The following is a 115,343-nucleotide window of genomic DNA, read 5'->3' on the forward strand; positions in this document are numbered from 1 at the left end:
CTATTGGGTCAGAAAAGGCAAAACCCAACTCAAGCGCGCTCACGCCCGCATCAATGAGGGTTTTGAGAATCTCAAAGCTCCGATCATAGCTAGGATCGCCCAGAGTTACAAAGGGCACAAACGCGGGTTTGTGGGTGGTTTTAAGGGCTTGGAAAGTTTGGGCATATCTCATAACCTAGCCTTTAGGGCATCTTGCACGCTTTGCAAATCTTTATCCCCCCGCCCGCTCAAATTCACTAAGATCACGCGTTCTTGATCCTCTTTAGCCAGATTTAAGGCATAGGCTAGAGCATGCGCGCTCTCCAAAGCGGGGATAATGCCCTCATGTTTGCTTAAAGCCACAAACGCCTCTAATGCCTCTTGGTCGCTAATGCCCACATAACTAGCCCGCCCACTTTGTTTCAAATAGCTATGTTCCGGACCCACGCCCGGATAATCTAGCCCGGCTGAAATGCTATGACTCTCTTGTATTTGCCCCTCCTCATCTTGTAAAATATAGGTCTTGCTCCCATGCAAAATCCCCACACTGCCCTGACACAGCACCGCGCCGTGTTTGTTGGTCTCTAGCCCCAATCCGGCAGGCTCAACCCCCACTAACTGCACCGTGTGATCCTCTAAAAAGGCAGAAAACATCCCAATCGCATTGCTCCCTCCACCCACGCATGCGATCACCACATTAGGCAAACACCCTTCTTGCTCTAAGATTTGCGCTCTGGCCTCTGTACCGATCATACTTTGGAAATGTTTGACCATTTTAGGATAAGGGTGGGGACCGGCGGCTGTGCCCAAAAGATAATGGGTCGAAGGGTAAGAGCTTGCCCAATCCCTTAGGGCCTCATTGATCGCATCCTTGAGGCTAGCCGATCCGGTGCTCACCGGGATCACCCGTGCGCCCATTAATTCCATGCGGAAGACGTTAGGGGCTTGGCGTTCTATATCCTTAGTGCCCATATAGATCACGCATTCTAGATTCAAAAGTGCACAAGCAAGAGCGGTGGCAACCCCGTGCTGGCCCGCTCCCGTTTCAGCAATGATGCGCTTTTTACCCATTTTCTTAGCCAAGAGGGCTTGCCCCAGAGCTTGGTTACTCTTGTGTGCCCCCCCGTGCAATAAATCCTCACGTTTGAGATAAAGCCTGACTTTGGGGTTTGTGATGAGGTTTTTAACCCGTGTTAGAGGCGTGGGACGGCCTAGAAAGTGAGCTAAAAGAGTGCTAAACTCCACTTGAAAATCCCGATCATTTAAGCACGCCTTAAATCCCTCCTCTAGCTGGGCTAAGGGGGGGATTAAAATTTCAGGCACAAAGAGTCCGCCAAAAGCACCAAAATACGCTTCTTTATTTTGTTTGACCATCAATACTCCCGCAAGATTTGGGCTAGTTGCTTGATTTTAGAGGGGCTTTTTTTACCCGGTGCGCTCTCTGCTCCCGAATTAATATCTAGCCCCACAGCCCCCACACGCAGGGCTTCTTTGAGATTATCCAAGCGCAAACCCCCGGCTAGCATAAAGGAACTAGGGGCATGCGCTAAAATCTCCCAGCTAAAAGCAACACCATTCCCCCCTGCACGCACACCCTGACTATCATACAAGATCAGATCCGCCCCTAAGTTTGGCACATCTAGCGCGTTTGCTTTGGGACTAACGCGCACCACCTGCCACACCAGGCATTCTAAGGCTTGTTTTAACAGTGCAATTTGTTCGGCGTTGTAATCCCCATGCAACTGCACGGCTTTTAAATGGAGCTGGTAGGCTCTTTTGATGATGGTTTTGATGTTAGCATGCACAAATACCCCCACAAAGTCCAGTTTAGGCACTTTTTTAACCAGCTTTCTAGCTCTTTTGGGGCTAATGTAGCGTGGGGAGTGGGGATCAAAGATGAGTCCACCATAAATAAAGCCACAGCTGTATGCCCTTTTGGCATCTTTGATCCGCCTAAGTCCACAGATTTTATTTTCCCCCAAGATGAGTTTTTGGCAAGCCCTCTTTAAGTTGGCTTGTGCCATTAAAGAACTCCCCACCAAAAACCCATGCACATGCGAACATAGCTTTTTAATATCGCTATGGGTGTTGATCCCCGATTCGCTAATGATTATTATGCCCTTGGGGATCAAGGGTTGTAACCTTAAAGTCGTGTTTAAATCCACCTGCAAGGTGGCTAAATCCCGGTTGTTAATCCCAATGATAGGCGCGCCTAGGTTTAAAGCCCGCTTGACTTGGGATTCATCACTAACTTCAGTTAAGATCGCCATGTTGAGCGATTTAGCTAGTTTGGCTAGCTGGGTGTAAGTAGAATCCTCCAGCACGCTTAACATTAACAAGATCGCATCTGCTCCCATGTGGCGGGCTAGCAAGACTTGGAAGGGCTCCAAGATAAAATCCTTGCATAAAAGGGGCTTGGTGGTGAATTTAGAGGCGAGCCTTAGATTCTCATAAGAGCCTTGAAAATGCGCCTTATCGGTGAGGATAGACAGACAAGTGGCAAATTTGTCATAAATTTTGACAATTTTGGGCAGATTAAAGTCCTTGCAAATCAAGCCCTTAGAGGGAGAGGCCTTTTTACACTCCAAAATAAAACTGGTGCGTGGCTCTTGTAGTGCCTTATGAAAATCCCGTATGCTGGGCTTTAGGGTCGTGGGGATAGAAAAGCGCATTTTGAGGGCTTGGATTTCATCCCTTTTGCGTTCTAAAATTTGTTGGAGGTGATTAGGCATGGCTAATTGTAACGATCTTTTGTAAATGCTGGTAGGCTTTTTGGCTATGCATTTGCTCTAGGCTTAAAGCTGCGCCCTCTTTGAGATCGCGCGCCAACCCGCTTAAAACCAACAACGCCGCGCTATTAGCTGCAATGATTGCGCGGTGTGCCTCCTGCCCTCTGCCTTGCAAGACCTCTAAACACACCTGCGCGCTGTATTCTAAACTAGGGCTTATCATCTGTTCCAAGGCATAGGCTTGTAACCCAAAATCTTGGGGGCTTAGGGTGTATTCTAAAATTTTACTCCCTTGTAACTCACAGACATGGATTTCTCCATGCAAGGCAATTTCATCCACACCCGCCGTATGCACCACCATCGCCCTAGGCACGCCCAATTTTTGGAGCACGCTAGCTAGGGGCAGGCATAGGCTCTTGTCATAAACCCCCAAGAGTTGCGCGCTTAAAGGTAGGGGATTAAGAAGAGGACCTAGCAGATTAAACAAGGTGCGCACTTTGAGTTCTTTACGGATGGGGGCAATTTGGGCAAAACTAGGGTAGTAAAGGGGGGCAAATAAAAAAGCAAAGTTGGTTTTTTCTAGGCAGTTTTTGAGCTGTGTGGGGTGCATTTGGATATTCACGCCCAAAACCTCCAATAAATCCGCACTCCCCCGTCCCGAAGAGCTTTTATTGCCATGTTTGGCCATTTTCACGCCCATGGACGCACACAATAACGCGCTGATCGTACTGATATTAATACTAGAAGCACCATCCCCGCCCGTCCCGCAATTATCCACAAAAGCACCCGCCACCTCTGGCAAGTTGGTTTTTAAAAAAAGAGTTGCACTGGCGATCTCCTCAATGCTTTCTGGTTTCATCTTCAAGGCGATCAAAATCGCACCTAACATGGCAGGACTTATGTTGCCCTCAAAAATGGCAGATAAGAAGCTTTGCATTTGTTTGGGGCTTAAGTCTTGGTGCTGGCAGAGGGTAGCTAAAATCTCAGTCATGGCTATTTTTTTGCAAAAATTCCAAGCTTTGTTTTAAAAGCCGTGTGCCCTGCGTGCTCATAATGCTCTCTGGGTGGAACTGGTAGGCTAGGGCATTATCCTTAGCGCAATAAAGCCCCATCACCATGCCCTCATAATGCGCAATCACCTTCAGGCAAGGGGGCAAGTTGCTCGCCACCAAAGAATGGTAACGCCCCACTTGCAAGCTCTCCCCCAAGCCCTCAAAGGGTTCAAAGGGTTCTAAGAGTATGCGCACACTCTTGCCATGCATGATCTCTGGGCTTTGGACAATGTCCGCACCATAACTTTGGGCTAGGGCTTGCAGACCCAAACACACGCCCAAAATGCCAAAGTGCCCCCGCACTTGGGCAATCAAGGGCAAGAGTCGCCCCGAGTGTGCTGGATCACCCGGACCCGGTGAGATCAAAAGCAAAGGTTTTTGCTTTTCTTTTACCATGCGTTCAAAAAGCAAGCCCTCAGCCAAATCGTTACGATAAACCACCACGCTATGCCCCAAGCTCTCCAGTTCATAGACCAAATTATAAGTGAAAGAGTCAAAATTATCAATCAAGTAAATTTTCATGCTAACTTCTTTGGATCGCCTCAATCACCGATTGCGCCTTAGCCCAACTCTCGGCGATCTCAGCTTGAATATCGCTTTCTAGCACAATACCCGCCCCCGCTTGGACAATGGCGCGCCCCTCTTGCACAAATGCCGATCGGATCACAATACAGGTATCCATCGAACCATCTAAAGCTAAATACCCCATCGAGCCCCCATAAGACCCACGCCGTTTGCCCTCCAAAGTGGCGATGAGCTTGAGCGCGGCAATCTTTGGCGCACCACTGAGCGTACCCGCATTCATAAAACTTCTGTAGGCGTGTAGGGCGTCTAGCCCACTTTTAAGCTCCCCTTGTACCGCCGAGCATAAATGCATCACATGGGCGTATTTTTCTACCTTTAAAAGTTTGCTCACAAAGCGGGTATTGGGTTTAGCCACCCTTGCGATGTCATTGCGCGCCAAATCCAAAAGCATAATATGCTCGGCGCGCTCTTTAGAATCGCTTTGCAAGTCTAGCTCTAGGCGGTTATCCAAATCCAAATCGAGCGATCCATCAGGCTTTTTGCCCCTAGGGCGTGTCCCGGCGATGGGGTAAATTTGGGCGGTGTTGGTGGGTGAGTCGTATTTGAGCGCGCTCTCAGGGCTAGCCCCAAAGAGCACCCACTCAGGTGTGCGCATGTAAAACATATAGGGGCTTGGATTTTGCACTTTGAGGTGGTGGTAGGCATTGAGGCTATTGGCGCATTCTAAGTAAAAACTGCGCGCGATCACGGCTTGGAAAATCTCGCCCCTTTTAAGTTCCTCTTTGAGTCTGAGCACCCTTTGCCCAAAGAGTCCATCGTTACAATCGGTGCTGACACTTTTATTAGGCGCGTGTATGGGGGGGTTAAAATCTGTGGGAGCGTGGGTGGCTAGGTGTTTTAAATGCGCGACCTCTGTTTGGATTTGGGCTTGAAACTGGGGATCAAAGCATGTCCCTAAAATCTGTGTGCTCTTGCTTTGGTGGTTGATCACGACTAGATTTTGTGCCACATAGAAGAGAAAATCAGGCGCGCTGTTATCCTGCACGCCCAAAAGGGGCAGATTTTCAAAATAGGCGATAAAATCAAAGGAAAATAACCCGGCACAAAAGAGGGCAAAGGGGTGATCATGCTGGTTTTTAAAAGGTGCAAAAATAGCCCTCAAAGCATCTAGGGGGCTGGGTCTTTGCAATTTAGCAAATTCATCGGCATAGGTGTGATCTTTGGGGTAATGCAAGTGAAGGCTTTGCCCAATAAGGGGTGTATTTAACCAAACCGCCAAATCTTGCAACAAGGCTAACCCATTGGCATTTAAGGCATGCATGCTGACACGATCGTGATGGCAAACAATCTTAGCGCATGCTTGGGTTAGGATCAATGATTGGGTGTGGTGCTTGTTTTCTGCCTGCGCGCTTTCTAATAAAAGCGTATCTGGCTGGCATAGGGGCGCATAAAAAGCCAACGGGTGGGCAATATAGGGGGCGTTTTCTTGGATACTAATCAAGGCTTGCCTTTAGAGTGTCATCAGACTCTATTTTAACACAATAGGAACAACTTATGCTTGATCAGATTAAAAAAGGACTTTCATGGCAGGTGTATCATCAATTAAGCATGCCCCCTTGTCCGCACCCAAAATCACGCCCGTCCCGCCCAAACCCAGCACACCGCTTAAGCCAACCACCACAGAAGTAGAAATTAAGACCAACCAACTAGCCACCGCCACCAAAAACACCAACCACACCATCGGGGCATTGCAAGTGGCTTTAAAAAGCATCGATCAAATGCAACCCTTAGCCCAAGATTTGGCTAACCTTGCTACCCCAAAGAATACGCAAGGCAACACCCTGAAAGAGCAAATCCAAAAAATCTACGATCAAGCCCTCTATCAAGGGGAAAATGTCTTCACAAAGAGCTATGAAAATCCAAACTTACAGTTTAAATCCATCAAACCCGATCGCTTGCTAGTTGGCGATCCGAGCACCTCTAAGGCATTTGTCAAAACCCTAGAAGAGCAAAAGATAGCCTTAAGCGATGCACTCAAAAAAATGACCCCCCCTAATCCAAAGGAGGATTTTAGCACCCTCGATCCTGATCAGCTCAAAGGACTAGACAAGGCGCACAACCCCCAAGCACTCAAGGCACAAAAAGTGCAGGATTTACTACACACATGAACCCCTATAGCACCCAATCCATCGATCAAGAGGACATTTTAGCGGTGGTGCAGGCTTTAAAGAGTGATTATCTCACGCAAGGTCCCTTGGTGGGGCAATTTGAGCACGCTTTGGCGGATTATCTGGGAGTCAAGTATGTTTTAGTCTGCCCCAATGCCACCAGTGCGCTTTTTTTAACCTACCAAGCTTTGGACTTAAGCCAACATCTAGTCATCACCACACCCATTAGCTTTGTGGCGACAAGCAACATGTTACTTGCCAACCACGCCACCCCACTTTTTTGCGACATTAAAGAAGACGGCAATATGGATGAAAACTTGCTAGAGAGCTGTTATCAGGCTTGCCCCCATAAGGAGCGTATTAAGGCGGTGGTGAGTGTGGATTTTGGGGGTAAGAGTGTGGAGGCTAGAGCGATTGCGGATTTTTGTCGGGCTTATGATCTATTTTTTATCTCGGATAGCTCGCATGCGCTTGGGGGGAGTTACCATCACCAAAAGATCGGGGTGCTAGCTGATGTGAGCATTTTTAGCTTGCATGCCATCAAGCCCATCACCACCGCAGAAGGAGGAGCGATCGCCACCAATGATCGCATGCTTTATGAGAAACTCCAGCTTTTGGCTAACCATGGCGTGCAAAAAAACGGGTTTGATGTGGAAGTTTCTAGTTTGGGGTATAACTTCCGTATGAACGAATTACAAGCTGCTTTGGGTTTAAGCCAGCTTAAAAAGATCGATGCTTTCTTGGCTGTGCGTGAGAAGATCGCTTGTTTTTATGATGATTTCTTTAGGGGCAATCCCTATTTTAGTTGTGTACATACCAGTTTGCCCGCTTATATCCAAAGCACCAATCACCTATATTCCATTTTGCTCAAGCCCTTTTTATGGGCGCACAAAGAAGCCATTTTACAAGCCCTGCTAAAGGCACAAATTGGCGTGCAGGTGCATTATAAACCCATCCACACCTTTAAGCTCTACCAAAATTTAGGCACGCCCACCCTCCCAAAGGCTGAAAATTTCTACAAGGCCCAAATTTCTTTGCCCTGCCACCAAAAAATGAGCCTAGCCCTAGCCCAGCACACAGCCCGAACCTTGCTGGACATTTTGGGGAGGTTTTAAAAAAAATGAAACAATCGAGGATAAAAAATATGCAAAAGGAGTTTTCATGGCAAAAATTACAAGCTTAGAAGGGTATGCTAAACCCGGAAGCGTTTTGTATTGTGATATACGCTTTTGGGTTGCACATTCGGGTATTTATCTTGGGGATAATCTCATCGCAGAAGTAACCGACAAGGATGGCAAGGCTTACATCAGATATGCCCACCCCCGCCACTTTTTAACGCGCCTAGAGGATGAAAGAGCGGGCAAGCTTAAAGAGGGCGGGAAAATTTATATTGCCTGTGGCAAAGATGGTAATTCGCTTGGCTTAGAAAAAGTAGCCCAAAGAGCTAGAACAGCTGTTGAAAGCGCAGGGAGTAGAGCAAGAGGCAAAGAATACGCGTGGATTGCTATTGATAATTCTGAACTAAATTGCCATAAATTCAGCGTAGGATGCTTACTGGGCAATTTTAAAAATGAATGTTGGGATTTTAGTTGCCTAGAAAACAAGATTCGTGGGACTTACGGCGAATTTAAATGGCTTCATGTGGAGATCGGCTAACCCTTAACTTTAACCACGCAATCTAAAACTATTCCCCACCACTAGGAGCGAGCTTAGGCTCATGCTCAGGGCTGCTAGGGGGGGATTGATGAGCCCACACACCGCACACGGAATCAAAAGCGCATTATAAGCGAGACTAATGATGAGGTTTTGCTTGGCAATTTTATAAGCATGCCTAGCGATCTGAAATGTTTTTAAGACACTGCTTAAGCGATTATTCAACACAACCACATCACTATAAATCAAACTCAAGTCATTGCCCGCGTGCATGCAGATAGAAACTTGACTTTGTGCCAGGCTAGGCGCATCATTCATCCCATCGCCCACCATGACGACTATTTGTTGGTTGCCAATGGCTTGATTTACAATGGCTAATTTTTCTGGCGGGCTCAAGGGGGCTTGGCAAGCAATGCCCAAATTTTGGGCGATGTTAAAGACCTCTTTAGAGGCATCCCCGCTTAAAATCTCCACCCCCAAACCCATTTTTTTAAGTTGGCTGACCAATTCTGGGGCATCGGGTTTAAGGGGGGCATGCAAGCTAAAGCTAGCCAAGAGTTGGTGATCCAAACTATAAAAAAAATCCCCCTCTGCATTCCCAAGTTCTACGCCCTTGCTTTGCAAATAAGCCAAACTCCCCCCATGCAAGATATGCCCTTGATAGATTCCCTCTAAGCCCCCTATCTCTTGGGTGATGGACTCTAGGGCTAGCCCCGCGCGTGCATGCTGGGCTTGTAAAAAGGTGCTGAGAGCAAGGGAGATGGGGTGGTTGTTGTGCCAGATCAAGGCTAGGAGCAAATTAGGATCATAGGGGGCGTGGGTGTGCTGGGCCCGCACACTTAGAGAATCTGTAAGTGTGCCGGTTTTATCTAAAAAAACCTGGGTGGCTTTGGCTAGAGTTTCTAAGCTAGAGGCTTGTTTGATGAGCACGCCTTGTAAAAAAGCGCGGTTAGTGCCTAAGATCAGGGCAATGGGGGTGGCTAGGGCAAAAGCACAAGGGCATGCCACCACCACCACGCTAATCGCCACGACCAAGCCCCTTTGTGCCCCTGCAAAAAACCACCATGCCAAAAAACTTAAGAACGCAATGGCTAAAACCACCACGCCAAAATAACGCACTAGCTTATTGGTATCCTCTTGGATTGCGGGCTTGCTCATAAAGCTTTTTTGCACTAATTGCACCATTTGGCTTAAAAACGAGCGTTTAAAAGGCATGGTGGTTTGGTAAATGAAGGTGTTAGCATGGTTGGTGTAGCCCGCCAAAATATGATCGCCTTTTTGGAGGGTGGTGGGCGTATTTTCGCCATTGATCGCTTGGGTGCTCACCTGTGCGCTCTCGCTCTCTAGCACGCCATCTAAAGCCACACTCTCCCCAGCCAAAACCTCTATGTGCGCGCCCACCTCCACCTCTTCAGGGCTCACAAGCACCCTTTGAATCTGCCCCTCTATTTCTTTAAGCAAAAGCACCTGCACAGGTAAGCTACTTTGCAAACCATCCAGCACGCTATTAGCCCGTATCTTAGCCTTGAGTTCTAAAAATTTAGAGATAAAAACAAAGGTGATGATCATGCTCACCGATTCAAAATAAGGTTCTAGCCCCTTAAATAGCGCATAGATGGAGTAAAGATAAGTCCCTAGCGCGCCCAAACTCACGCCCAAATCCATGCCCAAAAAGCCATGTTTTAAGCCATAAAAAGCCCCTCTAAAAAAGCCCGCCCCCGTGATAAAGAGGGTCAGGCTACTTAAAATCCACGAGGCGATATGGAGCTTAAAAGCCATGCTAGAGTCCATGCCCGAAAAATAGCCCGCATAGGAGGCGATGGCAATCCACATGACATTCATGGTGGAGAAAATCCCCACCACAAGGGCGATATAGTGGCTCTCATGCTCTTTTTTAGCGCGTTTGTCTTGGGTGTTGGGATCGTAAATGCTGGCATGGTAGCCAATCGAGGCAATGGTGTTGAGGATATGGGGGATATGGGTGGCATTGGGATCAAAAATGACATACGCGCGGTGCGTGGTGTAGTTGATCTGCACGGATTGAATCCCCTCTTGTTTTAATAATACCCGCTCAATGAGCCAAATACACGCGCTACAATGGATATTTTCTAATAAAAGAGCGACTTCTAAATCCCCATTTTCTAGATGCGTGGTGAAGGTTTGCAAAAAGGGCTTGGAGGTGTAACGCGCCTCATCATAATTAGGTGCAGGTGTAACCGGGCTTAAAGTGCCCTTGTCTAGTTTGTCATAAAAGGTTTGCAAGTTTAGGGAGTGCAATAACAAAAAGACTTGTTGGCAACCATGGCAACAAAAATAAAGGGGTTGGGGTTGTTCTAGTTTGATCGCCCCCTTAGGCGGGCATGGTAGGTGGCAATGGGCGCATAAAATTTCACTCAAGGGCAGCCTTGATACTATGGGTTTTGAAGTGTTGGTAAATGCGCGCCACTTCGGGGGTGTTGTCTTGCTGGGCTTTAGAGTTGTGGGTGATGAGGGGGGGGAGAATCTCTAATAAACTCTTGGAGTTTTTGCGCGCACAGCAAAGCACCAAAGCCGCCTTTTTATCCTTAAAGGGATGCACAAAACGCAGACACAACGCCTTAAAGCCTACTTGTTGCAAGGTATTTAAGAGCATGTCGGTCAAATTGGCATGGTAGCACATAATCAAATACCCTCTATGTCTTAGTAATTTAAAAGCTTTTTGGCAAAGGGCTTGCAAGGGCAAGAAGCGTTGGTTGGTGGCGCGCGCCTTTTGGGTGTTGGCACTCTCTAAGCTGTTTTTATAGTAGTAGGGGGGGTTAGAAATAATGGCATGGTAGTGGTTGTTAAAGGGGTGATCTAAAAAATCCGCACAGATCACACGGGCTTTAGGGTGTTTTTGGCTATTGAGCGTGGCAAAAAAGGCTAGATTAGAGTCAATCTCGATCAAATCTAGGGGGTTAGCAAATTCCCTAGCACAAAGTAGCCCCACAATCCCACAGCCCGCCCCCACTTCTAAAAGGGTGTCTCCCTTTTTGATGAAGTCCTTAGCAAAATGGGCGAGAAAGAGGCTAGCACTATTGTAGGCATAACCATGCAGGGGCTGGTAAAACCTCAAGATAGCCATAGTAACACATCGTGATCCCAAATTTGGGTGAAACGGGGGGTAAAATTTTTGTTAATAGTGTGCTGGATGGGGGTGTTTGTGGGGCTTAGGGCAGTGTTGGTGTGGATTAAAAGCATGTCGATTTGATCGTGCAGAACCTCTAAAAGCCCTAGTCCGCCCTCAATGAGATTAAAGCCACGATCAAGGGGCAAGTCCTCTAAGTGGTGGCACACCCAAGCACAACGTCCCGACACGCCAAAAAGAGGGATACTTTGATCTAAGGGGGCTAAATCTCTAGTTAAAATCGCCACATCACAGAGTCTATTTTGATAGAGCGGGTCAGCCAAGCGGTGATCAAGCAAGGGGCGATCGGTGCGGACACTTTGACCCGAAATAATGAGCGTGTTAGCTACCCCACGTTGGTTGTGGGTGAAAGTTTGGCTTTGAGTCCCTGAAATCTTGCCCCCATAAGAGCCATCAAGGCGCATAGCGATCTTAAAGAGATTGAAAAAACCTTTAGATTGTAAGCATTTGAAGGGGATTAAGAGGTTCTCACACTCGGCTTTAAGCACGCCTTGAATCACCTCAATGCCCGCACCCTCTAAACAAACCACCCCGCCCCTAGCCTTTTGGCTCTCCTCTAAAGCCCCAATCACCACGCACTTAGGCTGGATTGTGGCGAGTAGCTCCGCACAAGGGGGGGTTTTGCCAAAATGCCCGCAAGGCTCTAGAGTAACAAATAGAGTGCAGTCTTTGAAAAGCCCGCTGTGGTTTTGGGCTAAAAAATGGTAGGTCGCCTCACAATCTAATGGGTCTATGCTAGTCGGCATGGGTGTGGGACTGAGTGTATTAAAGGCTTGGGCTAGGGCTAAGACTTCGGCATGGGGGGTATTTGCCTTTTGGTGGGCTTGCAAGGCTAATACTTCATGACTACCACTTAGCACCATGCACGCCACGCTAGGATTAGGCAAGGCTAGTGTTTGGACCCCCCAAGCCCGAGCCACACAGGCGCGCATACAAAGTTGGTTAATCTCTAACATTAGTGGAAGAGTTGCAAAATCATGCTCAAAGAGCCTTGGATAGCCAGAGCATTGATAATATCCACAAAAAATGCCCCCACCAAGGGCACGACAATGAACGCCATGTGACTAGCTCCGTAGTGATTGGTAACCGTTTGCATATTCACCATCGCTGTTGGGGTCGCACCCAACCCAAAACCACAATGCCCAGCACTCAGCACCGCTGCATCATAATTTTTCCCACACATGCGGAAGGTTACAAAAATGCTATATAGAATCATCAACACCACTTGGCAGGTGAGGATCGCCGCCATGGGGAGGGCTAAATTCACCAATTCCATTAAATTAATGCTCATCAAGGCAAAGGCTAGAAATAAACTCAAACTCACATTCCCAATTACACTCACCTCCCGATCAAAAACATTATGGATTTTAGAATAAGATAAAAGATTACGCAGTAACACCCCCACAAACAAACACCATACAAAAGTAGGCAAAGTGGGCAAGGTCATCGAGCCTAAAGTGAGGGCTTTGGTGTGCTTGGCAATAAAAGTCCCCAACAAGAGGGCAATACTCACCAAAGCCAAACTCTGCACGAAACTATTGGCCGTGATCAGGCGTTCTTGTTTGGGGGTTTCAAAAGCCATCATAGGACCTTCTGTGCGCTCTTTTCTCTCTTGGACACTGGGTTCTAGGCGGTGCTTTTTAATTAAATAATGCGCCACAGGTCCGCCAATAATCCCGCCACTGACTAACCCAAATGTGGCGCACACAATCGACACCTCTAGGCTTTGGGAAAAATTAAAGGGGGCTTTGGAGAGCACTTCAGACCACGCCGCACTGGTGCCATGCCCGCCCACCAAGGAAATTGAGCCCCCTAGCAAGCCCATGAGCGGATCGACTCCGATTAAACGCGCAATCCCAATCCCTACCATGTTTTGTAACACCACAAACATAGCAACTGCCACTAGGAAAATGCCTAGCATTTTGCCCCCTTTCTTTAAAGAGGCAAAATCGGCACTCAAGCCAATGGTGATAAAAAAGGTGAGCATTAGGGGTTCCTTTAGACTGGAGTCTAAAACCAGCTTAAAGTTATAAAAATGGTGGGCAACCATAATGCCAAATGCCACCAATACACCGCCCACTACAGGTTCAGGAATGTCATAATCGCGTAAGAATTTGACCTTGGAGATGATGTAACGCCCCAATAACAACACGCCCACCATACAGACTAAGGTTCCATAAACATCTAGCGAGATTGTCTGCATCAAGACCTCCATTTAATTAAAGGGTAAAATATTTCGTATATAATAGCACACTCAAAGACCTATTATTGGATAAAGGGATAGAATGCTCACAGTCTTGCAAATTGGAGCGGGGGGAGTGGGGAGAGTGGTAGCCCACAAGCTCTGCCAAAACCGCCATTTGTTTGAGAGGGTGGTGTTGGCTAGCCGCACCCTTTCTAAATGCGAACAAATTGCCGCCAGTGTCAAAGCCAAAGGTTTGGGAGAGATCGTCTGTGAGCAAGTAGATGCCGACAGCGTAGAGGAAGTGGTGGCTTTAATTGAAAAATACCAGCCTAAAGTGGTGCTCAATATCGCCTTGCCCTATCAAGATTTGAGCATCATGCAAGCTTGTTTGCAAACTAAAACCAATTACTTGGACACTGCTAATTATGAACACCCCAGTGTTGCCAAGTTTGAATACAAGGAACAGTGGGCTTTTGATCAAGCTTATAGGGATGCACAGATTTTTGCCCTACTAGGGTGTGGGTTTGATCCGGGGGTAACCAATGTCTTTTGCGCCTATGCCCAAAAACATTATTTTGATGATATCTATAACATTGATATTTTGGACTGCAATGCAGGCAACCACCCCTACCCCTTTGCGACCAATTTTAACCCTGAAATCAACTTAAGAGAGGTGAGCGCACCCGGGCGTTACTATGAAAATGGGACATGGATAGAAACTAAGCCCTTAGAGATCAAGCAAACTTGGGCTTACCCCGAGATTGGAGAGCGTGATTCTTATTTGCTCTACCATGAAGAGTTGGAATCTCTAGTCAAACACATCAAAGGCTTAAAACGCATCCGCTTTTTCATGACTTTCTCGCAAAATTATCTTAACCACATGCGTTGTTTGGCCAATGTGGGGATGCTCAATATTGCGCCCGTGCAAGTGCCTACCACAAATGGGGGGCAAGCTGAGATCGTGCCCATTCAGGTTTTAAAACAACTCTTGCCCGATCCAGTAAGCTTGGCGGGCAAGACCACGGGTAAGACCAATATTGGTTGCTATATCCATGGCAATAAAAACAAGCAAGAAAAACGGATCTATATTTACAATGTGTGCGATCACCAAAAATGTTATGAAGAAGTCGGCTCGCAAGCGATCAGCTACACCACAGGCGTGCCCGCTGTAGTGGGGGCGATGATGATTTGCAAAGATATTTGGGGTGGGGAAAACTCCAAGGGGGTTTTTAATTTAGAACAGCTCAACCCCGATCCTTTCTTAGAAGAACTCGCCAAACAAGGTCTCAAGTACGAAGTGATCGAACGCTAAAGCTCCTTGCAAACCAATATCATTTTAAAGGGTAATTGTGTCGCCCTTTTAAAGACTTTGCCCAGTAGCAGTGTGGATTTTATCTTTGCCGACCCGCCCTATTTTATGCAAACTTCAGGGGAGCTTTTAAGAGTGGGTGGGGCGAAGTTTAGTGGCGTGGTTGCAGAGTGGGACAAATTTAAAGACTTTGCCCACTATGATAGCTTTTGTGGGGCATGGCTAACAGAGTGCAAACGGGTTTTAAGGGGGAGTATTTGTGTCATTGGCTCGTTCCAAAACATCTACCGCTTAGGGGCTTTGATGCAAAATTTAGGCTTTTGGGTGATTAATGACATCATTTGGGCAAAATCTAATCCCGTGCCCAATTTTAATGGCAATCGCCTATGCAATGCCCATGAGAGCTTGCTTTGGTGTGCTAGGGATAAAAAAACCCCCTTCACTTTTAATTACAAAACCTTAAAAGCCCTCAATGGGGGCAAGCAAGAAAAATCCATTTGGGAAATCCCCCTATGTGTGGGGGCTGAAAGACTCAAAGACACCAAGGGGTGTAAGCTCCACCCCACCCAAAAGCCCGAAAAGCTCTTAGAAAAGTTGCTTTTAATGGCAACAAAACCAGGGGACTTAATCCTAGACCCCTTTTTTGGTACGGGCACCACAGGGGCGGTGGCTAAAAGATTGGGGCGTAACTTCTTGGGCATTGAAAAAGACCCTATTTACATCCAAGCTGCTTTAGAGCGGATAGCCAAAATACCTGTATCTATGGACTCTTTCAGTGCTTTAGAGCATGAGAGCAAGCCCCCCAAAGTGGCGATGAAAACCTTAGTCAATTCAGGGTATTTGCAAGTGGGGCAGGCTTTATATTCCCCAAGTGGGGTGGAGCAATGCCAAGTTTTGCCTAGCGGACATGTGCAAGATAGTAGCGGGGTGGTGCTCTCCATCCACAAAATGAGTGCCAAGATTCTCAACAAAATCAACCACAATGGTTGGGACTATTTTTACACAAAACACAAAGGGCAACTAACCCCCCTGAATGATTTGCGCTTGTTGTATGCTCAAGAACATAGGTGAGCAAGATCAATAACTCTTTAACTCACTTAGAAGCCCCTTGGCTAACCCCAATATTCAACTATTTTTGTTAGAATAGCTTTCTTCTTAATGGGCCAGTTTGGCTGACACGCTTTTAGGGCGTATTCTCATTTTAGGGTTTTGCGTGCGTTTTTTCACACAGAAATGGGCGTTTTTACCTTGTGCCTTGACTCTCTGCGTGGCTTCTGTCTTTTACTTTGGTCTAACCGGTACCTACTGGGCACTTACGGGAGAATTGACCCGTTGGAGTGCTCATATTTTAGACTTGTTGGGCGTGGATACAGCCCACTTGGGCTATTTTAAAATCATTGGCTTATCGGGTGGTGTTTTGGAACGCGTGGATGGGATGATGGTTTTAGGGATGTTTGGGGGGGCTTTTTGTGCGGCTCTATGGCGTGGGGGTGTGCGCCTCAGATATGCACCACATTTTATGCGTGCCTTGCTGGGGGGTGTTTTAGCAGGCTTTGGGGCTAGACTGGGGATGGGCTGTAATTTGGCAAGTTTTATGACGGGTATTCCCCAATTTAGCTTGCATGCGTGGTTTTTTACGGGGGCTAGCTTAGCGGGTATCTATTTGGGGCTTAAAATTGTGCGTCCTGTAAGTTGCCCCAAATCTCTAGGGGTTGTTTTGCCCCTTAAAGTTGGGGTCATCTTGGGTTTAGGAGTGTTTGTCGGTGTGATTGCTCTAGCTTGGCGCGCTCCCTTAGCCACGCTGGCATGGGCGATAGGCTTTGGCTGGTTTTTTGGCTTTGTGATTGCCCGGGCACAATTTTGCTTCACTTGTGCTTTTAGAAATTTATTTGTATGGGGCAAGACAGGTCCGGCTTGCGCGTTGGTTGTGGGCATGATGATCGCTAGTATCGGGGTGTTTGGCTATATCCAACTGGGCGTTCCGGCAAAAATCATGTGGGCTTCCCCGGGGATTTTGATTGGGGGTTTGTTCTTTGGTTTTGGCATTGTGCTAGCCGGTGGATGTGAATGTGGATGGCTTTTTAGGGCCATGGAGGGGCAGATTCATTTTATGCTAGTGGGAGTGGGCAATATCATTGGGGCGGGTTTGTTGGCACTCAGTTGGGATCGTTATTCTAACTGGATCACTAGCTATCCTAAAATCAATCTCTTGCTCTCTTTGGGGCATTTTGGCGGGCTTTTGTGCCAATATGCCCTACTCTTGCTACTTTTACTCTTTGTGCTGGGCGTGGGGAGAATAAAAACTCAAGCCGTTGGTGCAAGTAAGGGTTAAGAATAGAGCTTTAAAAACTCCTTGCATTGTTGCAAAGCCAAAAAGCGATGCGAGAGGGTGTTTTTTTCTGGAATTTGATCCATAGTTAGGGTGTGCCCCTTAGGGATAAAGAGTGGATCGTAGCCAAAGGCTTTTGGGTTTAGGGGGGCTTGGCAAATTTTGCCCTTGCACTCCCCCCTAAAACTTTTTTCTTGCAACACCCCACCCACACGCATACACAACGCCATGACACACACAAAAGAAGCTTTAGACTGGCTAATCCCCAACTCTTTTAAACAAGCCAGGAGTTTGAGATTATTGCTTGTATCCTCCGAGTCTTTTTGTGGGGTCGCAAAATGCCCTTGGGCGATTTGGTGGGCATTTTCAGAAATGTTTGCAAAGCGTGCGCTAAAAATTCCGGGCATTCCATTGAGAGCATCCACACATAAACCGCTATCATCAGCCAAGACACACAGATCGTTTTTATGGGGGAGGCGATCATAAATGGCGCGTGCCTTGAGGTGGGCATTCTCACTAAAACTAGCCCCTGTTTCAACCACCTCTAGAGGCTCCAAAAAGACGCGGTAACTCTGGACTTCAAATTCGGACAAAATCGCGCGCAGTTCTTGGAGTTTTTTGGCGTTGTTGCTGGCAAAAATGATGGTCATGGATTAAGACTTAAATAAATGTTGGGGGAGGGGCAAGAGCACGAGCAGACTGGCTAGCAAACAAAGCCCACACACCACAAACATAGCAAAAAAGCTCACCGACCCGAGTGCCCAAGTGAAGATAAAAGAAAAAAGGGCTTGGAAGATGGCAAAACTCAAGGTGATCACGCTAGAGGCTTGGACAAAATGTTCTTTGCCCATGATGTGAAAAGCCATGGTGCTAGTCAAGGTCAAATTCCCCGTTGTGCCCAATCCCATGAGAAAAATGGAGAGATTGAGCCAGTAGAGATTGGTTGAAAAGGCTGCCAAGACACAAGAGAGGGTTTTAAGGGTTAAAATAATGCTGGAGGCGTTTTTTAAGCCCACCCGTTGGGCTAGCCAGGCACTTAATATTGTCCCCAAAGCCGCGCCAAAGCCAAAAAATGCCCACGAAGTCCCCGCACTCTCCTTGCTAAAGTGCAAAAAACGCACCAAATAATCCACCCAAAAAAGCGTGTGGGGTAAGTAACCAATGGCGTTTAACACGACTGAAACCAGCAAGAGAGCAAAAAAATAGGAGATTTTAAAAGGGTGATCGTGTTTGGTAGCCGTTTTAGCAGGGTGCAGGGTCCTTAGTGAAAAACAAGCCAGACCAAAGGCAAATAGACTAATTGCACCTAAGAAAATCCATGCAAAGTGGATCGCATGGGCAAAATGGGGCAAAATGAAGCCACTAAAGACAGCCCCGACCCCAATCCCGCTAAAAACAAGCCCACTGACCATGGATCGCTTGTATTCGGGCACAAAGGGCAAACACAGAGGAGCGGATAAGACGATCAAACACGATGAAGCCACGCCAGCTAAAAAACGCCAGGCCCAGCTCCAAGCAAAGGGTAAATAATCAAAAAAGCAAGCAAAAAAGCTGAGGGCAATTACTAAAAAACTAATTTTAGCGATACTTTCTAAAGAGAGATACTTTTGCAAGAAACTTAAAGTCACACTTCCAAAGATGTAACCAACCATCACCGCAATGCCCAGCTGGATACTTTGGTTTTCGCTTAGTTTCCCAGAGAGGATGAGCAAAGGGATCAACACCACATACCCAAAACGCGCCAAGCCATTTGCTACAAAAGTAGCCAAAAAGCACGCCAAAATGCGCAAGCCCACGACAAATCCTTCTAAAAGACTTGCACGGATTTTACATAACTAAAGCCTATTTTTGGTAATTCTCAATCGCCTTTTGCAAAATTTCTTGGGCTTTACTCTTATTGCCAAAGTCCTTGACCTTGACCCATTTTTCGGGCTCTAAATCCTTGTAGGTTTCAAAAAAATGTTTGATTTTTTGGAGCACAATGGGGGGCAAATCCTCTAAATCTTGGATTTTGGCATAACGCGGGTCGATCTTTTCTAGGGGCACAGCCAAGAGTTTTTCATCCATCCCGCTTTCATCTTCCATCACCAACACGCCAATCAAACGACAAGGGATCACGCTCCCGGCTTGCAGAGGGTCTTCACCTAGCACCAAAATATCGGCTGGATCGCCATCGAGACTCAAGGTGTGGGGCACAAAGCCATAATTGGCTGGATAGACCATAGAGGCATACATGATTCGATCCACCAAAACCGCACCACTCTCTTTATCGACCTCATATTTGATATTGGAGTTGTAGGGGATTTCAATCACCGCATTAACTTTATTGGGGTTGTTCCCAGTGGGGATTTTTGAGATGTCCATGTTTTTCCTTAAATGTTTTCTTGGATACGCGCTTGCAAATCGCCTACAATTTCTTCAATGGCGCGCTCACCATTGATAACTTGATGCACTTCCTGCACTTTGTAAAACTCCACCAAATGTTCTAGGGGTTTCAAATAAACTTGCATGCGGTTGTTGAAAACCTCAATTTTATCATCATCGCCCCGCGCACGCCCTAAAACACGCTCTCTGGCCACTGCTTCGCTGACCTTGACCTCAAACACGCCTTTTAATTTCACTTCTTCTTGGGCTTTAAGTACGCGATCCAAAGCGTGCATTTGCTCTACACTACGCGGATAGCCATCGATGATGATCACATCTTTGTTAGCCCCTTTAATGGCATGGATAATGGTATCCACGACAATTTCTAGGGGCACTAATTCGCCCTTGCTGGTAAATTGAGCGATGTGTTGCCCCCGCTCACTTTGACTAGCAATCTCAGCACGCAACAGATCACCTGTAGAATAATGCACCATGGTGTCTGGATTGCGCTCCATGATTAGTTGTGCATCTGTGGTTTTCCCGCTACCCGGGGCTCCGATGATTAAAAATAAAGATTTCATTGATCTCCTTTAGGTTTTTTTGGGGTTTCTTAAACGGATATGCAATTCTCTTAATTGTTCCTCGCTAGCGGGGCTAGGGGCTTGGCTTAATAGACAAGTTGCCTTTTGAGTCTTGGGGAAGGCGATCACATCACGGATACTGGGCACCTTGGCTAAGAGCATGATTAAACGATCAAAACCAATCGCAAAGCCCCCATGGGGGGGTGCGCCATAACGCAGGGCATCCAGCAAAAAGCCAAATTTTTCTTGCGCCTCTTGCGCGCCAATGCCCAAGATTTCAAAGACCTTTTTTTGGATTTCTTCTTTGTGGATACGCATGCTCCCCCCGCCCAGTTCCACGCCATTTAACACGATGTCATAGGCTACCGACTGGACTTCCTCAGGGTTGGGGTTGTCAATGTCTTTAGGTAGGCTAAAGGGGTGGTGGGCGGCACTTAACTTCCCTTCGTTGCGCTCAAACATGGGAAAATCCACGACCCAAAGCAGATTAAAGGCATCTAAATCAATCAGGTTGAGATCGCCACCCAATTTCAAGCGCAAACGCCCCATGTAATCTAATACGATCTTTTTCTCGCCTGCGCCAAAGAAAATAATATCCCCATTCTTAGCTTGCAAGCGATCCAAAAGCGTTTGCAAAGAGTGGGGTGGCATAAATTTGACCAAGGGTCCCTTAGCCCCTTCGGGCTTGATTTGGATATAGGCTAGCCCCTTAGCCCCAAACTGGCGCACAAATTCCTCCGCTTGACCTAAATCCTTGCGGGTGAGCAGACCATCGCCACCGGGAACTTTCAAAGCCTTAAAGCGGTTAGTTTTGGGATCGCTGGCGATTGTTTTAAAAATCTCATTGCTAGAATCCAAAAACAGATCGCCCACCTCCACTAAGGGCAACCCAAAACGCAAATCGGGCTTATCGCTCCCATAGGTTTCCATCGCTTCATGGTAATCTAGGCGTTTAAAGGGGGGTTTGACCTCTATGCCCACATTGGCAAAGACTTCTTTTAAAAGCGTTTCGGCAACTCCAATGACATCTTCTTGAGTGCAAAAACTCATCTCCACATCAATTTGGGTAAACTCGGGTTGGCGATCAGCGCGCAAGTCTTCATCTCTAAAACATTTGGCAATTTGGTAATAGCGATCCATGCCCGCTACCATTAAAATTTGCTTGAAGAGTTGGGGGCTTTGGGGCAGGGCAAAAAATGCCCCGTCATGCACACGGCTAGGAATTAAAAAGTCGCGCGCCCCTTCGGGGGTGGTTTTAGAGAGCATGGGAGTTTCAATCTCCAAGAAGTCTAGGCGATCCAGACAATCCCTCACGGCTTTAGCCACCTTGCTACGCATTCTAAAAATCTCATAAGCCCTAGGGGCGCGCAAATCCAAAAAGCGGTATTGCAGACGCAGATCCTCATTCACACTTGGATCGCCTATGGCAATGGGTGGGGTTAGGCTTTTATTTTCAAGTCGCAGAGATTCTAACACCACCTCGATTTTGCCCGTTTTGAGCTTGGGATTTTCTAAGCCCTCTCCCCTAGGGCGCACTACACCTTCTATAACCAACACATCTTCATGCCTAACCAAGCTAGCTTGCTCGTAGGCGGGCGAACTAGGATCGCAGACCAGTTGCACCAACCCGCTTTTATCACGCAGATCGATAAAAACCACACCCCCATGGTCGCGGTAGTTATTGCACCACCCACATAACTCCACCTTTTTTTGGATATGTTCTACCCCCACCTCTGCACATAATTGCGTCCTCAGCATGCGTTGCCTTTATTATTTTTTTAAATATCCTTGTAAGAGTTCTTGGATCTCATGAGGATGGGACTTGATCACAAACCCATCAGCGTGTAACGAGTCGGCAAGTTGTTTATTAGATTCGCTACTCATGGAAGAATTGACGATGACGGGTAAATGCTTGGTGCGCGCGTCGGCTTTAATGCGCTTGAGCACCTCAAAGCCCGATACAACCGGCATTTCTAAATCCGTGATCACCGCCCCGACCTCATCGATCATGTTGTCTGAAAAAAGCCGTTTCAAGAGCTCATCCCCATTAGGAAAGGTTTCGTATTTTAAATGCAAACTCTCCACGATCTTTTCTAAATTTTTCATCGCCACTTGCGAATCTTCAGCAATAAAGATCGTTTTATCGCTCTGCACCGCTTCAACAAACTGGGTTTTGAGGAAGTCTAATTCTTGGATCGCCGGGAAAGTCTCTACTAACATCTTTTCGACATCTAAAATCTGAATCACCCGCTCTTGCTCAAAACGCGTGATTGCACTCACCTTCCCCCCCGCATCAAAACCCTGCTTGTCCCCCACGCTGATCTCCCCCCAACTCTTATGCACAATCCGCTTGATTGCAAAAATCTTCAAACCCACCACATACCCCGAAAACTCGCACACAATGACCAAGTTTTTATCACTCTGCACAGAAGAAGTACTCAAATCCCGATTGGGCATGCGCGCATCGTAGTAGAGCCAACGCCCCACATCAATTAAGGGCACAGATTCACCCCGAATAGTCAAAAAACCCAACATCATGCCCTCATTGCCCCCCACCGTTTCAGTTACATCACCATCATAATGGATGATCTCGCGGATCTTAAAAATATTAATGCCATACAATTCGGCATCGTTGTTTCCATCGCTCGTTAGCGTGAAACACAAGAATTGCGCTTCGTTATTGAGGTGTAAAGAAATGGTGCTATCAATGTCGCTAATCAAAACTATCCTTTAGGCGATATAGTCGCTCAAGCTATTTTAACCTAAAAAGAGATAAAATTTACCCTAAATTAACGCCATTATAGCAAGAGCTAGCAAATGATACAAACTTTTAAGGGCTACCAGCTCTTGGTTTCCCAGTTGGTCAAGTGGGCACATCATTATTATGTCTTGGCCGATCCTTTGGTCAGCGATGCCCAGTATGATGCGTGTTACCGCCAAGCCCTAGAGTATGAAGCCAAGCACCCCCAAGAGATTTTGCCCCACTCGCCCACCCAGCGTGTGGGCGGGGTTATTTTGGATCACTTGCCAAAAAAAGTGCATTTGGTGCGTATGTGGAGCTTGGACAATGTCTTTAATGGCACCGAGTTGCAAACATGGCTTAGCCGCGTTTTCAAAGACTATCCCAATGCCACCTTCACTTGTTCGCCCAAACTTGATGGCGCATCACTCAATCTCTACTATGAAGGCGGGCAATTGCAGAGTGCTACCATGCGCGGCAATGGCACAGAGGGCGAGCTTGTAACCCATAATGCCAAAACGATTCAATCTATCCCGCTCAACATCCCCTACACAAAGCCTATCGAGATTCGCGGGGAGGTAGTGCTCAAAAAGAATGATTTTTTTACCCTCAACAAGCAACGCCTAGAACGACAAGAACCCTTATTTGCTAACGCTAGGAACGCTGCTGTGGGGAGCTTACGCCAATTAGACTCCAGCATCGCTGCCAAACGTAAACTCAGCTTTTTACCTTGGGGATTAGGGCATATCGATTCTAGTAACCCAAGTTTTAAGGCGATGATGGATCAAGTGATTAGCTGGGGTTTTTTGAACCTAGAGTTTATCGCCTGCCAAAACGCTGGACAAATCCAACAAGCCTATAGTCAGTTATTAGCCAAGCGTGCCCAAGCCCCCTTTGAAATGGACGGGATGGTGATTGTGATTGATGATTGGGGCTTACAAGAAGAATTGGGTTGGACGATCAAAGCCCCGCGTTTTGCGATTGCTTACAAATTCCCTGCCCTAGAGAAACACACCCGCTTATTAGGGGTATTGCCACAAGTGGGGCGTAGCGGGGTGGTAACACCTGTAGCGCTTTTAGAGCCTATAGAATTGGAGGGTGCGACTATTTCTAGGGCTACTCTGCACAATTACACCGAAGTGCAAAAAAAAGATATTTGCCTAAATGATGTCGTAGTGGTGATTAGGAGCGGGGATGTGATCCCCAAGATTATTAAGCCCTTAACCCACTTGCGTGATGGTACACAAACCCCCATCACCCCCCCCACGCATTGCCCGGAGTGCCAAAGCGAGTTGGCTAGCCAAGAACCTTTTTTGATCTGCACGCACACCACTTGCCCAGCACGGATCAAAAAAAGTCTCGTTTATTTTGCCTCTAAAGAAGGCTTAGAGATAGAGGGCTTGGCGCAAAAAAGCGTCGATCAACTCTATCAAAGGGGCTTACTTTCCAATATTGCCAGTCTTTACGATCTCAAATTAGAAGATTTGCTAGCTCTGCCTGGCTGGAAACACAAAAAGGCTCAAAATCTCATAGAGAGCATTGCCAACACCAAGCACGCCCCGCTGTGGCGTTTTATCAATGCGCTAGGAATCGAGCATATCGGCAAAGCAGCCAGTCAAAAATTAGCCCAAACTTTCGGGTTGGAGGTTTTTTTGCAGAGTGTGGAGCAAATCCAAGCGATCGAGGGTTTTGGGAGTCAAATGGCGAACTGTTTTGTGGATTTTGCCCACCAAAATATTTCTTTGATCCAAGAACTTTTAGAGCGCATCCAGCCACGGACCCCCCCAAAATCCCAACCATCTTTTTCTTTTCTGGCGGGTAAAAATGTGGTGATCACGGGCACTTTAAGCCAGCCTAGGGCACAAGTGGTTAGTCGCCTAGAGCAACTCGGCGCGCATGTCCAAACAGGGGTGAGCCAAACGACAGATTATTTAATTTGCGGAGAAAACCCCGGGAACAAGCTAGAAAAGGCGCGTAAGCTAGGAATTGAAATCCTAGATGAGGCTAGCTTGCTAGAAAAACTAGGTGCACTCTAGTGTGAGCACCCACACCCACCCCCGCAACATTTTTTAGCACCCCCGCCATGCCCGCGCAAAATCTCTTGTTCAGAGGCCTCTCTAAAGCCTAGTACCTTGAGATCAAAAACCAGTTCCTTGCCTGCTAAGGGGTGGTTATAATCCAACATCACCATTTTATCGCTAAAATCTTTCACACTCACCTGCACGCTCTGGTTATTTTCGCCCTGTCCAAAGAGGGTCATGCCCCGCTCTAACTCAATCCCCTCAAACTGATCTCTGGGGACTTCTTGGAGATAATCGGTGCGGTATTCGCCATAGGCTTCATGGGGGGGGATGGCAACACTAAAGCTCTCGCCCACTTTGGCATGCAAAACTGCCTTTTCAATCCCTACAATCACCTGTCCAGCACCCATCAAAAACTCTAGGGGCTTTTGCCCCACATTGGAATCTAAAATTTCTTGGGTGGCTTGATCGCGTACTTGGTATTCAATGATGGCAACTTGTGCTTGTTCTTGCATTAGATGTCCTTTCTTTTTAGGTGGGCTATTGTAGCATAAACCTAGTGTTTGGACTCTGTTTTCTGCCTTTTTTGCAAAATCTCAGTGGCTTTTTTGCCCTGCTCGCTTTGGGGGTAGAGTTGGCTTAAAGAGCGCATGAATCGTTCAAAATTAGCCTGATCCTTCAAAAACCCAAAAGACCAAGCGGTGTGCCAAAGCAAAATGGGCATGTAGGTGGTTTTATCCTTGATGAGGGCACTATGCTTGTAAAAGCTAATCGCTTGGGTGTAGTGCTTTTGTTCATAGGCGCATTCTCCAGCCATGTAATAGCTATAGGCAGGTCGGTACTTGATTTCGCCCAACCACTCAAACCGTGCGCCCGCTTGCTCGTGTTGCTTGTGGCGGAAAAGTTTCAAAGCCTCTTGAAAAATCTCTTTGCGCTTGCCATAATCTTTGATAAAGGACTGCGGGACTTGGGGAGCGGACTCTTTGGAGGGGGAGGAGGAGGTGGGGACGATCACGGGCGGGGTTTGGGGGGAGGGGGTAGTTGCTGGAGCTGGAGCTTGGGATGGTGGGGTAGGGACTTGGGGGGGGGTGGTTTTTTCTTGGATTATCTTTTCTTGGATGCGGGCAAGCTCTTGGAGTTTTTGGGCATTTGCCTGCGCTTGATCATCAATGGATTTTTGGATAGTTGCCAACTTACTAGCAAAATCGGTATTCATCTGCGTGATGAGCTGGTTGGTAGCGGCAATTTTTTGATCGAGTTGTTGGAGGGCGTTTTTATTGCTCTCCACTTGGGTTTTGAGGGTTTCTAACAAGTTGGCTTGGCTTTTGAGCATGTCTGCTTGCATCTCTTGGGTTGCCTTCAAGGATTTGAGGGCTTGATCGTGGCTCTCTAGCGTTGTGGAGAAGTCATGCAACTTGGCTGCTTGGCCTTTAAAAAGATTATTGAGCCCATCTTGGTGTTGTGAAAGCGCATCGGTTTGGTTTTGTAGAGTGGTGAGGATATTTTCTAAATTCCGGTTACTGGATTTGAGCGTGTTGAGCTCTTGTTTGGTCGCACCACTCTGCAAATCAAAAGCAGAGGGCTCGGCACAAAGAACCCCCAAAAGCCCTACATACAGTCCAAAACGGGACACCACAACACCCACCTAATCCACCACTTTAATATTCACTCTTCTGTTCTTGCGGTAACACTCTTTGACTTTTTCTTGGCATGCTGGCTTGGTCTCTCCATAGCTGACAATCTTAATCGTCTCCTTGGGAATGCCCTTGACAATCAAAGCCCGCTTGACGCTCAAGGCACGTTTTAAGCCCAATGCAAAATTATATTCGCCCGTGCCAAATTCGTCCGTATTGCCTTCTAAGAGGACTTTCATGTGTGAATCTTTAATCTTTTGCACACTCTCATCGATCACATCTTGCATGTCTGTGCGCACGCTGTATTTGTCAAAGTCAAAGTAAATTTCTCCAATGATCGTGCCACTAGGGAAAGTAGCCTTGGGGGGTTCTGGGGTTGGAGCGGGTTGGGGTTCTGGCTGTGGCTGTGGGGCGGGCTGTGGAGCTGGTGTGGGTTGGGGTTGCACCTGCTCTTTTTGCATGGTCTGATCCTGCTTAAAGGCGGGCTGTGGAGCTGGTGTGGGTTGCTCAGGAGGTAAAGTTGCCGGGGGCACATGGCGACCAGCACAGCCCACAACTAACAAACCAAGCAAAAGAACTCCCTTCATCGTTGCGTTCATAACCATCCTTGAAACTAATTTTCCTGATTATATAACAAAACTTTAAAAAACCAGTGATCACCAATCAAAGGATTGGATGTTAATGCCCTTCAGCGGAAAAAGATAGCTTTGGTTATAATCTAGCAAGATTACACCTAGCGCACTTTGTTGGGCTGCTTTTTTGACAAACATGATCGCCTTGCCATCTTCAGAGAAGTGGGGCATTTGATTGACTCCGCTAGCAGTCAAACGGCGGACATGGTTGCTTTTGAGCGTGATCATGTAGAGATTGAAAGCACTTTGTCCATTCTCATCGCGTTCTTCACGGCTCACAAAGGCAATTTTATTTCCAAAAGCACTCACCGAATCGTTATTTTGGGCATAATAGACCACCTGCTCGGCGGGAGCATTGGGGTTAAGCTTTTTGATATAAATATTTGGCTGACCAGATCGATCGGAGACAAAAACCATGGACTTGGCATGGTTGATAAAAATACCAGAAACATCAATCCCGCTGTATTGGGTCAAGCGTTCTTGGGTTTTTTTGGCCGTGTCGTATAAAAAAATATCAGATTGCCCCTCGGGTGCTAGGGTTAAAAGCAATTTTTTTCCATCAGGACTTACACTAGAAACGGCAGCCATCCCCTCGCTTTGGGCAATGACCTCACTAGAGCCATCTTGGATATTGTATTTAACGATGGTGGGTTCTTGGAGATATTGCGTATAATAGATCTCTGTTTGTTCGGTATTGGCCCATTTGGGGAAGAGATTTAACAAATTGTTTTGGATGATGTCCTTTTGGTAGGTCAGCGTGTAGTCTGCCACCGCAATATTGGTAACCCCGGGTTCGATATAGCGCGCAAAGACCACTAGGCGATTCATCCAAGCCACAGAGGGCAAGTTTAGACTAGCATGGGCATCTGTTGCCACATGGTGGGCGATGAAGGGGTAGAGGGTTTTATCCTCAAAGGCATAATCCTTAATGCTCTGAATATTCTTGTTTTGGACATCATGGATACGGACATTAACTTGAGTGGGCTCTTCCATGCTTAATTCGACCAATAGGCGCACACCCTGAGAAGCTAGCGCATTGTAGTTAGGGTTGTTAGGTTGTTGCAACCCGCCCGTAATGACTTTAAAATGCCCACTGATCTTCAAATCGGCTAAGAGCATGGTGTAAATTTTTTTGAGATAGGGGCTTTGGGGGTTGGTGTAGCGCACTTCAACTTTAGAGAGTTTTTGAATGGTTTTGATAATATCTAAATCCGCATCGGCAGCAAAGAGGCACGAGGCGCACAGCACAAGCCATAAAATCCGCATCATTAATCCTTTGTTTTAAAATTAACTTGGAGAGTGATCGCCCGTCTGCCCGGATAGGGGGGGAAGGTTTTGTTTTTTAGGGCACTTAAGAAGGTGAACACTTGTTGGTTAAAATCGGCAAAAGGAGAGGGTTTGACCACGCTAAACTGCAGTTTGCCCTCCTCTGAAATGTAAATTATCACACTTGCTTGGGTTTTTTGGTAAAAGTGCAAATGCCATTGATCGTCTAGGATTTTGTAAATTTGTTGCACCCAAGCTTTAAATTCTTGATCCGATGTGTTTTCTTTTTGGGGCACTTGGAAATCAATGTCCTTATTTTTAATGACCTGCAAATGCTCCTGAAAATTATTTAAACTGCTCTGCAAATCCTTAAAGGCTTGCTGGTGTTGGTTGAATTGAATCCCTTGTAATAACTCTTGAGCTTGCCGCATTTGCTGGATTTGCTCCTTGCTCACGCTAGGCTGAGGCGGGGGTGTGGCTTTTTTAGGGCTGGGTGGGGCATGTTTAAACCCCTGAATGGATGAAAACACATCTTGCACGCCCAAGTCTTGTTTAAAGGGGTTTTGGTCGGGTTGAGGGGTGTTTTTGGGAGGGGTTGGGATGGGTTTAGGGGTCTCTTTGGGTGCAGGCAACTTAGCAGGAGTTTCGACTAAAAAATCAATATCCATAGTTTGCAAAATCGTAGGGGTAGGTTTAGGGGTTTGGATTTGTATTAAAAGCAGACTTAATAAAAACGCATAGGTTATGCATGCCAAAAATCCCGATCCCACAAAGAGAACTTGGTTTTTCATCACGCACTGGTTACTAGAGAAACCTTATGAAAGCCCGCCTCTCTAATATTTTTGAGTAAAAAAATGATGTGATCGTAGATCAAGCCTTTGTCGGCTCGGATATAAACGGGGGTGTTTTTAGGGTATTGGGTAGCAATTTGCAAAAATGCTTTGGGGAAGGAGGCAAGTTGGTAGGTGTCTTTATTGATGTAAATATTGCCCTTAATGTCCATGCGGATTTCCAAAATCTTGTTCTTAGGGGTGTTGGTGTTTTTGGAACCTTTGGGCAATTCTATCGATTCGTGGTAAGTGAGGGTGGGCGTGGTGATCATCAAGATCGCCAACAAAACCAACATAATATCCACTAAGGGTGTGATATTCAGTTCTGGTTTGTCATTGTCCCAATCATCTACTACATAAGACATTACTTCTCTTTGGCTACCAAAACATCAATTTGCATTTGCACGAACACGGACAGATCATAGACTTTGCGCTTTAAGATCAAAAAGAAGGAATAAGCCGGAATAGCGGTTAAAATGCCCGCTGCAGTGGCTACTAGGGCTTTTGAGATGACCGGGGCGATGATCTCAAAAGAGACTTGCCCACCTGTGCCCAAATGCCCAAAGGCATTCAAAATCTCCACCACTGTTCCAAACAAGCCCACAAAGGGTGCGGTGGAAGCCACGATACTCAGCACCACTAACCCGGTGGTATTTTGCTTGAGCACCTGCCCCTTCCACACAGACAAGAGCTCGTGGGATACCCGTGCGCCAATTTCTTTAAATAACTTGAAGTTAGGCATCTCTTGGCGGCCATCAATAATGGCTTCTAGGGAATCCTTCTCACGCATAATATTGCTTTTAATGGAAACATATTTGTAAAAAAATATCCACAAGGTTAAAATAAAATACAGTGAAAGCAAAGCGATCACCGCAATGGTTACCCAACCACTCTCATTAAAAAAGTCAGCGATCACGACGGCTACCTTAAACCATGTGCTTCAATTTTGGCGATCACGCTAGAAATTGCGATGCGATCGGAAGTGGCATCTTCTAGGAGCTTTTTAGCCTTATAGACCTCATCGTCACCCTTGATAAACACTGCCCCATCGGCCAAAATATCCACGCTCGCATGCTTGACTTCAACATACCCCCAGTTGATCGCAATCAAACTAATTTGCTGTTCCCTTTCAATTTCAACCACCCCACTTTTGAGCAAAGAAACCATGTTGCTATGCCCTTTGAGCACGCCAAATTCACCCTCTGCTCCGGGTAGAGTGATGCGATCCACTTGACCGGCAAAAATCTCACCTTGTGGCACCACAATGCTAACCATTAAGTCCATCGCACCCATCACCTAGCCTTATGCGCTTTTTTCTTTTTTGTCCCGCCCCTCAGTTTTCATTTTCTCATGTTTTTCGATGACCTCTTGGATACTCCCTACCATGTAGAAGGCGTTCTCGGGAATATCATCGTATTTGCCCTCCAAAATCCCCCCAAAACCTTCTAGGGTTTCTTTGAGGGTTACATACTTGCCCGGGCTACCCGTAAAGACCTCTGCTACAAAAAAGGGCTGGGATAGAAATTTCTCCACTTTACGGGCGCGCTCCACGATTCGCTTATCTTCCTCAGAGAGTTCATCCATCCCCAAAATCGCAATGATGTCTTGCAAATCTTTATATTTCTGCAAGATCTGTTGAATCCCAGTAGCGACTTTATAGTGCAAGTCCCCGATCACTTGGGGGTCTAAGATGCGCGAAGTGGAATCGAGCGGATCGACAGCCGGATAAATGCCCTTCTCAGCAATTTTGCGGTTTAAAACCGTGGTGGCATCCAAGTGGGCAAATACAGAGGCTGGGGCGGGGTCGGTCAAGTCATCGGCGGGCACATACACCGCTTGCACGGAAGTTATCGAACCTTTTTTGGTGGAGGTGATACGCTCTTGGAGTTTGCCCATTTCGCTGGCTAGTGTAGGTTGGTAACCCACAGCAGAGGGGATACGTCCCAATAACGCCGACATTTCTGCTCCTGATTGGGCGTATCTAAAGATATTATCAATAAACATGAGAATATCCAAGCCCTTTTCATCTCTAAAGTATTCTGCCATAGTCAAACCCGTAAAAGCAATGCGATTCCTTGCCCCCGGGGGTTCATTCATCTGCCCATAGCACAGCGCGACTTTATCTAAAACGCCCCCCTCTTTCATCTCGTGGTAAAGGTCGTTGCCCTCTCTAGTGCGCTCGCCTACGCCCGCAAACACAGAGTAACCGCTGTGCTTATAGGCAACATTGTGGATGAGCTCCATGATGATCACGGTTTTACCCACACCCGCACCCCCAAACAAGCCTACTTTACCGCCCTTAGAATAAGGGGCCAATAAATCCACAACCTTAATCCCGGTTTCAAACATTTCGGTTTTGGTACTTTGTTGTTCAAAGGCAGGGGCGACGCGGTGGATAGGCCAAAGGGTGGGTTCTTTTAAGGATTCTTTGTCATCAATCACTTCGCCCACAACATTAAAGATACGCCCCAAGACCGCCTCCCCTACGGGCACTTCGATCATCTTGCCCCTTGCGACTACCTTTTGCCCCCGTGTGAGCCCCTCTGTCATGTCCATCGCAATGGTGCGCACGCGTTTATCCCCCAAGTGTGCCGCCACCTCTAAGACCAAGTGTTTGCTCTCCCCATCAAAATCATAAACCACATCTAGGGCTTCATAAATCATGGGGAGATAGGAATCAAAATCCACATCCACCACAGGACCCATCACCTGAATGATGTGCCCCTCTTTTTTATCCTTGCCAACTTGCATGTTTTGATCTTCCATGTCTTCTCCTTAAACTATCTAATCGCTTCCACGCCGGCATTAATCTCGACAAGCTCAGTGGTGATCGCCTCTTGACGTGCCTTGTTATAAGAGATTGTGAGCGAACGCACCAAATCAGCAGCGTTATTGGTCGCTGTGTCCATCGCCTGCATGCGCGCGCTATGCTCGGCTGCTAGGGAATCGAGCAAAGCGTAATACATGTTAAACTCAATGAATTTTTTAGCTAAAGCATCTAAGATCACACCCTCTTCATCATCAGGTTCGACCATGATCCCCTCCTGTGTCTCTCCACTATGGAGACTATTTTCTTCTAGTTGGGTGCTATCAAATTCTAATGGAAGTATCTTTTTGATTTTGATCTGCTGGGAGATCATGTTTTTAAACCCATTATGGATAATCACCACGCTATCGGTCAAACCATTCAAATAATCTTGCACCGCCCTATCAATAAAGGCACTTGCGCGATCATAATCAGGTGAGGAGCTCAAATCTAAAGCCTTATCCAGTAAGCTAATCCCGTTGTAAGCAAAATACGCTACACCCTTTTTGCCAATCCCCCTTAAGCGCACCTTAATCCCTTGTTCTTTATAGTGGTTAATCAAACGCACCACTTCTTTGATGGTAGCAACATTAAAGCCCCCACAAAGCCCCTTATCAGCTGTAACAAAGATAATATCAATCTTTTGGATTTGGGTTTTTTCTAATTGGAAAAAATACTGGCTTTCAATACTTTTTAAACCCCTAGTCTTGATCTTGGCACAAATATCGGCAAAAACTTCGTTGAGCTTGCGGGCAAAAATCTTAGAGCGGCGTGCCACTTCTTCGGTTTTTTTAAGCTTAGAAGTGGAAACGAGTTTCATGGCACGGGTCGTTTTTTGGGTATTCTTAACACTGGCGATTTTTTTTCTAATTTCTTTTAAACTCCCACCCATGTGCCCCCCTAAATCACAAACCCGATTTTAAATTCTTCAATCGCAACTTTTAACATGGCTTCTAAATCCTTGTCTAAGGCTTTCTTGGTGCGGATATCCTCTAAAATATTAGAATACTTGGACTCCAAGAAAGGATAAAGGCTCTCTTCAAACTGCACCACCTTATTAGCCGGGATACCATCTAAAAAGCCCTTGACACCGGTATAGATAATCACAATCTGCTTTTCAATGGGCAGGGGCGAGTAGGGGGGTTGTTTGAGCACTTCTACCATGCGTTGCCCCCGTTCTAATTGTTTGCGACTCACTTCGTCTAAATCAGAAGCAAATTGCGAAAAAGCTTGCAATTCTCTATACTGGGCTAAATCCAAGCGCAAAGTGCCGGCAACTTGTTTGGTGCCCTTAATTTGCGCCGCCCCACCCACACGAGACACGGATAAGCCAACATTGATCGCCGGGCGGATACCGGAGTAAAACAAGTCAGTTTCTAAGAAAATCTGCCCGTCTGTGATGGAGATCACATTCGTGGGGATATAAGCCGACACATCGCCTGCTTGGGTTTCAATGATGGGGAGGGCTGTCAGCGAGCCTGCCCCCTTTTCATCACTCATTTTAGCCGCACGCTCGAGCAATCTGGAGTGGATATAGAACACATCGCCGGGGAAGGCTTCGCGCCCGGGGGGTCGGCGCAAAATCAAAGAGATTTCGCGATAAGCCACAGCGTGCTTGCTTAGATCATCATAAATAATCAAAGCGTGCCGCCCTTGATCTCTGAAATATTCCCCAATAGTCACCCCAGCATAGGGGGCCAAATATTGCATCGCTGGGGAGGCAGAGGCGGGGGCATTGACCACAACACTATATTCCATTGCCCCATATTCCTCTAATTTGCGCACCACCTGTGCCACGGTGGATTCTTTTTGCCCAATCGCCACATAGATGCAGATCACATTTTGATCTTTTTGGTTAATGATTGTGTCGATTGCCACGGTGGTTTTACCGGTTTGCTTGTCCCCGATGATGAGCTCTCTTTGCCCGCGCCCAATGGGCACAAGCGCATCGATTGCTTTAATGCCGGTTTGCAAGGGCTCATGCACGGATTTACGATCCATAATCCCCGGGGCCTTTTGCTCCACAAACTTAAAGGTGTCTGCCCCCAATGCACCTTTGCCATCTAAGGGTTCGCCCAGTGTGTTAATCACCCTCCCCACGACAGCATCACCTACCGGCACTTTCATTAATTGCTTGGTACGTCTAACAGAAGTCCCTTCTTTAATGTGCTTCCCACCCCCCAAAACGATCACCCCAATACTCCCCTCTTCTAGGTTGGAAGCCAGTCCACGATCACCGGTGTCAAATTCCACCACTTCATAAGACATCACATCTTTAAGCCCATAAACCTTAGCCACGCCATCAGCATAAGCGATTACCCGCCCTACCTGCGTGATATTGACATCTAACTCAAAATTTTCAATTCTCTCCTTAATGAGGGCACTAATCTCATCTGCTTTTAACTTTGGCACTTTATCTCCTTGTTATTTTTAGACCGCTTCCATGATATGGTGCTTGAGTTGGGCAAAAAAATTGTCTCTATAAAAGGCGATCTCAAGCCCTAAACCCGGAATATCCAGCTTAATCCCCTCCATTTCCTCATCCACAAAGACTTTTAAACTCAGGCCAACTTCCAAGCGATCGGATACCTTGTGTTCCAAGTGCTTGAGTTGTTCCAAAGACACCTCTTGGTTAGTGTATAAAAACCCCCTATAAATACTTTTCTTTTCTTGTATCCAGCTAAGCAAATCTTGGTAGATATGGGGCAACAAACCTAGGCGCTTGTGTGTTGCCAAAAGGCGGATCAAATTACGCACCCTGCTGTCTTGTTCTTCTAAAACGCTGGTCAAAAGCTCCTCTTTAAAAGAACTAGGATAATAAGGCGAATGGATGATCTCCACAAACTCGGCATGATCATAGAAAGCTACCAAACCCTCTAGGGTCTGCACAACTTGCTCGAGATCTTGAGCCTGAAAGCTATCTTGCAACGCTTTGGCATATTTTTTAGCGACCAGTTCTATCATGGGATGACCCTTTGGTGGAGGAGGTGCATATAAGTGGGCAGATTAAAATGGGCTTGTTTGGATTTAAAGAGTTCTTCAAGCACCTCATCGATCACTTCTTGTTGGACCTTGACTTCCTCTTTGTCCATCAGACTCTGGTGGTTTTTGATGAGCTTTTCTATGGCGATTTTAGAGAGTTGCTCGTGTTTTTGGGTCAAAAGATAGGCTTCTTGTTTGGCATTGGAGAGAATTTGGCTGGCCTTTTGCTTGGCTTCCTCTAAAGAGCGCAATGCCTGTTCCTTTTCCTCTTTGATGGCTTGGCGTTCCTCCTGTAAACTGCTGAGTTTCTCAGAGATGCGCGCCCGCCGTTGTAACAACATCTTTTTTAAAGCCCCCCCCATCGCATACCACAAAATTCCCATGAACAAAATGAAATTCAAGACCCGTTCCACAATATCTGTTTGGGAAATGTCCATTGCCTCCCCACCACTTGCCCAACACAAAGCCCCTAAAGCCAACACCCCGACCAACACGCGCTCCATCAAAGGTAACCCTACATTTGAGATATTTTTAATTTCAACGATGCCTCCAAAGCAGGCAAATCCTGCAACAATTGTAATTTCAAATTACTTTTACTTTCCTTTAATTGCGTGGCAAAACGCTTATAGTCTTTGTTGAGCTCCTCCTCTTTTTGCGCCAACACCACTTCATAGTTAGAGCGGGCTTGCTGGAGGGCATCTTGCAAAATTTTATCCGCTTGCAACCGTGCCTCTCTTAGTAGATTCTTGGCCTCTTGTTTGCTAGCAACGATCTCTTTGGTGGTGTTGTCGATAAACTGCCGATCTTTTTGCATAGAACCCTCCCGCCCGTCCATGTTAGCCAACAGAGGCTGATAGACCCATAGATGCAAGAGCCACATCAGCACGATAAAAGTAACAAACACGACCAACATTAAATACAAATTGATAGAGATATTCATGCCTATTCCTTAACGATTAAAGGGTTATCTTAACAAAGCTTGGCTTAAAACATCAGCGGTAGCTATAGTATTTTTTGCCCGCGATGAGCAAAGCCCCATCTTCTAGCAAGTGCGCCTCTTTAAAAAATATTTGTTGATCGCCTTGCTTGAAGTGCAAATCGTAGTGGTTAGTTTTAAACTCTAAACTATAGGGCTCTAGGACACTTAGCCACGAGGGTTTAGCCTCTAACATGGCAAAAAAACGCGTTAAAACCTCTGTCGAATCGACCTCTCCTAGGGCACCATGCTGGCTGGCTTGCAAATTAAGACCAATCCCGCACACCACCACATTGTGGCAAATCTGGGTCATCACGCCCCCTATTTTGGCTTTTTCCTTATAAAGGTCATTGGGCCACTTGAGCCACACGCAGGGTGTTTGCAAACTCTGTTTAAACAAATACCCAAAATACACGCTCCAACTCTGTTGGGGCACATCAGAGCTTAGATCGCCTAAAGGGTAGGCAAAAGAGAAGGTCAAGGCCTTTTCTACACTCTCCCATACCTGATGGCGGCTACCAATCCCAGAACTTTGGTGCCTAGCCACTACACAGACGGGTAAATCCAGTGTTCCATCTTTGATTTGTTGGAGCAAATAAAGCTGGGTAGAGGGTAGAGTTTTAAAATAACAAAAGCGCATCACTCTAAAATATCATGGATTTTTAAACGCTTGCCACTCAAATAAGCTTTAGCCTCTACTTTTTGCTTGCCCGGGGCTTGCAAGGCAGAGATTTTCAAACTTCCTTTTTGGCAACCAATGATGACGCTTTGATTCTCCATGCCAAGAATGATCCCAGGTTGGTGGGTTTGGCTAGACTCCAAGAGTTGCACGCCAAAGAGTTTTAAACCACTTTTTAAAAACACCCCCGGCCATGGATCATAGGCCAAAGACTTTAAAAAAAGAGACTTGGCACACCCAAAGACGACCAAACCATCGGTCTTGCTGATTTTCTTGCAATAGGTGGCTTGGGCATGATCTTGGGGTTGGGGCGTGATGTTGGCTAGATTATTGAGCACATGGCCTACCAACTGAGCACCCATCGGAGCTAAACGCGCGCCCAACTCCCCTAAATTTAAATACCCCTCTGGTTTAAAGGAGGCTGTGCCTAAGATATCCCCCTCATCCATTTTAGCACTCATTGCAATCACGCTCACGCCAAAGGTAGGCAGATCGTGTAAAATCATCTCTTGCATGGGGGATGCCCCCCTAAATTGGGGCAAGAGCGAGCCATGCAAATTCAGACAAGGGGCGATGTCCAAAAAGGCTTGGGGTAAAATCTTGCCATAGGCGACCACCACGATCGCATCGGGTTTGAGCGTGCGTATTTTGTCTATGAAGGGTGCATCGATTTTGGCGGGCTCAAAAATGGGAATAGCTGGGTTGTGTTGTTGTAAAAAGGCTTTTGTGGGCATATCTTTGAGCTGTTTAGATCGCCCAAATGGCTTACTAGGCTGGGTTACAAGCCCTAAAATACAAAAACCTTGCTGGATCAAATGTTCTAAGACTACTTGAGCAAACAAGGGTGCACCCATAAAGAGGATTTTCATACGGCCATTCTTTGATCAACTACCTTCCCCCAGATGACTAAGGCACACAAGATATCAAGCTACTCTGCTGTGTTTCCACCCTGAAGCGTTATCCTAACACCCCATTGCATAGGTCTAGGAAAAGGCGAGCCGATTGTAGTTAAAACTTGCTTATACTTTGATAAAATGCAGGCAAATTCAAATGACGGAGACACCGACATAATGCAAACGAAAACCCAACAAACGCCATCAAAACAAAAGAGGAGCTATACGATCTATTGGATCGCTCTCCTGTTTTTATTTCTATACGGTTGTACCGGGGAGCGTGCAGCCTTTGCCCGCTTTGATCACGCCTATTACTCCCCGCTTGGCATGCAAGATGCCTATGCTTTTTCTAAAAAAAGGGGTAAAAAGGACCATAAGAATGCGCTGTTATGGCATTTAGATAATGGCATGAGTGCTCTGATGTTAGGGCATTACAAACAATCCATCCAAGCTTTCAATGCCGCAGAAGCCAGATTTGATCGCCACAGAAATCTCTTTGGGAAGTCTATGGGGGACTTGGGTGCGATCTTGATTAATGACAATGTCAAATCCTACACGGGGAGTGTTTATGAGAGCGTGTTTTTGAATTATTACAAAGCTATGGATTATTTGCTTCTAGGAGACATCAATGGTGCGCGGGTTGAGTTTAACCGCGCCAACGATCGCCAAAGGCGGGCCAAGGAGTTTTACCACAAAGAAATCAAAAAAGCAATTAGCAAGATGCAAGAGAAAGGATCGTCTAAACTCAGCGCACAAGATTCGGCCGCACAGGTTAATGCCATTTTGGCTCAAGATTATTCCAATTTGGATCACTTCCAAGCTTACAGCGATCTGATCAATCCAGCCGTATCCTATCTCTCCGGGCTTTTCTATGCCCTCAACAACGATCGATCTAAGGGCATGGATTACATCAAAGAAGCCTATGGGATCACCCATTCGATCACCACAGGCGAGGATCTTTTATTCTTTGCTAACCCTACAAAAGAAAAATTCACTTGGATTTTTATTGAAGATGGTAAACAAGCGACCAAGCAAGAGTTTAAAATTGATCTCCCCCTGCCCCTGCCTAACGGGGTCTATGATGCCAGCCTAGCCCTCCCACAGTTCCTAGATGGCTCAGATTTTCATAACTCTTTTAGTATCACCACCCCTAGACAAAATAAGGACTTTGAGGAGCTTGTCTATGTAGATGGGCTCATTGCAAGCGAATTTAAAAAACAACTCCCCTACATCCTCACAAGGGCCATTACTTCCACGATTTTAAAGTTAGGGATTGAAGCTCTGTCTAATAACTATTTAGGGGTGATGGGTGGGTTAGTCTCCTCTTTGTTTGCCATGGCCAGTGCCTCTGCGGATATCCGCAACTCAGTAACTTTCCCACGCAAAATTTATATCGCCCGTATCCTCAATACCCCTAATGAACAGGTTTCTATCCAATCTGAAGGGCAACCCATCTACAGCTTTAGCCTGCAACAATGCCCCGCCCACAACATGCTTTTATTGCCTGATACATACTGCTCCAATAAACACAACATCCTTTACATTAGGAGCTTTGAATACACCAACATTGTTAAAGTGTTGTGGTAGTGCTCATTTTTTTATGCTATGATCTGCTAACTTTATTCAAAGGATCGCTATGTTAAAACGATTGTACCTTATCTTTATCTGTGCTCCCCTAGCCCTCAATGCCATCCCCCATTGGTATGAAAAAACACCCACTAACCCGGCTTATTTTTATGGGAGCGGATCGGGATCGAGTAAAGAAGTTGCCAAGCAAAAAGCTTTAAGCGACTTGGCTAGCAGTATTGCGGTGCATGTGGCTTCTGAAACCACCAGCGACACCACTAGGGTAAATAAAACCTTGGACAAACGATCGAGTCAGCGTATCCAACTTGTGGTGGATTCCATCAAGTTTGTCAATGTCCAATTAGACAAACAAGAATGCACGCACCACACATGCTATACCCGTCTTAAACTCAACAAGAACATGTTCTTGTCCCTCTTAGCCAAACGCTACACCAATCTTTACAACACCCTCACTCCCTTTCAGCCTACCCCGGGTTGTCATGGCATTTTTATCAAAGAAAAACAGCAAATCCAAGCCCTCTTGGACAAGATGGAGCCTATGCATGAGATTTTGAGTGCCTATGGACGCACGCCCCAATCCACGCAGTTTTATCAAGACATTATCAAAGCCAACAGCCCCAAGCCTAAAGCCAATATCATTTTTGCAAGCCACTCCGATCAAGAAATTGCCGATGCGATCACAGGACAATATGCCCGCTTTGTGCAACAAACTAACCAGACTGGTTTTTACACCATTGAGAATAAAATCTTTGAGAGTCAAGCCAATGGACAATTCCACATTGGTTTGGAGATCAATATCAAAGATTGCCAACGCCAAATTATCTTTTCCAAACAGCTCAGTGCGGATCAACGCGACAGAGGTGCTGCCATTGAGCGCATCAAAGCGCAAGTCTTCAAACAAATGCGCAATTATCAACAGGGCGTGGGTGCGGGCACAAGCGATATTGATTCGGACAATATAGAGTTTTGATCGGGTGTTGTTTTTGGAGCATTGGCAAGGGTTTCAAGGTGCGCTTTTAGACGAGGCAAGAGGGGTGTCATCCAATACACTTGATTGGGCAGATTGTTACCTCACTACATGATTTGATTACCACTAAGACAAACAAGTCACTTTCAAAGAAAAATACATGCATAAACAAGGTATCTTTCTAGCAAAAAGGATGTTGATGAAAAATGTGTTGGTTTTAGCCGGTCTGTTATCTCTTAGTGTCTTAAATGCTGGTGAGTGGAGTTATGACAAACATACGGGAGCCCACCATTGGGATAAATTGCACAAAGATTATGCCACCTGCAAAAGTGGCAAGAATCAATCCCCGATCAACATCGAGCACTACTACCACACACCCGATAAAGAAAATCTCGTTTTTGACTATGAAGATCGCAGACCCACCTCTGTTAGCTACGATCACCATACTCTGGTGGCTAAGTTTGCACCCCCCTCCAATACTATTCTCTATCGCGATCACCCCTACTACTTGATTAACCTGCATTTCCATATTCCTATGGAATTTGCAATCCATTCCAAACGTGAGCCTACAAGCATGCACTTGGTGCATCAAGATGATGATGGGCATTTGTTGGTCGTGGGGATTGGTTTCCATATTGGGGATGCCAATCCCCTTTTTACCACTTTATTTAGCTCCTTTAAAAACAAGTCAGCCCCCAAGATTTTACCCCTAGAGACTCTGTTGCCCCCTGACATCCATTACTACCACTTTAATGGCTCACTCACCACACCTCCTTGCACAGAGGGTGTCTCTTGGTTTATTGTCGAAGAAACACTCAGCATTTCTCAAAGACAATTTGAGGAACTCAAACGCATCATGCACAGCAAGCCCAACCGCCGCCCGCTCCAAAAAGACTACAATAGTGTGATCATCAAAAGCACGACCCATGTGCGCGATTAGGGCGCAAGATCTGTTAAAAGCGCATGTGGTTCGACCAAGCTAATCTCTTTAAACTGCGTGCGGTTAAAGGTCATCTGGCGTTTAGCCAGTTGGCAAGTGTGGGTATAAATGGCTTCATAGAGTTCTTTTAGACTTAGTTTGCCTTGTAGGTGTTGCAAACACTCCTTAGGACCAATTGCCCTAAAGGGTTGGTGATCGCTCCCATATTGGGCAACAAGTGCCCTAATTTCCTCCACAATCCCGCATTTTAACATCTGTGCCGTGCGTTTGGCGATATTTTGGTGCAGGTTTTCTTTAAGCACATGTAGGGCATAGAGTTTAATGGGTCTATCAAAGGGGATTTTAGGGTGTTTTTGGAAATAGAGCGTAGGGGGGGTCTTAGTTGCCAAATAAATTTCTAAGGCTTTAGTGATGCGGTAGGTATCTTGGGGCTTGAACATTTGGGCGTAATCTGGATCGATTTGGGCCAAAAAAGCATGGGGATTATTCAGGGCTGTGATTTTTTCTTGAATTTCTAAGTGTTGCTCAGGGCTTAAATTTGGCATGGGGCTTAAGCCCTCCAAGATAGCTTTAAGATAAAAACCACTCCCACCCACAATGAGTAAGGTTTTCTTAGGGGTGGTGGCGATCGCTTTTTCTAGTTCTTGCTTAAAAAGGGGGGCGTTGTTTTTTTCATGGATTTCTAAAACATTAATCCCGTAATGTTTCACACATTGCAGGTCTTGGGGGCTGGGCTTGGCTGCGGCAATATTGATTTCTTTGTAAATGCTCAAGGAGTCTAGTGAAACAATCTCAGCATCTAAGCGTTGGGCTAGCTCTAGGGCTAGGGCACTCTTGCCACTCCCACTAGCCCCAATGATGGCAATGAGGGTAGGATTCACGCGCGTGGGTTGTGGTAATCTTTTAAAAAGCCCTCTAGGTTGAAGCGTTCGCGATAAGCCTGCGTGAAAAGATGCACCATCACATCGCCCAAGTCAATCACAAGCCATTCTTCATTACTCTCATCAATGGCATAAAATTCCTCACCAAGAGGCTTGAGCGTGCTTTTGAGGTGATCTAAGAGGGCTAGAGCGTGTTTACCTGCTAGGGCGGTGGCGATAATCACATGGTCGGTGATGTATTCTTGCTTGCTCAAGTCAAATAGGGCGATATCGGTAGCCTTTTTATCCTCTAAGAGTTCCACGATCCTAGTAATTCTTGGGTTTGGCATAGTTTTCCTTAAAAGTTTGAATCGCACAAGGTTGCAGGGCATAGGGGATATCTTGGCTAATACAGTGTTGTTTTAAACAAATTCTAATCTGGGTTGAGGAGATCGGGCGTTTGATGCGGGGCAAAAACAGAGATTGTGCCCTAAAGCCTTGTGGGAGTTGTAGGGCGTACCCCTCCCGATGCACAACCACTAATTCTACCAATTTTTGTAATTGCAAATAACCTTCCCAACGTTCCAGTCCAACAACATTATCTGCACCAATGATAAAATAAAGTTTGTTGGGTTGGAATTTTTGGTAAAAATGTTCCACGCTTTCAATGCTGGGCACGGGGCGGTTTTGTAAAATCTCAAAATCGCTCACTTGCACTTTGTCTAAGTCCTTTAAAAGTTGGCGCATCCACATTAAGCGTTGTTGGGGGCTAAAACAAGGGTGGGTTTTAAAGGGGTTTTGGTAAGCCACCAGCACAAAGAGTCTATCGGGTTTGAGGTTTTCTAAAGCCTGTTTAATCACCTCCAAATGGGCGATATGGGGGGGATCAAAACTCCCACCATAGAGTGCAATATCCACAAAAATCCTAGCTATTTTGTTTGAAGCTAGAGGCTTTGGTGAGTTTGGAGAATTTCACGCCCTTAAGCCCGCCAATCTCTAGGTGCAAGTGCATGATCTGTGAGGGGCGTCCCCTTAAGATGATGGTTTCCAAACAATTATTTTGGTTTAAATGCACATGGGTGGTGCATAAAATGCTGATATGGCTTTCATGTTGGATGTCAATGATCTTTTGGTTGAGCTCGCGTTGGTGGTGATCGTAAATAATCACCAGCACCGCAACGGTCAAGCCATTTTCCATTTCTGGCAACATTTCATCTTTAGACCAACTATCCTCAACAAGTCTCTCACGGATCATGTCGCGCACCAGTTCGGAGCGTGAGGAGTAGCCATTTTTGATGATGCGGTTGTCCAATTCATCTAATAAATTCTGCTGTAAAGACACAGAGAACCTGATGATTGTATCGTCCCTATTTTCCATCCCTGTCCTTATCAAAGTAAAATCCAGTGCGGATTGTAGCCTATTTAGGCTAATTTGGCAACTACTCTAAGAACTCATTTGGGCGTGGCTTTCAATATTTTGTAGCCAAACAAAGACTTCTACAACACTTTGGTAAAGCTCGGGAGGGATCGTGCTATCCAGACGCACATCTAACAAGGATTCCACCAGCGCAGCGTTGCAAAAAAGCGGGACATCGAAGGCTTTAGCTTTGTCGATGATGGCTTTAGCAATCTGTCCCACACCCGAGGCGACTACTTTAGGGGCGTTGTCTGTGCCAATGTTATAGGCCAGTGCGGCCGCTTTGGACATGCCCATTAGTAAGCCAATGCGAGCGCGTCTAGCACTTGCCATGTCGGCATAGGGGCTTGCTTGGCCAAGAGATGTGCCACGCTCCTAACTAACATATCGGTTTCGATATTCACCCGCCGCCCCTTTTGGCAGGTTTTAAAAAGGGTGTTGTTAAAGGTGAGCGGGATGATCACCAACTCTAGGCTTTCAGCACCCACGCTTGCAAGAGTGAGACTCACCCCATCAATGGCGATCGAGCCTTTGGGGATACAGAGTTTTAAAATATCGGGGGGGGCTTGGATTTGCACGCTGATTTGATTAGCCACAGACTTAATTTGCTCAATGATCCCAATCCCATCGACATGCCCTTGCACTAAATGCCCATCCAGTCTAGAATTAGCCAGCAAGGCAGGTTCTAAATTCACCAACGCACCTTGTTGGTAATTTTCTAGGGCGATGCTCTCTTGGGTGTATTGACTGAGTTGCAAACTAAAGCCATGAGAGTTTAAAGCAACTACACTCAAGCATGCGCCATTAATGGCAATGCTATCCCCAATTTTGGGGATATAATCGCTCTTGATCTCTAAAAGATCGCCTTTAAGAGATTTTACTTGGGCGACTTGGTAGATGAGCCCGCTAAACATGGTGATCTCCTTAAAGTGTCCTTTTTTGTGGCAAAATTTAGGCTATATCGCTTGAGATTATAATATAATAGAGCTTTTGATTGTGTAAGGGAGACATATGTTGATTGATACCCATTGCCATTTGGATCACGCCCTCTATGAGTCTGATTTACAAGAGGTCTTAGAGAGTGCTAGGGAGGTGCATGTCAATGTGGCCATTATCCCGGGGGCTGATCCACAGGATTTAAAACGCGCCATCGCCTTGAGCGAGAGGCATGCGGGACTTTATTTTGCGGTGGGTGTCCATCCATTAGATCAACAAAGTTTTGATTTGGGTGTTTTAAAAGAGCATATCCAGCACCCTAAATGTGTGGCGGTAGGTGAGTGTGGGCTGGATTACCACCGCCAAGAGAGCCAAGCAGATTCCATCAAGCAAGCCCAACAAGATATTTTTAGGGCACAAATTGGATTAGCCCTAGAGTATTCTAAGCCCTTGATCGTGCATATCCGCGAGGCGAGCCTAGATGCCTACCACATTTTAAAAAGTTACCCCAATCTTAGGGGGGTTTTGCATTGCTACAACGCCGATGAAGTGTTGCTGGATTTAAGTTCTTGTTTTTATTTTGGCATTGGTGGCGTGGCGACTTTTAAAAATGCTAAAGATTTAGTGGGGGTTTTGCCTAAAATCCCCCTAGATCGCTTGTTGCTAGAAACCGATGCGCCCTACCTAACCCCCCATCCTTTTAGAGGACAACGCAACGAACCCAAGCATATTGCCCTAATTGCCCAAAAAATAGCCCATGTGCTGGATCTAGACCCTAACACCCTAGCGCAAATCACCACCCGAAACGCCCAAAACCTCTTTGGTTGCTTAAGAGCGTCCTAAATGAAAAAATTAAACCTGATCAGCCTGTTCTTGGCATTCTGTCTGGGCAACCCACTTAGTGCCCACTCTTTAGTTAATAATGTATTGAATTTAAAGCCCTTAAACGCCTTTGGGGTCGATGGGGAGTTTTTAGCGAGCGTGGATAATACCCAAACCTACCAAAATATCCAGCAAACTTTGAAGGGACTCATCAAACATTACGATGCCAATGGGGTTTTTATCCCCACGATTAAAAGCATGCTCATCCAAGCCAATATCCCCGTAGAGTTTTTGTTTTTGGCGATGGCTGAGTCGCATTTTGCTACAGATGCCAAGAGCGATAAAAAGGCGGTGGGGATTTGGCAATTCATTCCCGAAACCGCCAAAATGTTAGGCTTAAAGGTTAATCGTTATATCGATGAGAGACGTGATCCCATCAAAAGCACCCAAGCAGCTATTAGTTACTTCCAAATGCTCTACAAGCAAACCGGGCAATGGTATTTGGTAGCGATGGCATATAATTGCGGTCCGGGTCGGGTGTTGCAAGCCATCAAAGAGGCTAGGAGCGATGATCTGAATATCTTACTTGACGAGGATAAAAAATTCTTGCCCAAAGAGACTCGCAACTATATCCGTTCCATTTTGAGCTTGGCGGTTGCCTTTAGCAATATCGATGCGTTGGAACACAAAGAATATCTGCTGAATCGCGGATCACGCGTGGCACTAGCCAGTTTGGAAATTCAAGGGGGGACTTTATTAGCAAAGGTGGCCAAAGGAGCTAGACTCTCTTTGATTGAACTTAAATCTTACAACCACCAGTTTAAATATAATTTCCTCCCCATTGGGCAAAAAAGCATGGTTTATATCCCCTATGAGAATTTGGCCTATTTTAGGCAACACTACACGCCCAGCAAAGACATTGCCAGCAATTTCATTAGCCACAAAGTCAAGCCCAGAGAAAGCCTCTATTCCATTGCCAAAAAATTCCATATCAGTATTGAGATGCTCAAAATGGCAAACAACTTAAAAGGCTCGTTTTTGAGCCGTAACCAACACCTCATCATCCCGATCCTCAAAAAACAACCCTCTGAAAAAAGTGGTCGAAAAGTGGCGCAAAATGAATTTATCCAATAGGCTCTTAGGACTGGTGTGTGTGTTGTTTCTAGCCAGTTGCAAACAAACCCCCTCCACCCCCCGCACACCACCCCCCAGTGCCAAATCCCATGAAAGTCTATGGGCTTATAAAGATGCTAGAAACTTCGGTGGGGCACGATCCAACGCCCCTTCTTACTCCCCTAACACGCCTGCTTACTCCAATGAGCCTTATAGCCCACCTGTTAGCCAAACCCCTAGCCGCTCCTACCAGCCCCAACCCAGTTTCCACACCACCCCCCCAAACACGCCTAGCACCCCTAGTGTCTCTAGCACCCCCAGCCCCAAACCTCCGCTCAGTTCTACACCCCCCATCACTAAAACCTCCCCTAGCGCACCTCTCCCGCCCACAACCGCTAAAGTTACACCCCGATCGCTCACGGGGGGCATGATTGATTCAGAGGCAATGCAAAGAGCCACCATGCGCCCTTATAAGGTGGGTGGAAAGACCTACTACCCAACAAAAGTCGCTGTAGGGCAGACCTTTGATGGGTATGCTAGCTGGTATGGCCCCAATTTCCACGCTAGAAAAACGAGTAATGGCGAGACTTATAACATGTACGCCCACACCGCCGCCCATAAAACCCTACCCATGAATACCATTGTCAAGGTTACCAATAAGGATAACAACAAAAGCACCATTGTGCGGATCAATGATCGAGGTCCCTTTGTGCCTAACCGCATCATCGATCTCTCCAACATCGCCGCTAGGGATATTGAAATGGTGGGCAAGGGGGTTGCTCCTGTCAAACTGCAGGTGCTAGGGTTTGGGGGGGTGGTCTCCAAGCAATATGCTAAAACTCTAAACATCCCCCAAAACCACACCCTCCAAAAAGAATTTAAAGTCGGTCCCACCCAACAAAGCTACAGCGGTGGGGAATTTTCGTTGCAAATGGGGGCTTTTAGGAATAAAGAGGGGGCACTCAAGGCACAACGCAATTGGCAAGCCAAATTAAAAAAGGGGCATAAAATCCGCATGGTAGAAGGAATCAAAGACAACCAGCCCATCTACCGCGTTTTTATCAGCGGCTTTAAGAGCGAAGAAGAGGCAAATGACTATGCCAAACACATGTCCCAACCCACGATCTTGGTGCGTGAATAATTTGTGGGACGGCTCAACTCAATTTGGATTTTTTTTATTTCTTTAAGCGTGGTGATGGTGGGCTTGATTTTGCTTTTTTTAAAACCCCAGCCTAGTCTCTCAACCAAAGGGGGCGAGTTTGCTAAAATTGAGGTGCAAAAATTCCACGCTTTCCAAACAAGCACCGCCAGCACCGATTTTAAGATTGAAGGGAGCAGAGCATTGCAATATAGCGATCACGAGGTGCTCTATGATTTTACACTCAGCAAGTTTGACCCCCAAACCCACACCCAAGAGCACGCTAAAGGAGAAGTGGTGGTGCGTAAAAAGGATCTTTACACCTTCCCTAAGGGCGTTCTTTACACAACCAGCAATAACGAAAGTTTTTGGAGTCAAAAAGGCACTTATGATCACAGCAAACAGACTTTTGATGGGCACGGGTATTTTTACTTGAGTGCGCCAGAGGGAGATGTGAAGGGCGATGACATCACCTACAACCATGTGGCCAAAATCTTGCGGGCTAAACACATCCACGCGGTTATCAACCTAGAAAATACCCAACAATCCTCAAGAAAATCACCCACAGGGGATTTGCCATTTTAAGATTATTCTATTTGCTGGTGTTAGTGGGGCTCTTAGGTGCTGTGCCCCTCAAGGAGACTTTGGAGATCACTGCTGATAAATTTTTAGCCAATGAAAAGAAAAGAACCACCATCATTGAAGGGCATGTTTTCATCAAAAAAGGGCAGGACACCCTCACGGCTGATAAGGTTGTGATCTACACCAACCAAAAACGCAAACCCATTAAATACGAGGCGATCGGGTCGGTCAAATTCCACATTGTAACCCAAGATGGCCGCCATGTGGAGGGGCACTCCGATCGCTTGATCTATGATGCAATCAAGCGTGAATACCGCCTCTTGCAAAATGCGGTGGTCAATGAAGTGGGCAAGATCAACTCCATTAAGGGCGAAGAGATCATCTTAAATAATGTGAGCGGGTATGCAGATGTGGTGGGGGGCAAAGACAAGCCGGCTAAATTTATCTTTGATATGGAGGACATCCAAAAAGCCAACGAGCAAGAAAAGGCCAAAAAAGCCAAACAAAAAGCCCAGCACTCCAAGGAATCCCATGCCCCCCATTAAAGTCCTGCAGAGTCAATTTTTATGTGCGGCCAGTAAGCTAGAGCATTGTCCGCCGATGCACCTACCCGAAGTGGTGTTTCTGGGGCGTAGCAATGTGGGTAAAAGCACCCTAATTAACAAGGTGTTGCAACAAAAAATTGCCAAGAGCTCGGCCACCCCGGGTAAAACCCAAACAGCTAATTTTTTTGACACTAGATGGCAATTAACACACCAAGTCTTAAAATTTCATTGTATCGACTTACCCGGTTTTGGGTATGCCAAAGTTTCTAAGAGTTTGCAACAAGAATGGGGGGTTTTTTTATGCAATTTGTTAAAAACACGTAGTAGCATTAAGCTTTTCTTGCACCTTGTGGATGCACGGCACCCCAACCTTGCCCTCGATCAAGAGGTCGCGTGTTTTTTAGATCAGTTAATTGCCCCCACCCAACAAGTGCGCCGGATTTACACCAAATTTGATAAACTCAATGCCAACCAACAACACGCCCTTTGGCACAAAACCCCCAACTGCCTAGCCACTTGCTTAAAAACAACTGACATTTCTGCTAAATTTGGCTCTTTAGATGCGATCCAAATGGCGATCATCGAGGGACTTTTTGGGATCAAAACTGATGAAAATACTTAAATTCAAGCACTATACCCGCTGGATCGCCTATGGGCTGGGCTTTTACTTGTATAGCAATTTAAAAGACCTTTATTTGTTTTTACCCCCCATGATTGGGTTTTTATTTGCCTTTTACCGCATGCTCAGTGCCCAAGAGGACCAACAAAACGGGTGGATGCTCTACATCTTTTTTTGTCTGCTCTGCATTGAAGCCATCCACCTAGAACCCTTGGGGGTTTTGATTTTGCTCTTCATCCTGTACGATAAGATCGTGGTGCATTGGCTTTTGAACATGTTTGCAGACAACCCACTAGGTGATGCCCTCCATATTTTTGCAATCTATGCGATTTACTTTGTGATTCTGTCTTTCTTGAATCAAAATAGTGTCGAAATGCTCCGCTATCTAGTGGGTTATAGCCTTTTTGAGTTTGTGCTCTGGAGGGTTTATGTTAAGTCTCAGGTATAAATTCGTCTTAGGGTTTTTATTCCTAGTTTGGGCATTGTTATTGCTCAAAATCTTTATTTTGACAATCAAGACCAACGACTACTTTGAGCGACTCGCTTTGCGCAACATGACCAAAAAAGAAATCTTAGTGCCCACCCGGGGACTGATCATGGATCGCAACCACGAATTGCTCGCTATTAACCAACTAGGTTTTAGCATCGCCCTCCCCCCCTCTTTAAAAAAAGCCCAACTGCAAGCCCAGCTTGCGTATTTAAAACACTACTTCCCCGATTTAAACCCCACCGACGCGCTCGAGGATTACCAAAAACAAAATTCCCGCTACAACCACAATGCCATTATTATCTTGGACTTTATCCCCTATGACCAAATGCAACCCCTCTATGCCAAGCTCACCCAAAACCCACATATCATTATCAATGCGGCAAACAAGCGCTACTACCCCAATAACGCCCTAGCCGCACATGTGATCGGGTATTTGAGTGCGGCTAACACCCAAGACCTCAAAGAAAACCCCAAGAGTCAATACACCCACACCATCGGCAAGACCGGGTTAGAAAAAGAATATAACGACTTTTTGCAAGGTGAGATGGGTTATAAGCTAGTCAGCGTGAATGCGCTCAATCAAGAATTGGAAGTGTTGGAGAAAAAGGAGCCTCAAACCAATAATGATCTCATTTTAAGCCTCGATAAACGCTTGCAACACAAGGCAGACACGCTGTTTATCGACAAACGGGGCGCAATTATTGTCATGGATGTGCATACTGGGGAGATTTTAGTGGCTGGGAGTTATCCGGAGTATAACTTGAACGAATTTATTGGGGGTATTAGTGTGGCTAATTGGAAAAATCTGCAAGATGATATCTACAACCCCTTGTTAAACCGCCTCATCAATGGGCTTTACCCGCCCGGCTCGGTGGTGAAAATGGGTTCAGCCTTGAGTTTCTTAGAATACCTACCCATCACGGAAAAAACAAGTGTTTTTGCACCCGGTTATATTGAAGTGGGGAAACGCAAGTTTAGGGATTGGAAAGCAGGGGGGCATGGCGAAACCAATCTTTATAAGGCGATCAAAGAATCTGTCGATGTCTATTTTTATAAATTTTCTTTAGATATATCCATTGACAACCTCACCAAAACCTTCAGGAAACTAGGCTTTGGGAAAAAAACCGGGGTGGATTTGCCCAATGAGTTTGTGGGAATCTTGCCCGATCCGAGTTGGAAGATGAAACGCTTTGGGGCGATGTGGAATGTGGGGGATACGCTGATCACCTCCATTGGTCAGGGCTCTTTTCTAGCCACGCCCATGCAGGTGGCTAACTACACTGCACTAATTGCCTCGGGCAAACTCCCCATCCCTCATTTTTCCCTTAAAGAACATCCCAAGCCCCAGGATGTTTTAGATGGGTTACAAAAATCCAAACTCCCCTTCTTGCGTGAGGGGATGTATGGGGCTTGTAGCACCCCCGGGGGCACAGCCTATAAAAGCACGCGTGGGACGAAGGTGGCTTTAGCATGCAAAACGGGTACTGCCCAAGTGGTGGGGATCGATCAAAATACCCAAGTGCGCATCAAAGAGAGTCAAATGGAATATTTCCACCGCTCACATGCGTGGATCACCGCCTTTTTGCCCTACAAAAACCCCCAATATGCCATCACCATTTTAGTCGAACATGGCGAGGGGGGGAGCAAAAACGGCCCCATTCTTAAAGAAATGGCGAACGCGCTTTTAGATTTGGGCTATATTAAACCCTAACTTAAGGATTTTGAGTAAAAAATTATGCTACGGCTGAGCCACTAGGAGGGCTTTAAATGAATTACAACCAGCTACCCAAACAAGTGAGCATTTTAGATAATCGGGGGGGAACTCTACCTCTATAATTGGTTCAATGACATCGGTGTTTCCATTGAGCCAAGATACATTGCAGAGCTAACCAAGCACCAAATCGCCTTTACTGAAGACTTCCCCGCTCAGCACCTCGAATTTTTAAGCCAAAATGCTTTTCTAGTCGATGAAGCCTTTTTAAAGGGCTTTTACCAAAGAGAATTTGATAAGCAGATTCAAAAAGAACAGAATGAGTTGCATTTAATCTTGCTCCCAGCAGGGGATGCGTGCAATTTTCGCTGTGTCTATTGCTATGAAAACCACGAGGACACCGCCAGATTTAAACAGCTCCAGCGATAAAATCTTTGAGTTCATCGCGCATAACCAAGACAAGCGCATCCGCATCGAATATTTCGGGGGTGAGCCCCTTTTAAACCTCAAATGGATTTTAGCCTTTCAAGAGAGAATTGCCCATATCAAACACACTGCTTCTATGACCACCAATGGCTATCTTTTGAGTCAAGAGAACATGCAAGCGTTGGTGCAACGCAATGTCAAAGCCTTTCAGATCACCCTAGACGGGCTTAAAGAACAGCATGACAAAATGCGCCCCAAATGTGGCGGGGGCGGGAGTTATGATCAGATCATGGGCAATATCAAGGCGATCAGCGCGCTTAAAGAGCACTTTTACATCATGTTGAGGTGTAACTTCAACCAACACAGCTCTAGTCCCGAACAAAGAGCGCAATTCTTTAAAAATCTTGACTTTATCAATGGGGATCACCGCTTTGCCCTACTCTTTAGACCCATTGGGCTTTATTCTGAGGGCAATAACACCATCACGCCCGAGCGCAAGCAAGCTTGTCATAGCGGTGCGCCGATATGCAGGGCACTTGGGAGAGGGAGGCGCAAGAACAGGGCTTTTTACTAGGCGATTTAGGCATGCTTACCCAAATTGCCGGATCGGTGTGTTATGCCTCCAAGTCCTCGAATTTAACGATCAATCCTAAATTAGAGGTGCTTAAATGCACCATCGCGCTCAACCAAGAGCATAATAAATTTGGTAATTTGCAAGAGGGGTTAAAACTAGAGGCGCATAAGCTCGAGGCGTGGGAGGAGCACATCCAATTTGACCCCGCTTGTAAGGATTGTTTCTTTTTCTTCCAATGTATGGGGCGCGCCTGTGTGCTCAAAAACTACCTCAGCAAATCCAAGAAATGCCCCATTGTCCCCAAAAATGCGCCCTTTTTAGTGGAAAAAATCCGCAAACAAAAGGAAATTTTAAGAAAGGCAGTGAGCGATGGAAAAAACATTTGAGTTTAAAGCCAGCGACTTAGAAGTGAAGTTTGGCTTAAAGATGGAAATTGAAGTCTTGCCCACCGATAAAAAAGACGCGTTCGTGGTGTTTGAAAGCGATACTAGCGATTCGGATCTCTTGATCGAGCACAACGATCACAGCCTTTACATCACCACCCCAGAGGATGAGGAATTAGTCGAAGAGATTAGGGGAATCCGTAGCATTGGGGATGCCTTTGCCCTCTTAGTAAAAAAGGGCTTGCAAGGGGATTGCAAGGTTTTCCGGAGGGCTAAAATTTATCTGCCTGTTAATCACATCGCCCTTTACTTGTCTGCCAACAACGCTAAGGTGGCGGTGAATGCGCCCATAGAACGATTAGAGTTAAAGCTCAATAATGGCAGTGTCAGCGTGAAAAGCGCGATCAAAAATTTCAAGGCTAAGGTCAATTCGGGCGACTTATTCTTATATGAGCCCCTAGACACCTGCTACACCAAGGCAAATAACGGCACGATTGAACTACAAGCGGGCGTGCGCGCCTTAGAGATTAAAATCAATAATGGGAATATCCAACTAGGGCGCTCCCAACAAAACATAGAAACCTGCCAAATCAAGGCAAATAACGCCCAAATAGACGTGCAAGCGCTTTAAAACAAGCGGTTTTGTGAATGTTGTGGATTAGTTTAATCTTAAAGAAAGGAGAGAATATGCCTAAGCATTGCAAGCCTTTGGTCCGAGTGTAGCAGTGGCGATATTCTTTGTTCGTGCAACATACCTGAAGTCAACTGGTCCAAAAGGCGAGTTGGTGAGTCGCATATAATCTCCTTTGACACAAATAGAGAAAACCTAGAGACAAAATGTTGGTAGAATCACGCCAACACATTAAACCTTGTTTGTGTGAAATATGCTAGAATTTCCAAGGAATGTTGGGTGATATAGACGTGGTTATTAAGAGAATTGTCAATAACAAGCGTTTTTTAGGAGTCTTTTTTGGGTCCGCTTAATGGTTTGAAGTTACAAAGTAAAATCATATTAATCATTTCAATTCCGATGGTAGCCCTATTGTCCTTTATGTTGTGGCAATTATATAACACTTATGGCTCTTTGGTGCGCAATAAGGACTTAGCGCGCCAAGTCGAGGTGTCCAAATACCTCTCTGCGCTCGTGCATGAAATGCAAAAAGAACGCGGGATGAGTGCGGGTTTCCTCTCTAGTAATGGGGTGCAATTTGCCAAAGAGCTACAAGAGCAAAGGCGGCACACAGATACGCGCTTAGAGCAACTTAAAAAATTTCTAAATTCCGCTCCGGGTTTAGATGTTGCATACATACAGACCTTGCAAAAAGAGTTGCATTTTTTAGACAAATTACCCCAAATCCGCGATGCCATGGTATCTGAGGATAAGAAGGCACTTGTGGATAGCACGATTGCCTACTTCACGCAAAGCATCGATCTCTTTTTAGATAGCGTGCTAGAATCCATTAATATCATCCATAGCTCCCGCATTGCGGATAGAATGATGGGCTATATCAGCTTCCTTTATGCCAAAGAGATGTCTGGGCTAGAGAGGGCTACAGCCAATCGAATCTTCATCGCCAATGCCCCAGCCGATCCCAATTATTTTAAATTCATCGCCTTAGTGGCCAAGCAAGAGGTTTTTACAAAATATTTCCTCTCCTTTGGGGATGCCAAGAGCGTGGCGTTTTTCCGCCAAGTCTCACAGGATTCAAGCTTTAAAGATGTGGAGGCGATGCGCCAAGCACTGATCAAAAAATACCTTGTGGGCAATTTTGGCATTAAGCCTACAATCTGGTTTGCAACCATCACAAGAAAAATCGATTTGCTCAAACAAGTAGAGGATACAATCAGCACAAACATCACAAATCTCACTGAGACTGAGATCAGCAAGAATACCCACTATTTTGTATTCTTGGCAATCTGTGAAGTGTTGCTCATTATTGTTACGACAATTTTGTCCCTCTTGGTGGTGCGCAATATTTTTAAGAGATTGCAAAAGATTAACAAGGCATTACAACACATCGTAGATAGTAAAACTTTCACCGACAAGATCGCCATTGTTACCCATGATGAAATAGGTTTGATGACCAAATCGGTGAATGTCTTCATCGAGTACATGCGCAACACCTTACAAAAAATCTTTAAGGAAGTGCAAAACAACACGGCAATCTCCAAGTCTCTAGGCACCATTTCTGCAGATTTGGACTCCAATTCCAAGCAAATCGAACAAATTAGCCGTAGTAACACGGATTTAAGCCACTCTAGCCGCCAAATCCTAGATGAGAGCATGGCGGTGTCCCTTTCTACCCGAGAGCTTTTAGAGGGCGTGCTCAAAAATGTGTCTGAAACCAAGGCAGCAGTGAGCGTGATTGATGAGCATGTCCAACGCAACAAAGCCAATGAGGAAAATGATGCCCTAGAAATGCAATCTTTATCCACAGAGGCACAGAATGTTTCAAGTGTACTGGATGCCATCACCGAGATTGCCGATCAAACGAATTTGCTCGCCCTCAATGCCGCCATAGAAGCCGCACGGGCGGGCGAGCACGGGCGGGGCTTTGCGGTGGTGGCCGATGAGGTGAGAAAATTAGCCGAGAGGACTCAAGGCAATATTACAGAGAGTGAAGCCATTGTCAAGCACATTTTGAAATCCATTGCCAAGATGAACCAAGAGAGAAAGGATAATCTGCAATTAATGCAAATTCTAGCCCAACACTCAAGCCAAATGCAAAGCCACATGAACCATCTCTCTAGCGTGATTGTGAGCGCGGTGGATCAATCCTTGATTAATCTCAACAATATCCAAAAAATCAACGCACACACCACAAGTGTTCTTGAGAATGGAGACAAAATCGCTGCCTGTGTGCAAGATTTATTAAAAATCAACGATTCGATGCAAAAATCCTCTAATGAACTCAACCAGCAAACCCTTGATCTCAATGACTTCTTAAGTGTGTTTAAGATTTAAAAACCAAAAACCGCTATTATCGATTCATGCAGGCTTGGAAAAAGCTCTCAGTTTAAAGCACATTTAAAGAAAATAGGAGACTTCTCATGTTACACAAAAAAAGTCACATCGAAAGAGATGAGGAAAAATTTGTTTTTAAGGCGGACACTTCTTCTACGCCCATTTTTGGCAGTGCGGAGAGCGATGTTTTGTTGCCCCGCGAAAAGATAGGGCAAAAGATGATGGATCCGCGCATCGCTTACCAGTTGGTGTCCGATGAGATGATGCATGATGGCAACCCCCGCTACAATCTTTGCACCTTTGTGCAGACCTATATGGAGGAGGAAGCCCGAAAAATCATGCTCGATTCCATGGCGACTAACGCCATTGATAAGTCTGAATACCCACAAACCACCGAGATTGAAAAACGCTGTGTGAATATCATCGCCAATCTTTGGAATGCCAACCCTAAAGAGGATTATTTGGGCACTTCCACGGTGGGTTCCTCAGAGGCTTGTATGTTAGGCGGAATGGCGATGAAATTTAGATGGCGCAAGAGGGCACAAGCTCTAGGCATCGACACCAACGCCAAAAAGCCAAATCTCATTGTCAGCTCGGGCTACCAAGTGGTGTGGGAAAAGTTCTGCGTTTATTGGGATGTGGAGTTGCGCGAAGTTCCTCTGAGCGATTGGCACGACCTGACCTTGAATGCGCAAAAAGCCATTGATCTTTGCGATGACTACACGATTGGGATCGTGCCCATCATGGGAATCACTTATACAGGGGCGTTTGATGACATTGTGACCTTAGATAGGTTACTAAGTGAATATAACCAACAGGCTAAAATCAGCGTGTCCATCCATGTCGATGCTGCCTCTGGTGGACTGTATCTGCCCTTTATGGAGCCGGATCTAGCGTGGGATTTTCGCCTTGAAAATGTCATCTCTATCTCAACTTCTGGGCATAAATACGGGCTCATTTATCCGGGGATTGGCTGGGTGATGTGGCGTGATAAGCAATTCTTGCCCGATGAATTGATCTTTAAGGTGGCGTATTTGGGGGACTTTGAGCCCACTTTTCAAATCAATTTTTCCCGCTCTGGCTCGCAAATTTGGGCACAATATTATTGCTTTGTGCGTTGGGGCTTTGAGGGTTATAGAGCCGTGCATGCCAAAACCCGTGATGTAGGGCTTTTCTTGGCAAGGGGCATTAAAGCATTGGGACTTTTTGACATGATTAATGGGGGTGAGAATATCCCCATTGTTTGCTGGGCGATGAATGCACAAGCGCAAGAAGAAAAACAATGGGACCTTTATGATTTAGCCGATCGCCTGCGTTTTAATGGCTGGCAGGTACCCGCTTATCCACTCCCTGCCAATTTCCAAAATGTCTCTGTGATGCGTATTGTCGTGCGCGCCGATCAGAGTATGGAACAAATGTCCTTATTTTTAAAAGACCTCAAGCAAGCGATCAAAGAGTTAGACACCGCTAAACTAGGAAAGCATAAGCGACTCTCAGAAGAGAATGGGGTCGTTCCGATGGGTTATACGCATTAGAGCATAGGGGTCTAATAAGCCTTTTTAGAGCCCCCAAAATTATGCGCTAATTTTTTCCCCAAGCTTGCAAGGCTTGCTCGATAATCTCCATCACACAGGTGATCCCCCCAGCGAGGCTAAAAAGCCAGTACTTGTGGGCGTAAATCCACTCTAATTGTTTGGCTTTGAGCGCATCTTGATTAAAAGTGGCTTTGCTCACAATCTTGGCGATGTCTAACTCTTGGTGGAAAATATAGGACTGAATCGCATCATTAAAGCAATAGTTAAATTTAACTTCTTCAAATAAATCTTTGATCGCATCAATTTTGGTGCTGAGTTCCTCTAATTTTTTGAGATCCAAGCGTTCTAGTTGTTTTTGGGCATTTAGGGCCTCGATCTCCTCTAAAAACCCCGCCACTTCTAAAAACAAGCCCTCAATTTTTTCTTTGCACTCTTTGGAATAAGCGATGATGTCTTGGCAGGTTTTCTTAGCACTGGCTAAAAAATGCACACTTTGCTTGGGTGTTGGGGGTGTGAGATTGAGGGGTGTTTTGGGTTCTGTGGTTTGTAAATCCTCGTGAATACGCTTTAAGCATTCTGTAAAGGGGAGTTCTAAAGTGCCTTGTATGCGCGCCCCGCCCTCTGTGGCGTTGATCACTTCCAGTTTATAGGGCGTGTGGTAAATGTCCTTTTCAAAAAAATCTAAAAAGAGTTTCCAAATCCGTGTACTCTCCACCTGCCCCTCTCCCCCATAGCCTTCAATAAAAATCTTTTCCCCCTCTTGCTTGGGGGCGATCTCATCAGCCCCATACAAAGCCCCTTGTGCATGGCTTGCCCCACTAGGCGCAAAGCTCAAATCTTGACCGATAAAAATGCAACGCGCAAAACGGGCGTGCACAATGAGTTCATAAGCCATATTCGCCGCGCTCATGCCAATGCCCAAATAACCATATTCATGCAAGCCAAAAACACTGGTATAGCCAAAGGGGCGCAAGCTAAATTGTGGCACGCCATGCGTGATCGCCTCACGCAAGCGTTCATGCACAATGGAGGTGATCGCAAAGATCACACCCTCTTGAGCAAGCTTTGGGGTGTCCTCATAGAATTTAGCCGTAGCCTCCACGCGTTCTAAAGAGAGCACAATGTCAGGCTTGATGCCATAAGCATGTAAAATGGGAAAAGAGGCATCGATGCAAAAGAGGGTTGCATAGGGGGCGATCTGCTTTAAAAGGGGTAATTGCTTGTTAAGACTAGGTCCAGTAGAGATAATAATGGCGGTGTTATAAAGGGCGTTGCGCTTTTTAAGGGCATCAATCAAGTTTAAAAGCGTGGGGGTTTGCACCAGATAGGGGAGGTTTTGGACATGGTGTTTGATCCCCATGATGGCATCTCTGGCATCATTGCCCACACTGATGACAGCATTTTCAATCGCCTTGATCAAATCTTGATTGATCTGCTGGATTTGCTCATGGTAGCGATCGTAGTAATGGTTGAAAATGATGAGCTCATAGACTTTAGCATAAATGCGCGCCTTTTTGTCCATGTCAAAAAGAGAGGAAAGCATTTGGTAAGAACACGCACTGGCTAACAAAAAAATCAAACGATCGTTTTGAATCTCCTCGCTAAAATCCAACAAGTTAAAGACAATGAATAAAATTTCAATTTCAGGCTCGATCACCACGATTCGCTGGATTTGAGAATGCCCTAAGAGTAAGCGGTAAAGCATGCCATTCCCCGCACCATAAAAATACAAATAGGGCGTGTAGATATAGGGGCTTAATTCCTTGAGGCGTTGGAGATTTTCCTCTAGGGGTTTGTGCTTAAAAAGGGGCGTGTTGCTGGTGATGTCAATGATATTGAAGTCGTCCTTTTGCATGAAGACTTCATATTTGAGATTGCTTTTAACTTGGGAGAGTTGCAGGGCTAACAAGGGGTCCTTCGTGGCCAAGATGGCCAAATTCTTTTCATAGATGTCATGCATTAGGCGACAAAGCCCCAATTCTCCCTATTGCAAGAGTCGCAAGACATTTTGTTGGACCGCATTGGCTTGTGCCATCGCAAAGCTCCCACTCTGTGCCAAGATGTTGTATTTAGAGAAACTTGCGCTCTCTTGGGCAAAATCCACATCTCTAATTTGCGATTCGGCTGCCTTCACATTCACCTGCGTTACAGAGATATTGTTGATGGTGGTCACTAACTCCATCTGTACAGAACCTAGATCGGAGCGGATTTTATCTAGCTGGACACGCGCACTCTCTGCCATGTCCATCACCACCATCGCACCTCTAAGGCTGGTTACTCCCGCACCGATGCCCTTAAAGTTGAGGCCTGCCTGTGTAGCATTGGCATTGCCCCCACTGGCACTAGCGACATTGGCATCAAATACACCTCTGACTGCGCGTAAATTCACCGTGTATTCGGCCACCCCTTGAGAGGAATGCAAGCCAATATGGCTATAGTTGATCCCACTCACGGTGATGTCGCGCGCATCTTGCTTGACAAAAGTCAAACGCCCCACGATCGCATGGCTTTTACCTGACACGCCGACAAAATTGCCACCCCCAAGCACAGCCCCGCTTTTCCCATCCGCATGCACAGAGATCGCACGTCCATCGGTGCTTTTCAAATTTAAACGCCCAGAGATGTCAATATAGGCCTCTACACCCGTACGTTCCCTAACCGAGTTGATCGCATTGATGAGTCGTCCATCGCGGTCGTTGCGTTTGACATCGTTGATGTTCCCGATCAACACGCCATTGATGGTGAGCCCTTGGATGGTGCCTGATTGCACGGGCTTACCCCCGGTCCCGATGACATTGGCACTTGCACGTAAGCCTAGCGTGTTAGAAAACTTGTTGATCACTTCCACCAACGCCCCTAAGCCCGTGCCCGCACTGGTGGAAATCTTGACTGATTCCAACTTAAAATCATTGACCGAGTTGGCTAACTTAAAGTTGAGCGTAACCTCTTTTAAGTTATTTGCCCCGGCACTCACCTGCATCCCCGCACGATCCATCCCCGAGGTTTCAAAACGCACATGCCCGATCTTGTCTGTTCCTGTAGGGCCTATGGATGCTTTGATGGTGGTGTTAGAATAAGCACCTATCTGGAACTCTTTATTAGAAAAGCTACCCGCCAACAACTGTTGCCCATTAAAGCTCGTGGTGTTAGCGATATTGTCTAGCTCTTCTAAAAGCCGTAGAATATCGCTCTGCAAAGCTTTTCTAGTCTCTGCAGTCTGCCCATCTTGAGCGGCCTGAACGGCTTTTGTTTTCACCGTGTCTAGGATTTTGATCTGCTCATCCATCGCCTTATCAGCGGTTTGGACGATCCCGATCGCATCGTTGGCATTTTTGATTGCCTGCCCTAAACTCGCGCTCTGGCTTCTCAAACTATCTGCAATTGCCATCCCTGAAGCATCATCAGCGGCTTTATTGATTCGCAACCCTGAGCTTAATTTTTCTAAAGAGCTAGCAAGGTCCCGATTGTTGCGCACGCCGATTGTGTGCGCATTTAAAGCCGCAACATTGGTATTGATCCGAAAACTCATCTTTGCATCCTTTGCTAATGTGATACCCACACAAAAGCAAGAGCTATTCCATGTTTTTGGACAAGAACTTTGAAAAGTAACACAACACCCACAAAAATAGTCTATAATGTTCTAAAAACCAAGACCAGAGTGTGAGATGAAAGCCAACCAAAAAAAGCTTATTATTGTGGAATCGCCCACAAAAGCCAAGACCATTGCCAATTTTCTCGATCAAAATTACCATGTCATCGCCTCTAAAGGGCATGTGCGGGATTTGAGCAAATACGCTATGGGGATTCGTATCCAAGAGGATAAGTTTATTCCCAAATACATTGTGGATAAAGACCATGAGGACATTGTGGAACAAATTTTAAGCCTAGCTAAGAGTGCTAGCCAAATTTATATCGCCACCGATGAGGATCGCGAGGGGGAAGCCATTGGTTACCACATTGCCTATCTTATCAAGGAAAACCAACGCACTTCACAGACAAAAAAGATGAGTGCTAATCAAATCTTGCAAGAAACCCTAGATTTAGAGCAACAAACCAACCATGCGCCCTCCAACAACCCCATTTTCCACTTCCCCCGTATTGTCTTCCATGAGATCACCAAATCCGCCATTTTGCATGCCCTCAAACACCCTAAAACCCTCGATGTTTATAAAATCAACGCCCAATTAGCTAGGCGCCTGCTTGATCGCATTGTGGGTTTTAGTTTGAGCTCTTTGCTAGCCAACAAAATTGCTAAGGGCATGAGTGCTGGGCGGGTGCAAAGTGCCGCGCTTAAAATCGTGGTGGATCGCGAAAGGGAGATTCAAGCTTTCAAGCCCTTGATTTACTATAACATTGAGGGCGTATTTGAGGGGTGTATAGAGGCAAGCCTAGAGAGTTACAGGGGAGAGAAAATCAAAAAACAAAGCCTCACTGATGCACCCAATGCGCTCAAAATGGTCCAACACCTGCGCACCCAAACCTACCAAGTCCAAGAGATCGCCCATAAAAATAAAACCAGCCCCTCCCCCCCACCCTTCATGACCTCCACCTTGCAACAAAGTGCCTCCACACACCTAGGCTATGGTCCCTCTAAAACCATGGGCATTGCCCAAAGGCTTTATGAGGGCGTGGCGACCCCTGAGGGGATGAGTGGGGTTATCACCTATATGCGTACCGATAGCCTGAATGTCGCCAAAGAAGCGATCAAGGCAGCACGGGATTTTATTGGAACAACTTACGGCGCGCCCTATTTGCCTAGCAAGCCCAAAACCTACACCTCCAAAAACAAAGCCGCCCAAGAAGCCCATGAAGCCATCCGCCCGACCAATTTAAACTTCACGCCCACCGTTGCCAAGGATTATCTCAAGCCTGAAGAATACCGGCTCTATACGTTGATTTATAACCGCTTTTTGGCTTCCCAAATGACCGATGCTCTCTTTGAAAACCAAACCCTACGCCTGTGTTGCGCGGATGGCACTTTTAAGGCCAGCGGGCGTAAATTGATTTTTGATGGCTACCATCGGGTTTTAGGCGAGTGCGATCGCGATAAACTTTTACCCGCCTTGCAAAAAGATCAGAGTGTGCGCCTAGATAAGTTAGAGGCTAAAAAATGCTCCACAGAACCCCCCACGCGTTATTCAGAAGCCTCTTTGATTAAAACTCTAGAGAGTTTGGGTATTGGGCGGCCCAGCACTTATGCGCCCACCATTGCCCTGCTGGCCAATCGCTCCTATGTCAAGTTAGAAAATAAACAACTCGTGCCCACAGAAGATGCCTTTGTGGTGATTGGGATTTTAGAAAAACATTTTAGTGGGATTGTGGATGTAGCTTTTAGTGCGGGTCTAGAGGATAAATTAGATGCCATTGCCAGTAGCAAAGCCTCATGGCAACAGGTGCTCTTTGATTTTTACACCCCCTTTATGGACCAAATTGAGGCTGGAAAAGCCCAAATTGCCTCCCAAAAAACCAGCGTGCCAACTGGGGAATTTTGCCCAGAGTGTGGTTTAGAATTAGTCCGACGCAAGGGCAGATTTGGCGAGTTTGTGGCATGCAGTGGGTATCCTAAATGTAAATTTATCAAACCCCCCACCGAGCAAACCCCAACCCCCCTAGAGCCATGCGAGAAATGCGGGAAGCCCATGGTGCTCAAAAAGGGGCGTTTTGGCGAGTTTGTGGCATGCAGTGGGTATCCACAATGCAAAAATATCCGCTCCAAAGCCCCTCACCCCAAAGAAGAAAAAGTTGTTGGTGTGTGCCCCGAGTGTAGTGGGCATATTGTGGAAAAGAGAGGCAGGCGGGGGTTGTTCTATGGGTGTGCTAACTACCCTCAATGCCAATTTATCTCTAACTACCCACCCAGCGATCAAAAATGTCCCGAGTGTGGGTATATGCTGGTGTTTAAAGCCTATAAGAGAAAACCTAGCGTGTGGGTGTGCTTGAAGTGCACTTTCCAAAAGTTAGCCGATGTCTAAAGCCCCCATTGTCTTTGGACCTCTGCGTTCGCGCCGCTTTGGCTGGTCGTTGGGGATTGACTTATCTGGAGCGATCAAGCAATGTAATTTTGATTGCATTTATTGCGAACTTGCCAAAGCCAAACCCATTGATCGCATGTACACCATTTTACCCTTAGAAATGATTGTCCAAGCCGTGCAAGAGGCGTTGGCAAATTGCCCCGTGCGTTTAGATGTGCTCACCACCACCGCCAATGGCGAACCCACTCTTTACCCCCATCTTTTGGATTTGATCTGTGCTCTCAAACCCCTAACCCCCCCGCATACCCAAACTTTGATCTTAAGCAATGGGTCTTTATTTGGCAAGCCTGAAGTCCAAAGGGCGTTACACCATTATGATATTGTCAAATTTTCCTTAGATGCCACCTTGTCCCCAGTGTTTAAAAAAATCGATCGGCCTAGCAAAAATCTCTGTCTAGAGTCTATCCTAGAGGGCATTTTAGATTTTGCCAACCAGTATTCAGGCATGCTAGTCGCTGAGGTGTTGGTCGTGCAAGGAGTCAATGATGCGCCCGAGCATATCCAAGCCTTGGTTTCGTTTTTACAACAAGTCAAAAATCTTGCTCGTGTGGATTTAAGCACCATTGATCGCCCCCCCTCCTACAAAGTCCAGCCCACTAGCCACGCCCAATTACTCCAATTAGCCACCCACTTTGAAAACTTGCCCTTAAGTTTGCCAAGCCGCACCACGCCCCCACAAATGCCCCATCTGCATTTAACGCCCTCTGCTTTTTTAGAATTGCTCAAACGCCGCCCCTTGAGCGTAGAAGAATCGTTGCATTACATGCCCAAAAGTGCCCTAGATGATCTCTTAGCCCACCATGCCATCATCTTAAGAAAGGTGGGTTTGGTGGATTTTTACTATGCAAGTTAAATTTCTATTTTAAGACTATGCTATAATCTCATTTTGATTTCAAATGAGGAGATGATGATGAAGATGCGCGTGGGCATGCTGGCTGTTTTGGTTTTGGTGGGTTTGCTCTATGCTGTCAAACACCACAGCAAACATGAATCCTTGGTGAGCGACACGCAAATTGGTTTGCGTAAAGCCCCCCTAGAGGATGAAAGGGATTTGAGGTTGCATTCCTATGAATACCACAAGCTCCCCCCGGGTGAGAGCAAACGCTTTGAGAGAGCCTATGAAAACGCCCCCCCCATGATCCCCCATGACGTAACCGGACTCTTGCCCATCACTAAGGACAATAACCAGTGTTTGGGTTGCCACATGCCCGATGTGGCCAGCACCGTGGGGGCAACACCCGTGCCTAAGTCCCATTTCTTTGATTTTCGGCATAACCGCCCGGCTAAGGAGGGGAGCATTAGCGATGCGCGCTTTAATTGCACCCAATGCCATGCCCCTCAAGCCAATGCCAAACCCTTGGTTAAAAACAACTTCAAACCTGTTTTTAGCAATAAGGCTTTGGAATTCCGATCCGACTTTATGGATGTGGTGGATGTAGGGGTTAAAGACCTCACCAAAACTAAAGAATAGCCCAAACAATGACGCATAAGACTAGGGTTTTTTTGCATTCTAGCATTTTGGCACTATTGGGTGGATGCTGGGTAGGCGATCCAGCCGATGTGGATCCTAACTTGCCTGATATAGACACCCTCAATGAGTGTGCGCAGATCAAAAATGAATGTGTGGGGGATAAAAATGGCGAGATTGCCAAGACCAAACCTAGGAACTATGGACCTTTTCAGGATATTTCCTTGGCGGGTGTCAAGCTAGCACATGGAGGTAGATTTGCTTTATCTCCCCTCCCACCCACTGGTGCGGGCTATATCCCTTATAATCCCATGATGTACCCCATGGGCATGTATCCTTATGGTATGTACCCGATGGGGATGTACCCCATGGGCATGTATCCTTATGGTATGTACCCGATGATGGGGGGTATGCCGATGATGTATGGTCCTTGGTGGTGAGTCTCTAAAAACTTCCCCAGCATTAGCCATTCTAAGACTTTTGTTTTGTTATAATCCCGCTTTCATTATAAGGAGTGCAAAATGGATGATTTTGAAGATTCATTTGAGGATTTTGAAGAAGATTTTGAGGATAGTGCTGGGGACTATCATGGGGGGTATGATGATGATGACTATGTGAGCGCAGATAGCGAATATGAGGATGAATTTTAGGCATGCACATCAGGGTCGCTATTTTGCAACACGCCTACCAAGGCAATCGACTCAAGACCTTGCAACACACACAGGGCATGCTTGAAAAAGCCAAAGAACAACATCCTGATCTAAACTTAGTGGTTTTACCCGAGTTACACCCCTACCCGTATTTTTGCCAGCATGAAGACCCATGTTACTTTGAGTGGGCGCATTTTTATGATGAAGACACCGCTTTTTTAGGTGCTTTGGCTAAGGATTATGGGGTGGTGTTGGTGGGTTCTTTGTTTGAAAAACGTATGGAGGGGGTTTTCCATAATACTGCTGTAGTTTTTGAGGCTGATGGGCATATCTTGGGCAAACAGCGTAAAATGCACATCCCCGATGACCCACGTTTTTATGAAAAATTTTATTTTACGCCCGGAGATACCATCGCCCCCATTGCTAGCAGTGTGGGGAATTTAGGTGTGTTGGTGTGCTGGGATCAGTGGTTTCCTGAAGCTGCGCGGATCATGGCATTAAAAAGGGCGGATATTTTGATTTACCCAAGTGCGATCGGGTGGTTTTGCGATGCAAGCGAGAGCATGGCAGATAGACTCTTGCAAAGAGAGGCATGGAAGGGTGTGCAAAAGGGGCATAGTATCGCCAATGCCATGCCAGTCATCACCTCTAATCGTGTGGGTGTTGAACAAGACCCCTCTTCGCAAACCAGCGGGCTGAACTTCTTTGGGAGCAGTTTTATTTACGGGGCTTTGGGGGAGGAGTTGGCTTGTGCAGGGGAACAAGAAGAGATTTTGTATGCGCGCATTGATTTGCAAAGAAGTGCACAGGTGCGTCAGATGTGGCCTTTTTTTAGGGATCGGCGCATCGATGCTTATGGGGATCTCTTAAAGCGAGTGGTTAGTGATTATTAACTTGCGCAGGGCACACACGCATGGTCTCTAAGAGACCAGTATAGACACCTAGAAACATTTGCAAACACTTTAAAAAATACAAGGATCGAGTTATGTTTTTGACAAATGCGGCGGTGGTGTCTGTGCTGGTGATGGTGGCTTTGAGTTTGGCACGGCTCAATATTTTACTAGCGATCATGGTGGCTAGCTTGGTGGCTGGACTGATGGGGGGGCTAAACATCGTAGAAACCATTAAAATGATGATTGCGGGCATGCAAGGCAATTTAGAAACAGCTTTAAGTTATGTGCTCTTAGGGGCTTTGGCAGTGGCGATCTCAAGTGGCAATTTGATTAAGGTTTTATTAAACAAGCTGGTTAGCAAGATGGACCAAAAAGCCACGATCTTTTGTTTTTTAATCGCTTTCATTGCGTGCTTTTCACAAAATTTAATCCCCGTGCATATTGCCTTTATCCCCGTTCTCATCCCCCCACTTTTGCACCTGATGAATCGCTTGCAACTAGACAGACGGGCGGTGGCGTGTGCGCTGACCTTTGGTTTGCAAGCACCCTACATGACCATCCCGGCTGGCTTTGGGCTGATTTTCCAAACCATGATTGTGGATAATTTGGTTAAAAATGGCATCCACACCAACTTATCCCAAGTGGTGGCTGTGATGTCTATTGCGGGTTTGGCAATGTTGGTTGGGTTGGTTGTTGCTGTGGTGGTGTTGTATCGCAAACCGCGTATTTACCAAGAACGCATGGAGATACACGCACAGGGTGATTTGAAATTAACCGGTAAGGATTATTTGACCTTACTAGGGATTATCCTAGCCTTTATGGTGCAGATTGAAACGGGGTCTTTGCCCTTGGGAGCGTTGATTGGCTTGATGGTGATGCTGATCGGGCGTGTGGTGAAGTGGAAAGACATGGACGGCGTGATTGATGAGGGCGTAAAATCCATGGCATTTGTGGCGTTTGTGATGTTGGTAGCGGCCGGCTTTGGGGAAATCTTGCAAAAAACGCATGCCATTAGCGATCTGGTGCATTTAACCGATAAGATGATCTCTAACAAATTCGAAGGCGCATTGGTGATGTTAGGTATTGGGCTTTTTATCACCATAGGGATTGGGACTTCCTTTGGGACACTCCCCATCATAGCAACCTTTTATTGCCCTCTGTGTTTGGCTCTTGGCTTTAGCACGCCAGCGACCATTTTATTAGTAGGCATAGCAGCCGCTTTGGGCGATGCGGGCTCACCTGCTAGCGATAGCACTATAGGTCCTACAACGGGCTTAAATGCCGATGGGCAACACAACCATATTTATGACACTTGTTTGCCGACCTTTTTGGTTTATAATATCCCCTTAATCGTCTTTGGGATACTAGGAGCGTTGCTATTATAAAAGCGATCCGTTGGTGGCGACTCAAAAAGGTTTTAAGCCTTGCCCTGCCCTCTGGGGTGAATAACTTTTTAGAAATCTTTGTTTTGGCTGTCTCCATCTTTTTTATGGGGAAACTCTCAGATGCGCACATTGTGGCGATGGGGGTGGGTTTGCAATACATGCTCTTATTTTATGCCCTCAACTCTGTGTTTTACATTGGCACGAATGCGACCCTTAGCCGTCTGGTGGGGGCAAAAGACATGGAGCTCGTGTCTGTGGGCTATTGTAGTATTTTGATCGGGGCTTGTGTGCTGTGTGGTTTAGCTGGCGTAGTGGGCTTTTTGGGGGTTTCTAGCTTTGTGGATTGGATGGGGCTTAAAGATGAGGCTAATCATTTGGCACAAGAATATTTGCATATTTTGGTCTTTGCCCTGCCCGCTATTTTTATTAAGAATGTGATGGTGGCTGCGCTAGCTAGTTTCTCAGACACGCTGACCCCCTTTTTAATCAAGCTGGTGATGAGTGTTCTGTGCTTGTTTTTAAACCAAGCTTTGATTTTTGGGCATTTTGGTTTTGCGCGTTTGGGGATTGCCGGGGCAGCATGGGCAAATGTGATTGTGGCGTTTGTAGAATTAGCCATGCTCTTTGGGATCACCACAGCCACGAAAAAAGCTCTTAGATTCCACATGACCTTTGATTTTGACTTTTTCAAACGGGCTTGGAAAGTAGGCTGGCCCTCAGGATTTGAGAGACTTTTAACCCTTTTTTCCATGGCGTTAATCTCTAAATTTGTGGCTAGCTATGGCGATGAGGTGCTAGCAGGCATGCAAATTGGCTTGCGCGTGGAGAGTTTTAGCTACATGCCCGGGCTGGGCTTTAGCATTGCATGCATGGTTTTAGTGGGGCAACATCTAGGGGCTAATCAAGTCCAAAAAGCGCAAGAATATGTCCGCACCACTTTAAAAATAGGCGTGTTATTTTTAGGCGTGATGGGTGTTTTGTTGGTGGTCTTTGCCAAACCCTTTGCGTTGGTCTTCACGCATAATCTAGCGGTTGTAGAGGTGGCAGGGTGGTATTTAGTCGCTGTGGGGGTCTCCCAAGTGCCCCTGGCATGTTTGTTTGTGCTGGATGGGACTTTTAGAGGGGCGGGGATGGCTAAAGTCTCGCTCTTGATTAATACGTTTAGCCTGTGGTCATTACGCATCATCCCCATGTATTTTTTGCTCCACCATGGCTACCATGTCCGCTGGCTTTTTGTGATCATTTGTGTAGAAACCTATGCCCGTGCGGGGGTTTTTTATTGGGCTTATAGGCGGGGCTGGTGGAAAAAGCCCGGGCGTTTTGTCCGCTAGGTGCGTGCGATCAAGGCTTCTTTCTTAGCTAGAGCCAAATCGCTCCTGAGCATGTCTAAAATGAGATCCTCAATCCCAAATTGGCGTTTCCAACCTAGCTCACGCTCGATCTTGCTAGGATCGCCTAACAATAAATCCACTTCTGTAGGTCTAAAATAGCGTGCATCCACACGCAACACAATTTGATTAGGGCTTAAGGGGTGGGTGAAATCCACTAGGGGGCTGGGTTTGAGATCCACCACCACACCCACCTCATCTAAGCCCTGACCCTGAAATTCCACGATCACGCCCACCTTTTCAAAGCAAGCGCGTACAAAATCACGGATACTTAAGGTCTTGCCACTAGCAACGACATAGTCTATGGGTGTGTGGTGTTGCAACATCAAGTGCATCGCCACGACATAATCTTTGGCATGCCCATAGTCGCGTTTGGCATCCAAATTCCCCAAAAACAAGCAATCTTGCAAACCATAGAGCAGGCGCGCAATCGCCATGGTGATCTTGCGGGTAACAAAGGTTTCCCCCCGCACAGGGCTTTCATGGTTAAATAAAATCCCATTGAGCGCAAAAAACCCGTAAGCCTCGCGGTAATTTTTGGTGATGTAGTAGCCATAGAGTTTGGCGGCTGCATAGGGGCTTCTGGGGTTAAAGGGGGTGTTTTCATTCTGGGGGGTTTGCAGCACTTCTCCATATAGTTCGGAGGTACTGGCTTGGTAAAAACGCGTGTTTTTAAGACCTAGCAAACGCATTGCCTCTAAAATACGCAAGGTCCCCAACGCATCCACATTGGCCGTATATTCGGGCATCTCAAAAGAAACCTGCACATGGCTTTGCGCGGCTAGATTGTAAATTTCATCGGGCTTGATCTTGGCAATCAAGGCGATCATGTTAGAGGAGTCGGTCAAGTCCCCATAGTGCAAGAAAAAATGCGCATGGCTACTATGCACATCTTCATAAATGGCATCGATTCGGGCGGTATTAAATGAAGAACTGCGTCTTTTAATCCCATGCACTTCATAGCCCAAATCCAATAAATAGCGGGCTAGATAACTCCCATCTTGTCCGGTAATCCCAGTAATCAAAGCAACTTTTTTCATTTTCTTCCTTTAGGGGCGTTTGTAGTCATCTTCTAAGCGTTCAATGTCGCTTTCATCCAAGCGTGCACCGCATTGCACTTCTAAAATTGTTAGGGGCTCATGGGTGTCATTGCCCAATCGGTGGATTTGCCCTTGCTTGATGAACACGCTTTCATTGGTGGCCACTTGCAGGTGTGCATCGCCCACCACCACGCTAGCCACCCCCTCCACAACGACCCAATGCTCGCTTCTGTGTTGGTGTCTTTGCAGACTCAAACGTTTATGGGGCGTGATCTTTAGAAGTTTAACCTTAAAAAAGGGGCATTCTAGCAAGACCTCAAAGCTCCCCCAAGGGCGGTATTCTAAGGGGTAGTTATGCACTAACTCAGGGTATTTTTGGGCGATCTCTGTAACCAGCGTTGGGAGTTTGTCTAGGTGATCTTGGTGGGCAATGAGCAAGCCATCCTTAGTATCCACCACCACCAAGCCATGCACGCCCAACAATGTACTAAATTTGTGGCTATAGACATAATTATGCGTGGCTTGCTCAAAAAGCACTGGCTTGGGGGTGTGGGGAGTGTTGTGCTGGCTATCCTCTTGTAGGCTTTGCTTCAGACTTGCAAAATGCCCCACATCGCGCCAATTAGCCTTTAGAGGCACAACAAAGAGGTTTGGGCATTTTTGCCACAAACACACATCCACGCTCCCCCCCTCTTGTAAGTCTTGGGTTTGGCATTTGATAATATGGGGTAGGCGTTTAGCTTGTCTAAAGACTTCTTGGCAGGCTTGGAGCATGTGGGGGACATGTCGGGCGCAGGTTTGCAAAAATACACCCGCCTTAAAGACAAACATGCCACTATTGGTGTAAAAATGCCCGCGCGCCTGTGCTTGGAGTTGGGCTATCTGGGTGGGGTTGGGTTTTTCTATAAAACCAAGAACGGGGCTAATGCCCTCTTCAAGCGGGGCGCATGTGATCAGGCCATATTGGCTATTGGGTTCTTGATCCACCCCAAAGAGCATGGTTTTACCCTCTTTGGCGTGCTGGACTGCAATCTCCAATGCACTTTGGAAGGCGGGCTTGTCCATGAGGTGATCGGTGGGGCTTATCACTAAGATTTCCTCTAAATCGCATGCCAAACTTGCTAAGATCAAGGCGTTCATGGTGTTTTTAGGTGCACTCTCCAATAAAAAATCAGTGCGATCTTCTAAGTGGAGCGCGCTCATCTCCTCTAGGGCATGGAAGTAATGTGCCTCGTTGCAGACCACTAAAAAACGCGCTTGGGGGTGATCCAAACGATCTAAAGCCAGACCAAAAAGACTCTTGGAGTCATAGAGTTTTAAAAATTGCTTGGGAAAATGTGAGCGGCTTAAAGGCCACAGCCTTTTCCCACTCCCTCCGCTCAAAATGACATGCACCATGCCTAACCTTTGTGAAAAAAATAAACAACAGACATCGAATTAACCTGCACATTTGTAAATTTAATGATATAATAAGAAGCCTTAAAAATACTACGAGGAGTTTTTAGATGGATATTAGCTTTATTGTTGATCATATGAACAACAACCATGTGCAAGACATGGAGGCGTTGCTAGCCAAGTTTGGTCAAGTTAGGGGTGCGCATGGTGTCCGCATGAAAAATGCAGATATGGGTGGCATGGACATTGTTTATATGATAGATGGCAGAGAATCGATGTTGCGGATTGATTTTCCGGCCAAAGTTGAGAGTGTTGAGGGCATTAAAGATGCGATTATCGAGATGTGCCGATCAATTGCCAAAACTACAGATATGGACGAAGTGCGTGCCGATTTAGAGCGTTTTAGAGAAAGCTTTAGCACCGTTTGCATCGCTAGCTTGAGCCCTGAAAATGAAGTGATCTGTTCTTACAGCGCGCTTTTGTTTGACGAACAAGATGGCAGGAGGCAATTCTACATTTATGTGAGCGAAGTGGCTGAACACTTCAATAGCATTAAAGCCCACCCTGACAATGTTGAAATCATGTTCTTAGAAGATGAAGCGACAGCCAAATCTCCCATTTTACGCCGTCGCTTGCGCTACAGAACCCGTGTTACTTTCATGGAGAGAGGTGCGGAGTTTGATCGTGTTTATGATAACTTCATCCAAAAACATGGCAAAGGTCGTGGTTTAGAAACCATCCGCCACATGCAAGATTTCCACCTCATCAAACTAGACTTCATCAAAGGTCGCTTTGTAAAAGGTTTTGGACAAGCTTACGACATTGATGCGCATGGCAACATCACCTATGTAGGCAGCAAAGGCAATCCACACGCCATGAAAGATCGCAGAGATCACAGCGTGGATCGCCATCCAGAACACCCCCATGGACACCCACACGCCGATCGCCGTGATCGCCACGAACATCCCCATAAAGATCATGGGAGAGATGAACGCATCAGCCACTAATGCACCTTGCCCCTTCGGGGGCTCTCGATTTTTTGGTTTTTAGTTTCTGTTTTTCAAATCCCGCACACGCTTTAGCTTAAAGTGATCGTCAGAGCGTGGAGGCAAACTTTAAGGAGTAAAGAATGATCACCATGAAAGATTTATTGGAATGTGGGGTGCATTTTGGACACCAAACACGGCGTTGGAATCCTAAGACGGCGCGCTTTATCTTTGGTGTGCGCAAGAATATCCACATCATAGACTTGCAAAAAACTTTGCGGTACTTCCGCTACACCTATAACATCGTGCGTGATGCTAGCGCAGAGGGCAAAACCATTATGTTTGTGGGCACCAAAAAGCAAGCCAGCGATGCGCTCAAAGAATATGCCATGCAGGTCAATGTCCCCTATGTGAATTACCGCTGGCTAGGCGGGATGCTAACCAATTTTAGCACTATTAGAAAATCCGTGCGCAAATTAGAGATCATGGAAGAGATGGAGAGTAGTGGGCAGATCGACTTGCTCACCAAAAAAGAAAAGCTCATGATCTTGCGCAAAAAAGAGAAATTAGAAAAATATTTGGGTGGGGTGCGCCACATGAAAAAAATGCCCGATATGATGTTCATTGTGGATGTGGTGAAAGAAAAAATCGCGGTGGCAGAGGCGCGCCGATTGGGTATCCCCATCATCGCCCCCTTAGACACCAATTGCGATCCCGATTTGGTGGATTACCCGATCCCGGGCAATGATGATGCGATTCGCTCTATTCGGCTTTTTTGTAAAGAAATGGCAGAGGCGATCACTGAGGGGCGCGAGTTGGTGGGGCGATCCACAGAAGAAGTTGAGGAAGTCGAACACGCTAGTGAGTTAGAACAAGCAGAGTTACTAGAAGAATTGCAATTAGAAGGAGGGCAAGATGAGCACACAAATTAGTGCCACCCAAGTCAAGCAACTACGGGAAATGAGTGATGCGCCGATGATGGATTGCAAAAAAGCGTTGGTGGAATGTGGGGGGGATTTGGAAAAATCTTTAGAATACCTGCGCCAGAAAGGCTTGAGCAAGGCGATTAAAAAGGCAGATAGGTTGGCTAGCGAGGGTGTGGTGGCTTTAGAGGTGAATGAAGCCCAAGCCACCATGTTGGAGATCAATTCTGAAACCGATTTTGTTGCCAAGAACGATCATTTTAAAGCCCTTGTGAGCAAAAGCCTAGAGGTGGCTAAATCTTCTAACGCCCAAAGCGTGGAAGAACTCTATCAGGCTTCTATGGGGGGTGAAAAATTCCAAGATTATTTGCACAGCGCGGTGGCCAAAATTGGAGAAAATATTGTGGTGAGGCGTTTGGCCCAAGTGAGTGCGCAAAAACAGGAGGCATTACATGCCTATTTGCACGCTAACCAACGCGTGGGCGCGATCATCAAGATCGCCCACAAAGACCCCAAAAATACACCCGCTTTAAGGGAATTGGCCCGCCAAATTGCCATGCATGCTGCTGCGATGAAACCCGTTGTGCTCGATCACCATGCCTTTAGCCCCGAATTTATTGCCCAAGAAAAATTAGCCTTAGTGGCTGAACTAGAAAAAGAAAATGAGGAATTCAAACGTTTGGGTAAGCCTTTAAAGCATATCCCTAAGTTTGTGAGTATGGCGGAGCTCACCCCCGCGGTGCTCCAAGCCCAAGAAGAGGAATTTAAAGCGCAACTTAAAACAGAGGGTAAGCCCGAGAAAATCTTTGATAAGATTTTGCCCGGCAAGATGGAACGATTCATTGCCGATAACACGCTTTTAGATCAACGCCTCACTTTATTGGGGCAGTTTTTTGTCATGGATGATAAAAAAACCATTGCACAAGTCCTCCAAGAAAAAGGCGCGCAACTCCATGATGATTTGGTTATCGGTGCTTATGTGCGCTTTGAAGTGGGCGAGGGTGTGGAGAAAAAGAGCGGGGATTTTGCCGCTGAAGTAGCCGCCCAAATGCAAGGCTAGTCATGGGGGCTTATCTTTTCACCTCCGAATCGGTTACAGAGGGGCATCCAGACAAAATGGCGGATCAGATCAGTGATGCCATTTTGGACTACATTATTGAGCGCGACCCGCATGCGCGCGTGGCATGTGAAACCTTGCTAGCTAATGGATTTTGCATCATCACTGGTGAGCTCAAAACCCGCGTCTATGCCCCCATGCAAGAGATCGCGCGCTCTGTGGTCAAAAACATTGGTTATACCGATGCGCTCTATGGCTTTGATTACCGCAGTGCAGCCGTACTCAATGGGATTGGCGAACAGAGTCCAGATATTAATCAAGGCGTGGATCGCGCCGATGGGGAGGTGGGTGCGGGCGATCAGGGACTGATGTTTGGTTATGCGTGTGATGAGACTCCTGCTTATATGCCCCTAGCCATCCACCTAGCCCATGCCATCACCTCCGGGCTAGCCAGTGCTAGAAAAAGCGCGACCTTGCCTTTTTTACGCCCCGATGGAAAAGCACAGGTTACTATCCGCTATGAGGGATATAAACCCGTGGGGATCGACACAATTGTGATCTCCACCCAGCACAGCCCCGAGATCGATCAAAAACGCCTACGCGAGGCGGTGATTGAAGAGATTGTCTATAAAGTCCTGCCCAAAGAGTTTTTAAACGACAATATTACTTACCATATCAACCCGACCGGGAAATTTGTCATCGGCGGTCCTCAAGGCGATGCGGGTTTAACCGGGCGCAAAATCATCGTGGATACTTATGGGGGGAGTTGCCCGCATGGGGGCGGGGCATTTAGTGGGAAAGACCCCTCGAAAGTGGATCGCAGTGCAGCCTACATGGCACGCTACATCGCCAAAAACTTGGTGGCTAGCAAGGTCTGTTCGAGAGCCACCGTGCAACTGGCCTATGCCATTGGGATCGTCGATCCCGTATCAGTGTATATCAACACCCACAACACCAGCAAGCACAGCCCAGAAGCCCTAGAGGCTTGCGTGCGCACTCTTTTCAAACTCACACCCAAGGGGATCATGCAAAGTTTAGATCTCTTGCGTCCCATTTACAGACCCACCGCCACTTACGGGCATTTTGGGCGTGAAGGCTTTAGCTGGGAGCAAACCGATAAAACCCAAGCCATTCAAGAGTTTTTGGGTGAATAAGGGGAACTAACCACCCATCACTCCGCCAACCTCCCCCCCTCGATCACAAGGTGGCGGGTGAAGTATTTTTGGGCGATGGCTTTGTCATGCGTGATGGCGATCATGGTGGTTTTGTAGCGTGCTTGGTAAGCCATCAACACCTCCATGATCTCGTATTTCAAATTCTTATCTAGCGCGCTGGTGATCTCATCTAAGAGCAAGACTTGTGGTTTGATGAGCATGGCGCGCGCAATGCCCAGTCTTTGTCTTTCACCACCACTCAGCTCACTAGGGTAGCGTTCTAAAAGTGCGGGAGCTAGTTTTGCTTGATGCATGATTTCTGCTAAATCCTCTTGGATGCCAAAACGGTGGCACACACTACTTAAAAGGTGCTTGACTAATTTAGCCGGGTTGAGTGCACTTAATTGATCTTGAAAAACATATTGGATTGCTTTTCTAAATGCTTTTTCTGGGAAATCTAGGATATTCTTTTGATCGCATAAAATTTGCCCGCTATTAAAACTCTCTAACCTAGCAATGCACTTAGTGAGCGTGCTTTTGCCACTCCCGCTACTCCCCATTAACGCCACACTTTCCCCACTTGACACGCAAAAGCTAATGTTTTTTAAAATCGCGTAATTGCCATAGGATTTTTCCAAGTGCTGGATTTCTAAACTCATGAAAAATACCCCATTTTATCCCCAAAATAAGTCATCCGCCCACTCTCTAGCACCAAAACCTCTTCACAGAGTGCGTAAGCGACCTCTTCATCGTGGGTGATCACCAGCCTTTGGGTTTCTAATTGCAAGAGTAATTCAATGACACTCTTAGTATTGGCACTATCTAGGGAGCTAGTAACCTCATCTAATAAAAGAATTTTAGCCTCTAGGGCGAGATTGAGCGCAATTTGGATACGGCTTGCCATGCCCCGACTAAGCTCATAGGGGTAGAGCTCCCATACCTTAGGGGGGATGTTCAGCCGTTCAAAAATAGGCTGTATGTGGGTGAGTCTGTCCTTTAAGACCATTTGGAAAGTGTCCTTGATCTTAAGGTAGGGGAAAAAGCAACTGATACAATCTTGGAAAACATAGCTCGCCCGCCCCTTGGTGGCAAGCTTGCTATATTGGGCTTTGAGGTGGTGGGGCAAAATGCCGCAGATGGCTTTAGCCAGCGTGCTTTTGCCACTCCCGCTACTCCCCAAGATTGCCAAATGCGCTTGCGTGCTGAAACTCACATCGTATAAAATTTGGTTTTTGGGGGCAAAGATATTTAAATGCGCAATCTCAACCATGTTTTTGCACCCGTTCCCCCAAGAGCATTAAACCAAAGACAATCCCAAAAACAGCCAATCCGGGGGTTAAAACCAGCCACCACACCCCCGTAAAAATGGCTTGAGAGGCTTCATTGAGCATGTTACCTAGACTGGCCTCCCCCACCATCAGCCCCAAACCAAAGAAACTCAGCAAGGCCTCCGCACTAATGGCATGCGCGCAAGTATTGATAAAGAGCACAAAAACACTGCTTTTAGCCACAGGCAAAATTTGATCAAACATGATTGCCAAACGCCCCGCCCCCAAAGCCTTTTCATTCAAAATAAACTCGCGAGTGGCAATATTGCTAAATTCGTCATAGATCACCTTAGCTACACTCCCCCATGAAAACACCGCTAAAAGCAAACTTAAGCCCAACATGCCAAAGGCGCGCTGGTTAAACGCGCTAAAAAGCAAGATAAGCAAGAGATTGGGTAGGGACAAAAACCCATCCAAAAAACGCAAAAGCAAGGATTGGATCATTTTGGGTGCATTGAGGGCCAGGAAGGCATAGGCAAAGGCGATGATCATAGCCAACACCCCGCTTAAAAGTCCGATGAATACGGAGGTTCTCAGTGCAAAGAAGAGCCGTGAGAGTTCATCACGCCCTAAAAAATCTGTGCCTAGGAGGTGTTTGCCACTGGGGGGGAATTTGAGCTGGGCTAAATCTACTTGGGTGGGATCAAAGGGGGCTAAAAAGGGGAGCAAAAAAAGCACCCCTAAGAGGAGCGCACCAAAAATAAGAAATTTTTTCATGCTTGCCATCTAGGGTTTAAAATTTTAGCCATGATCTCTACGACGAGATTAAAGAGCACGACGACGATTGTGCTGAGTAAAATGATGCTGAGGGCTAGGGGGTAGTCCTTACTCAAAAGCGCGTTAATGGTAGTGCTCCCCAAGCCCCCAATAGAAAATACGCTCTCTACAATGTAAGTCCCTCCCAAAATCCCCGCCGCATTGGCTCCAAAGTAGCTAATGATGGGGAGCAAGGAATAGCGCAACACTAATCTAAATTGGATGATTTTTTCACTCACCCCCCATGAACGGTAGCTAGTCACAAAAGGTTCTTGCAAACTCTCTAGCACCACGCTGCGCACCAAGCGTGTATAAATTGCCAAATGCGAAAGTGTGAGCGTGGCAATAGGCAAGATCATGTGAGTTGCTAGATCGCCCAAACTCTCATCACCCCCTAATTCATAGACTCCCGAGCTGGGCAAAACCCCTAAAAGGACGCTAAAAAACATGATGAGGATCGAGCCTAGCCAAAAATTGGGGATACTAAAAAACCCCAAAGTAACTAACATCACCCCCCTATCCAGCCAAGAGCCCTTGAATAACGCGCTTAACACCCCCAAGATGACAGCCAGCACAAAACTGAGGATAAAACTTGTCAGTCCTAGAATCAAAGTATAGGGCAGACGGGCTTTAATAATAGCTACTACACTCTCCCCGCTCGCAAAACTAACGCCAAAATCCCCATGTAAGCTTTGGTTTAGCCACACCAAATAGCGCACCCACAAGGGGCGATCCAGCCCCAGATTGGCGATCATGCGCGCCTTGATCGCTGGGTTAAGGGCTTGGATGCTATCCCCATAAACCCCAGCAACCACATTGGCACTCGAGAAGTTCAACATCACAAAGATCACAAAACTAAAGATAAGCAAGAGGAGCAAAGCCCCCCCTATTCTCTTAACCCAAAAAAGCACTAATCCTTACTCCACTCGGCCACATTGTGCGTGAACCGTGCTCCATGGTGCCCCAAAATGGTGGGTTTGATCCCATGGATGCGATCGCTATAGGCTAAGGGATAACGCAAATAGACTAAAAATGCAAAGGGGGGGTTATTATGCAAGGCTTGGATAAATTTGGCATACCAAAACTTGCGTTTAGCGATCTGGTCTGTGCTACGTGCTTTGAGCAAAGCCTCATCAACTGCCTTATCGCTATAGTGATTGTAATTCCAGCCATTGGCATTCAAGCTCGCATCCATCTTAGAACTAAAAACGCGGTAAGTCTGCGTGTCTGGATCAAGCGGACTGCCCCAGCCAATGATAAAACTATCCACCTTGTCAATCTCAAATGCCCCATGGTTTTTGGCAATGGCATGTGCTTTGATCCCCACTTTAGCCAACTCACTTTGTAAAATATTCGCCAAAGTAACACGGAGTGGATCGCTATTAAAAGCGTAAATATCAAATTCTAAAGGCTTGCCCTGCTTGTAAAACACCCCATTTTGGAGCTCCCAGCCATCTTTAATCAAAATCTCTTGGGCTTTCTTGGGATCATAGGGGTAGCCCTTGGCATTAACGTCATTAGCCCAGCTAGCTTGGATGGGGTTATTAGCCACAAACCCGTAACCATGCAAAATTTTATGGGCGATCAGCTCCTTATTGATCGCATAATTGATCGCTTGGCGCACCGCTAGTGATTTTAATAATTTATTGTGGAAGTTAAACATCAAGGCGCGGTAATCCGCACTTTTTATATCCATGATCTTAATGTGTGGATTAGATTGGAGTGCCTTAACTAAATTGGGTTCGACCAAAGCCACATCTAAAGACCCGTTCTTGATTTCATAGGTGCGGACATTGTAATCGGGTACGATTTTTAAGATCACCTTTTGGGCTTTGGGCTTGTCCCTATAAAAACGATCGTTAGCCACAAAGGCGATGTAACTCCCCTTTTGCCACTTAGCAAACTTAAAAGGCCCCGTGCCAATAGGGTGTTGGTTGTAGGCATGGGTGTTTAAGTCCTTGCCCTCTAAGAGGTGCTTGGGCAACACTCCCATGCTCAAGGCATCCAGCAGAGCAGGGTAGGGGGCTTTGAGCGTGATCTTAAGGCTGTAAGGGCTTAACACCTCCACGCTCTTGATCGCCTCAAAGCTAGCGCGTGCGGGTGCGTTGAGCTTATCATTGAGGGCTTGCTCAATGGTGAATTTCACATCTTGAGCACTAAACTTCTGCCCATCATGCCAAAGCGCATCCTCCCTTAGCTTAAAGGTCCAAACCAGCCCGTCTGGACTCACCTCCCAACTTTTAGCCAAATCAGGCTCAACTTTCATCTCAGGACTAAAGCGAGTCAGCCCGCTAAAGACAAAATCTAACGCGCTGTCATGATCGGCATCAAAGAGCGGGTTAATGCGCGCGGTTTCATTTTCAATCCCGATCACAATGGTGTTTTTAGGGGTGCTGGCAAGGACTTGCACGCTCAAGAGGACCACACAAAAAAGCCGTCCGATCATCAATCTCCCTTTTATCATCTTAAAGCACATAAAACATATCATTATAGTATTATTCGCGTTAATCCTGTGTTAATTTTTTTGCAGGTTCTAAATATGACAAATTTAAAAACATAAGGTTGTTGCATGCGTTCGTGGTTGCCCTATGCTTTGGCGATTGTTTTTTTACATGCTTTGGGCTTGTTGCTCTTGTTTTTATCCGGGGATATTAAGTTTTACGCCCTAGCTGGCACGGCTTATATGCTAGGCTCTAGACATGCCTTTGATGCCGATCATATTGCCTGTATTGACAACACGATCCGCAAACTCTCCCAGCAAAAGCAAAATGCCATGGGAGTTGGGTTTTACTTTTCTATGGGGCATTCTAGTGTGGTTATCTTGGCTACGATCGTCAGTGTATTTGCGATCCGCTGGATGGACACCCACACCCCCGCACTTAGGGAGGTGGGGGGCGTGGTGGGTACCTTAGTTTCGGGTCTATTCTTGCTCTTGGTAGGGCTAATCAATGTCTTTATACTGATTGATCTTTTTAAGGTCTTCAAGCAGAGTCAAAGCAGTTCTTATAACCAAGAAGCCCTAGAAACCCTCTTGCAAGAGAGGGGTTTGATGAACCGCTTTTTTAAACCCCTTTTTGCCTTTGTTTCTAAGAGTTGGCACATCTACCCGATTGGGTTTTTATTTGGTCTAGGTTTTGATACAGCCAGCGAGATCGCTTTGTTGTCGCTCTCTGGGGGGGCGATCAAAACCAGCGTACTGGGCATGCTCTCCTTGCCCATTCTCTTTGCCGCTGGGATGAGTTTATTTGATACCTGCGATGGGGTGTTCATGGTTAAGGCCTATGATTGGGCTTTTAAAACACCTTTGCGTAAAATTTATTACAACATCACGATCACGACTCTAAGCGTGTTAGTGGCATTAGTGATTGGTTTAATTGAGCTTTTCCAAGTGCTCAGTCAAAAGATGCATTGGGAATTTGGTGGATTATTGGGGTATCTTAAAGATTTGGATTTTGGGGATTTAGGTTATTACTTGGTGGGCTTATTTGTGCTGGTTTGGGCGATCTCCTATGGGATTTGGCACTTTGGCAAGATCGAACAACGCTGGAGTCAGCCAAGCTAAAGGGCTTGGATCAGTTGGCACAGATTGAGCGTTTAAAAGTCTGGCCCTACATCCACTCAATGATCTGCGACACATCTTTGGCTTCGTAGCAGGCAATGGGGGTTTTGAGATTGGGTTTTTTAGGCACAATCGCCTTTAAAAAGCCGTAATTCTCCATTTCTTTTAAGCGCACATTTAAATTCGGCACTTCTTGCACCGAGCCGGTTAAGCCCACCTCCCCGATGAAGGCGGTTTTATTGCTGATCGGGCGGTTTCGAAAGCTAGAGAGAATGCTGGCGATCACAGCTAAATCCGCGCTCGTTTCGCTGATTTTAATCCCCCCGGATACATTGATAAAGACATCGTAACGATTGAGCGGGATTTCTAGCTTTTTTTCTAGCAAGGCTAAGAGCATGTGCAAGCGGTTAGTGTCAAAGCTGGTGGCAAGGCGTTTAGGGTTGGCTAAAGAGCTTTCACACACTAAGGCTTGGATTTCTAAAATCAACGCCCTTGAGCCCTCCAGCACCACACTTAAGGCACTGCCCGCTAGGCTTTGCTTTTGAGAGAAAAAGAGTTTAGAAGCCTCCTTAGCACTCATCAAGCCCTCTTGGTGCATTTCAAAAATCCCCACTTCGCTGGTCGCCCCAAAGCGGTTTTTAAAACTGCGTAAAATTCTAAGCTCTCTACTCGGATCGCCCTCAAAGTAAAGCACGGAATCGACCATGTGCTCGAGCACCCTAGGACCGGCGATCGAGCCCTCTTTAGTGATGTGTCCGATGATAAAAATGGCGATCTGCTCTTGCTTGGCTAGACGCATGAGATCAAAGGTGATTTCTCTTACCTGAGAGATCGAGCCGGGGGCAGAGCTGATCGCACTAGAATATAAAGTTTGGATCGAGTCGATCACACACACGGCGTAATTTTGCCCGAGTAAATGCGCCTTGATCGTGTCTAAATCAATTTCATTGAGTAGATACAGCTTTTCCTGCACGCATTGTAGGCGATCGGCTCTTAGGCGAATCTGCCCCGCGCTCTCCTCCCCGCTCACATACAGCACGCTTAAACCCGTGCCCGCTAGCCCGCCTGCCACTTTTAATAACAGCGTGCTTTTACCCACGCCAGGAGCCCCCCCGATCAAATACAACCCCCCGGGCACAATCCCCCCACCTAATACAATATCTAGTTCTTTTTGTGTGGAACTAAAGGTGCTGATACTCTCTTGCTCGACCTTAGCAATAGAGATAGCTGAGAGTTTGGGGGTATTTTTAAAGGGCTTTAGGTTTTCTAGCTCTTTGGAACTAATCTCAACAAAGCTCTCCCACTGGTTGCAGTTATTGCACTTGCCTAACCACTTAGGGCTGACAAATCCGCAATGTTGGCACTCAAAGACCCTAGTCTTCTTTGCCATCTTTAAAGATCGCATCTAAAAGGCTTTTGACATACTCCATTTCCTCAAAAGCGATCAAGTCGTTTTCTTTCTCCCCCACGCCTAGATACAAAATAGGCAGTTGCAATTCATAAAGAATGCTTAAAATACATCCCCCCTTGCTCGTGCCATCTAGTTTGGTAACAATCACTCCGTCCAGCTCTAAACTTTCATGGAAAATCTTAGCCTGTTCGAGTGCCGAGCTACCCTGCGTGCCATCTAGTATTAGGATTTTATAGTAGGGGGCGTTGTTTAGTGCCTTGCTACACACCCTAGAGATTTTTAACAACTCATTTTTGAGATTGGTTTGGTTGTGTAGTCTGCCGGCGGTGTCGATGATGATTTGATCCGCCCCTCTAGCAATCCCCGCCTCAATGGTGTTGAAAGCGAGCGCGCTAGGATCGCTATTTTGCCCCGCGCTAATCACCTCTAATTGCAACTTCTCCCCCCAAAGTTGGAGTTGTTTGACCGCAGCAGCCCTAAAGGTGTCCCCCGCTCCTAATAAAACTTTTTGGTTATTGAGCAGGTGCTTTTTAGCCAGTTTGGCTATCGTGGTGGTCTTGCCCGCCCCATTGACCCCCAAGATTAAAGAAACTAAGGGCTTGGTGTCTAAGGGCTTTAAGCGCACTTGGTCGTAGTAACTCTCTTTGCGTAAAAAACGCATTAAGGCGACTTCTAGGTGGTTGCGCTTGATTTGATCGGGCAGGTGTTCTAAGAGCTTTTCGACTAGATCAAATTGCACATCAAAGCCGATTAAGATTTCCTCCATCTCTTCTTTGCTAAAAGCCGCGTCTTTGGTTTTGAGCAAAGAGGCAACATTTTGAATTGTCTTTTTGAAAAAGTTAAACATCAATCTCTCTGGGTTTGGATTAAATCTTGAAGTTCTTTGGTTAGCATCTCTTCAACAAGTGCCCCGCGGTAGCTTTGATACAACTTGCCATGTTTGTCATAGAGCAAAAAATAAGGCAAGGGCCAAGAGGCACTATTGAGAGGCGTGCTAAAAGAGGTGTTATCCATCAGGTTTAGCATAGAAAAATGTAAGGCGTGCTCTTTGGTGTAGCTTTCGATCTTATCTTGTGGATAAGATTTGTCCAAAAACGCTAAAAATGCCACCTTGTCCTTGAAGTTTTCTTGAATACGATTAAAAAGCGTTACAAAAGGTGCAGAGGGTGCATCTAAACCAAAAACCATGATAAAAAGGGGCTTGTGGGTGCTCTCAGGGGATAGGATTTGCAGGTGATCGGGTGTGATTTTAAGGCGAAACTCTTGGTGATTTTGGTCCAAAAAATTAAAGAAGGTTACGGGCTGTTCTTGCATTTCAAGGGGGCGCGACCCGTGCTTTTGATCCGAACAACCCCAAAATAACAACACCACCAACACCCCAAGAAAGCCCGCACGCAGATCCATCTCACTTCTTTTACCAAAAAATGCGCTATTATAACGATTTATCGGTAACTAGACTTTAAACTTCCCTAGCTCGCGATCAAAGATGTCTGCCATTTGCTTTAAAGAGGAGCTAGCTTGGCTCACATCTTGCACGCTTTGGTAATTGAGCGAGGCTAGTTGGTTGATCTCTTGGATTTCCCTCACAATGGCTTGGGTGGCTTTAGCCACCTCCTTAAACTCGCTCACATCGTGGGTGGTGGCGTTGATCACTACTTGGATATTTTGCACATTGGCATCCACGACTTCTTGCAAAGCTAAAGTGAGCTCGGAGGTTTTTAAAATCTCTTGAGCATTGCTGTGCAGATGTTGGCTAATATCCCCCACAGCGCGCACCACTTCGTTAATGGTGTGATCCACCTCATTTAAGCTATTCTTGGTCTTTTCGGCCAATTTACGCACCTCATCAGCCACAATGGCAAACCCCCGTCCATGCTCGCCCGCTCTAGCTGCCTCAATGGCGGCATTGAGGGCTAGTAAATTGGTCTGTTCTGCCACATCGGCAATGAGGGTTAAGATGGCTTTGATATTTTCGGTATTCTTAGAGGCCTCTTCTAGTTTATTAGAAAACTCCACCCCCAGCTGGGCATTGTGGGCGAGATTTTGGCTAAAGGTTTGGATTTTAGCGCGCACTTCCTCTAAGTTATTGCCCGTTCGCACGAGGTTTTTATTGTTGTGATCGGCGTTATTAGCCCCCATCAAAATACTCTGCACAATGTCATTCCCATTTTTAACCGCAACACAAATGCGTTCTGTCTCCTCTTGGGTGTTTTGGGAGACATCACTTGAACTGGTGTGTAACGTGTTGGCGATTTGGGTATTTTGGTTACTCAATTCCTTGATATTGGAAATAATGCCCTGTGTTTTTTCTAAAAGCGCATTGATGTTTTTGGAGATGGTGGCGATTTCATCTTTGCCTTTAACCTGTAGGCGTTTGGTCAAATCCCCCTCTTGAGAGACCAACTCAACGATCAAGTCTCTAAGTTTGATTAAAGGCTTAAATAAAATCTCAATCACGCCAAAGAGGACACACAGGACGATGACAAGAGAGATAACCCCTATGATCAAAAGCGTCTTTTGGATGTCGATTAGACTTGCTAAAGCTACCTTTTTAAACACCCTACCCACGACTTTCCAACCCAGATCGGGCACCGTTGTCCAAACATAGAATTTATCCCCACTGGGGTGATCGCGCTCCATAAAACCCACTTGGTCAGATAAGATTTGGCGGACTAATTGTGGGTCGTCTGGGTGGTATTTGGTGCCCTTTTTGTAGGTGGAGGAGGCGAGCACCACACCGCTAGCATCCAGCACATGCACATGCCCCTTAGCAGCAAAAAAAGAACTGCTAATGGCTTTCAAAACAGATTCTACGGCAACATCTGAGGCGATCACGCCCTTAAACACGCCCTTTTGCATTAAAGCTAGCGAGTAGGTGATGATGGTCTTTTGGGTGAAGAGATCGACATAGGGCTTGGTGATGTAAATGTGGTTAGGATTCTCACGGGCATGCTGGTACCATGTGCGTTTTCTAGGGTCGTAATTTTCGGGCTTTTTCCCAATGGATTTGATGATGATCCCATTTTCAAAGGCGACATGCACATCTTCACTCCCACTTTGCACAAAATTTAAGATTTGCTCCACTCTAGGCAAATCGTTTAAATCCACATTTTCAAAGTGTTTAACGGTATCTTGGAGCATCGCGCGGAGATGCCCATCGGTTTCTTGCAAAGAAGAAGAGAGCATATTCACCATCAAGGAGAGAGTTTGGCGCGTTCCTTTGGTAATGTTGTTTTGGACCTTGTGGCTAATGACGCTCATGGTGATGCCAAAAGTGAAAATCATCAACACCGCCAAAACAAACAAAACCTTTACTCTAAAATTCATATCTTTCCTTTAAATCATAACACCCAAGTCGTGTGGGGATTAAGTGGTTTTGCTATAACGGAAATTGATAAATCATAACCCAATGTTTATTATTTTTTTGCTTTTATTAATAAGTGATTAGCTCCCTTAAACTGCCACACACAGCCATAATTTCTAAAAAAGACGCACAAAGCTTTAGCGTCCATGATCGCATCTTCCAATCCGATAAAGACCTCCAAACGCACTCCCCTAGCGCATAAAAACTCTAGCTTTTCAGGGGCATAGTGGTAGTTGAGCAAAATTTGTAAATCTTGCAAGCTGCCTAAATGCGTATAACGCGCTAAACTGGGGTCTTGTGCTAAGAGCGCGCTCCAGCCGATTTTCTCAAAAAAGGCTTGCATGTAGGCGTGTGGGTTTTGTTGGTAGGCTTTGAGCTGTAAATTTTTAAAGGCTTGGCTTTTGTGGGCGAGCATACAGGGGGCAATCAACACTAGGCGTTGTATGCGTTTGTTTTGCTTAACTTGCTCACAAGCATACTCTAGCGCACAAATTGCCCCATAGCTAAAGCCAGCCACATCATAGAGTCCGCATGGTTTTAAAATCGACTCAAAAAGCCATTCTTCCCGCTGAAAACCAAAGCCACTAAAATAACGCCCCACCATCACACAAAGGAGCGCAAGATTTCTTGCATTTGGGTTTTGGAGAGTTTTTCTTTTTCCAAGAGTACTTTAGCAATGGCTTCTACCTGCATTTTAGAATTGCCCAAAAATTCCTTTTGTTCCTTATGTAGCGTGCCTAGCAACGCTTCCATATCCGCGCGATCCCCGATGAATTTATGCCCCATCGCATAATCCTCACACATGCGCTTGGCGATTTCAAAGGCGTGTTTGAGATCGTCTTTAGCTAAGGTGTAGTGCTCTTGAAAAAACAACTCTAAGATGATCATCCCACTCAGATACACCTTAATACTATTATTCATCTCACTTTGGCTACGCACCTTTTGATCGCTAGCAATCAAAAAATCCCCCACCAATAAGACCTTATCAAAATCCACATCTAGCCAGTAGGCACTAAATGCCTTCGCGCTTTGGTATAGAGAATAGAGATTTTTTTCCTGCTCGCTCAAAGCGGCATTTTTCTTCTTACCAAAGGCGATCTTATCCTTGACCTCTAAAATGTCCTTCATGGTGATGATTTGGGCGTTATGCCTAAGCGCGTTGAGCGCGCTCTCATTGACTAAAGAAGAGAGCATTGCTCCGCTAAAGCCCACGCAGATTTTAGCCACCTCTTTACAATCTAGGCTATGTTGCTTGTCTTTGAGATAAGAATCCAAAATCTGTATGCGTTCTTCTAAATCGGGCAGAGAGATAAAAATACGCCGATCAAAACGCCCGCTGCGTAGCAAGGCCTCATCCATCACATCGATCTTATTAGTCGCCCCGATCACAATCACCTGTGCGCTTTCCTCAAAGCCATCCATCTCGGTTAAAAGTTGATTGAGCGTAGCTTCCCTCTCGTCATTGCGCTGATGGCCTCTAGCCTTGCCCACAGCGTCAATCTCATCAATGAAGACAATCGAGGGGCTAAAAGCCTTCGCCTTAGCAAAGAGTTCGCGCACTCTTTTAGCCCCCACGCCCACATAGATTTGTACAAACGCGCTCCCACTATGGTAAAAAAAGGGCACTTTAGCTTCAGAGGCTAGGGCTTTAGCAATCATCGTCTTGCCCACCCCCGGGGGGCCCACCAAGAGCACGCCTTTAGGGAGTTTGATCTTTAAATCTTGGTATTTCTTGGGGTTTTTGAGATAATCTACGATCTCATAAAGCTCTTCTTTAACTTCTTTAGTGCCGGCCACATCTTCAAAGCGCACGCTAGGCAAAGTGGCATGCAAAGAGGGCATGGGCGGGCTTTGGGCTTTGAGCACATTGTCATAGGAAGTTTGCACAGGGTAATTCTTTTTGTTCCAAGCAAAGCGCAAAATGAGTGCCAAAAGAACAAGAAAAAAGAAGATGATTACAAAATCGAGGATTTGCTGGGTGGTGTTATCCTCCTCTAAAATCTCAATGGGGATATTGGTCGGAAACTGCAAAGAATCTTTCCAGCCCACCCGCGCAGTCTTGTAAATCTTAAAATCCACCTTCAAATAAATATAGCGATCATCCATCTTGATACTTTGGATTTTATCTGAATGCAATAAGGCATTAAAATCTTGGATGCTCACCAGCTTAGTGGGCTCTCTCAAAATCAAAAAGAGCACAAAAATCACGCCGACTAAAATCACCAGCGTGCCAATAGCGACCTTTTTAAAACGCCGCATAGTTGCCATCCTCCAAAACTTCATAATCTCTAAACTCCACCCATTGCCCGCATAAATCTTGGCTAGCTTGGATTTTAATTGGGTTAAAATATTGGTCATGCCCATAGTAATAGCCCTCTTTGTAACTTTCTACCAACACTTCTAAGACTTGCCCCTGCACGCGCAAGGCTTGCCTAAAGGCTAGGTTATTGCCCTGCACGTAATGTTTAATTTGATTCAAGCGGGTTCTCGCTACACTGCCATTAATCCGATTTGGCATGGTGCTTGATGGCGTGCCTGCACGGGGGCTATAGATAAAAGGGTGGATGTGGGTTAAAGGGAGTTGTTTAAAATTCTCCCATGCTTGTTGCCATGTGGGCTCATCCTCAAAAGGATGCCCCACAATAAAATCTGTCCCCAATGCAAAACCCTTAGAGGCAATATGTTCGAAAAGCACGCGATCGCTCTTGACCCGATTAACCCGCCGCATGCGCTTTAACATAGAGTCATGGCTGTGTTGCAAGGCGATATGCAAATGCTTCTCTAAAATGGGGTGATCGAGCAATTCTAAAAACTCGGCATCAATTTGGCTAGGCTCTAGGCTACCAATGCGTATGCGTTTAATGGGCGTGTTTTGGGCAATTTTTTTAATCAAACCGGCCATGTTACTCTTGGTGTCCTTGCCATAACTCCCCACATTGGTGCCGGTGAGCACGACTTCTAACACCCCGCTTTGGGCTAACACTTGGCATTGCTCTAAAATCTGATTTTCTGACAAGCTGCGGGATTTACCCCGCACAGAGGGGATGATGCAATAACTGCATTTAAAATCACACCCCTCTTGGATTTTCACAAAAGCACGGGTTTTGCCCACAAATTCTTGTAGCAAGCTTTGATCGAGTTTTTCTTGCTTGTCCTCATAAAAAAAACTCTTTTCCTGTTGTAACAAACCATCGATCTGTGTTTTGTGGTCGTGCCCAAATACGCCAAAAACATGCCCGCTCTTAAAGAGTCTGTGCCCTTGCGTATTAGCCCCACAGCCGGTAAAAAATACCCGCTTACCCAAAGCATGCATTTTTTTAGCATAGGCGCGCGCGCTGTAATCGGCATCATTAGTTACCGTGCAGGAATTGAGCACTACAATATCGGCTTCTTGTTCGCAATCCACACGCTCAAAAGCTTTCAAATGCGCCAACATCACTTGGGTATCAAATAAATTCGTGCGGCAACCAAAAGTTTTAAAATAGACTTTCTGTTTCATCGGGTTTCCTAGTCATATTTTTATTAGCAAAACCATCTGCATAATCTCTAATGATCTTGGTCGTGCTGTAAGCAACAAAAATATCGGGCTCTTTTAACAGCGCGTCTATAATACCTGCTGAGATCTTAGATTTGAGCACCAGTGTGGCATAGGAGTTAGTTTGATACCACACCGAGATATGTATCCCGTCTTTTTCTAAGGCCATGAACACTCTAGGGTTAGCACTGGTGTTGCGTAGAGAATATTTGGTGCGCATGCTGTTCATTTGTTTATAGGTCATCTCGGTATATTGCTTAGCGTGTGTGTTGGCGATGTCTAGGGCAATTTGCATCGCCTTTTTGTGGTTGGAGTCAAAGGTGATGAAAAAATCGATTCCATCCCAAACGGTTTTCATGCCAAAATGGCTATAGTTGGCGAATAGATTTGTAAAAATGTAGTTATTAGGAATAAAAATGATGCGTCCGGCGCGGTAATCATTTTCTTTGTAACTGGTTAGGGTTACATCTTCTAAAATGGTGATATAGAGCATGGAAATGTCCAGCACATCGCCCACATAGGTATTCCCCTCTTTGGAGACTTTTACCCGATCCCCCACATGCACATTTCCCCCGATCATAATGGTTAGCCAGCCTAGCAAGCTCATGAACAAATCCCGCATGGCAATGGCTAGCCCGGCACTAGCAAAGCCTAGTACGGTTACCAAATAAGACACATTCTCTAAGTAAGCAAACAAGAAAATTAAAATGATGATGTTAGCGTTGATAAAGTTGATCGCCTTGTTGATCGTGTAGGCACGCTCATTGCTATGCACGTACTTATGGCTAATGATTTTCAACACCCACGCTAAAACAATGCTCCCCAAAGCAATTAAAATCACATAGGCTAGCTTAAAGATTTGATCCTTGATCTGGGACTTGATATTTAGGCTCACTTCCTCAATGTCTTTGGCATAAATATCGATGCTGGTTTTTAAAAGACTCTGCGCCCCCTGTAATTCGATTTTTTTCGCCTGCTCTTGGTAAATCTTCTTGGAAAGATCATTGTCTTTAAAGAGATCATACATGCCTTCTCTTTGCAACAAATCCAGTTGGGTGAGGGTGTATAATTCTTGATCGATTAAGTCCAAGACATTTGCCAAACTTTGCTGGTGGTGCTTCATGGTGGTGTATTTGGCTTTAATCTGTTTAATAAAAGAAATTCCGGTTACAATGGCAATCGGGTTTGTGATACTGGGAATATTGCTGATCTGGGGTTTTTCAACGAGCTCTTTGAAAGGATTAACTTTGTATTGCTCCAAAAGATCCTCTTGGTGTTTGAGGGCTTGCAAAGTACGCTCAAGGGTGTTGATTTTAAGGGTATTGGTGTCCTTTTTGCTTTTCATAACTTTTAACCGGTGTTGGATCTGTTGGATCTGTTCATAGACTTGTTCATAATTTTCAACATTGCTAAACTTTTTGAGCCAAATATTGTCGCCAGAATTTAATGTTTTTTCAATACGCCAATATTCCTCTTGAAGATACTTGATTCGTGGGTTGTTAATGGCTGGGGTGTTGTTTCCAGACCACAGACTTTCTGCCAGCACAAGCCCCAATAAAAAGCCCCAAACACCCCTTAAAACCCATCTTGCTAACAAGGGAATCCCCCATTTTCAAATTTGACCACCCAGTATCCCAGTTAGTCTAACACAAGATGGCATATTTTCAGCAACACAAGATGCCCGGGCGTTTAGCCACTTTTGGCAAAAATCCCACCCATTGCGATTATATTGTGGTAGAGTGAGTAAATTCTTCTTATAAGCGATATCTCATATGAAACATTAAACCTCGTATTTATGCAATTTGCATATACTTCTTTTTTTTGAGGATCTTTTTTTTGAGGAGACAAATGTCAGACACAGATGCATTCAGGTATAGCCGTTGGATTCCATGGATTGGTTTTTGGGGGGGGATTATCTTAGCCCTGCTGGTTTATTTTGCCATGTCCAGCCACCTAGAGAGTATCACCCAAACTCTCAACCAACCCAAACTTAAAATTGAAGCCATGCCCATTGTCGCCAGTGTTGCGATCTTAATGGGCGTGTGGTGGATGAGCGAGGCGATTGAATTGGTCGCCACCGCCCTTTTGCCCCTTGTACTTTTTACCCTCTTGGGGGTAGCTAGCTTTAAGGATGTTGGGGCTTCTTATGGCTCGCCCATTATCTTTTTGTTCATGGGAGGCTTTGTGCTGGCAATGGCTATGCAAAAATGGAATTTGCATAGCCGAATCGCTCTTAACATCATCTTGTTAGTGGGTACAAGCCCTAGAGGCTTGGTCATAGGTTTTATGCTGGCGACCGCATTTTTATCCATGTGGGTTTCTAACACCGCCACAGCGGTGATGATGATGCCAGTAGGACTTAGCGTGCTGCACCTAGTGGCCAAATTGCTCAAGCAAGAGCAGTGCCAGACCAGCCCAGAGACCGATCCGCTCTCTTACAAAGCCACACAAGGGGGTGCACTTAATACCATTGCCAGCAAGGGGGCAGATATACCCGGCACCCCCATTTACCGTACTAACTTTAGTGTTTGCTTGATGTTGGGCATTGCCTATAGCGCCTCGATAGGTTCGCTAGGCACTCTCATTGGCACACCGCCCAACGCCCTTTTAGCCGGCTACATGCAAGAGGCTATGCATGTCAAGATCGATTTTGGTAAGTGGATGCTCTTGGGCGTGCCCCTCTCTTTGATGATGCTCTTAGGTGCATGGGTGCTTTTAACCTATGTGATTTTTCCCATTAAAATTAAAAATATCCCCGGGGGCAAGGATTTGATCCGCTTGGAGTTGCAAAAATTAGGCAAAATGAGTTCTGGGGAGATTTGGGTCGCTTGTCTATTTGCTCTAGCCTCTTTGAGCTGGATTTTTTTAGGGCATTTATTGGAATCTTTGGGGCACAAGATCGCCAATATCGATTCCATTATCGCGATGGCTGTGGCGGTGTTGCTCTTTATCATCCCCACCCCAAAGGGCCGCTTGATTGATTGGGGGAATATGCGTAAGCTACCTTGGGATGTGCTCTTGCTCTTTGGTGGAGGATTGGCTCTAAGCGCACAATTTGGCAAAACCGGGCTTTCCCTGTGGATTGGGCACCAAGTCGCGCTCTTAGGGCATGTTCCCTTGTTGCTTTTGATTGTGTTGGTGACCTCCATGGTGATCTTTTTAACCGAGATCACATCCAACACCGCCACCGCTGCAGCCTTCTTACCCGTGATTGGGGGCGTAGCCATTGGGATGGGTTATAGTGGTGTGCATACCCTCTTGCTGACCATTCCCGTTGCCCTAGCGGCTACTTGTGCTTTTATGTTACCTGTAGCCACACCCCCCAATGCAATCGCCTATGGATCGGGGTATATCCAAATGAGGGACATGATTAAAGCGGGCTTTTGGCTCAATATGATGGGGATTGGGTTGATTAGCCTTGTTACTTACACAGCAATAGCTCAAATTTTTGTGCGCTAGGAGGCGGACATGAAAGATTTTAAAGGTAAAATTTTAGCCGACAAGACACGCTATATCACAGGGGCGTTTCTCATTCTTTTAGCCATTGTTGTGTTTTATCTCAACGATCTGCTGGTTTTTTGGGGGGTATTGGGGGTGATTTTTTTGGTCTGTTTCCATGAAACTCTGCGCTTGCACCAGAAGATATATAATTTTGGTTTCAATAAGTTCTATTATTTGATTGCCGTGTTGGTGTGGGTTTTAGGCTACTTTAACCAACGCCCCGTAGAGAGCGTTTTGTTTGTGGGCATGCTCTTGGCCGGGGTGTTAGCCTACCGCACCTCCAACATGCAAAAAACTTATGTCCTGATCTATCCAGCTGTGCCCTTTTTATCTCTCTTTGCGCTTTTTAAAGATTTTGGCGTGAGTGCAGTGGTTTGGCTTGTGGTGGTGGTGGTGGTGGCTGATGTGGGGGCGTATTTTGGCGGGCGACTCTTTGGGACCACGCCCTTAAGTGCGGCTTCACCCAATAAAAGTCTGGAGGGGGCTTTGATTGGATTTGTTTTCTCTAGTTTGATTGGGGGGATTGTGGGCATCGAGAGTGTAGAGAGTGGGAAATTTTTACCCGCACTGGGCATTAGCGCGCTCACGGCTCTGAGTTCTATTTTGGGCGATTTATATGAGAGTTATTTAAAAAGGCGGGTGGGCGTGAAGGATAGTGGGCATATTTTACCCGGGCACGGTGGCATGTTGGATCGTTTTGATGCCATGCTCTTTGGAGCGATGTCCTTACACTTTTTGTTGTTATTTTGACCAACAGATGTCCTCTATGCTAATTTTAGGGAGCACGGGTTCTATTGGCGTGCAAGCCCTCCAAGTGGCGCAACGCCTTAACCTTAAGATCGAGGGCTTGAGTGCGGGGCGTAACATACCCCTTTTAAACGCCCAAATCAAAACCCACCAACCTAGCCAAGTGGCGATTTTAGATCCACATGATCGATCTTTATTGCAAGTGCCTCAAGGAGTTGAGGTCTTTGTAGGCCCTCAAGGGATTTGTGAAATGATCGCTTGCTCCCAAGCAAGCCTTGTATTAAATGCAATCGTAGGCTTTGGGGGGTTAGCCCCCACTCTAAGTGCGTTGCAACACCACAAAAAACTAGCCCTCGCCAATAAAGAGTCCTTAGTGGTGGCAGGCTGGCTTTTAGACACCAAACAGATTTTACCCATCGATAGCGAGCATTTTGGCTTGTGGGCGTTGTTGCAAAAACACCCCTTAGAGCATGTCCAAATGCTGTATTTAACCGCCAGCGGGGGGGCTTTGCGTGATGTGCCCCTTGCTGATATCCCGTATCAAAGCCTAGAAAAGGTCTTGCAACACCCTAATTGGCAAATGGGCGCGCCCATCACGATCAATTCGGCCAACATGGTCAATAAGCTTTTTGAAGTGCTGGAGGCGCATTGGCTTTTTGGACTGACTAACATCGATGCTTGCATTGAGCGCACCTCCAGCGTGCATGCTCTCATTTGCTTTAAAGATCACAGCGTGCATGCCCAACTCTCTAGCCCCAACATGCAACTACCCATCGCCCATGCGCTCATGCCCTCTTTAGCTTGCCAAACTCCTCTAATTGAGCCCCTAGACTTACTCAGTCTGCCCCCACTTAGCTTTGAGCCCATTGACACAGCGCGCTACCCTCTATGGGCACTCAAAGACACGCTTTTAGTACGCCCTAAACTAGGTGTAGTGCTCAATGCCAGCAATGAAGCCACCTTGCAAGCCTTTAGGGCAAAAAAGATCGCTTTTGGACAAATGGCTAACCTCATGTTCCAAGCCTTGGAGCATTTTGAGAGAGACACACAAAGCTTAAGCACTCTTGAGGACATTTTAGCTTTAGATAAAGAAGTGCGGGGATTTTGCACAAAACTTTGCTAGAATTTTTTCACCACACTACAACCCTCTAATCCGTGCGATCTCATCGCGCAATCTTGCCGCCTCTTCAAAGTCCAGCACTTTAGCGCGTTGTTGCATTTGCGCTCTTAAAGTTTTGATCAAGCGATCCTTTTCGCTCTTAGGCATTTTTTCTAGGGCTTTGGAGCGTTTGGGTTTGGCAGGCAGGCTATCGATCAACTCCTCTTCCACATGCCTTTGCACACTTTTAGGCTCAATGCCATGTTCTGCATTAAAGGCTTTTTGTTTAGCCCGTCTCTCATCGCTAATTTGCATCGCCCTTTGCATGCTTGCTGTGATCTTGTCTGCATAAAAGATCACCTTGCCATGTACATGCCGTGCGGCGCGCCCCATTGTCTGAATTAAGCTGGTTTCACTGCGCAAAAAGCCTTCTTTGTCCGCGTCCAAGATCGCCACTAAGGACACTTCAGGCAAGTCTAACCCCTCTCTTAACAAGTTGATCCCAATGAGCACATCAAAAACCCCTAATCTAAGCTCTCTAATCAAATGGTTGCGCTCAATGGCATCAATATCGCTATGCAGATACTGCACCCTCAAGCCCCATTCTAAATAGTGCTTGCACAACTCCTCTGCCATGCGCTTAGTCAAGGTAGTAACTAACACGCGCTCCTTTCTAGCCACCACCTCTTTAATAGTTTCGTATAAATCCCGCACTTGGTTAGCAATAGGGCGCACTTCGTATTCGGGGTCTAGTAACCCGGTGGGGCGGATAATCTGTTCAGCGATATGACCTTGTGAGAGTTCTAATTCTAGGGGGTTGGGGGTGGCTGAGACAAAGAGAAAATGGGGGGGTTTGGCGATAAACTCCTCGTATTGAAGGGGGCGATTATCCAGCGCGCAAGGCAATCTAAAGCCATAATCTACCAAGACCTGCTTACGGCTCAAGTCCCCCGCATACATCCCCCTAAATTGGGGCAGACTCACATGCGACTCATCTACGATCACCAAAAAGGGGCGTTGCTTTTGGGCGAAGTAATCCATGAGGGTATAGGGGGTCTCCCCCTCTTGTTTGCCCGTGAAGTGGCGCGCGTAATTCTCAATGCCCTTACAAATGCCTGTGGCACTAATCATTTCTAAATCAAATTCAGTACGGGTTTTGAGGCGCTCATACTCTAGGGGCTTTTGGGCTTGTTTGAAAAAGCTTAGGCGCGCTTGCAATTCTTGCTCAATGTCTTTAATGGCTTGTTGCAAACGCTCCGGGCTCACAATAAAGGCGTTTGCTGCATAGAGGGGGTAAGAGTCTAGTTGCTTTAAGGGGGTGTTTTCTAACGCGTCCATGCTAGTGATGCGCTCGATCTCATCGCCAAAAAATTCTACACGGATAAAGTTTTCATCATTGTAAGCGGGGAAAATATCCACGCACTCCCCCACCGCCCTAAACTTGCCCCGCTCTAAGATGTCTTGGCGACTATAACCCATTTCTACCAGTTTGAGCAAGAATTGCTTATAAGGGCGCACTTGCCCCACTTGGATTTTTTCTAGCATGCTCAAATACTCTCCCGGGTTGCCCAGCCCATAATTAGCCGACACGCTAGCGACCACAATCACATCATCATAGCTTAATAGCGAAGTGACCGCGCTCAAGCGCAGGCGTTCTAAATCCTCATTGATGGAGCTGTCTTTTTCTATGAATAGATCGCGTCTAGGGATGTAGGACTCGGGCTGGTAATAATCAAAGTGAGAGATAAAGTATTCTACATGGTTTTTAGGGAAGAAGCCTTTGAACTCGCTATAAAGCTGGGCGCAGAGGGTTTTATTATGGCTCATGATCAAAGTGGGCATTTGCAAGCGCGCGATCAAATTCGCCATGCTAAAGGTCTTGCCCGAACCCGTAACCCCGATCAAAGTTTGATAACGCGCCCCTTGCTTTATGCTTGTTGCTAAGACATTGACCGCTTGTGCTTGTTCAAGACTCATGGAGTAGGGAGCGTTCAAGATAAACAGGTTCATGTTAACTCTTTTAATTGTTTATTAGATCATAACATAGGAGGAGTGTATTTTGTCTCTCTTTTGTCCAGCTGTTGCTTTAAGATACCACATCAAAGTCACTTTAAATTGCAGGACTTTAAAATGCAACTCAACCATCTAGTCCAAAGAGGGGACTTTGACAACGCCACCAAAACGTTGATTAGAGAGATTAAGGGTTGGATTACCTCCCGATGAGTCATCACCTAGTGGAGGAACCCTTAGTGCGCATTGCCATTTTTGATGTCCTTAACTTGCAACGCCAAATCAGAGTTTCTTAACTTAAAAATGCCATGGACAATGGCTTTATTTAAAGAAAGTGCTCAACTATACCAGCCACTTATCTACAGCCAAACGCACCATTTTTGGTGATGAAATACACTATAGCAAGCCCCTAGAAAGTGGTAAGACTCTACACATTAGCGAAACCTACAAAGAGCTTCATGCTTGGCAATTTAGCCACATGCGGGTTGTGGAGGATTTAAAAGTTCTCATATTGATTTGGTGTGGGGGATTCTAAAAAAGGACTAGCGCACATCCTAGAGAGAAGGACACAGCAATACGGAGAGCAACAGGCTTTAGAGTCTATCCATGATTTGCCTAGAATAGTGCAAGAAGCGAAGTTTTACAAAGAATTAGAAAATAAAATCAAGCTTGTTACGCCTACAGATGTGGTTGTTTGGGGCAAGAGAGGGAGAATAACAAGTTTGTTCTCACAAGTTTTAGAGACAGAAGAAGCAAGGAGGGATTTACAGCGTTGGAGAGCGCGCAGACCAGAGACGATGCGAGCTTTACGGGTAAGTCGGTGTCAGAGCAACCAAAGGCCGATGATGTTCTCTTACCCAACCAGGACGATTTTAGCACAACCCCTCAAACAAGCCCCTTAAGTATCCCAGAACTTAAAAATCAAGCCAAGTGGATTTACACCAAAGCCCAAGAGCAAGAAGCAGGCTTTAAGCAACTCTTAGAGGGGCTTAAAGGGGGGCTCAAGCACCACAGAAACTAGCAACACGTTAAAAAGCCTAGAGAGTATCCAAGAGAAATTAGAGTATTGTAAGGGAGATGTTAGCAAAATCAACAACACGCTAAGAGGGGTGGTGATTGCGCCTAGAGAGAGTATTGGCGCACAACTAGACTATATTCTAATGACAATGCCTTAGTGGTGGAGAGTGAAGACTTTAGCCCCAAACAACACACAACTCCATAATCAGATTGCCAACTAAAGTTCTTGGCTAATCCTTTAGCTTAACTACCCAAACACATTAAAATTGATGGAGTTTTTCAAGCACCTTTTCAGGCGTGGCATCCTGATGGATTTCTGTAAAAAAGAGAGGGGCTGGGGAGGGAGCACTCTCTTCTCCAAGCCAGAATGTAGAATCTAAGATGGGGATGGACTGGGTATAACCCATAAACTCTAGCACGCTGGCACGCCTAAAGCCCACTACCCAATCATAGTTACTAGCGGTGTTAATGATAGGCTGGTAGTGTTGGGGCTTAAGGGTGTGATCGCGCTCATCAAAGAGCAATCCTGTTACCTTAGAGTCTTTATAGGACCGCAACCAGTCGGCATAATAAATCCCGGCATTCTCAATCAAGTCATCGTCAAAATCCTGATCTTTGCCCACTGCCCGTGCCGTCATTTGCAACAAAGCTAAGGGAGAGGGGAGTTGGGTCATGATGCTGATATGTAAGGTGTTTGTGGCGGTATTGATGAGGGAGCTGGTGATCTCTTTGAGTCCCTCATCTGCCATGAAAACTTTTAAAGCATAACCACTGCGTTGTTTTTCGCCCATTTTGGCGACCAAATCACGGTTATTTTTCAACTCTTCTTCAAGCATTTTATCAAAGCGCAACACTAACACGTCGGCTTGCAACAAGGAATGCACCTGCTTCATGTAGTTGCTGTACAGCGTAGCGTCATGCCATGGATAAGGTTTGTTTTGCATCAACACCTTGTGGGCGTAAGCCCGCGCATCCATGATGATCTTGGTTTGTGTAGGATTGGGGTTATTTAAGATAGCCTTGAGGGAATTCAACATGTTCTGCCTTTGGATAGAATGCGGGATTATAGCAAAAATTCCCCCTCTCTGATCTCACACCAACTTAGGTCTAATGCCACCCTCGTACTTGATCTCTAATTCCTCCACGCGTTTTTCTAGCTGGGCGATCTTGACCACATGGCGGTTGGGCATCACCACCAACGGAATGTCTTTGAGTTTGCCTTTGACTCGTTTGGGGCCATGGTGATCCCACACGGTGGCGATCAACTCCTCAGGGTTTTCCTCGCCCCAAGAGCCATAATAGTAAAGGTCTTTGGGTGGCTCGTCCTTGACATGCTTTTTGACAAACTCATCATAGGGCAAGCCTCTTTTGAGGCGGGCTTTGCGCTCATTGGCGCGCAACTTGGCGGTGGCTTCCTCATCCACCACAAAGGTTTCTTTATCCCACACCACCTTATAGATGTTGGAGGCGACATGTTCAGAGATGCGCCCAATTTGCAAATCCTCCATGACCAGCTCGGGGTCGCGCTCCAGCACATCCCCATAACCGCCCCCACAGCCTTGGGCAATCATATACAACTCGCCCTCTTGGGAGCGGTCAAATTGCAAGCCCATGTGGTAAGTGGTATAAACCCCGCCCTTAAAGGGGCGTTCATTCATCACGCGCTCCATCGAGAGATCAAACTCTTCAGGGTTCTTTTTGATGATCTCAAAGATGTTGATCCCCTTGACCATCGCTAGGGGGTAAGTCGCACACCCATAGCCCCCAAAGAGTCCGGGGACACTAGAAAACTTCGCCCCAGAGGTTACGGTCATAAAGCCCCATTCCGGGGTGTTGCGCGCAGCTACGATCATCTCATAGCCCATCCCTCCGCGGTACTTGCCAAAGCCTTGGTTATCGCGCACCACGCGCTTGCTGACTAATTGCAAAAAGGGCACTTCTTCTTCCATCACCTCTTGTTCGCCAATGTCTGCCATCGCGCAAAATAGGGGCGCAACCGCGTCTTCGCCATCTCTAAAGGCTTTTGCCCCCCCGCCCATGCCATTCAAATCCGCGCAGAGATTGCCCACCTGTTCGCCATGTTGGGTTTCCCCGCCCCATAAAAAGTCGTTGATTTGGTTAAACCAAGGGGCTAGGACATTGGCGTACTTGGTGTGCATGGAGAATTGCAATTTAGCATAAGCGATTTGCAGAGCGCTAAACGCCCTAAAAGAAGCTTGCAAGTTTTGCCCATTGGGCGCGTCATAAGAACAATCCCCCCAAGTGCCTTCATCTGAGATGATCTCAATGGGAGAGAGCGCGCCTGTGGAGCGGGGCAAGTCGGGCCACCAGTGGTTTAAGATCGCTTGGGCGAAAAAGGCCTTGGTAGAAGCTAGGGGCGAATTGATGGCGCGGTTGATGATCTCTTTGCCCGAGCCTCTTAAATCCACGGTCATATGATCGCCCTTGACCGTAATCTTGCAAGCAAATTTGATGAGAATGTTCTCTTTGAGGGTAGAGTCGACAAATTGCTCGACTGTAACCATGCCATCGGGCATAGCAGCGATGCGCCGGCGCACTTCATTTTCCACATCCTCCACAGTCATGCGGATTGCCCCTACGAAAGCGTCAATTCCGTATTCATCGATCATGCGATCCACAATGTCCATGACTCGGCGCACCGCCCCCATTTTGACCTTAATGTCAGCCAGCATCAGCTTTGGATCGCGCGTGGAGTGCTGCAAAAAGGTGAGCAAGTCGCGGCGCAATTTGCCCCGCTCGACGATCTTCATCGGACTCCCGCGCAGACCATCATCAAAGGGGGTTTCTGAGCCTGAAGGCATCCCCCCGGGCTCACACGCCCCATTTTCGCCCTCGTGAATGGTCGCGCCCACCCAAGCGATGATCTCACCATTTCTAATCACCGGGGTGAGCATGGATTGATCCGTGTTGTGCACGCACCCAAAGCGCGCGTCATTGTGGAAAAAGCCATCGCCCTCGTGGATGCCCACGGTTGGTTCGTCTTTCCAATATTTCATGATATAGCGGATGGGGTGGTGCAAGACAGCCGCAAAGGCGATCACCCCGCGATTAGACATGTAGCACACATCCCCGCTTGCTGTATAGACCGCTACGGATAAATCCGCCCACTTGGCCCCCGGGGCTGCCCCCATGCTCTCACACATCTCAAAGGCTTCATCTAAAGAGCCACTGAGGCGACGGCGAATCCGATCGTAAAGCAAGGGATTGCCCCCTTTTTTAAGCACTTCATCTTCTAGGGGGGTGCGCTTTGCAATGGAGTGGTGACGCATGATCGCTGGATCAGGACCTAAAAACAGCGTGGTTTCATTCATAAAATCATCCACCCATGCCTGTTCTTCGGCACTCAATTCTTTTTTATGGGTGTGCCCGCCATGGTGGCTGTGGGCATGGGGGTGTTTGTGGGCTTCTACATGGGTTCCTTGGTTTTGCATGTTCTCTCCTTATTTAGAATCTACTCCGTCTTTTAAAAGCCAAGCAGCACCTTGAGGTGTGGGTTCCACACGCCAGTTTTTCTCAATTAAATAGGTGGTGCTTTTGGTGGTGATGATGGCAGGGCCGTGGATGACATAATTGGCGTTCAACACGCTTTCATCATAAATGGGGGTTTCAATGGGCTCTTTCTCATCCACGAAATACACCTTGCGGTGGCTCTTAGCACTAGGAATTGTGCGCTTGTGATCGGTGTAGAGTTCTTTAAAATGCACCACATCGGTTTCAATGAAGGTCGCCACGCGCACGGTTTGCACGCGCACGCCCGCCTCGGGAGCCTCCACTCCCTTGCCATAGCGTTTAGCATAGACATCTGAGAAGGTGCGAATCGCGCGCAAGACATCGCCCACATGGTTAAAGCGGTTGATGTCTAGCACCACAGAGGTCGTAACGCGTTGGTTGCCATAGCGCATATCCATGCTCTAAGCGGTGTTGCACGCCAGAGATGTCATAGCCCTGACGGCGCAAGTCCTCCTTACCCCGTCTTTCTAGTTCCTCAATGTACTCGTTCATGCGCTCGTATTCATCAAAGAGTTTGCGCTCAATGGGCTCGTAAAGCACGATATAACCGCTCCTCTCATGGATATGCAAGGGTTTCATATTGCCCGCCCCCAATGCCGAAAAGACGGAGGCAAAGGGAGGGAAAAGAATCTTATTGATGCCCGCATGGTAGGCAATTCCACAGGCATGCAAGGGCCCATTGCCCCCATAAGCCACCATGGTAAATTCATCCACATTGCCCCCATTCTTTCTAAGCTCCATTTCAATGCCAATTGCCATTTGTTCATCCACGGTGCGCTTGATGACCTTAGCCACCTCAATGACATCTAAATCCAGCGCATCGCAAAGCTTGTCCTCAATGACAAATTTAGATCGCTTAGGGTTGAGCTTGATGACCCCATTAGCATAATTCTCTGGATCCAAATAGCCCAAAAGCAAGTCTGCATCGGTAACCGTGGGATTGAGCCCGCCTCGATCATAACATGCAGGCCCCGGATCTGAACCCGCACTTTCTGGACCCACTTTCACGGCTTGGTGGATGCGATCGTAAGTGGCAATCGATCCTCCCCCTGCCCCTAGAGTGTTGAGGTGAATCATGGGCAGAGTTACTAGCCAACGGCAAATCACGGGCTGGAAGTCGTAGTGCTTCACTCCCCCTTTGGGCAAAATCCCAATGTCAAAGGAAGTCCCGCCCATGTCCATACACACCACATTACCAATATCTGTGGTCTCTGAAAGGTGCTGGGAGGCGCTCACCCCACTCACTGGTCCGGAGTGGATGGTTTGCAAGCTATCGGTGGAGTTGCTCTGTGCCATCCCCCCGCTATTGTGAATCACCAGCATGGGCTTGCCATACCCGCTATCGCGCAGGTTGGAGCTCAGCTGGCTTAGGGCATGGAACATGATTTCATACAAAAACGCGTCAATGATAGTGGTGTTGGCGCGTACATATTCGCCCTTACGCCCGGAAACCTGCGAGCTCAAAATCACCGGGATCGCCCCCAATTCGTGGGCGGGGTATTCCTCTAGGATGGTCTCTAGCACCAGTTGCTCATGGCTGGGGTTCTCAGTAGCATTGGTGAGCGCGACCACAATGGCTTGCGCCCCATTATCCACCAAGTCGCGCACCTGCTTTCTAACATCTTCTTTTTGCAAGGGCACTAGAATCTCGCCCACGCTATCCACACGCTCTTTAACCGAGCGCACCATGCGTCTAGGCACGATGGGGTCAGGGCGCTGGGCGTTGGGCATATTGCCCTGTTCGGTAACATCCAAGCCCTCTCCATAGCCCTTACCCCTTGATAGGTGGATGGTGTCCTCAAAGCCATGCGTAACAATCGCGCCCACTCTAGGACCTTTGCCCTCAATCAAAGCATTTGTGCCCAAAGTGGTCGCATAACGCACGCTATCCACTTCTTTAAGCACTTGTTCTCTAGTGAGCCCAGCCATTTTACAAGCGTTATCTAAAGCAGAGTTAAAGCCCAAAGACAAATTATGGTGGGTGGTTAGGGATTTGGATTCAATATAAGTCCCATCCCACGCAAAGAAACAATCCGTGAAAGTCCCGCCAATGTCTACAGAAATGCGTTTCATGCCAGCTCCTTACTTTTTATCAAACTTGGCGCGCAAATCGGCTTGGGCGTTCTCGCCCGGTCCATAATGGATGGAAGTTTCGGGATCCTTCCCAATTTCTTCCCAACGCCTTTTGAGGTCGTCAATGTCCCAAAGCATGTCAATGGTGGGGGGGTAGTGGGGGGGGACATACTCGGTTTCAATCTGAGTCCCGCAGGTGGGGCAGTAGTATTCATAGATCCGGCAGAATTTGGGATCGGGAGAAAAGGTGTATTGGTAGCGTTTGGGGTCTAAGATGGGGGGGTGAATCTCCTCCGGGTTGCGATCGTAGATCAGCGTGCCCTTTTTGTAAGTGTCCCGAGCATCCCCAAAGTCATGCCCACACACACGGCACAGCCACCTCTCGCTGTTTAGATCAATCATCAAATACTCGGTCATTGGAACGCGCATGTTTTACTCCTTAAGCTTTGTCTTCTAAGATTAAATCACCATTGTCGGTTACAAGTAAGCCCCACCCCTCAGGCACTCTTGTGGTGAAATAGGGACCCTCCACAATGGCTGGACCCTCCATGTGTGCGCCAGCCTGTTGCTCTAGTAAGATCACTATGGGGGTTGGGTGTTTCCCCCCCTCTTGTAACACCTCACGACTACCATTCATTTTAGCATGCATCTTGGGGTTAGGCAAACTGGCGCGTAAGCTAGGGTGGGAGAGTTCATAGCGCACATGGTAAGCCAAAATGCGCTTTTGATCCACATTGATTTGGGCGGTGTCATCTAGGTGAGTAACATGATCTTCAGACCCATCGGCATTTTCTACCACCACTTTCCATTCGTGTTTGCATTCGCTCCAATTATAACCCTCTTGGAACATGTGTCGTCTTGCTTGCTCATGCATTTGGGCTTGAATCGCCTCAATTTCAGACTTGTTCAAACCGGTGATGTCGCGCTCAAAAGTTTGCGCCACATCTGAAAAGCTGATTCCATAAGCCGAAAACACCGCGGCGAGTTTGGGCACGATCACGCGCTTGATCCCCGCTTTGCGCGCGGCCAAGCACGCGCTCATAGGTCCCCCGCCCCCAAAGGCAGCTAACACCGTGTCTTTTTGCACATGTGCACTCAGGCATGTGGCTAATTTTTGGGCGTAGGCTTCTTGGGTGGCAAAAAGGGCTTTTTCCAAACTCACACCCAAAGGCTTAGCAATTTTCTCGGTGATCACCTGAATGGCGCGTTGTTTGTCTAGTTTTTGTTGCCCATTCAAATAGGTGTCTGGATCGATGATACCCAGAGCCACGTTTATATCGGTCATAGTCGCTTCTGTGCCCCCAAAGCCAAAGCAGGCTGGCCCGGGAGCGGCCCCCACGCTATCTGGGCCCACGGTAATAACACCCCTATCATCTACACGCAAGATCGAACCCCCGCCCACGCCAAAAGATTTCACATCGCTGAGTTCAAAGGAAATTTGAATCCCCTCCACAGACCCGCGCCTCTCGGTTTTGATCTTATGCTGATACACTTCGCCCACATCTGAAGTCGTGCCCCCCACATCCACCATCAAGACATGGTTAAAGCCATAGGCTTTAGCTAAAGCCTTAGTGCCCTCAATCCCCCCCCTAGGGCCCGAAGAGTAGGTTTTGAGCGCGACAGATTTAGCCACTCGCGAAGAAGCCCCGTCATTGCGGTAAATGAGCAAGGGGTTTTTCACTTTATGGGCTTTGAGGCGGTGCTCGGCAGAGTATAAAAAGCGCTCCATAGTCGGGTGTAAAAAGCTATTGAGCAAGGCCGACCAAATGCGCCTAGTGCGACTCGTGTCATGGGTAAATTCCCAAGAAAAGAGCACGGGCACAGAGCCTAGCAAATGTCTAGGGAATTGGAGCAAGAATGTGTGTTTAAAAGATTTTTCCTCTTCCTGGTCCTTGATGGCCACCACCAGCCGTTCAGCTCCCTTGTTGGTCAAGGTATTGACAGCGGCAACAAGCTCACTCTCCATCCCCTCGTCATTGACATGGTTTAACAAAAATAGACGATCGCCTACCAAACTGCTAAATAAATCTTGTTGGTTTTTCGTGGCGGTTAGGTTTGTTTCTAATTGGTGGTTATCGGTAATAAGCCCCAACTTGGGTCCCTTGCGTTCTACTAGGGCATTTGTCCCTTGCGTGGAAGAGTAGCGGATGAGATCGGTGTTGTGCAACAACTTAGCCAAGCTATCCTTGCCATAAATCTCCTCGCTGGCTTGCGTAATGCCTTTAAAAAAGCACTCGGACAGATCTACCGGAGTTGTGAGAGTCTTGGTGTAACTCACCTCTGAACCACGCACCACACAAATGTCTGTGAGAGTCCCGCCATTGTCCAAATTGACTAGATACTTCATTATTGTCCTTTCTTAAAATTTATGGGAGTGGGGCATGATTTACACCCGGAGCCAACTCTATGGGGATAAACTTCCCTTCCTTAATGGCAAACACCCCTAAATTGGTGATCACCTTAGAGACGCATTTAGGCCCTGTTAGGGGCAATGAGCACTCTTTAACTAACTTACAATTACCTTTTTTATCGGTGTGTTGCATCAGCACAATGACTTTTTTCGCGCTCGCCACCAGATCCATCGCCCCGCCCATGCCTTTAACCAGTTTGCCCGGCACCATCCAGCTAGCCAAGTCCCCTTGTGCAGAGACCTCCATCGCCCCTAGAATGGTCAAGTCAATGTGCTGACCCCTAATCATCGCAAAGCTCTCGGCCGAGCTAAAATAGCTCGCCCCCATGCCCTGTGTGATCGTCTGTTTGCCCGCGTTGATCAAATCCGCATCAACTTGTTCTTGCGTAGGAAAAGGCCCCATGCCAAGCATCCCATTTTCACTTTGCAACATCACGCGGATATTCTTAGGGATGAAATCAGCCACCAAAGTAGGGATCCCAATGCCCAGATTGATAGAATACCCGTCTTTAATGTCCTCTACCGCTTTTTGCGCCATTTGCTCGCGACTCCAGCCTGCTTCCATGTTCGCTCCTATGCTTTTTTGAGGGTGAGTTGTTCGATACGCTTTTCAAAGTTCCCCTTGAAAATGCGATCCACATACACCCCGGGGACATGGATGAAATTGGGATCTAGCGCGCCCATTTCTACAATCTCTTCTACCTCTACCACGCTCACTTTGGCCGCTTTGGCCATCATGGGGTTAAAATTCATGGCGGTTTTATTGAAGATGAGATTGCCATACGAATCCGCCTTTTGGGCTTTGATGAAGGCGAAATCCGCTTTGAGCGCGGTTTCTAAAATATAAGTGCGCCCGTTAAACTCTTTATGCTCCTTACCCTCAGCGATGATGGTGCCCACCCCGGTGGGGGTATAAAAGCCCGGGATGCCCGCCCCCCCCGCTCTAATGCGCTCGGCCAAAGTGCCTTGGGGATTAAATTCTACTTCTACTTCGCCGGCCAAGAATTGTTGCTCAAAGGTGGCGTTTTCGCCCACATAACTAGCGATCATCTTTTTGATCTGCTTGTTTTTGACCAACAGACCCAGCCCAAAATCATCCACCCCGGGGTTATTAGAAATGCAGGTGATGTTTTTCACCCCGCTTTTGCTGAGGGCTAAAATGGCGTTTTCTGGAATGCCACACAGCCCAAAGCCCCCAAACATGATGGTCATGCCATCTTGCACGCCCGCAATGGCCTCCTCAATACTGCCCACTACCTTATTCATGCATTTCCCTTCTTTTAAAGTCGCTCAATGAGCATGGCCACCGCCTCGCCCCCGCCCACGCACAGACACGCCACGCCCAAGTGTTTGTCATGGGTATGGAGGGCATGCACTAAAGTAGTCAGAATACGCGCCCCACTAGCCCCAATAGGATGGCCCAAAGCGATCGCCCCGCCATGCACATTGACCTGTGCGTCCTTGAGCCCTAGCTCCCTTTGGGTTAAAATCCCCACCACTGCAAAGGCCTCGCTGATCTCATAGAGATCAATGTCGCTAGCTTGTTTGTGGTTTTTCTCTAAAAGCTTTTGAATGGCTGGGGCGGGGGCAATGGGGAAGAGATGGGGATCATGGCTAAATGAATTGTAATCTACAATCTTGGCTAAGGATTTGGCAGAAGTGTCTTTGGCTAGCTCCTGGCTAGCAATGACTAGCATGCTCGCCCCATCGCTAATCTTGCTCGCATTAAAGGCGGTGATGGTGCCCTCTTTATCAAAGGCCGGTTTGAGTTTTAACCCCTTGGCAAAATCCACCTTGCCTGGCTCCTCATCTAGGCTCACCAGCACCTCCCCCTTTTTGCTCTTAACGCTAATGGGCACGATTTCAGAATCAAAAGCCTTAGTTTCAAGTGCCTTAAGGGCTTTTTCATAGCTATGCTTGGCAAAAGCGTCTTGCTCTTCACGACTCAAGCGGTGGTTTTTAGCGCACCCTTCGGCAAAATCCCCCATTAAGGCGTGTTGGTAGGCGTCTAACAAACCATCTTTAAACAAACTGTCTTCTAATTTTGTATCCCCCATTTTAAAGCCCCCCCTGCTGCCCATGAGCAAATGGGGAGCCAAACTCATGTTTTCAATCCCCCCCACTAAAGCCACTTGAGCCCGCCCTAAGGCGATGCTATCTGCGCCCAACATCACCGCTCTTAGACCCGACCCGCAGGCTTCGTTGATCAGAAAGCAACCCACAGATTTGGGCAAATTGGCGTTCAGGGCGACCTGTCTAGCAGGGGCTTGCTTGAGCCCGGCACTGATCACATTGCCCACAATGCAGGTATCTACCAGACTAGGATCAAATCCGCTAGCCTTCAGGGCTTGTGCGCCCACCACACTCCCCAAAGTTGTGGCCGGCACGCTAGACAAACTCCCATTAAATGAGCCAATAGGGCTTCGCTTTGCGCTATAGATATGGACCTCTTGCATGGTCACCTCCAAATTTCTCGGAGTATTGCACAAGACACCTAAGTTTTGGTTAATCACAACTTTATTAGAGCGTGGGTGGAGATCAGATTACTTTTAGTAACACACCCAACTTAGGAATCAGATGATTAGGTTATTTGAGGACACCCCACATGGCTTTTAAAATTTGATCCAATGGCACTTGGTGGTGGCAAAAGAGCGCAAAACTCAAGGCGGCTTGGGTGATAAGCATGGCTTTCCCATCTAGGGTGATTAAGCCATGTTGGCGCGCTAGTTGCAAAAAGGGTGTGGATTTATGGTAGATCAGATCGTAGGCAATGTGGGCTTGTTTGAAGAGTGGGGTTAAAAGTGCGGAGTCTAGGGGCAAGGAATTATCCATAAACCCGGCGGTGGTGGTGTTGATGATGAGATCGTAGCTTTGAGGTTTAAAATTGTGGGGGGTAAAACATGGCATGTCTTGGGCCTTGAAAAAGTCCAGTTTAGCTAGACTGCGATTAAGCACGCTAATAGAAATGCCTACAGAGCACAGAGCACACGCCACCGCACGCGCGCTCCCCCCAGCTCCTAAGATAAGGGCAGTAATTTGGGCGGGGGATTTGTTTAGGGTCTTCAAAGGCTCTTTTAGGGGGAGATAAAAGCCCTCTATGTCGGTGTTATAGCCCACAAGCTTGCCTTTTTCAAACACCCAAGTGTTGATCGCCCCTAAGTTTTGCGCGGGTCCCTTGATCACATCGCTTAAGCTGAAAGCTATCTGCTTAAAGGGGGAGGTGATATTAGCCCCTTGTAGCCCTAATTCTAAAAATGTTTGCCCCAATAGATTGCCATTTGTTATTAAAATGCGTTGGTAATTGCCCTTAAAGCCCAAAGTCTGCTCTAGGGCTAAAAATGTGGCATTGTGTAGTAGGGGAGATTTAGAATGGGCAATTGGGTTGCCAAAGACCCCAAAAAGCTTCATTCAGAACTCTTTTTGAGCAAGTGCAAGAACACCCAGCCTTTTTTGATCCGCGCCCAACCCTCCTTGATCTCTAGCACTTGCACCTCTTGCCCCTTGAAAATTTTTTCCACGATGCGCGATTGCGTGTTAGGGTGTGCGCGCACATTCACCACATTAAAACTCACGGTAAAGATTTGGGGAGGTGGGGAGTCTTGAGTCTGCTTAGGGGCTTCTAGGGGTTTTGGAGTTTGGGGGGTGGGGTCTTCTTGTGCTGTTTGGGGGGCTATCTGGGCTGGGGGTGTGGCTTGGGTGTTTGGGATTTCTTTAGTTTCTGGTGGGCTGGGTGGGGTTTGCTTGGGGGGGGCTTGGGTGCTGTGTTCTAGGGGGGGCTTTTGTTCTTGGAGAGCGTGGAGGGTGCGTTCTAAATTAAAATTCCCATGGGAGCGCACAGCCAGCATAAACGCCCCCACATACACGCCCAAACAAACCAATAACACCAACAACGCATACCCATATAAACGCACGCTAGATTTTAAACCCATCATCATAACCCTTTCTTTTAACGGCGGTCAAAATCAATTCGCGGATCGACAAGACTATAAGTCAAGTCGCTCACCAAATTAATCACCAAACCTAGTAAAGTAAAAATATAAAGCGATCCAAAGACCACTGGATAATCTCGATTGACGATGCTATCAAAGCCTAACAGACCCAGCCCATCCAAGCTAAAAATGATCTCAATGAGCAAGCTCCCACTAAAAAATACGCCCAAAAAGGCACTGGGAAAGCCCGCAATCACTAAGAGCATCGCATTGCGAAACACATGTCCATAAAAAATACGCCCCTCACTGGCTCCCTTAGCGCGCGCGCTGATCAAATAGAGCTTACCCATCTCATCTAAAAAGGAATTTTTAACTAATAGAGTGAGTGTGGCAAACCCCCCAATGCTCATGCACAAAACGGGCAAGCTGATATGCCAAAGATAATCTTTGATCTTACCTAGCGTGCCTAAATCTGCAAAATTATCGCTCACCAAACCCTTTAGCGGGAAAATCTGCCAATAAGTGCCCGAAGCAAAGAGCACAATCAGAATAATGGCAAATAAAAAGGAGGGGATGGCATTGGCGACCACCACCGCCACAGAGCTGGCAATGTCAAAGTTAGAGTTGTTATGCCTTGCCTTGTAAATGCCTAGCGGAATGGAGATGAGGTAAATTAATAGCGTACTGAAAAATCCTAGCGAGATCGAAACGGGCAATTTTTCTTTTATCAAGTCAATCACGCTGATTTGGCGGTAAAAACTCTGCCCAAAATCAAACAAGAAGTATTTTTTGAGCATGGTTACATAGCGCTCCCACAAGGGTTTATCAAAGCCATAAAGCTTAGTGAGCTCTGCATACAGCGCGCTATCTAGCCCTTGTGCGCCCTTGTAGGCACTCTCATTGACCTGTTTTAACGAGGTGTTGTTGCTCTCTTGGTTGCCAGCATTGCTGATCTTAGCCACCATCTGCTCGACTGGTCCGCCCGGCGCGCTTTGGATAATGAAAAAATTGAGCGTGATGATGCCCCACAAAGTGGGAATAATGAGCAAAAGGCGTTTGAGGATATAGGCAAACATCAAGGACCTTTAAGCTCTCGATCCCACCACAAATAGGGCGAGAATCCATAGGGTGGGCTAGCTAACATGCCAATTTTATCCCAGTAGGCGATTCTAAAGTTGGAGGAATGGAAATGCGGGATCACATAAAACCCCCACAACAACACGCGATCCAATGCCCGCACGGCAGCAATTTGATTCGTGCGATCTTTGGCACTAATCACTAGAGAAATCAGATCATCAATGATAGGGTTAGCAATGCCTGCGTAGTTACGGCTCCCATTTTGCTTGGCACTGGCACTCCCCCAGTAGTAGCGTTGTTCATTGCCCGGAAACAAAGACTGCCCGATATTCCCCACGATCATGTCATAGTCAAACTTTTTCACCCGGTTGGTGTATTGGCTCAAATCCACCTTTTGGATCTGCATGGTGATCCCCAAAACCTTTAGATTTTTAGCGTAGGCAAGGGCTAAGCGTTCAAAAGCTTGGTTATTGAGTAAGATACTAAAGATAAAGGGTTTTTGAGTCTTGGGATCAATGAGCTGGTTATGGCGCACCACAAAACCGGCTTCTTTTAGGAGTTTTTGGGCGTATTTGAGATTTTCACGCCGACTGCTCCCCAGTTTGTCCGCCCCATTAGTGGTGGGCACTAAATAGGGCGTGGTGAAAATGCGTGGGTCATAAGCCTCTAAAGCCTTTTTGTAGCGATCCAAAATCTTAAGCTCTTGCCCCTCTGGTAGCCCCTTAGAGGCAAAGATTGAATTACTAAAATAGCTTTTTGTGCGGGTGTATTGGGAAAAAAAGAGGTTGAGATTAGCCCATTCAAAATCAAAGGCATAAAACAACGCCTCGCGTACGCGCGCATCTTTAAAAAGTGCTCGTCGCGTATTCATAAAAAAGCCTTGCATACCACCCGGTAGGGCATGTTTAAAAAGCTTTTTGATGATCCTGCCCTGCTCAATGCCCTTGCCCACATACCCCCTAGCCCAAACCTTAGCGGTACTCTCAAAACGCCAATCATACGCCCCGCTCAAAAATGCTTGCAACGCCACCGAGTCATCTTTATAGTAGTCAAAAGAGATGCGATCGAAATTATACTGCCCCCTTTGAGCGGGGAGATTTTGTGCCCAATAATGTTTGTTGCGCTTATAGGTGATTTTCTTACCCACTGCAAAGGATTCAATCACATAGGGTCCGCTAGAGACAGGCACTAACAAAGGGTCTTTATCAAACCCATGTTTTTCAAAAAAATGTTTGGGGATGATTTGGAGTTGCCCTAAGATCAGAGCTAATTCGCGATTTTTGGTGTCTTTAAAGCTGAATTTGACATGGCGATCATCTAAAACTACCGCTTCTTGCACATCCCCATAGTATTGCCTAAAAACCGGACTCCCCTTTTGCATGAGTGTATCAAAGCTGTATTTGACATCATGGGCGGTGATTTTAACCCCATCGCTAAATTGAGCGTGCGGATCAATCCCAAAGATCACAAAGCGGTTTTGTGGATCGAGCTGAATATCATTGGCAATTAGGGCGTATTCAGCATAAGGTTCATCCAAACTTTGGACCAAGAGAGTGTCATAGACCAATTCTAGCCCGCTAGCCTTTGTGCCCTTCAACACAAAGGGGTTGAGGCTATCAAAAGTCCCCAAAGCATAGTTTCTTAAAGTCCCGCCCTTAGGGGCGTTGGGGTTGGCATAATCAAAATGCGTGAAGTTATGTTGGTATTTGGCCGGATCGCCCAAAGAGATAAAGGGCGTGGCACTCAGGGCGAGTGATGAAAGCAAAGTTAAAACAAAAGCAATCACAAGAGCCCCATCAAGCTTTTGGCGCGTTGGTAGGTTTTTTTGGCAATGGGCTGGACTTGCTCTAAGCCTTCCTTAAGGATACCTAGCACATAGGCTGGATCGTTTTGGATTTGGGCGTATTTTTCTTGAATGGGTGCTAGAGTGGCGATTAATAAATCGATCAAGGCTTGTTTAAACACCCCATAGCCCTTGCCTTCAAATTCTAATTCCACTTGGCTAGGGCTCTTTTGGCTCAAAATGGCATAAATGCTCAACAAATTGTAAATCCCCGGGCGTTCTTTGTCAAAAACCAAAGTGCCTAGTGAGTCGGTGGTGGCTTTTTTGATCTTTTTGGCAATCACATCGGGAGCATCGAGCAAAAAGAGCGCATGGAAAGCCCCCTTATGGGATTTGCTCATTTTGACCAGCGGATCATCTAAGCCCATCACCCTAGCCCCACTGCTAGCGATCAAAGGCTCAGGCACTTTAAAGCACTCCCCAAAATCGCGGTTAAACTTGATTGCCAAATTGCGGGCTAGCTCCAAATGTTGCTTTTGATCCTCCCCCACGGGCACAGCATCGCTCTGATAAAGCAAAATATCAGCCGCCATCAACACGGGATAATTAAATAACCCCACGCTAACACTCTCAGCCCGTGCGCTCTTGTCCTTAAACTGGGTCATGCGGCTAAGTTCGCCCATGCTGGCCACACAATCTAATAACCAAGTGAGTGCGCCATGCTCGTTAATTTGGCTTTGCACAAACAAAGCCGAACGCTTGGGATCAATCCCGCAGGCGAGTAACATGCCCGCCATCTGCAGGCTCTGCTCTTTTAAAAGGGCGGGGTCTTGGGGCAAAGTGATGGCATGGGAATTGACAATGCAAAAAATATTCTCATAGCAATCTTGCAAATCTACCCAATACTTGATCGCCCCCAGATAATTCCCCAAGTGCACTCCCCCAGTGGGCTGTATCCCTGAAAATACCCGTTTCACCGCTTTTCCCCCACCAAAAACACGGCTTCGTAGCTTAAAGATTCATAGGGGGCGTTGCACCTCAAGGCTTTGGCCTTGCTAAAGGGCAACCCCCCACCCAACAACCCCCCTAATTTGAGCTGGTCTAAAAACTCTTCTCTTTTGCTAAAAGTTTGGCTAAAATTTTCCATCCACATTTTGGTTACAAACCCCTTAAAACTTTGATCTAAAATGTTGCAAACCTCTTCTCTTTGCCTCAAGGGCGAATGCGTGCCCAAAAAGGCATGCACCTCTTGCAAACTGGCACTGGTGTGAATCGCCAAAGCGACTTGCTGGCAACTTTGCGCCAAGTGCCTACACACGCCCCCCAAATCGTGCGCCCACTGCAAGGACGAACAAGCAATGCCCAAATCAAACGTTCCCCAAGTGTTGTGTTCAAAATCCGCACACACCAAGCGCACATGCCCCACCCCCTCCATGCGCTTAGGGTGTTGCTCCAACATCTCAGCCGATCGATCCAAGCCCACAAACTCCCCCACAGCGATTTTAAAATGGGGTAATTGTTGCAATACATTACCACTCCCACAGCCCAAATCCAACACCCGTGCATAAAAACGCCCCGCCAAACCAGCTAAGAGTCTGCTGACGATTTGGTTTTGCACGCTGGAGTAAAGAGCATAACTTTGAGCCATCCGATTAAAAGAGTGGCGCGCCATCCCACACATACCGCCCCTTGTTAAAGCCCCAATTTTAATAAAATTTTGCTAAAATAGCCATTTAATCATGTTTTGGGAGTACTAGAGTTGAGCGGTCTGTTCTTGGTCTTGCAAATTGTCTTGGCGGTGGCGATTGTCATTGTGGTGTTGTTGCAAAAGAGTTCCAGCATTGGGCTAGGGGCTTATAGTGGGAGCAATGAGTCGCTTTTTGGGGCCAAGGGCCCGGCAAGCTTTTTGGCCAAATTAACCATGTTCTTGGGGTTTTTATTTTTGGCAAATACCATCGCTCTAGGCTATTTTTACAACAAAGAATATAATATCAGCGTGCTAGATAGCACCCCTAAAAACTCCCCCCTCAAAGCTACTCCCCTAGTCCCCCAAAATCCAACCAATAACCCCCTAAACCCCCTGGGTGATAACCCCTTATTCCCCCAGCAAACCCCCAACCCCCTAGCCCCACAAGCCCCTATCAGCCCTGAGAGCGCGCCCACTCTAAGCAACCCCCATAAAACCCCACAAAAATAAAGGATAACCATGCTAGATACCATTTACCAGCACACCAAAGAGCAAATGCAAAAGAGTTTGCAAGCCCTATCTAAGGATTTCACCACCTTGCGCAGTGGCAAGGTTTCCATCAATCTTTTAGATCATGTCCGCATCGATTATTACAACACCCCCACCCCACTTAGCCAAGTGGCTTCTGTGATTGCCAACGATGCAACCACCATCACGATCACTCCATGGGAAAAGGGTTTGCTTAAAGAGATCGAGAGGGCTTTACAAGAGGCTAATTTAGGCGTGAATCCTAATAATGACGGGCAAAATGTCAAACTCTTTTTCCCACCCATGACCAGCGAGCAACGCAAGGAGATCGCCAAAGATGCACGGGCGATGGGCGAGAAAGCAAAAGTAGCGGTGCGCAATATCCGCCAAGATGCCAATAACCAAATTAAGAAGCTCGAGAAAGACAAAGCCATTAGTGCCGATGAGAATAAAAAAGCCCTAGCGGCGATTCAACAATTCACCGATGACTTCATCAAAAAGATTGAAAACGTGCTCAA

General features: G+C 46.6%; 112 protein-coding genes, 1 other RNA gene and 1 pseudogene (2 of these 114 cut by a window edge). 42 read left to right on the forward strand and 72 right to left on the reverse strand.

Annotation, left to right across the window (positions count from 1 at the left end; all coding sequences use genetic code 11):
• The 6 genes in view from trpA to trpE are tightly spaced (at most 1 nt apart) and all read right to left on the reverse strand, a layout consistent with a single transcriptional unit that may run on beyond the window.
• Positions 1-172, reverse strand: partial view of a tryptophan synthase subunit alpha gene (gene trpA, locus FNE76_RS00310; RefSeq protein WP_120948195.1) — the 5' end (the start) only. The gene continues 623 nt to the left of window position 1, outside the view; 172 of the gene's 795 nt are visible here — the first part of the coding sequence; it begins with the start codon at positions 170-172; the stop codon falls past the left edge of the window.
• Positions 169-1,353, reverse strand: coding sequence for a tryptophan synthase subunit beta (gene trpB, locus FNE76_RS00315; protein ID WP_120948196.1), 1,185 nt, complete (start codon positions 1,351-1,353; stop codon positions 169-171). Before trpB ends, trpA begins: the two co-directional genes overlap by 4 nt.
• Complete coding sequence (gene trpCF, locus FNE76_RS00320) at positions 1,353-2,711, reverse strand: bifunctional indole-3-glycerol-phosphate synthase TrpC/phosphoribosylanthranilate isomerase TrpF (RefSeq protein WP_120948197.1); 1,359 nt, start codon at positions 2,709-2,711, stop codon at positions 1,353-1,355. The genes trpB and trpCF overlap by 1 nt, the downstream gene beginning before the upstream one ends.
• Positions 2,704-3,699, reverse strand: a complete 996-nt coding sequence (gene trpD, locus FNE76_RS00325) for an anthranilate phosphoribosyltransferase (protein ID WP_120948198.1) — start codon at positions 3,697-3,699, stop codon at positions 2,704-2,706. Before trpD ends, trpCF begins: the two co-directional genes overlap by 8 nt.
• A complete protein-coding gene (locus FNE76_RS00330) occupies positions 3,692-4,282 on the reverse strand; it encodes an aminodeoxychorismate/anthranilate synthase component II (RefSeq protein ID WP_120948199.1) in 591 nt (196 codons plus the stop codon). The genes trpD and FNE76_RS00330 overlap by 8 nt, the downstream gene beginning before the upstream one ends.
• Position 4,283: 1 nt before the next feature.
• The gene (gene trpE, locus FNE76_RS00335) at positions 4,284-5,786 is read right to left on the reverse strand and encodes an anthranilate synthase component I (protein WP_120948200.1); all 1,503 of its coding nucleotides are present in this window, start codon (positions 5,784-5,786) and stop codon (positions 4,284-4,286) included.
• 82 nt (positions 5,787-5,868) lie between these two features.
• On the opposite strand from trpE, the gene FNE76_RS00340 reads away from it, so the two are divergent.
• The 3 genes from FNE76_RS00340 to FNE76_RS00350 are packed head-to-tail and all read left to right on the forward strand — an operon-like array spanning position 5,869 to position 8,109.
• Entirely contained in the window at positions 5,869-6,453 is a 585-nt protein-coding gene (locus tag FNE76_RS00340; RefSeq protein WP_120948201.1) for a hypothetical protein, read from the forward strand.
• Entirely contained in the window at positions 6,450-7,568 is a 1,119-nt protein-coding gene (gene pseC, locus FNE76_RS00345; protein ID WP_120948202.1) for a UDP-4-amino-4,6-dideoxy-N-acetyl-beta-L-altrosamine transaminase, read from the forward strand. The genes FNE76_RS00340 and pseC overlap by 4 nt, the downstream gene beginning before the upstream one ends.
• A gap of 46 nt (positions 7,569-7,614) precedes the next feature.
• Entirely contained in the window at positions 7,615-8,109 is a 495-nt protein-coding gene (locus FNE76_RS00350) for a hypothetical protein (RefSeq protein WP_120948203.1), read from the forward strand.
• 9 nt (positions 8,110-8,118) lie between these two features.
• On the opposite strand, the gene FNE76_RS00355 is transcribed toward FNE76_RS00350, so the two are convergent.
• From FNE76_RS00355 to gltS, 4 genes are read right to left on the reverse strand one after another with little or no spacing between them, the layout of a single operon-like run.
• Positions 8,119-10,503 (reverse strand): heavy metal translocating P-type ATPase, encoded by a 2,385-nt coding sequence (locus tag FNE76_RS00355; protein ID WP_120948204.1) that lies wholly within the window; start codon positions 10,501-10,503, stop codon positions 8,119-8,121.
• Positions 10,496-11,209 carry a tRNA1(Val) (adenine(37)-N6)-methyltransferase gene (locus FNE76_RS00360; RefSeq protein WP_235852245.1) on the reverse strand — a complete coding sequence of 238 codons (714 nt, stop codon included), beginning with the start codon at positions 11,207-11,209 and terminating at the stop codon, positions 10,496-10,498. The genes FNE76_RS00355 and FNE76_RS00360 overlap by 8 nt, the downstream gene beginning before the upstream one ends.
• Positions 11,197-12,228 carry a bifunctional diaminohydroxyphosphoribosylaminopyrimidine deaminase/5-amino-6-(5-phosphoribosylamino)uracil reductase RibD gene (ribD, locus tag FNE76_RS00365; RefSeq protein WP_120948205.1) on the reverse strand — a complete coding sequence of 344 codons (1,032 nt, stop codon included), beginning with the start codon at positions 12,226-12,228 and terminating at the stop codon, positions 11,197-11,199. Before ribD ends, FNE76_RS00360 begins: the two co-directional genes overlap by 13 nt.
• On the reverse strand, positions 12,228-13,475 hold the full coding sequence (gene gltS, locus FNE76_RS00370) for a sodium/glutamate symporter (RefSeq protein WP_120948206.1): 1,248 nt from the start codon (positions 13,473-13,475) through the stop codon (positions 12,228-12,230). The genes ribD and gltS overlap by 1 nt, the downstream gene beginning before the upstream one ends.
• Before the next feature lie 82 nt (positions 13,476-13,557).
• Here gltS and FNE76_RS00375 point away from each other — a divergent pair, with 82 nt between their 5' ends.
• The 3 genes from FNE76_RS00375 (at position 13,558) to yedE (ending at position 17,098) form a co-directional block, all read left to right on the forward strand.
• The gene (locus FNE76_RS00375) at positions 13,558-14,769 is read left to right on the forward strand and encodes a saccharopine dehydrogenase family protein (RefSeq protein WP_120948207.1); all 1,212 of its coding nucleotides are present in this window, start codon (positions 13,558-13,560) and stop codon (positions 14,767-14,769) included.
• A 6-nt stretch (positions 14,770-14,775) separates the two neighbouring features.
• Complete coding sequence (locus FNE76_RS00380) at positions 14,776-15,837, forward strand: DNA-methyltransferase (RefSeq protein WP_120948208.1); 1,062 nt, start codon at positions 14,776-14,778, stop codon at positions 15,835-15,837.
• Positions 15,838-15,934: 97 nt separating this feature from the next.
• Positions 15,935-17,098 (forward strand): selenium metabolism membrane protein YedE/FdhT, encoded by a 1,164-nt coding sequence (yedE, locus tag FNE76_RS00385; protein ID WP_185962940.1) that lies wholly within the window; start codon positions 15,935-15,937, stop codon positions 17,096-17,098.
• Here yedE and FNE76_RS00390 read toward each other — a convergent pair.
• The 6 genes from FNE76_RS00390 to FNE76_RS00415 are packed head-to-tail and all read right to left on the reverse strand — an operon-like array spanning position 17,095 to position 22,761.
• Positions 17,095-17,745, reverse strand: coding sequence for a non-canonical purine NTP pyrophosphatase (locus FNE76_RS00390; RefSeq protein ID WP_120948209.1), 651 nt, complete (start codon positions 17,743-17,745; stop codon positions 17,095-17,097). The two genes, yedE and FNE76_RS00390, sit on opposite strands and share 4 nt — an antisense overlap.
• A 3-nt stretch (positions 17,746-17,748) precedes the next feature.
• Complete coding sequence (locus FNE76_RS00395) at positions 17,749-18,885, reverse strand: YbfB/YjiJ family MFS transporter (protein ID WP_205585517.1); 1,137 nt, start codon at positions 18,883-18,885, stop codon at positions 17,749-17,751.
• A gap of 52 nt (positions 18,886-18,937) precedes the next feature.
• A complete protein-coding gene (gene ppa, locus FNE76_RS00400) occupies positions 18,938-19,459 on the reverse strand; it encodes an inorganic diphosphatase (RefSeq protein ID WP_120948211.1) in 522 nt (173 codons plus the stop codon).
• 8 nt (positions 19,460-19,467) lie between these two features.
• Positions 19,468-20,040: an adenylate kinase gene (locus FNE76_RS00405; protein ID WP_120948212.1), complete on the reverse strand. Its 573-nt coding sequence runs from the start codon at positions 20,038-20,040 to the stop codon at positions 19,468-19,470.
• Positions 20,041-20,049: 9 nt separating this feature from the next.
• Positions 20,050-21,798 (reverse strand): aspartate--tRNA ligase, encoded by a 1,749-nt coding sequence (gene aspS / locus FNE76_RS00410; RefSeq protein ID WP_120948213.1) that lies wholly within the window; start codon positions 21,796-21,798, stop codon positions 20,050-20,052.
• Positions 21,799-21,810: 12 nt separating this feature from the next.
• On the reverse strand, positions 21,811-22,761 hold the full coding sequence (locus FNE76_RS00415) for a chemotaxis protein (protein ID WP_120948214.1): 951 nt from the start codon (positions 22,759-22,761) through the stop codon (positions 21,811-21,813).
• 96 nt (positions 22,762-22,857) lie between these two features.
• On the opposite strand from FNE76_RS00415, the gene ligA reads away from it, so the two are divergent.
• A complete protein-coding gene (gene ligA / locus FNE76_RS00420) occupies positions 22,858-24,816 on the forward strand; it encodes an NAD-dependent DNA ligase LigA (protein ID WP_120948215.1) in 1,959 nt (652 codons plus the stop codon).
• Here the strand turns inward: ligA and FNE76_RS00425 are convergent.
• From FNE76_RS00425 to ffs, 17 genes are all read right to left on the reverse strand, one after another.
• Positions 24,813-25,316: an FKBP-type peptidyl-prolyl cis-trans isomerase gene (locus tag FNE76_RS00425; RefSeq protein WP_120948216.1), complete on the reverse strand. Its 504-nt coding sequence runs from the start codon at positions 25,314-25,316 to the stop codon at positions 24,813-24,815. The genes ligA and FNE76_RS00425 overlap by 4 nt on opposite strands.
• Before the next feature lie 41 nt (positions 25,317-25,357).
• Positions 25,358-26,437 (reverse strand): tetratricopeptide repeat protein, encoded by a 1,080-nt coding sequence (locus tag FNE76_RS00430; RefSeq protein WP_143928322.1) that lies wholly within the window; start codon positions 26,435-26,437, stop codon positions 25,358-25,360.
• 9 nt (positions 26,438-26,446) lie between these two features.
• A complete protein-coding gene (locus FNE76_RS00435) occupies positions 26,447-27,034 on the reverse strand; it encodes an OmpA family protein (RefSeq protein WP_120948065.1) in 588 nt (195 codons plus the stop codon).
• A gap of 57 nt (positions 27,035-27,091) precedes the next feature.
• The gene (gene tolB / locus FNE76_RS00440; protein WP_120948066.1) at positions 27,092-28,333 is read right to left on the reverse strand and encodes a Tol-Pal system protein TolB; all 1,242 of its coding nucleotides are present in this window, start codon (positions 28,331-28,333) and stop codon (positions 27,092-27,094) included.
• 2 nt (positions 28,334-28,335) lie between these two features.
• On the reverse strand, positions 28,336-29,124 hold the full coding sequence (locus FNE76_RS00445) for a TonB C-terminal domain-containing protein (protein WP_120948067.1): 789 nt from the start codon (positions 29,122-29,124) through the stop codon (positions 28,336-28,338).
• Complete coding sequence (locus FNE76_RS00450) at positions 29,124-29,528, reverse strand: ExbD/TolR family protein (RefSeq protein ID WP_120948068.1); 405 nt, start codon at positions 29,526-29,528, stop codon at positions 29,124-29,126. Before FNE76_RS00450 ends, FNE76_RS00445 begins: the two co-directional genes overlap by 1 nt.
• A complete protein-coding gene (locus FNE76_RS00455; protein WP_120948069.1) occupies positions 29,528-30,079 on the reverse strand; it encodes a MotA/TolQ/ExbB proton channel family protein in 552 nt (183 codons plus the stop codon). The genes FNE76_RS00450 and FNE76_RS00455 overlap by 1 nt, the downstream gene beginning before the upstream one ends.
• Positions 30,080-30,084: 5 nt before the next feature.
• Positions 30,085-30,447, reverse strand: coding sequence for an ATP synthase F1 subunit epsilon (atpC, locus tag FNE76_RS00460; protein WP_162983070.1), 363 nt, complete (start codon positions 30,445-30,447; stop codon positions 30,085-30,087).
• An 18-nt stretch (positions 30,448-30,465) separates the two neighbouring features.
• The gene (atpD, locus tag FNE76_RS00465; protein WP_185962941.1) at positions 30,466-31,929 is read right to left on the reverse strand and encodes a F0F1 ATP synthase subunit beta; all 1,464 of its coding nucleotides are present in this window, start codon (positions 31,927-31,929) and stop codon (positions 30,466-30,468) included.
• 14 nt (positions 31,930-31,943) lie between these two features.
• On the reverse strand, positions 31,944-32,861 hold the full coding sequence (gene atpG, locus FNE76_RS00470) for an ATP synthase F1 subunit gamma (RefSeq protein WP_120948071.1): 918 nt from the start codon (positions 32,859-32,861) through the stop codon (positions 31,944-31,946).
• Positions 32,862-32,869: 8 nt separating this feature from the next.
• Complete coding sequence (atpA, locus tag FNE76_RS00475) at positions 32,870-34,381, reverse strand: F0F1 ATP synthase subunit alpha (RefSeq protein ID WP_120948072.1); 1,512 nt, start codon at positions 34,379-34,381, stop codon at positions 32,870-32,872.
• An 18-nt stretch (positions 34,382-34,399) separates the two neighbouring features.
• Entirely contained in the window at positions 34,400-34,933 is a 534-nt protein-coding gene (locus FNE76_RS00480; protein WP_120948073.1) for a F0F1 ATP synthase subunit delta, read from the reverse strand.
• Positions 34,930-35,454, reverse strand: coding sequence for a F0F1 ATP synthase subunit B family protein (locus FNE76_RS00485; RefSeq protein ID WP_235852227.1), 525 nt, complete (start codon positions 35,452-35,454; stop codon positions 34,930-34,932). The genes FNE76_RS00480 and FNE76_RS00485 overlap by 4 nt, the downstream gene beginning before the upstream one ends.
• A gap of 11 nt (positions 35,455-35,465) precedes the next feature.
• Positions 35,466-35,891 carry a F0F1 ATP synthase subunit B family protein gene (locus tag FNE76_RS00490; protein WP_120948075.1) on the reverse strand — a complete coding sequence of 142 codons (426 nt, stop codon included), beginning with the start codon at positions 35,889-35,891 and terminating at the stop codon, positions 35,466-35,468.
• 52 nt (positions 35,892-35,943) lie between these two features.
• Complete coding sequence (locus FNE76_RS00495) at positions 35,944-36,567, reverse strand: biotin--[acetyl-CoA-carboxylase] ligase (RefSeq protein WP_120948076.1); 624 nt, start codon at positions 36,565-36,567, stop codon at positions 35,944-35,946.
• On the reverse strand, positions 36,567-37,475 hold the full coding sequence (gene fmt, locus FNE76_RS00500; RefSeq protein WP_120948077.1) for a methionyl-tRNA formyltransferase: 909 nt from the start codon (positions 37,473-37,475) through the stop codon (positions 36,567-36,569). Before fmt ends, FNE76_RS00495 begins: the two co-directional genes overlap by 1 nt.
• A 23-nt stretch (positions 37,476-37,498) precedes the next feature.
• Positions 37,499-37,596, reverse strand: an RNA gene (ffs, locus tag FNE76_RS00505) — signal recognition particle sRNA small type.
• Positions 37,597-37,676: 80 nt separating this feature from the next.
• On the opposite strand from ffs, the gene FNE76_RS00510 reads away from it, so the two are divergent.
• The 3 genes from FNE76_RS00510 (at position 37,677) to FNE76_RS00520 (ending at position 40,993) form a co-directional block, all read left to right on the forward strand.
• Positions 37,677-39,086, forward strand: coding sequence for a COG3014 family protein (locus FNE76_RS00510; RefSeq protein ID WP_185962943.1), 1,410 nt, complete (start codon positions 37,677-37,679; stop codon positions 39,084-39,086).
• 49 nt (positions 39,087-39,135) lie between these two features.
• Positions 39,136-40,056 carry an LPP20 family lipoprotein gene (locus tag FNE76_RS00515; RefSeq protein ID WP_185962944.1) on the forward strand — a complete coding sequence of 307 codons (921 nt, stop codon included), beginning with the start codon at positions 39,136-39,138 and terminating at the stop codon, positions 40,054-40,056.
• Positions 40,057-40,252: 196 nt separating this feature from the next.
• Positions 40,253-40,993 (forward strand): carbonic anhydrase family protein, encoded by a 741-nt coding sequence (locus FNE76_RS00520; protein WP_120948079.1) that lies wholly within the window; start codon positions 40,253-40,255, stop codon positions 40,991-40,993.
• Here FNE76_RS00520 and miaA read toward each other — a convergent pair.
• The 6 genes from miaA to ribE all read right to left on the reverse strand — a co-directional run bounded on the left by miaA (position 40,990) and on the right by ribE (position 44,184).
• Entirely contained in the window at positions 40,990-41,874 is an 885-nt protein-coding gene (miaA, locus tag FNE76_RS00525; protein ID WP_120948080.1) for a tRNA (adenosine(37)-N6)-dimethylallyltransferase MiaA, read from the reverse strand. The genes FNE76_RS00520 and miaA overlap by 4 nt on opposite strands.
• A complete protein-coding gene (gene rsfS / locus FNE76_RS00530) occupies positions 41,871-42,203 on the reverse strand; it encodes a ribosome silencing factor (protein WP_120948081.1) in 333 nt (110 codons plus the stop codon). The genes miaA and rsfS overlap by 4 nt, the downstream gene beginning before the upstream one ends.
• A complete protein-coding gene (nadD, locus tag FNE76_RS00535) occupies positions 42,181-42,771 on the reverse strand; it encodes a nicotinate (nicotinamide) nucleotide adenylyltransferase (RefSeq protein ID WP_120948082.1) in 591 nt (196 codons plus the stop codon). Before nadD ends, rsfS begins: the two co-directional genes overlap by 23 nt.
• A gap of 7 nt (positions 42,772-42,778) precedes the next feature.
• Positions 42,779-43,231, reverse strand: coding sequence for a nickel-responsive transcriptional regulator NikR (gene nikR, locus FNE76_RS00540; protein WP_006016853.1), 453 nt, complete (start codon positions 43,229-43,231; stop codon positions 42,779-42,781).
• A 66-nt stretch (positions 43,232-43,297) separates the two neighbouring features.
• On the reverse strand, positions 43,298-43,567 hold the full coding sequence (locus FNE76_RS00545; RefSeq protein WP_120948083.1) for an EscU/YscU/HrcU family type III secretion system export apparatus switch protein: 270 nt from the start codon (positions 43,565-43,567) through the stop codon (positions 43,298-43,300).
• Positions 43,567-44,184: a riboflavin synthase gene (gene ribE, locus FNE76_RS00550; RefSeq protein ID WP_120955619.1), complete on the reverse strand. Its 618-nt coding sequence runs from the start codon at positions 44,182-44,184 to the stop codon at positions 43,567-43,569. Before ribE ends, FNE76_RS00545 begins: the two co-directional genes overlap by 1 nt.
• A 97-nt stretch (positions 44,185-44,281) precedes the next feature.
• On the opposite strand from ribE, the gene FNE76_RS00555 reads away from it, so the two are divergent.
• The 13 genes from FNE76_RS00555 (at position 44,282) to FNE76_RS00615 (ending at position 57,109) form a co-directional block, all read left to right on the forward strand.
• Positions 44,282-45,049: a TatD family hydrolase gene (locus FNE76_RS00555; protein WP_120948085.1), complete on the forward strand. Its 768-nt coding sequence runs from the start codon at positions 44,282-44,284 to the stop codon at positions 45,047-45,049.
• Positions 45,050-46,162 (forward strand): lytic transglycosylase domain-containing protein, encoded by a 1,113-nt coding sequence (locus tag FNE76_RS00560; RefSeq protein WP_120955620.1) that lies wholly within the window; start codon positions 45,050-45,052, stop codon positions 46,160-46,162.
• Entirely contained in the window at positions 46,146-47,282 is a 1,137-nt protein-coding gene (locus FNE76_RS08725) for a septal ring lytic transglycosylase RlpA family protein (protein ID WP_328588032.1), read from the forward strand. The genes FNE76_RS00560 and FNE76_RS08725 overlap by 17 nt, the downstream gene beginning before the upstream one ends.
• 3 nt (positions 47,283-47,285) lie before the next feature.
• Complete coding sequence (locus FNE76_RS00570; RefSeq protein ID WP_235852229.1) at positions 47,286-47,864, forward strand: hypothetical protein; 579 nt, start codon at positions 47,286-47,288, stop codon at positions 47,862-47,864.
• Positions 47,865-47,875: 11 nt separating this feature from the next.
• Entirely contained in the window at positions 47,876-48,406 is a 531-nt protein-coding gene (gene lptA, locus FNE76_RS00575) for a lipopolysaccharide transport periplasmic protein LptA (protein ID WP_120948088.1), read from the forward strand.
• A complete protein-coding gene (gene yihA / locus FNE76_RS00580; RefSeq protein WP_120948089.1) occupies positions 48,393-49,028 on the forward strand; it encodes a ribosome biogenesis GTP-binding protein YihA/YsxC in 636 nt (211 codons plus the stop codon). The genes lptA and yihA overlap by 14 nt, the downstream gene beginning before the upstream one ends.
• On the forward strand, positions 49,015-49,473 hold the full coding sequence (locus FNE76_RS00585; protein ID WP_235852230.1) for a hypothetical protein: 459 nt from the start codon (positions 49,015-49,017) through the stop codon (positions 49,471-49,473). Before yihA ends, FNE76_RS00585 begins: the two co-directional genes overlap by 14 nt.
• Positions 49,454-51,226, forward strand: a complete 1,773-nt coding sequence (gene mrdA / locus FNE76_RS00590) for a penicillin-binding protein 2 (protein ID WP_120948090.1) — start codon at positions 49,454-49,456, stop codon at positions 51,224-51,226. The genes FNE76_RS00585 and mrdA overlap by 20 nt, the downstream gene beginning before the upstream one ends.
• Positions 51,227-51,578: 352 nt before the next feature.
• On the forward strand, positions 51,579-52,226 hold the full coding sequence (locus FNE76_RS00595; protein ID WP_120948091.1) for a radical SAM protein: 648 nt from the start codon (positions 51,579-51,581) through the stop codon (positions 52,224-52,226).
• On the forward strand, positions 52,178-52,612 hold the full coding sequence (locus FNE76_RS00600; protein WP_120948092.1) for an SPASM domain-containing protein: 435 nt from the start codon (positions 52,178-52,180) through the stop codon (positions 52,610-52,612). Before FNE76_RS00595 ends, FNE76_RS00600 begins: the two co-directional genes overlap by 49 nt.
• The gene (locus tag FNE76_RS00605; RefSeq protein WP_120948093.1) at positions 52,596-53,240 is read left to right on the forward strand and encodes a DUF4097 family beta strand repeat-containing protein; all 645 of its coding nucleotides are present in this window, start codon (positions 52,596-52,598) and stop codon (positions 53,238-53,240) included. Before FNE76_RS00600 ends, FNE76_RS00605 begins: the two co-directional genes overlap by 17 nt.
• Before the next feature lie 420 nt (positions 53,241-53,660).
• Positions 53,661-55,574 carry a methyl-accepting chemotaxis protein gene (locus FNE76_RS00610; RefSeq protein WP_143928323.1) on the forward strand — a complete coding sequence of 638 codons (1,914 nt, stop codon included), beginning with the start codon at positions 53,661-53,663 and terminating at the stop codon, positions 55,572-55,574.
• Between the two features lie 86 nt (positions 55,575-55,660).
• Positions 55,661-57,109 (forward strand): glutamate decarboxylase, encoded by a 1,449-nt coding sequence (locus tag FNE76_RS00615; RefSeq protein ID WP_120948094.1) that lies wholly within the window; start codon positions 55,661-55,663, stop codon positions 57,107-57,109.
• Between the two features lie 46 nt (positions 57,110-57,155).
• Here the strand turns inward: FNE76_RS00615 and FNE76_RS00620 are convergent, their stop codons facing one another.
• Entirely contained in the window at positions 57,156-59,069 is a 1,914-nt protein-coding gene (locus tag FNE76_RS00620; RefSeq protein WP_120948095.1) for a motility associated factor glycosyltransferase family protein, read from the reverse strand.
• Between the two features lie 24 nt (positions 59,070-59,093).
• Entirely contained in the window at positions 59,094-60,638 is a 1,545-nt protein-coding gene (locus FNE76_RS00625; protein WP_120948096.1) for a flagellin B, read from the reverse strand.
• A gap of 136 nt (positions 60,639-60,774) precedes the next feature.
• Here FNE76_RS00625 and topA point away from each other — a divergent pair, with 136 nt between their 5' ends.
• From topA to FNE76_RS00660, 8 genes are all read left to right on the forward strand, one after another.
• On the forward strand, positions 60,775-63,081 hold the full coding sequence (gene topA, locus FNE76_RS00630; RefSeq protein ID WP_143928324.1) for a type I DNA topoisomerase: 2,307 nt from the start codon (positions 60,775-60,777) through the stop codon (positions 63,079-63,081).
• Positions 63,074-63,994: a radical SAM protein gene (locus tag FNE76_RS00635; protein ID WP_120948097.1), complete on the forward strand. Its 921-nt coding sequence runs from the start codon at positions 63,074-63,076 to the stop codon at positions 63,992-63,994. Before topA ends, FNE76_RS00635 begins: the two co-directional genes overlap by 8 nt.
• Before the next feature lie 57 nt (positions 63,995-64,051).
• Complete coding sequence (locus tag FNE76_RS00640) at positions 64,052-64,612, forward strand: nitrate reductase cytochrome c-type subunit (protein WP_120948098.1); 561 nt, start codon at positions 64,052-64,054, stop codon at positions 64,610-64,612.
• A 32-nt stretch (positions 64,613-64,644) separates the two neighbouring features.
• On the forward strand, positions 64,645-65,049 hold the full coding sequence (locus tag FNE76_RS00645; RefSeq protein ID WP_235852337.1) for a U1 small nuclear ribonucleoprotein: 405 nt from the start codon (positions 64,645-64,647) through the stop codon (positions 65,047-65,049).
• Between the two features lie 81 nt (positions 65,050-65,130).
• Complete coding sequence (locus tag FNE76_RS08655; RefSeq protein WP_268877237.1) at positions 65,131-65,259, forward strand: hypothetical protein; 129 nt, start codon at positions 65,131-65,133, stop codon at positions 65,257-65,259.
• Positions 65,260-65,261: 2 nt separating this feature from the next.
• Positions 65,262-66,152 carry a carbon-nitrogen hydrolase gene (locus FNE76_RS00650; protein ID WP_120948099.1) on the forward strand — a complete coding sequence of 297 codons (891 nt, stop codon included), beginning with the start codon at positions 65,262-65,264 and terminating at the stop codon, positions 66,150-66,152.
• Between the two features lie 92 nt (positions 66,153-66,244).
• Positions 66,245-67,537, forward strand: coding sequence for a Na+/H+ antiporter family protein (locus tag FNE76_RS00655; RefSeq protein ID WP_120948100.1), 1,293 nt, complete (start codon positions 66,245-66,247; stop codon positions 67,535-67,537).
• A 56-nt stretch (positions 67,538-67,593) separates the two neighbouring features.
• Positions 67,594-68,868 (forward strand): MATE family efflux transporter, encoded by a 1,275-nt coding sequence (locus FNE76_RS00660; RefSeq protein WP_120948101.1) that lies wholly within the window; start codon positions 67,594-67,596, stop codon positions 68,866-68,868.
• Here the strand turns inward: FNE76_RS00660 and gmd are convergent.
• On the reverse strand, positions 68,865-69,965 hold the full coding sequence (gene gmd, locus FNE76_RS00665; protein WP_120948102.1) for a GDP-mannose 4,6-dehydratase: 1,101 nt from the start codon (positions 69,963-69,965) through the stop codon (positions 68,865-68,867). The genes FNE76_RS00660 and gmd overlap by 4 nt on opposite strands.
• 9 nt (positions 69,966-69,974) lie before the next feature.
• Positions 69,975-71,363, reverse strand: a complete 1,389-nt coding sequence (locus FNE76_RS00670; protein ID WP_120948103.1) for a sugar phosphate nucleotidyltransferase — start codon at positions 71,361-71,363, stop codon at positions 69,975-69,977.
• Positions 71,364-71,470: 107 nt separating this feature from the next.
• On the opposite strand from FNE76_RS00670, the gene FNE76_RS00675 reads away from it, so the two are divergent.
• From FNE76_RS00675 to metK, 4 genes are all read left to right on the forward strand, one after another.
• Entirely contained in the window at positions 71,471-72,367 is an 897-nt protein-coding gene (locus FNE76_RS00675; protein ID WP_120948104.1) for a HugZ family heme oxygenase, read from the forward strand.
• Between the two features lie 122 nt (positions 72,368-72,489).
• Entirely contained in the window at positions 72,490-73,278 is a 789-nt protein-coding gene (rpsB, locus tag FNE76_RS00680) for a 30S ribosomal protein S2 (RefSeq protein WP_013889897.1), read from the forward strand.
• Positions 73,262-74,329, forward strand: a complete 1,068-nt coding sequence (tsf, locus tag FNE76_RS00685) for a translation elongation factor Ts (protein WP_120948105.1) — start codon at positions 73,262-73,264, stop codon at positions 74,327-74,329. Before rpsB ends, tsf begins: the two co-directional genes overlap by 17 nt.
• Before the next feature lie 2 nt (positions 74,330-74,331).
• Complete coding sequence (gene metK, locus FNE76_RS00690) at positions 74,332-75,480, forward strand: methionine adenosyltransferase (protein WP_143928325.1); 1,149 nt, start codon at positions 74,332-74,334, stop codon at positions 75,478-75,480.
• A gap of 17 nt (positions 75,481-75,497) precedes the next feature.
• Here metK and FNE76_RS00695 read toward each other — a convergent pair whose 3' ends face one another.
• From FNE76_RS00695 to FNE76_RS00715, 5 genes are read right to left on the reverse strand one after another with little or no spacing between them, the layout of a single operon-like run.
• On the reverse strand, positions 75,498-76,139 hold the full coding sequence (locus FNE76_RS00695) for an ABC transporter ATP-binding protein (protein ID WP_143928326.1): 642 nt from the start codon (positions 76,137-76,139) through the stop codon (positions 75,498-75,500).
• Positions 76,136-76,750, reverse strand: a complete 615-nt coding sequence (locus FNE76_RS00700) for an ATP-binding cassette domain-containing protein (protein ID WP_120948108.1) — start codon at positions 76,748-76,750, stop codon at positions 76,136-76,138. The genes FNE76_RS00695 and FNE76_RS00700 overlap by 4 nt, the downstream gene beginning before the upstream one ends.
• On the reverse strand, positions 76,743-77,525 hold the full coding sequence (locus FNE76_RS00705; protein ID WP_120955627.1) for an ABC transporter permease: 783 nt from the start codon (positions 77,523-77,525) through the stop codon (positions 76,743-76,745). Before FNE76_RS00705 ends, FNE76_RS00700 begins: the two co-directional genes overlap by 8 nt.
• The gene (locus FNE76_RS00710) at positions 77,522-78,475 is read right to left on the reverse strand and encodes an ABC transporter permease (RefSeq protein ID WP_120948110.1); all 954 of its coding nucleotides are present in this window, start codon (positions 78,473-78,475) and stop codon (positions 77,522-77,524) included. The genes FNE76_RS00705 and FNE76_RS00710 overlap by 4 nt, the downstream gene beginning before the upstream one ends.
• Positions 78,475-80,010 carry an ABC transporter substrate-binding protein gene (locus tag FNE76_RS00715; protein WP_120948111.1) on the reverse strand — a complete coding sequence of 512 codons (1,536 nt, stop codon included), beginning with the start codon at positions 80,008-80,010 and terminating at the stop codon, positions 78,475-78,477. Before FNE76_RS00715 ends, FNE76_RS00710 begins: the two co-directional genes overlap by 1 nt.
• A 123-nt stretch (positions 80,011-80,133) precedes the next feature.
• Between FNE76_RS00715 and FNE76_RS00720 the strand changes: the two genes are divergently transcribed.
• Entirely contained in the window at positions 80,134-81,126 is a 993-nt protein-coding gene (locus FNE76_RS00720; protein ID WP_143928327.1) for a HoxN/HupN/NixA family nickel/cobalt transporter, read from the forward strand.
• Positions 81,127-81,172: 46 nt separating this feature from the next.
• On the opposite strand, the gene radA is transcribed toward FNE76_RS00720, so the two are convergent.
• From radA to FNE76_RS00760, 8 genes are all read right to left on the reverse strand, one after another.
• Entirely contained in the window at positions 81,173-82,513 is a 1,341-nt protein-coding gene (gene radA, locus FNE76_RS00725) for a DNA repair protein RadA (RefSeq protein ID WP_143928338.1), read from the reverse strand.
• Positions 82,497-83,381 (reverse strand): signal recognition particle-docking protein FtsY, encoded by an 885-nt coding sequence (gene ftsY / locus FNE76_RS00730; protein ID WP_143928328.1) that lies wholly within the window; start codon positions 83,379-83,381, stop codon positions 82,497-82,499. The genes radA and ftsY overlap by 17 nt, the downstream gene beginning before the upstream one ends.
• A complete protein-coding gene (locus FNE76_RS00735; protein WP_120948115.1) occupies positions 83,381-83,938 on the reverse strand; it encodes a hypothetical protein in 558 nt (185 codons plus the stop codon). Before FNE76_RS00735 ends, ftsY begins: the two co-directional genes overlap by 1 nt.
• A gap of 48 nt (positions 83,939-83,986) precedes the next feature.
• On the reverse strand, positions 83,987-85,861 hold the full coding sequence (locus tag FNE76_RS00740; protein ID WP_235852233.1) for a methyl-accepting chemotaxis protein: 1,875 nt from the start codon (positions 85,859-85,861) through the stop codon (positions 83,987-83,989).
• 89 nt (positions 85,862-85,950) lie between these two features.
• On the reverse strand, positions 85,951-86,502 hold the full coding sequence (gene bioV / locus FNE76_RS00745; RefSeq protein ID WP_120948116.1) for a pimelyl-ACP methyl ester esterase BioV: 552 nt from the start codon (positions 86,500-86,502) through the stop codon (positions 85,951-85,953).
• Positions 86,502-88,157 (reverse strand): AAA family ATPase, encoded by a 1,656-nt coding sequence (locus FNE76_RS00750; RefSeq protein ID WP_185962950.1) that lies wholly within the window; start codon positions 88,155-88,157, stop codon positions 86,502-86,504. Before FNE76_RS00750 ends, bioV begins: the two co-directional genes overlap by 1 nt.
• Positions 88,144-89,397 (reverse strand): tRNA (N(6)-L-threonylcarbamoyladenosine(37)-C(2))-methylthiotransferase MtaB, encoded by a 1,254-nt coding sequence (gene mtaB, locus FNE76_RS00755; protein WP_120948117.1) that lies wholly within the window; start codon positions 89,395-89,397, stop codon positions 88,144-88,146. Before mtaB ends, FNE76_RS00750 begins: the two co-directional genes overlap by 14 nt.
• Entirely contained in the window at positions 89,375-90,964 is a 1,590-nt protein-coding gene (locus FNE76_RS00760) for a mechanosensitive ion channel family protein (protein WP_235852236.1), read from the reverse strand. Before FNE76_RS00760 ends, mtaB begins: the two co-directional genes overlap by 23 nt.
• Before the next feature lie 317 nt (positions 90,965-91,281).
• Here FNE76_RS00760 and FNE76_RS00765 point away from each other — a divergent pair, with 317 nt between their 5' ends.
• From FNE76_RS00765 to dxr, 3 genes are read left to right on the forward strand one after another with little or no spacing between them, the layout of a single operon-like run.
• The gene (locus tag FNE76_RS00765) at positions 91,282-92,892 is read left to right on the forward strand and encodes an SLC13 family permease (protein ID WP_120948119.1); all 1,611 of its coding nucleotides are present in this window, start codon (positions 91,282-91,284) and stop codon (positions 92,890-92,892) included.
• Positions 92,893-92,901: 9 nt separating this feature from the next.
• Positions 92,902-93,684: a phosphatidate cytidylyltransferase gene (locus FNE76_RS00770; RefSeq protein ID WP_120948120.1), complete on the forward strand. Its 783-nt coding sequence runs from the start codon at positions 92,902-92,904 to the stop codon at positions 93,682-93,684.
• Positions 93,685-93,700: 16 nt separating this feature from the next.
• Positions 93,701-94,804 (forward strand): 1-deoxy-D-xylulose-5-phosphate reductoisomerase, encoded by a 1,104-nt coding sequence (gene dxr / locus FNE76_RS00775; protein WP_162983074.1) that lies wholly within the window; start codon positions 93,701-93,703, stop codon positions 94,802-94,804.
• A 15-nt stretch (positions 94,805-94,819) separates the two neighbouring features.
• On the opposite strand, the gene uvrB is transcribed toward dxr, so the two are convergent.
• Positions 94,820-96,790 carry an excinuclease ABC subunit UvrB gene (gene uvrB, locus FNE76_RS00780; RefSeq protein ID WP_120948122.1) on the reverse strand — a complete coding sequence of 657 codons (1,971 nt, stop codon included), beginning with the start codon at positions 96,788-96,790 and terminating at the stop codon, positions 94,820-94,822.
• A 772-nt stretch (positions 96,791-97,562) separates the two neighbouring features.
• On the opposite strand from uvrB, the gene FNE76_RS00785 reads away from it, so the two are divergent.
• Positions 97,563-97,811, forward strand: a complete 249-nt coding sequence (locus FNE76_RS00785; RefSeq protein ID WP_120948124.1) for a hypothetical protein — start codon at positions 97,563-97,565, stop codon at positions 97,809-97,811.
• Between the two features lie 256 nt (positions 97,812-98,067).
• On the opposite strand, the gene FNE76_RS00790 is transcribed toward FNE76_RS00785, so the two are convergent.
• From FNE76_RS00790 to FNE76_RS00855, 15 genes are all read right to left on the reverse strand, one after another.
• Positions 98,068-98,844, reverse strand: coding sequence for a hypothetical protein (locus tag FNE76_RS00790; RefSeq protein ID WP_120948125.1), 777 nt, complete (start codon positions 98,842-98,844; stop codon positions 98,068-98,070).
• Between the two features lie 54 nt (positions 98,845-98,898).
• Positions 98,899-101,259: a hydantoinase B/oxoprolinase family protein gene (locus FNE76_RS00795; RefSeq protein WP_205585516.1), complete on the reverse strand. Its 2,361-nt coding sequence runs from the start codon at positions 101,257-101,259 to the stop codon at positions 98,899-98,901.
• Positions 101,260-101,268: 9 nt separating this feature from the next.
• Entirely contained in the window at positions 101,269-101,730 is a 462-nt protein-coding gene (locus FNE76_RS08470) for a hydantoinase/oxoprolinase family protein (RefSeq protein WP_235895349.1), read from the reverse strand.
• Positions 101,672-103,411: a hydantoinase/oxoprolinase family protein gene (locus FNE76_RS00800; RefSeq protein WP_235895350.1), complete on the reverse strand. Its 1,740-nt coding sequence runs from the start codon at positions 103,409-103,411 to the stop codon at positions 101,672-101,674. Before FNE76_RS00800 ends, FNE76_RS08470 begins: the two co-directional genes overlap by 59 nt.
• A 9-nt stretch (positions 103,412-103,420) precedes the next feature.
• Positions 103,421-103,840 carry an acetone carboxylase subunit gamma gene (locus FNE76_RS00805; protein WP_120948127.1) on the reverse strand — a complete coding sequence of 140 codons (420 nt, stop codon included), beginning with the start codon at positions 103,838-103,840 and terminating at the stop codon, positions 103,421-103,423.
• Between the two features lie 10 nt (positions 103,841-103,850).
• Positions 103,851-105,758, reverse strand: a complete 1,908-nt coding sequence (locus tag FNE76_RS00810) for a hydantoinase/oxoprolinase family protein (RefSeq protein ID WP_143928329.1) — start codon at positions 105,756-105,758, stop codon at positions 103,851-103,853.
• 19 nt (positions 105,759-105,777) lie between these two features.
• A complete protein-coding gene (locus tag FNE76_RS00815; protein WP_120948128.1) occupies positions 105,778-106,386 on the reverse strand; it encodes a 3-oxoacid CoA-transferase subunit B in 609 nt (202 codons plus the stop codon).
• Positions 106,387-106,394: 8 nt separating this feature from the next.
• Positions 106,395-107,087 carry a CoA transferase subunit A gene (locus tag FNE76_RS00820; protein ID WP_120948129.1) on the reverse strand — a complete coding sequence of 231 codons (693 nt, stop codon included), beginning with the start codon at positions 107,085-107,087 and terminating at the stop codon, positions 106,395-106,397.
• Between the two features lie 14 nt (positions 107,088-107,101).
• Entirely contained in the window at positions 107,102-108,277 is a 1,176-nt protein-coding gene (locus tag FNE76_RS00825) for a thiolase family protein (protein WP_120948130.1), read from the reverse strand.
• A gap of 130 nt (positions 108,278-108,407) precedes the next feature.
• Positions 108,408-109,229 (reverse strand): shikimate dehydrogenase, encoded by an 822-nt coding sequence (locus FNE76_RS00830; RefSeq protein WP_120948131.1) that lies wholly within the window; start codon positions 109,227-109,229, stop codon positions 108,408-108,410.
• On the reverse strand, positions 109,226-109,753 hold the full coding sequence (locus FNE76_RS00835) for an SH3 domain-containing protein (protein WP_162983242.1): 528 nt from the start codon (positions 109,751-109,753) through the stop codon (positions 109,226-109,228). The genes FNE76_RS00830 and FNE76_RS00835 overlap by 4 nt, the downstream gene beginning before the upstream one ends.
• A gap of 14 nt (positions 109,754-109,767) precedes the next feature.
• Complete coding sequence (locus FNE76_RS00840) at positions 109,768-110,826, reverse strand: microcin C ABC transporter permease YejB (RefSeq protein WP_120948134.1); 1,059 nt, start codon at positions 110,824-110,826, stop codon at positions 109,768-109,770.
• Entirely contained in the window at positions 110,826-112,613 is a 1,788-nt protein-coding gene (locus tag FNE76_RS00845) for an extracellular solute-binding protein (protein WP_185962945.1), read from the reverse strand. Before FNE76_RS00845 ends, FNE76_RS00840 begins: the two co-directional genes overlap by 1 nt.
• Positions 112,610-113,587: a tryptophan--tRNA ligase gene (gene trpS, locus FNE76_RS00850; RefSeq protein ID WP_143928330.1), complete on the reverse strand. Its 978-nt coding sequence runs from the start codon at positions 113,585-113,587 to the stop codon at positions 112,610-112,612. Before trpS ends, FNE76_RS00845 begins: the two co-directional genes overlap by 4 nt.
• Positions 113,584-114,291, reverse strand: coding sequence for a methyltransferase domain-containing protein (locus FNE76_RS00855; protein WP_120948136.1), 708 nt, complete (start codon positions 114,289-114,291; stop codon positions 113,584-113,586). The genes trpS and FNE76_RS00855 overlap by 4 nt, the downstream gene beginning before the upstream one ends.
• A gap of 78 nt (positions 114,292-114,369) precedes the next feature.
• Between FNE76_RS00855 and secG the strand changes: the two are divergent.
• Positions 114,370-114,786, forward strand: a pseudogene (gene secG, locus FNE76_RS00860) (preprotein translocase subunit SecG); the annotation flags it as partial.
• Between the two features lie 30 nt (positions 114,787-114,816).
• Positions 114,817-115,343, forward strand: partial view of a ribosome recycling factor gene (gene frr / locus FNE76_RS00865; RefSeq protein WP_162983115.1) — the 5' portion only. 31 nt of this gene lie beyond the right edge of the window; only the first 527 of its 558 coding nucleotides appear in the window; it begins with the start codon at positions 114,817-114,819; its stop codon lies beyond the right edge, outside the window.

This window comes from Helicobacter mehlei, assembly GCF_007280785.1.
Classification (GTDB): domain Bacteria; phylum Campylobacterota; class Campylobacteria; order Campylobacterales; family Helicobacteraceae; genus Helicobacter; species Helicobacter mehlei.

Excerpts from the sequence above, each read along its gene's own strand:
- trpB (WP_120948196.1), bottom strand. The coding sequence starts at position 1,353 with ATGGTCAAACAAAATAAAGAAGCGTATTTTGGTGCTTTTGGCGGACTC.
- trpCF (WP_120948197.1), bottom strand. The coding sequence starts at position 2,711 with ATGCCTAATCACCTCCAACAAATTTTAGAACGCAAAAGGGATGAAATC.
- trpD (WP_120948198.1), bottom strand. The coding sequence starts at position 3,699 with ATGACTGAGATTTTAGCTACCCTCTGCCAGCACCAAGACTTAAGCCCC.
- FNE76_RS00330 (WP_120948199.1), bottom strand. The coding sequence starts at position 4,282 with ATGAAAATTTACTTGATTGATAATTTTGACTCTTTCACTTATAATTTG.
- FNE76_RS00340 (WP_120948201.1), top strand. The coding sequence starts at position 5,869 with ATGGCAGGTGTATCATCAATTAAGCATGCCCCCTTGTCCGCACCCAAA.
- pseC (WP_120948202.1), top strand. The coding sequence starts at position 6,450 with ATGAACCCCTATAGCACCCAATCCATCGATCAAGAGGACATTTTAGCG.
- FNE76_RS00350 (WP_120948203.1), top strand. The coding sequence starts at position 7,615 with ATGGCAAAAATTACAAGCTTAGAAGGGTATGCTAAACCCGGAAGCGTT.
- FNE76_RS00360 (WP_235852245.1), bottom strand. The coding sequence starts at position 11,209 with ATGGCTATCTTGAGGTTTTACCAGCCCCTGCATGGTTATGCCTACAAT.
- ribD (WP_120948205.1), bottom strand. The coding sequence starts at position 12,228 with ATGTTAGAGATTAACCAACTTTGTATGCGCGCCTGTGTGGCTCGGGCT.
- gltS (WP_120948206.1), bottom strand. The coding sequence starts at position 13,475 with ATGCAGACAATCTCGCTAGATGTTTATGGAACCTTAGTCTGTATGGTG.
- FNE76_RS00375 (WP_120948207.1), top strand. The coding sequence starts at position 13,558 with ATGCTCACAGTCTTGCAAATTGGAGCGGGGGGAGTGGGGAGAGTGGTA.
- FNE76_RS00390 (WP_120948209.1), bottom strand. The coding sequence starts at position 17,745 with ATGACCATCATTTTTGCCAGCAACAACGCCAAAAAACTCCAAGAACTG.
- ppa (WP_120948211.1), bottom strand. The coding sequence starts at position 19,459 with ATGGACATCTCAAAAATCCCCACTGGGAACAACCCCAATAAAGTTAAT.
- FNE76_RS00405 (WP_120948212.1), bottom strand. The coding sequence starts at position 20,040 with ATGAAATCTTTATTTTTAATCATCGGAGCCCCGGGTAGCGGGAAAACC.
- aspS (WP_120948213.1), bottom strand. The coding sequence starts at position 21,798 with ATGCTGAGGACGCAATTATGTGCAGAGGTGGGGGTAGAACATATCCAA.
- ligA (WP_120948215.1), top strand. The coding sequence starts at position 22,858 with ATGATACAAACTTTTAAGGGCTACCAGCTCTTGGTTTCCCAGTTGGTC.
- FNE76_RS00425 (WP_120948216.1), bottom strand. The coding sequence starts at position 25,316 with ATGCAAGAACAAGCACAAGTTGCCATCATTGAATACCAAGTACGCGAT.
- FNE76_RS00435 (WP_120948065.1), bottom strand. The coding sequence starts at position 27,034 with ATGAACGCAACGATGAAGGGAGTTCTTTTGCTTGGTTTGTTAGTTGTG.
- tolB (WP_120948066.1), bottom strand. The coding sequence starts at position 28,333 with ATGCGGATTTTATGGCTTGTGCTGTGCGCCTCGTGCCTCTTTGCTGCC.
- FNE76_RS00445 (WP_120948067.1), bottom strand. The coding sequence starts at position 29,124 with ATGAAAAACCAAGTTCTCTTTGTGGGATCGGGATTTTTGGCATGCATA.
- FNE76_RS00450 (WP_120948068.1), bottom strand. The coding sequence starts at position 29,528 with ATGTCTTATGTAGTAGATGATTGGGACAATGACAAACCAGAACTGAAT.
- atpC (WP_162983070.1), bottom strand. The coding sequence starts at position 30,447 with ATGGACTTAATGGTTAGCATTGTGGTGCCACAAGGTGAGATTTTTGCC.
- atpD (WP_185962941.1), bottom strand. The coding sequence starts at position 31,929 with ATGGAAGATCAAAACATGCAAGTTGGCAAGGATAAAAAAGAGGGGCAC.
- atpG (WP_120948071.1), bottom strand. The coding sequence starts at position 32,861 with ATGGGTGGGAGTTTAAAAGAAATTAGAAAAAAAATCGCCAGTGTTAAG.
- FNE76_RS00480 (WP_120948073.1), bottom strand. The coding sequence starts at position 34,933 with ATGATAGAACTGGTCGCTAAAAAATATGCCAAAGCGTTGCAAGATAGC.
- FNE76_RS00485 (WP_235852227.1), bottom strand. The coding sequence starts at position 35,454 with ATGGAGCGCGTGTTGGTCGGGGTGTTGGCTTTAGGGGCTTTGTGTTGG.
- FNE76_RS00490 (WP_120948075.1), bottom strand. The coding sequence starts at position 35,891 with ATGAATATCTCTATCAATTTGTATTTAATGTTGGTCGTGTTTGTTACT.
- FNE76_RS00495 (WP_120948076.1), bottom strand. The coding sequence starts at position 36,567 with ATGCGCTTTTGTTATTTTAAAACTCTACCCTCTACCCAGCTTTATTTG.
- fmt (WP_120948077.1), bottom strand. The coding sequence starts at position 37,475 with ATGAAAATCCTCTTTATGGGTGCACCCTTGTTTGCTCAAGTAGTCTTA.
- FNE76_RS00510 (WP_185962943.1), top strand. The coding sequence starts at position 37,677 with ATGCAAACGAAAACCCAACAAACGCCATCAAAACAAAAGAGGAGCTAT.
- FNE76_RS00515 (WP_185962944.1), top strand. The coding sequence starts at position 39,136 with ATGTTAAAACGATTGTACCTTATCTTTATCTGTGCTCCCCTAGCCCTC.
- FNE76_RS00520 (WP_120948079.1), top strand. The coding sequence starts at position 40,253 with ATGAAAAATGTGTTGGTTTTAGCCGGTCTGTTATCTCTTAGTGTCTTA.
- rsfS (WP_120948081.1), bottom strand. The coding sequence starts at position 42,203 with ATGCCAAACCCAAGAATTACTAGGATCGTGGAACTCTTAGAGGATAAA.
- nikR (WP_006016853.1), bottom strand. The coding sequence starts at position 43,231 with ATGGAAAATAGGGACGATACAATCATCAGGTTCTCTGTGTCTTTACAG.
- FNE76_RS00545 (WP_120948083.1), bottom strand. The coding sequence starts at position 43,567 with ATGGGCATGTCCAAAGCGGCCGCACTGGCCTATAACATTGGCACAGAC.
- ribE (WP_120955619.1), bottom strand. The coding sequence starts at position 44,184 with ATGTTTAGCGGGCTCATCTACCAAGTCGCCCAAGTAAAATCTCTTAAA.
- FNE76_RS00555 (WP_120948085.1), top strand. The coding sequence starts at position 44,282 with ATGTTGATTGATACCCATTGCCATTTGGATCACGCCCTCTATGAGTCT.
- FNE76_RS00560 (WP_120955620.1), top strand. The coding sequence starts at position 45,050 with ATGAAAAAATTAAACCTGATCAGCCTGTTCTTGGCATTCTGTCTGGGC.
- FNE76_RS08725 (WP_328588032.1), top strand. The coding sequence starts at position 46,146 with ATGAATTTATCCAATAGGCTCTTAGGACTGGTGTGTGTGTTGTTTCTA.
- yihA (WP_120948089.1), top strand. The coding sequence starts at position 48,393 with ATGCCCCCCATTAAAGTCCTGCAGAGTCAATTTTTATGTGCGGCCAGT.
- FNE76_RS00585 (WP_235852230.1), top strand. The coding sequence starts at position 49,015 with ATGAAAATACTTAAATTCAAGCACTATACCCGCTGGATCGCCTATGGG.
- mrdA (WP_120948090.1), top strand. The coding sequence starts at position 49,454 with ATGTTAAGTCTCAGGTATAAATTCGTCTTAGGGTTTTTATTCCTAGTT.
- FNE76_RS00595 (WP_120948091.1), top strand. The coding sequence starts at position 51,579 with ATGCGTGCAATTTTCGCTGTGTCTATTGCTATGAAAACCACGAGGACA.
- FNE76_RS00600 (WP_120948092.1), top strand. The coding sequence starts at position 52,178 with ATGCAGGGCACTTGGGAGAGGGAGGCGCAAGAACAGGGCTTTTTACTA.
- FNE76_RS00605 (WP_120948093.1), top strand. The coding sequence starts at position 52,596 with ATGGAAAAAACATTTGAGTTTAAAGCCAGCGACTTAGAAGTGAAGTTT.
- FNE76_RS00610 (WP_143928323.1), top strand. The coding sequence starts at position 53,661 with ATGTTGTGGCAATTATATAACACTTATGGCTCTTTGGTGCGCAATAAG.
- FNE76_RS00615 (WP_120948094.1), top strand. The coding sequence starts at position 55,661 with ATGTTACACAAAAAAAGTCACATCGAAAGAGATGAGGAAAAATTTGTT.
- FNE76_RS00620 (WP_120948095.1), bottom strand. The coding sequence starts at position 59,069 with ATGCATGACATCTATGAAAAGAATTTGGCCATCTTGGCCACGAAGGAC.
- FNE76_RS00625 (WP_120948096.1), bottom strand. The coding sequence starts at position 60,638 with ATGAGTTTTCGGATCAATACCAATGTTGCGGCTTTAAATGCGCACACA.
- topA (WP_143928324.1), top strand. The coding sequence starts at position 60,775 with ATGAAAGCCAACCAAAAAAAGCTTATTATTGTGGAATCGCCCACAAAA.
- FNE76_RS00635 (WP_120948097.1), top strand. The coding sequence starts at position 63,074 with ATGTCTAAAGCCCCCATTGTCTTTGGACCTCTGCGTTCGCGCCGCTTT.
- FNE76_RS00640 (WP_120948098.1), top strand. The coding sequence starts at position 64,052 with ATGAAGATGCGCGTGGGCATGCTGGCTGTTTTGGTTTTGGTGGGTTTG.
- FNE76_RS08655 (WP_268877237.1), top strand. The coding sequence starts at position 65,131 with ATGGATGATTTTGAAGATTCATTTGAGGATTTTGAAGAAGATTTTGAG.
- FNE76_RS00650 (WP_120948099.1), top strand. The coding sequence starts at position 65,262 with ATGCACATCAGGGTCGCTATTTTGCAACACGCCTACCAAGGCAATCGA.
- FNE76_RS00655 (WP_120948100.1), top strand. The coding sequence starts at position 66,245 with ATGTTTTTGACAAATGCGGCGGTGGTGTCTGTGCTGGTGATGGTGGCT.
- gmd (WP_120948102.1), bottom strand. The coding sequence starts at position 69,965 with ATGAAAAAAGTTGCTTTGATTACTGGGATTACCGGACAAGATGGGAGT.
- FNE76_RS00670 (WP_120948103.1), bottom strand. The coding sequence starts at position 71,363 with ATGGTGCATGTCATTTTGAGCGGAGGGAGTGGGAAAAGGCTGTGGCCT.
- FNE76_RS00675 (WP_120948104.1), top strand. The coding sequence starts at position 71,471 with ATGGATATTAGCTTTATTGTTGATCATATGAACAACAACCATGTGCAA.
- rpsB (WP_013889897.1), top strand. The coding sequence starts at position 72,490 with ATGATCACCATGAAAGATTTATTGGAATGTGGGGTGCATTTTGGACAC.
- tsf (WP_120948105.1), top strand. The coding sequence starts at position 73,262 with ATGAGCACACAAATTAGTGCCACCCAAGTCAAGCAACTACGGGAAATG.
- metK (WP_143928325.1), top strand. The coding sequence starts at position 74,332 with ATGGGGGCTTATCTTTTCACCTCCGAATCGGTTACAGAGGGGCATCCA.
- FNE76_RS00695 (WP_143928326.1), bottom strand. The coding sequence starts at position 76,139 with ATGAGTTTAGAAATCCAGCACTTGGAAAAATCCTATGGCAATTACGCG.
- FNE76_RS00700 (WP_120948108.1), bottom strand. The coding sequence starts at position 76,750 with ATGGTTGAGATTGCGCATTTAAATATCTTTGCCCCCAAAAACCAAATT.
- FNE76_RS00705 (WP_120955627.1), bottom strand. The coding sequence starts at position 77,525 with ATGAAAAAATTTCTTATTTTTGGTGCGCTCCTCTTAGGGGTGCTTTTT.
- FNE76_RS00715 (WP_120948111.1), bottom strand. The coding sequence starts at position 80,010 with ATGATCGGACGGCTTTTTTGTGTGGTCCTCTTGAGCGTGCAAGTCCTT.
- FNE76_RS00720 (WP_143928327.1), top strand. The coding sequence starts at position 80,134 with ATGCGTTCGTGGTTGCCCTATGCTTTGGCGATTGTTTTTTTACATGCT.
- radA (WP_143928338.1), bottom strand. The coding sequence starts at position 82,513 with ATGGCAAAGAAGACTAGGGTCTTTGAGTGCCAACATTGCGGATTTGTC.
- ftsY (WP_143928328.1), bottom strand. The coding sequence starts at position 83,381 with ATGTTTAACTTTTTCAAAAAGACAATTCAAAATGTTGCCTCTTTGCTC.
- FNE76_RS00735 (WP_120948115.1), bottom strand. The coding sequence starts at position 83,938 with ATGGATCTGCGTGCGGGCTTTCTTGGGGTGTTGGTGGTGTTGTTATTT.
- FNE76_RS00740 (WP_235852233.1), bottom strand. The coding sequence starts at position 85,861 with ATGAATTTTAGAGTAAAGGTTTTGTTTGTTTTGGCGGTGTTGATGATT.
- bioV (WP_120948116.1), bottom strand. The coding sequence starts at position 86,502 with ATGGTGGGGCGTTATTTTAGTGGCTTTGGTTTTCAGCGGGAAGAATGG.
- FNE76_RS00750 (WP_185962950.1), bottom strand. The coding sequence starts at position 88,157 with ATGCGGCGTTTTAAAAAGGTCGCTATTGGCACGCTGGTGATTTTAGTC.
- mtaB (WP_120948117.1), bottom strand. The coding sequence starts at position 89,397 with ATGAAACAGAAAGTCTATTTTAAAACTTTTGGTTGCCGCACGAATTTA.
- FNE76_RS00765 (WP_120948119.1), top strand. The coding sequence starts at position 91,282 with ATGTCAGACACAGATGCATTCAGGTATAGCCGTTGGATTCCATGGATT.
- FNE76_RS00770 (WP_120948120.1), top strand. The coding sequence starts at position 92,902 with ATGAAAGATTTTAAAGGTAAAATTTTAGCCGACAAGACACGCTATATC.
- dxr (WP_162983074.1), top strand. The coding sequence starts at position 93,701 with ATGCTAATTTTAGGGAGCACGGGTTCTATTGGCGTGCAAGCCCTCCAA.
- uvrB (WP_120948122.1), bottom strand. The coding sequence starts at position 96,790 with ATGAACCTGTTTATCTTGAACGCTCCCTACTCCATGAGTCTTGAACAA.
- FNE76_RS00790 (WP_120948125.1), bottom strand. The coding sequence starts at position 98,844 with ATGTTGAATTCCCTCAAGGCTATCTTAAATAACCCCAATCCTACACAA.
- FNE76_RS00795 (WP_205585516.1), bottom strand. The coding sequence starts at position 101,259 with ATGCAAAACCAAGGAACCCATGTAGAAGCCCACAAACACCCCCATGCC.
- FNE76_RS08470 (WP_235895349.1), bottom strand. The coding sequence starts at position 101,730 with ATGCGCTATGGCAACCAACGCGTTACGACCTCTGTGGTGCTAGACATC.
- FNE76_RS00800 (WP_235895350.1), bottom strand. The coding sequence starts at position 103,411 with ATGAAACGCATTTCTGTAGACATTGGCGGGACTTTCACGGATTGTTTC.
- FNE76_RS00805 (WP_120948127.1), bottom strand. The coding sequence starts at position 103,840 with ATGCGCGTTCCAATGACCGAGTATTTGATGATTGATCTAAACAGCGAG.
- FNE76_RS00810 (WP_143928329.1), bottom strand. The coding sequence starts at position 105,758 with ATGAAGTATCTAGTCAATTTGGACAATGGCGGGACTCTCACAGACATT.
- FNE76_RS00815 (WP_120948128.1), bottom strand. The coding sequence starts at position 106,386 with ATGGAAGCAGGCTGGAGTCGCGAGCAAATGGCGCAAAAAGCGGTAGAG.
- FNE76_RS00820 (WP_120948129.1), bottom strand. The coding sequence starts at position 107,087 with ATGAATAAGGTAGTGGGCAGTATTGAGGAGGCCATTGCGGGCGTGCAA.
- FNE76_RS00825 (WP_120948130.1), bottom strand. The coding sequence starts at position 108,277 with ATGCAAGAGGTCCATATCTATAGCGCAAAGCGAAGCCCTATTGGCTCA.
- FNE76_RS00830 (WP_120948131.1), bottom strand. The coding sequence starts at position 109,229 with ATGAAGCTTTTTGGGGTCTTTGGCAACCCAATTGCCCATTCTAAATCT.
- FNE76_RS00835 (WP_162983242.1), bottom strand. The coding sequence starts at position 109,753 with ATGATGGGTTTAAAATCTAGCGTGCGTTTATATGGGTATGCGTTGTTG.
- FNE76_RS00840 (WP_120948134.1), bottom strand. The coding sequence starts at position 110,826 with ATGTTTGCCTATATCCTCAAACGCCTTTTGCTCATTATTCCCACTTTG.
- FNE76_RS00855 (WP_120948136.1), bottom strand. The coding sequence starts at position 114,291 with ATGTGTGGGATGGCGCGCCACTCTTTTAATCGGATGGCTCAAAGTTAT.